The 113670-nt window shown below is 71.1% G+C and carries 107 protein-coding genes, 2 tRNA genes, 1 other RNA gene and 2 pseudogenes (2 of these 112 cut by a window edge); 66 read left to right on the plus strand and 46 right to left on the minus strand.

What is annotated here, in order from left to right; translation table 11 throughout:
- The 5 genes from rph to NAMU_RS03095 all read left to right on the plus strand — a co-directional run.
- Positions 1–1028, plus strand: the end of a protein-coding gene (gene rph, locus NAMU_RS03075) for a rifamycin-inactivating phosphotransferase (protein ID WP_015745952.1). 1501 nt of this gene lie to the left of the window's left edge; only the last 1028 of its 2529 coding nucleotides appear in the window; its start codon lies off the left edge, out of view; it ends in the stop codon at positions 1026–1028.
- A 43-nt stretch (positions 1029–1071) separates the two neighbouring features.
- Positions 1072–1824 (plus strand): DUF429 domain-containing protein, encoded by a 753-nt coding sequence (locus NAMU_RS03080; RefSeq protein WP_015745953.1) that lies wholly within the window; start codon positions 1072–1074, stop codon positions 1822–1824.
- Positions 1825–2084: 260 nt separating this feature from the next.
- Positions 2085–3398: a BtrH N-terminal domain-containing protein gene (locus NAMU_RS03085; protein ID WP_015745954.1), complete on the plus strand. Its 1314-nt coding sequence runs from the start codon at positions 2085–2087 to the stop codon at positions 3396–3398.
- A 28-nt stretch (positions 3399–3426) separates the two neighbouring features.
- The gene (locus tag NAMU_RS03090) at positions 3427–3768 is read left to right on the plus strand and encodes a VOC family protein (protein WP_015745955.1); all 342 of its coding nucleotides are present in this window, start codon (positions 3427–3429) and stop codon (positions 3766–3768) included.
- Positions 3769–3793: 25 nt separating this feature from the next.
- Positions 3794–4375, plus strand: a complete 582-nt coding sequence (locus tag NAMU_RS03095) for a dihydrofolate reductase family protein (RefSeq protein WP_015745956.1) — start codon at positions 3794–3796, stop codon at positions 4373–4375.
- A 14-nt stretch (positions 4376–4389) separates the two neighbouring features.
- On the opposite strand, the gene NAMU_RS03100 is transcribed toward NAMU_RS03095, so the two are convergent.
- Both NAMU_RS03100 and NAMU_RS03105 read right to left on the minus strand, forming a co-directional pair.
- Entirely contained in the window at positions 4390–5370 is a 981-nt protein-coding gene (locus NAMU_RS03100; protein ID WP_015745957.1) for an SDR family oxidoreductase, read from the minus strand.
- A 2-nt stretch (positions 5371–5372) separates the two neighbouring features.
- Positions 5373–6050 carry an NADPH-dependent F420 reductase gene (locus NAMU_RS03105; RefSeq protein ID WP_015745958.1) on the minus strand — a complete coding sequence of 226 codons (678 nt, stop codon included), beginning with the start codon at positions 6048–6050 and terminating at the stop codon, positions 5373–5375.
- An 88-nt stretch (positions 6051–6138) separates the two neighbouring features.
- On the opposite strand from NAMU_RS03105, the gene NAMU_RS03110 reads away from it, so the two are divergent.
- Positions 6139–6714, plus strand: a complete 576-nt coding sequence (locus NAMU_RS03110; RefSeq protein WP_015745959.1) for a TetR/AcrR family transcriptional regulator — start codon at positions 6139–6141, stop codon at positions 6712–6714.
- Positions 6715–7031: 317 nt separating this feature from the next.
- Here the strand turns inward: NAMU_RS03110 and NAMU_RS03115 are convergent.
- A protein-coding gene (locus tag NAMU_RS03115) for an IS3 family transposase (RefSeq protein ID WP_086008617.1) occupies positions 7032–8221 on the minus strand; the annotation gives its coding sequence in 2 pieces (ribosomal slippage) (positions 7032–7940 and positions 7943–8221; 1188 coding nt in all).
- Positions 8222–9631: 1410 nt separating this feature from the next.
- Here NAMU_RS03115 and NAMU_RS29050 point away from each other — a divergent pair.
- Positions 9632–11167 carry a hypothetical protein gene (locus NAMU_RS29050; RefSeq protein ID WP_015745961.1) on the plus strand — a complete coding sequence of 512 codons (1536 nt, stop codon included), beginning with the start codon at positions 9632–9634 and terminating at the stop codon, positions 11165–11167.
- 17 nt (positions 11168–11184) lie between these two features.
- Here NAMU_RS29050 and NAMU_RS03125 read toward each other — a convergent pair whose 3' ends face one another.
- On the minus strand, positions 11185–11619 hold the full coding sequence (locus NAMU_RS03125) for an NUDIX hydrolase (protein WP_015745962.1): 435 nt from the start codon (positions 11617–11619) through the stop codon (positions 11185–11187).
- Positions 11620–11684: 65 nt separating this feature from the next.
- Here NAMU_RS03125 and NAMU_RS03130 point away from each other — a divergent pair, with 65 nt between their 5' ends.
- The 13 genes from NAMU_RS03130 to NAMU_RS03195 all read left to right on the plus strand — a co-directional run bounded on the left by NAMU_RS03130 (position 11685) and on the right by NAMU_RS03195 (position 25925).
- Positions 11685–12470, plus strand: a complete 786-nt coding sequence (locus tag NAMU_RS03130) for a GntR family transcriptional regulator (protein WP_015745963.1) — start codon at positions 11685–11687, stop codon at positions 12468–12470.
- A gap of 102 nt (positions 12471–12572) precedes the next feature.
- On the plus strand, positions 12573–12911 hold the full coding sequence (locus NAMU_RS03135) for a hypothetical protein (RefSeq protein WP_015745964.1): 339 nt from the start codon (positions 12573–12575) through the stop codon (positions 12909–12911).
- Positions 12912–12913: 2 nt separating this feature from the next.
- Positions 12914–14296 carry an FtsK/SpoIIIE domain-containing protein gene (locus tag NAMU_RS03140; RefSeq protein ID WP_015745965.1) on the plus strand — a complete coding sequence of 461 codons (1383 nt, stop codon included), beginning with the start codon at positions 12914–12916 and terminating at the stop codon, positions 14294–14296.
- Positions 14293–15861: a replication initiator gene (locus NAMU_RS03145; RefSeq protein ID WP_015745966.1), complete on the plus strand. Its 1569-nt coding sequence runs from the start codon at positions 14293–14295 to the stop codon at positions 15859–15861. The genes NAMU_RS03140 and NAMU_RS03145 overlap by 4 nt, the downstream gene beginning before the upstream one ends.
- Positions 15858–16190 carry a hypothetical protein gene (locus NAMU_RS03150; protein ID WP_015745967.1) on the plus strand — a complete coding sequence of 111 codons (333 nt, stop codon included), beginning with the start codon at positions 15858–15860 and terminating at the stop codon, positions 16188–16190. The genes NAMU_RS03145 and NAMU_RS03150 overlap by 4 nt, the downstream gene beginning before the upstream one ends.
- A gap of 368 nt (positions 16191–16558) precedes the next feature.
- Positions 16559–16891, plus strand: a complete 333-nt coding sequence (locus NAMU_RS26960) for a hypothetical protein (RefSeq protein ID WP_015745968.1) — start codon at positions 16559–16561, stop codon at positions 16889–16891.
- 5 nt (positions 16892–16896) lie between these two features.
- Positions 16897–17385, plus strand: a complete 489-nt coding sequence (locus NAMU_RS26965; RefSeq protein ID WP_015745969.1) for a hypothetical protein — start codon at positions 16897–16899, stop codon at positions 17383–17385.
- Positions 17375–20137, plus strand: coding sequence for an ATP-binding protein (locus NAMU_RS03165; RefSeq protein WP_015745970.1), 2763 nt, complete (start codon positions 17375–17377; stop codon positions 20135–20137). Before NAMU_RS26965 ends, NAMU_RS03165 begins: the two co-directional genes overlap by 11 nt.
- Positions 20134–22560 (plus strand): hypothetical protein, encoded by a 2427-nt coding sequence (locus NAMU_RS03170; protein ID WP_015745971.1) that lies wholly within the window; start codon positions 20134–20136, stop codon positions 22558–22560. Before NAMU_RS03165 ends, NAMU_RS03170 begins: the two co-directional genes overlap by 4 nt.
- The gene (locus NAMU_RS26970; RefSeq protein ID WP_015745972.1) at positions 22557–23261 is read left to right on the plus strand and encodes a hypothetical protein; all 705 of its coding nucleotides are present in this window, start codon (positions 22557–22559) and stop codon (positions 23259–23261) included. The genes NAMU_RS03170 and NAMU_RS26970 overlap by 4 nt, the downstream gene beginning before the upstream one ends.
- The gene (locus NAMU_RS26975) at positions 23258–24442 is read left to right on the plus strand and encodes a M15 family metallopeptidase (protein WP_245544856.1); all 1185 of its coding nucleotides are present in this window, start codon (positions 23258–23260) and stop codon (positions 24440–24442) included. The genes NAMU_RS26970 and NAMU_RS26975 overlap by 4 nt, the downstream gene beginning before the upstream one ends.
- A gap of 15 nt (positions 24443–24457) precedes the next feature.
- Positions 24458–24703 carry an excisionase family DNA-binding protein gene (locus NAMU_RS03190; RefSeq protein WP_015745974.1) on the plus strand — a complete coding sequence of 82 codons (246 nt, stop codon included), beginning with the start codon at positions 24458–24460 and terminating at the stop codon, positions 24701–24703.
- Position 24704: 1 nt separating this feature from the next.
- Positions 24705–25925 carry a tyrosine-type recombinase/integrase gene (locus NAMU_RS03195; protein ID WP_015745975.1) on the plus strand — a complete coding sequence of 407 codons (1221 nt, stop codon included), beginning with the start codon at positions 24705–24707 and terminating at the stop codon, positions 25923–25925.
- A gap of 83 nt (positions 25926–26008) precedes the next feature.
- On the opposite strand, the gene NAMU_RS03200 is transcribed toward NAMU_RS03195, so the two are convergent.
- The 3 genes from NAMU_RS03200 to NAMU_RS03210 form a co-directional block, all read right to left on the minus strand.
- Positions 26009–26094: transfer RNA gene (locus NAMU_RS03200), tRNA-Ser, on the minus strand.
- Between the two features lie 62 nt (positions 26095–26156).
- On the minus strand, positions 26157–26675 hold the full coding sequence (locus NAMU_RS03205) for a DedA family protein (RefSeq protein WP_015745976.1): 519 nt from the start codon (positions 26673–26675) through the stop codon (positions 26157–26159).
- Between the two features lie 148 nt (positions 26676–26823).
- The gene (locus tag NAMU_RS03210; RefSeq protein ID WP_015745977.1) at positions 26824–27012 is read right to left on the minus strand and encodes a hypothetical protein; all 189 of its coding nucleotides are present in this window, start codon (positions 27010–27012) and stop codon (positions 26824–26826) included.
- Positions 27013–27265: 253 nt separating this feature from the next.
- Between NAMU_RS03210 and ffs the strand changes: the two genes are divergently transcribed.
- Positions 27266–27364, plus strand: an RNA gene (gene ffs / locus NAMU_RS27960) — signal recognition particle sRNA small type.
- 26 nt (positions 27365–27390) lie between these two features.
- Here the strand turns inward: ffs and NAMU_RS03215 are convergent.
- On the minus strand, positions 27391–28080 hold the full coding sequence (locus NAMU_RS03215) for a pyridoxamine 5'-phosphate oxidase family protein (RefSeq protein WP_015745978.1): 690 nt from the start codon (positions 28078–28080) through the stop codon (positions 27391–27393).
- Positions 28081–28140: 60 nt separating this feature from the next.
- Here NAMU_RS03215 and pdxR point away from each other — a divergent pair, with 60 nt between their 5' ends.
- The 3 genes from pdxR to NAMU_RS29725 all read left to right on the plus strand — a co-directional run bounded on the left by pdxR (position 28141) and on the right by NAMU_RS29725 (position 33429).
- Positions 28141–29502, plus strand: a complete 1362-nt coding sequence (pdxR, locus tag NAMU_RS03220; RefSeq protein ID WP_015745979.1) for a MocR-like pyridoxine biosynthesis transcription factor PdxR — start codon at positions 28141–28143, stop codon at positions 29500–29502.
- Positions 29503–29616: 114 nt separating this feature from the next.
- A complete protein-coding gene (locus NAMU_RS03225; protein WP_015745980.1) occupies positions 29617–31848 on the plus strand; it encodes a DNA polymerase III subunit gamma and tau in 2232 nt (743 codons plus the stop codon).
- Between the two features lie 117 nt (positions 31849–31965).
- The gene (locus NAMU_RS29725; RefSeq protein WP_015745981.1) at positions 31966–33429 is read left to right on the plus strand and encodes an NAD(P)/FAD-dependent oxidoreductase; all 1464 of its coding nucleotides are present in this window, start codon (positions 31966–31968) and stop codon (positions 33427–33429) included.
- Here the strand turns inward: NAMU_RS29725 and NAMU_RS03235 are convergent.
- The 7 genes from NAMU_RS03235 to glyA form a co-directional block, all read right to left on the minus strand.
- Positions 33371–34096 carry a response regulator gene (locus NAMU_RS03235; RefSeq protein ID WP_015745982.1) on the minus strand — a complete coding sequence of 242 codons (726 nt, stop codon included), beginning with the start codon at positions 34094–34096 and terminating at the stop codon, positions 33371–33373. The genes NAMU_RS29725 and NAMU_RS03235 overlap by 59 nt on opposite strands.
- Positions 34093–35307 carry a sensor histidine kinase gene (locus NAMU_RS03240; protein WP_138179921.1) on the minus strand — a complete coding sequence of 405 codons (1215 nt, stop codon included), beginning with the start codon at positions 35305–35307 and terminating at the stop codon, positions 34093–34095. The genes NAMU_RS03235 and NAMU_RS03240 overlap by 4 nt, the downstream gene beginning before the upstream one ends.
- The gene (locus NAMU_RS26980; protein ID WP_015745984.1) at positions 35297–36139 is read right to left on the minus strand and encodes a hypothetical protein; all 843 of its coding nucleotides are present in this window, start codon (positions 36137–36139) and stop codon (positions 35297–35299) included. The genes NAMU_RS03240 and NAMU_RS26980 overlap by 11 nt, the downstream gene beginning before the upstream one ends.
- Positions 36140–36293: 154 nt before the next feature.
- On the minus strand, positions 36294–37154 hold the full coding sequence (locus NAMU_RS03250) for a TerD family protein (RefSeq protein WP_245544857.1): 861 nt from the start codon (positions 37152–37154) through the stop codon (positions 36294–36296).
- 53 nt (positions 37155–37207) lie between these two features.
- On the minus strand, positions 37208–38401 hold the full coding sequence (locus NAMU_RS03255) for a serine hydrolase domain-containing protein (protein WP_015745986.1): 1194 nt from the start codon (positions 38399–38401) through the stop codon (positions 37208–37210).
- Positions 38402–38506: 105 nt separating this feature from the next.
- On the minus strand, positions 38507–39133 hold the full coding sequence (locus tag NAMU_RS03260; protein WP_015745987.1) for an MBL fold metallo-hydrolase: 627 nt from the start codon (positions 39131–39133) through the stop codon (positions 38507–38509).
- On the minus strand, positions 39130–40488 hold the full coding sequence (gene glyA, locus NAMU_RS03265) for a serine hydroxymethyltransferase (RefSeq protein WP_015745988.1): 1359 nt from the start codon (positions 40486–40488) through the stop codon (positions 39130–39132). Before glyA ends, NAMU_RS03260 begins: the two co-directional genes overlap by 4 nt.
- A 409-nt stretch (positions 40489–40897) precedes the next feature.
- Here glyA and NAMU_RS03270 point away from each other — a divergent pair, with 409 nt between their 5' ends.
- From NAMU_RS03270 to NAMU_RS03300, 7 genes are all read left to right on the plus strand, one after another.
- A complete protein-coding gene (locus NAMU_RS03270; protein WP_015745989.1) occupies positions 40898–42631 on the plus strand; it encodes an ABC transporter substrate-binding protein in 1734 nt (577 codons plus the stop codon).
- Between the two features lie 159 nt (positions 42632–42790).
- Positions 42791–43801, plus strand: coding sequence for an ABC transporter permease (locus tag NAMU_RS03275; protein ID WP_015745990.1), 1011 nt, complete (start codon positions 42791–42793; stop codon positions 43799–43801).
- On the plus strand, positions 43801–44736 hold the full coding sequence (locus NAMU_RS03280) for an ABC transporter permease (protein WP_015745991.1): 936 nt from the start codon (positions 43801–43803) through the stop codon (positions 44734–44736). Before NAMU_RS03275 ends, NAMU_RS03280 begins: the two co-directional genes overlap by 1 nt.
- Positions 44737–44740: 4 nt before the next feature.
- Complete coding sequence (locus NAMU_RS03285; RefSeq protein ID WP_015745992.1) at positions 44741–45766, plus strand: ABC transporter ATP-binding protein; 1026 nt, start codon at positions 44741–44743, stop codon at positions 45764–45766.
- Between the two features lie 86 nt (positions 45767–45852).
- Positions 45853–46950 (plus strand): ABC transporter ATP-binding protein, encoded by a 1098-nt coding sequence (locus tag NAMU_RS03290; RefSeq protein ID WP_015745993.1) that lies wholly within the window; start codon positions 45853–45855, stop codon positions 46948–46950.
- Between the two features lie 86 nt (positions 46951–47036).
- Complete coding sequence (locus NAMU_RS03295) at positions 47037–47867, plus strand: IclR family transcriptional regulator (RefSeq protein WP_169312465.1); 831 nt, start codon at positions 47037–47039, stop codon at positions 47865–47867.
- A gap of 273 nt (positions 47868–48140) precedes the next feature.
- The gene (locus tag NAMU_RS03300) at positions 48141–48794 is read left to right on the plus strand and encodes a cysteine hydrolase (protein ID WP_015745995.1); all 654 of its coding nucleotides are present in this window, start codon (positions 48141–48143) and stop codon (positions 48792–48794) included.
- Positions 48795–48938: 144 nt separating this feature from the next.
- On the opposite strand, the gene NAMU_RS03305 is transcribed toward NAMU_RS03300, so the two are convergent.
- Both NAMU_RS03305 and NAMU_RS03310 read right to left on the minus strand, forming a co-directional pair.
- Positions 48939–50543, minus strand: a complete 1605-nt coding sequence (locus NAMU_RS03305) for a GMC family oxidoreductase (protein ID WP_015745996.1) — start codon at positions 50541–50543, stop codon at positions 48939–48941.
- Between the two features lie 6 nt (positions 50544–50549).
- Positions 50550–51020 carry a hypothetical protein gene (locus tag NAMU_RS03310; RefSeq protein WP_015745997.1) on the minus strand — a complete coding sequence of 157 codons (471 nt, stop codon included), beginning with the start codon at positions 51018–51020 and terminating at the stop codon, positions 50550–50552.
- Positions 51021–51267: 247 nt separating this feature from the next.
- Between NAMU_RS03310 and NAMU_RS03315 the strand changes: the two genes are divergently transcribed.
- Positions 51268–51588 (plus strand): putative quinol monooxygenase, encoded by a 321-nt coding sequence (locus NAMU_RS03315; RefSeq protein WP_015745998.1) that lies wholly within the window; start codon positions 51268–51270, stop codon positions 51586–51588.
- A gap of 27 nt (positions 51589–51615) precedes the next feature.
- Here NAMU_RS03315 and NAMU_RS03320 read toward each other — a convergent pair whose 3' ends face one another.
- Positions 51616–52572, minus strand: coding sequence for a septum formation family protein (locus NAMU_RS03320; protein ID WP_015745999.1), 957 nt, complete (start codon positions 52570–52572; stop codon positions 51616–51618).
- Entirely contained in the window at positions 52569–53225 is a 657-nt protein-coding gene (locus tag NAMU_RS26985) for a hypothetical protein (RefSeq protein ID WP_015746000.1), read from the minus strand. Before NAMU_RS26985 ends, NAMU_RS03320 begins: the two co-directional genes overlap by 4 nt.
- Before the next feature lie 6 nt (positions 53226–53231).
- Here NAMU_RS26985 and NAMU_RS03330 point away from each other — a divergent pair, with 6 nt between their 5' ends.
- Positions 53232–54824, plus strand: a complete 1593-nt coding sequence (locus NAMU_RS03330; RefSeq protein WP_052307785.1) for a carboxylesterase/lipase family protein — start codon at positions 53232–53234, stop codon at positions 54822–54824.
- A gap of 151 nt (positions 54825–54975) precedes the next feature.
- Here the strand turns inward: NAMU_RS03330 and NAMU_RS03335 are convergent, their stop codons facing one another.
- Complete coding sequence (locus NAMU_RS03335; RefSeq protein ID WP_015746002.1) at positions 54976–55938, minus strand: N-acetylmuramoyl-L-alanine amidase; 963 nt, start codon at positions 55936–55938, stop codon at positions 54976–54978.
- 209 nt (positions 55939–56147) lie between these two features.
- On the opposite strand from NAMU_RS03335, the gene NAMU_RS29060 reads away from it, so the two are divergent.
- The 3 genes from NAMU_RS29060 to NAMU_RS03350 are packed head-to-tail and all read left to right on the plus strand — an operon-like array spanning position 56148 to position 58749.
- Positions 56148–56711, plus strand: a complete 564-nt coding sequence (locus NAMU_RS29060) for a YbaB/EbfC family nucleoid-associated protein (protein WP_217180735.1) — start codon at positions 56148–56150, stop codon at positions 56709–56711.
- Positions 56712–57320: a recombination mediator RecR gene (recR, locus tag NAMU_RS03345; RefSeq protein ID WP_015746004.1), complete on the plus strand. Its 609-nt coding sequence runs from the start codon at positions 56712–56714 to the stop codon at positions 57318–57320.
- Positions 57313–58749 (plus strand): threonine/serine exporter family protein, encoded by a 1437-nt coding sequence (locus tag NAMU_RS03350; RefSeq protein WP_052307786.1) that lies wholly within the window; start codon positions 57313–57315, stop codon positions 58747–58749. Before recR ends, NAMU_RS03350 begins: the two co-directional genes overlap by 8 nt.
- Here the strand turns inward: NAMU_RS03350 and NAMU_RS03355 are convergent.
- Positions 58712–59653 carry a helix-turn-helix domain-containing protein gene (locus NAMU_RS03355; protein ID WP_015746006.1) on the minus strand — a complete coding sequence of 314 codons (942 nt, stop codon included), beginning with the start codon at positions 59651–59653 and terminating at the stop codon, positions 58712–58714. The two genes, NAMU_RS03350 and NAMU_RS03355, sit on opposite strands and share 38 nt — an antisense overlap.
- 179 nt (positions 59654–59832) lie before the next feature.
- Between NAMU_RS03355 and NAMU_RS03360 the strand changes: the two genes are divergently transcribed.
- Both NAMU_RS03360 and NAMU_RS03365 read left to right on the plus strand, forming a co-directional pair.
- Positions 59833–60711, plus strand: a complete 879-nt coding sequence (locus NAMU_RS03360) for an alpha/beta hydrolase (protein WP_015746007.1) — start codon at positions 59833–59835, stop codon at positions 60709–60711.
- A gap of 79 nt (positions 60712–60790) precedes the next feature.
- Entirely contained in the window at positions 60791–61603 is an 813-nt protein-coding gene (locus NAMU_RS03365) for an SDR family NAD(P)-dependent oxidoreductase (RefSeq protein ID WP_015746008.1), read from the plus strand.
- A 242-nt stretch (positions 61604–61845) separates the two neighbouring features.
- Here the strand turns inward: NAMU_RS03365 and NAMU_RS03370 are convergent, their stop codons facing one another.
- A complete protein-coding gene (locus NAMU_RS03370) occupies positions 61846–62577 on the minus strand; it encodes an ANTAR domain-containing response regulator (RefSeq protein ID WP_015746009.1) in 732 nt (243 codons plus the stop codon).
- 144 nt (positions 62578–62721) lie between these two features.
- Between NAMU_RS03370 and NAMU_RS03375 the strand changes: the two genes are divergently transcribed.
- Entirely contained in the window at positions 62722–63645 is a 924-nt protein-coding gene (locus tag NAMU_RS03375; protein ID WP_015746010.1) for an ROK family protein, read from the plus strand.
- Positions 63646–63691: 46 nt separating this feature from the next.
- Here the strand turns inward: NAMU_RS03375 and NAMU_RS31655 are convergent.
- A pseudogene (locus NAMU_RS31655) lies at positions 63692–65118 on the minus strand (purine-cytosine permease family protein).
- 96 nt (positions 65119–65214) lie between these two features.
- Here NAMU_RS31655 and NAMU_RS03385 point away from each other — a divergent pair.
- From NAMU_RS03385 to NAMU_RS03410, 6 genes are all read left to right on the plus strand, one after another.
- Positions 65215–65859: a TetR/AcrR family transcriptional regulator gene (locus tag NAMU_RS03385; protein WP_041369739.1), complete on the plus strand. Its 645-nt coding sequence runs from the start codon at positions 65215–65217 to the stop codon at positions 65857–65859.
- Between the two features lie 404 nt (positions 65860–66263).
- A complete protein-coding gene (locus NAMU_RS03390; RefSeq protein ID WP_041368389.1) occupies positions 66264–67661 on the plus strand; it encodes an IS110 family RNA-guided transposase in 1398 nt (465 codons plus the stop codon).
- Between the two features lie 164 nt (positions 67662–67825).
- Entirely contained in the window at positions 67826–68596 is a 771-nt protein-coding gene (locus tag NAMU_RS03395) for an SGNH/GDSL hydrolase family protein (protein ID WP_015746013.1), read from the plus strand.
- Between the two features lie 112 nt (positions 68597–68708).
- The gene (locus NAMU_RS03400; RefSeq protein WP_015746014.1) at positions 68709–69131 is read left to right on the plus strand and encodes a DUF7144 family membrane protein; all 423 of its coding nucleotides are present in this window, start codon (positions 68709–68711) and stop codon (positions 69129–69131) included.
- 3 nt (positions 69132–69134) lie between these two features.
- A complete protein-coding gene (locus NAMU_RS03405) occupies positions 69135–69791 on the plus strand; it encodes an NUDIX hydrolase N-terminal domain-containing protein (protein WP_015746015.1) in 657 nt (218 codons plus the stop codon).
- 145 nt (positions 69792–69936) lie between these two features.
- Complete coding sequence (locus NAMU_RS03410; protein WP_015746016.1) at positions 69937–71190, plus strand: MFS transporter; 1254 nt, start codon at positions 69937–69939, stop codon at positions 71188–71190.
- Here the strand turns inward: NAMU_RS03410 and NAMU_RS03415 are convergent.
- Positions 71180–71545, minus strand: coding sequence for a hypothetical protein (locus NAMU_RS03415; protein ID WP_015746017.1), 366 nt, complete (start codon positions 71543–71545; stop codon positions 71180–71182). The genes NAMU_RS03410 and NAMU_RS03415 overlap by 11 nt on opposite strands.
- A 13-nt stretch (positions 71546–71558) precedes the next feature.
- Entirely contained in the window at positions 71559–72794 is a 1236-nt protein-coding gene (locus NAMU_RS03420; RefSeq protein WP_015746018.1) for an MFS transporter, read from the minus strand.
- 142 nt (positions 72795–72936) lie between these two features.
- On the opposite strand from NAMU_RS03420, the gene NAMU_RS03425 reads away from it, so the two are divergent.
- Positions 72937–73827, plus strand: coding sequence for an oxygenase MpaB family protein (locus NAMU_RS03425; protein ID WP_015746019.1), 891 nt, complete (start codon positions 72937–72939; stop codon positions 73825–73827).
- Between the two features lie 88 nt (positions 73828–73915).
- Here the strand turns inward: NAMU_RS03425 and leuA are convergent, their stop codons facing one another.
- The 4 genes and pseudogenes from leuA to NAMU_RS31665 all read right to left on the minus strand — a co-directional run.
- Complete coding sequence (gene leuA, locus NAMU_RS03430) at positions 73916–75712, minus strand: 2-isopropylmalate synthase (protein ID WP_015746020.1); 1797 nt, start codon at positions 75710–75712, stop codon at positions 73916–73918.
- A gap of 325 nt (positions 75713–76037) precedes the next feature.
- The gene (locus NAMU_RS30775; RefSeq protein WP_015746021.1) at positions 76038–76832 is read right to left on the minus strand and encodes a pentapeptide repeat-containing protein; all 795 of its coding nucleotides are present in this window, start codon (positions 76830–76832) and stop codon (positions 76038–76040) included.
- Between the two features lie 3 nt (positions 76833–76835).
- Positions 76836–77111: a hypothetical protein gene (locus NAMU_RS31660; protein ID WP_052308119.1), complete on the minus strand. Its 276-nt coding sequence runs from the start codon at positions 77109–77111 to the stop codon at positions 76836–76838.
- A pseudogene (locus tag NAMU_RS31665) lies at positions 77106–77480 on the minus strand (DUF2510 domain-containing protein); the annotation flags it as partial. The gene NAMU_RS31660 and the pseudogene NAMU_RS31665, both read right to left, overlap by 6 nt.
- On the opposite strand from NAMU_RS31665, the gene NAMU_RS03445 reads away from it, so the two are divergent.
- The 5 genes from NAMU_RS03445 (at position 77475) to NAMU_RS03465 (ending at position 83039) form a co-directional block, all read left to right on the plus strand.
- Positions 77475–78374 (plus strand): CPBP family intramembrane glutamic endopeptidase, encoded by a 900-nt coding sequence (locus NAMU_RS03445; protein ID WP_015746023.1) that lies wholly within the window; start codon positions 77475–77477, stop codon positions 78372–78374. The pseudogene NAMU_RS31665 and the gene NAMU_RS03445 sit on opposite strands and share 6 nt — an antisense overlap.
- Before the next feature lie 82 nt (positions 78375–78456).
- Positions 78457–79722: an aspartate kinase gene (locus NAMU_RS03450; protein ID WP_015746024.1), complete on the plus strand. Its 1266-nt coding sequence runs from the start codon at positions 78457–78459 to the stop codon at positions 79720–79722.
- A gap of 5 nt (positions 79723–79727) precedes the next feature.
- Complete coding sequence (locus tag NAMU_RS03455; protein ID WP_015746025.1) at positions 79728–80789, plus strand: aspartate-semialdehyde dehydrogenase; 1062 nt, start codon at positions 79728–79730, stop codon at positions 80787–80789.
- Between the two features lie 65 nt (positions 80790–80854).
- On the plus strand, positions 80855–82213 hold the full coding sequence (locus tag NAMU_RS03460; RefSeq protein ID WP_015746026.1) for a flavin-containing monooxygenase: 1359 nt from the start codon (positions 80855–80857) through the stop codon (positions 82211–82213).
- Positions 82206–83039 (plus strand): SDR family NAD(P)-dependent oxidoreductase, encoded by an 834-nt coding sequence (locus tag NAMU_RS03465; protein ID WP_015746027.1) that lies wholly within the window; start codon positions 82206–82208, stop codon positions 83037–83039. The genes NAMU_RS03460 and NAMU_RS03465 overlap by 8 nt, the downstream gene beginning before the upstream one ends.
- A 115-nt stretch (positions 83040–83154) precedes the next feature.
- Here NAMU_RS03465 and NAMU_RS31340 read toward each other — a convergent pair whose 3' ends face one another.
- A complete protein-coding gene (locus tag NAMU_RS31340; RefSeq protein WP_041368392.1) occupies positions 83155–83373 on the minus strand; it encodes a hypothetical protein in 219 nt (72 codons plus the stop codon).
- Between NAMU_RS31340 and NAMU_RS03475 the strand changes: the two genes are divergently transcribed.
- Positions 83372–84394, plus strand: a complete 1023-nt coding sequence (locus NAMU_RS03475) for a hypothetical protein (protein WP_015746028.1) — start codon at positions 83372–83374, stop codon at positions 84392–84394. The genes NAMU_RS31340 and NAMU_RS03475 overlap by 2 nt on opposite strands.
- Before the next feature lie 9 nt (positions 84395–84403).
- Here NAMU_RS03475 and NAMU_RS03480 read toward each other — a convergent pair whose 3' ends face one another.
- Positions 84404–85381: a hypothetical protein gene (locus NAMU_RS03480; RefSeq protein ID WP_138179924.1), complete on the minus strand. Its 978-nt coding sequence runs from the start codon at positions 85379–85381 to the stop codon at positions 84404–84406.
- A gap of 205 nt (positions 85382–85586) precedes the next feature.
- On the opposite strand from NAMU_RS03480, the gene NAMU_RS30335 reads away from it, so the two are divergent.
- The 3 genes from NAMU_RS30335 to NAMU_RS31345 all read left to right on the plus strand — a co-directional run bounded on the left by NAMU_RS30335 (position 85587) and on the right by NAMU_RS31345 (position 88503).
- Positions 85587–86156: an NADPH-dependent FMN reductase gene (locus tag NAMU_RS30335; RefSeq protein WP_015746030.1), complete on the plus strand. Its 570-nt coding sequence runs from the start codon at positions 85587–85589 to the stop codon at positions 86154–86156.
- 203 nt (positions 86157–86359) lie between these two features.
- Complete coding sequence (locus NAMU_RS03490) at positions 86360–88090, plus strand: AMP-binding protein (protein ID WP_015746031.1); 1731 nt, start codon at positions 86360–86362, stop codon at positions 88088–88090.
- 290 nt (positions 88091–88380) lie between these two features.
- Positions 88381–88503 (plus strand): hypothetical protein, encoded by a 123-nt coding sequence (locus NAMU_RS31345; RefSeq protein ID WP_015746032.1) that lies wholly within the window; start codon positions 88381–88383, stop codon positions 88501–88503.
- 2 nt (positions 88504–88505) lie between these two features.
- Here the strand turns inward: NAMU_RS31345 and NAMU_RS03495 are convergent, their stop codons facing one another.
- Positions 88506–90371 carry a S9 family peptidase gene (locus tag NAMU_RS03495; RefSeq protein WP_015746033.1) on the minus strand — a complete coding sequence of 622 codons (1866 nt, stop codon included), beginning with the start codon at positions 90369–90371 and terminating at the stop codon, positions 88506–88508.
- A gap of 70 nt (positions 90372–90441) precedes the next feature.
- Between NAMU_RS03495 and NAMU_RS26990 the strand changes: the two genes are divergently transcribed.
- On the plus strand, positions 90442–91635 hold the full coding sequence (locus NAMU_RS26990) for a fascin domain-containing protein (RefSeq protein ID WP_138179926.1): 1194 nt from the start codon (positions 90442–90444) through the stop codon (positions 91633–91635).
- 84 nt (positions 91636–91719) lie between these two features.
- Positions 91720–92967, plus strand: coding sequence for a hypothetical protein (locus NAMU_RS03505; RefSeq protein WP_015746035.1), 1248 nt, complete (start codon positions 91720–91722; stop codon positions 92965–92967).
- A 59-nt stretch (positions 92968–93026) separates the two neighbouring features.
- Here the strand turns inward: NAMU_RS03505 and NAMU_RS03510 are convergent.
- The 7 genes from NAMU_RS03510 to NAMU_RS29735 form a co-directional block, all read right to left on the minus strand.
- A tRNA-Pro gene (locus NAMU_RS03510) sits at positions 93027–93103 on the minus strand.
- A gap of 207 nt (positions 93104–93310) precedes the next feature.
- A complete protein-coding gene (locus NAMU_RS03515; RefSeq protein WP_138179928.1) occupies positions 93311–94261 on the minus strand; it encodes a metallophosphoesterase in 951 nt (316 codons plus the stop codon).
- Between the two features lie 52 nt (positions 94262–94313).
- Entirely contained in the window at positions 94314–96599 is a 2286-nt protein-coding gene (locus NAMU_RS03520) for a penicillin-binding protein (protein ID WP_015746037.1), read from the minus strand.
- Positions 96600–96704: 105 nt separating this feature from the next.
- Positions 96705–97862 carry an ArsA family ATPase gene (locus NAMU_RS03525; RefSeq protein ID WP_015746038.1) on the minus strand — a complete coding sequence of 386 codons (1158 nt, stop codon included), beginning with the start codon at positions 97860–97862 and terminating at the stop codon, positions 96705–96707.
- Positions 97862–98932 carry an ArsA-related P-loop ATPase gene (locus NAMU_RS03530; RefSeq protein ID WP_015746039.1) on the minus strand — a complete coding sequence of 357 codons (1071 nt, stop codon included), beginning with the start codon at positions 98930–98932 and terminating at the stop codon, positions 97862–97864. The genes NAMU_RS03525 and NAMU_RS03530 overlap by 1 nt, the downstream gene beginning before the upstream one ends.
- On the minus strand, positions 98929–99393 hold the full coding sequence (locus NAMU_RS29730) for an OsmC family protein (RefSeq protein WP_015746040.1): 465 nt from the start codon (positions 99391–99393) through the stop codon (positions 98929–98931). Before NAMU_RS29730 ends, NAMU_RS03530 begins: the two co-directional genes overlap by 4 nt.
- 59 nt (positions 99394–99452) lie before the next feature.
- Positions 99453–99707: a hypothetical protein gene (locus NAMU_RS29735; RefSeq protein WP_015746041.1), complete on the minus strand. Its 255-nt coding sequence runs from the start codon at positions 99705–99707 to the stop codon at positions 99453–99455.
- 108 nt (positions 99708–99815) lie between these two features.
- Here NAMU_RS29735 and NAMU_RS30340 point away from each other — a divergent pair, with 108 nt between their 5' ends.
- Entirely contained in the window at positions 99816–99992 is a 177-nt protein-coding gene (locus tag NAMU_RS30340) for a hypothetical protein (RefSeq protein WP_015746042.1), read from the plus strand.
- A complete protein-coding gene (locus tag NAMU_RS03545; RefSeq protein WP_015746043.1) occupies positions 99989–100447 on the plus strand; it encodes a RidA family protein in 459 nt (152 codons plus the stop codon). The genes NAMU_RS30340 and NAMU_RS03545 overlap by 4 nt, the downstream gene beginning before the upstream one ends.
- A gap of 9 nt (positions 100448–100456) precedes the next feature.
- On the opposite strand, the gene NAMU_RS03550 is transcribed toward NAMU_RS03545, so the two are convergent.
- Positions 100457–101311, minus strand: a complete 855-nt coding sequence (locus NAMU_RS03550) for an MBL fold metallo-hydrolase (protein WP_015746044.1) — start codon at positions 101309–101311, stop codon at positions 100457–100459.
- A gap of 34 nt (positions 101312–101345) precedes the next feature.
- Between NAMU_RS03550 and NAMU_RS03555 the strand changes: the two genes are divergently transcribed.
- The 3 genes from NAMU_RS03555 to NAMU_RS03565 are packed head-to-tail and all read left to right on the plus strand — an operon-like array spanning position 101346 to position 103740.
- Entirely contained in the window at positions 101346–102089 is a 744-nt protein-coding gene (locus NAMU_RS03555) for an NUDIX hydrolase (protein ID WP_015746045.1), read from the plus strand.
- Complete coding sequence (locus NAMU_RS03560) at positions 102086–102898, plus strand: MBL fold metallo-hydrolase (protein WP_015746046.1); 813 nt, start codon at positions 102086–102088, stop codon at positions 102896–102898. Before NAMU_RS03555 ends, NAMU_RS03560 begins: the two co-directional genes overlap by 4 nt.
- Complete coding sequence (locus tag NAMU_RS03565) at positions 102895–103740, plus strand: putative RNA methyltransferase (RefSeq protein ID WP_015746047.1); 846 nt, start codon at positions 102895–102897, stop codon at positions 103738–103740. Before NAMU_RS03560 ends, NAMU_RS03565 begins: the two co-directional genes overlap by 4 nt.
- 40 nt (positions 103741–103780) lie before the next feature.
- On the opposite strand, the gene NAMU_RS03570 is transcribed toward NAMU_RS03565, so the two are convergent.
- Together NAMU_RS03570 and NAMU_RS03575 are read right to left on the minus strand one after the other, a co-directional pair.
- Complete coding sequence (locus tag NAMU_RS03570; RefSeq protein ID WP_015746048.1) at positions 103781–104455, minus strand: Crp/Fnr family transcriptional regulator; 675 nt, start codon at positions 104453–104455, stop codon at positions 103781–103783.
- 190 nt (positions 104456–104645) lie between these two features.
- On the minus strand, positions 104646–104912 hold the full coding sequence (locus tag NAMU_RS03575) for a hypothetical protein (protein ID WP_015746049.1): 267 nt from the start codon (positions 104910–104912) through the stop codon (positions 104646–104648).
- Positions 104913–105030: 118 nt separating this feature from the next.
- On the opposite strand from NAMU_RS03575, the gene nth reads away from it, so the two are divergent.
- Genes nth through NAMU_RS03590 form a run of 3 tightly spaced genes read left to right on the plus strand, consistent with a single transcriptional unit; the run spans position 105031 to position 107808 of the window.
- A complete protein-coding gene (gene nth / locus NAMU_RS03580; RefSeq protein WP_015746050.1) occupies positions 105031–105885 on the plus strand; it encodes an endonuclease III in 855 nt (284 codons plus the stop codon).
- Complete coding sequence (locus NAMU_RS03585; protein ID WP_015746051.1) at positions 105882–106586, plus strand: NUDIX hydrolase; 705 nt, start codon at positions 105882–105884, stop codon at positions 106584–106586. Before nth ends, NAMU_RS03585 begins: the two co-directional genes overlap by 4 nt.
- 28 nt (positions 106587–106614) lie before the next feature.
- Positions 106615–107808, plus strand: coding sequence for a MarP family serine protease (locus NAMU_RS03590; RefSeq protein WP_015746052.1), 1194 nt, complete (start codon positions 106615–106617; stop codon positions 107806–107808).
- Here the strand turns inward: NAMU_RS03590 and NAMU_RS03595 are convergent, their stop codons facing one another.
- The 4 genes from NAMU_RS03595 to acs form a co-directional block, all read right to left on the minus strand.
- Positions 107809–108621 (minus strand): alpha/beta fold hydrolase, encoded by an 813-nt coding sequence (locus tag NAMU_RS03595; protein WP_015746053.1) that lies wholly within the window; start codon positions 108619–108621, stop codon positions 107809–107811.
- A 187-nt stretch (positions 108622–108808) separates the two neighbouring features.
- Positions 108809–109285: a phage holin family protein gene (locus tag NAMU_RS03600; RefSeq protein ID WP_015746054.1), complete on the minus strand. Its 477-nt coding sequence runs from the start codon at positions 109283–109285 to the stop codon at positions 108809–108811.
- 262 nt (positions 109286–109547) lie between these two features.
- Positions 109548–110957, minus strand: coding sequence for a glucose-6-phosphate dehydrogenase (locus NAMU_RS03605; RefSeq protein ID WP_015746055.1), 1410 nt, complete (start codon positions 110955–110957; stop codon positions 109548–109550).
- Positions 110958–111052: 95 nt separating this feature from the next.
- Positions 111053–113020: an acetate--CoA ligase gene (gene acs, locus NAMU_RS03610; RefSeq protein ID WP_015746056.1), complete on the minus strand. Its 1968-nt coding sequence runs from the start codon at positions 113018–113020 to the stop codon at positions 111053–111055.
- Between the two features lie 236 nt (positions 113021–113256).
- On the opposite strand from acs, the gene NAMU_RS03615 reads away from it, so the two are divergent.
- On the plus strand, positions 113257–113670 hold the 5' portion of the coding sequence (locus NAMU_RS03615; protein ID WP_015746057.1) for a hypothetical protein. 351 nt of this gene lie beyond the right edge of the window; the window shows 414 of its 765 coding nt (coding positions 1–414); its start codon is at positions 113257–113259; its stop codon lies beyond the right edge, outside the window.

Below are 113670 nucleotides of genomic sequence, written 5' to 3' on the forward strand. Positions count from 1 at the left end.
TGGGGCTGGCGCTGCTGGATGTCGCCGACGCGATCCGCCCACATCCCGCGGTGATCGCGTTGCTGGAAACGTCGCCGGCCGGCGACGTTCTCGACCGGCTCACCGCGGTGCCGGGCGGTGGGCCGGCCCGGGCGGCCATCGTGGAGTGGCTGGATCGTTACGGCATGCGGTGTGTCGGTGAAATCGACATCACCCGGCCGCGGTGGAGCGAGCAGCCCGGCGCCCTGGTGCCGGTGATCCTGAGCAATCTGAAGAACTTCGAGCCGGGGGAGGCCGCCCGGCGGGTCGAGCGCGGGCGGCAGGCGGCGCGGGCCAAGGAGCAGCAGGTCCTTGAGCGGGTGCGGGTTCGGCCGGGCGGGGCGGCTGCGGCCGAGGAGATGAAGCTGATGATCGACCGGGTGCGGACGTTCATCGGGTACCGCGAATACCCCAAGTACGGCATGGTCAGTCGCTACTTCGTCTACAAGGAGGCGCTGCTGCGCGAGGCCGATCGGCTCACCCGGGCCGGCGTGCTGGCCGAACCGGCGGACGTCTTCTTCCTCACCTTCCCCGAGCTGCAGACCGTGGCCCGCACGGGATCGGTCGACCGGGCGCTGCTCGACCGGCGCCGCAGCGAGTTCGAGTCGTACCAGACACTGACCCCGCCCCGTGTGCTCACCTCGGACGGCGAGGCCGTCACCGGCCGGTATCGCCGCGACGACGTGCCCGCCGGCGCCCTGGCCGGCCTGCCGGTGTCGGCCGGCACCGTCGAAGGCCGGGCCCGGGTCGTGCTGGACATGGCCGACGCCGACCTTGACCCCGGCGACATCTTGATCACCACGGCCACCGACCCCAGCTGGACACCGTTGTTCGTCACCATCGCCGGACTGATCACCGAGGTCGGCGGCCTGATGACGCACGGCGCCGTCATCGCCCGCGAGTACGGGCTGCCGGCCGTCGTGGGGGTGGTCGATGCCACCCGGCTCATCACCGACGGGCAGCGGATCCGGGTCAACGGGACCGACGGGTGGGTGCAGGTGCTGTCGTGATCCAGTGGCTGCGGCCGGTGGGTGCACTCGATCCGAGGCCGGCATGATCACGGCGGGGGTCGATCTGGCCGCGTCCCCGGCGAAGACGGCGATCGCCCGGGTGGAATGGGTGAACGGCGCCGGCGCCCGCCTGCTGACCGTGCACGAGCGGGCCGAGGACGAGGCGATCATCGAGGCGGTGCGGTCGGCGGCCAAGACCGGCATCGACTGCCCGCTGGGGTGGCCGGCCCCGTTCGTCGACTTCGTCCATCGCCACGAGCGTGGCTCGGTGGCACCGCACGAATTCCGCTCGACCGAGCTCCGCCGCTCGATCGCTTACCGGCGGACCGATCTGGTGCTCAACCGGGCCGGCTACCGCCCGTTGAGCGTGTCCGCGGACCGCATCGCGCACGCCGCGATGCGCGCCGCCGGCCTGCTCGCGGCGCTGGCCCAGGACGGCCACGACGTGGACCGCGCGGGTCGCGGCGTCGTGGTCGAGGTGTATCCGGCGGGCGCCCTGCACTACTGGGGACTGGCCTGGCGGGTCTACAAGGGCAACTCGCACACCGACCAGCGCCACCAGTTGGTGCAGGCCCTGGTGGACGACGCGCCCTGGCTCGAAATGTCGGTGGATCAGGTGGACCGGCTCCGGCACTCCGACGACGCGTTCGACGCGGTCATCGCCGCCTTCGTGGCCCGGGCGGCGGCCATCGGTGCGGTGGGTCGGCCGGACCCTGCTGACGAGGAGCTGGCCGCCCGGGAGGGCTGGATCGCGCTTCCGACCACCCCGCTGAACGGACTGCTCGACCCGCACTAGCCAGCCCACCCACCGCAGAACGAGCTCCCAGATCGCGTCGGTCAGGTCCTTCTCGGCTCGCCGCCGGCCCGTTAAGCTGATCACGGGCGGGCCTCCCGCCCAACCCCAGACCGGCTCTCCACGCGGGCCGGCACCGCGGGGCAAAGGGGACTTCGAGAGCCTCGAGGCGCTGCTCGGCCAGACCTGTCCGGACGATCCTGGCTGCGCGGCGGGCGGTGCGTGGAGCCGCCGGCCGCGGACGCAGCCGGGAAGGTTCGACCGTGACTGTCGCCAAGCAGCTCAAATCCCGCATCCGGGCCCGGATGGCTCGCACCGGGGAGCGCTACTCCGTCGCCCGTGCGCAGGTTCTCGGCACGACGGCGGGCGGCCCCGTCGTGGACGCCGGGTGGACCCTGCGTGGGGGCACCGACCCGGACGCCGCGGCGCTGGCCGGCGTGCTGGCCCACCGCCGGGTCACCGGGCCCGATGGGCCGCTGACCGAGCCCCTGCTGCTGGTGGTCGGGGGCGGGCTCGGGGCCGGGTACATCCTGTGGGAGTTCGCGCACGACGACAGCCGCATCGTCGTCCTCGGTTTCAGCCACTCCTGGCAGTACTACGACCGGCGGCTCGCCAACACTGTGGACCGGCTGGGGTTGGACGTCGCCTGGTCCCGGACCGGGGGAGCGGTCGGCGCGGCGGCCGCGCTCGCCTCGACCCTCGCCGCCGGCGATCCCGCGATCATCTGGCCGGACCGCTTCCACCTCGGCTACTGGAACCTGCCGCCGTTCCTGGACGGGCACGGTGGCCACCCCGTGGTCGCCTACGCCGTGGCGGATGGCCGGGTGCACGTTGACGATCGCAACGCCGCCCCGCTGACGGTCGCGACGGCCGACCTCGACCGGGCCCGGGCCAGGGTCGGCAGCTACAAGAACGCGATGCTGCTCGTCCGCTCGCGGGATGTCGTCGTCCCCGCGGACCGGTTGCGCGCGGCCGTGCGCGGCGGCCTGATGGCGACCGTCGAACAGCTCGGCGGCACGTCCACCTCGTTCGCGCTGCCGGCCTGGCGCAAGTGGTCCAAGCTGCTGATCGACCCACGAGCCGCGAAAGGATGGCCGACAGTGTTCGCCGACCGCCGTGGCCTGCTGCGGGCCCTGACCGGCGTGTGGGAAGCGATCGAACCGGCCGGGATGACCGGCGGGCACCTGCGGGGAGTGTTCGCCGACGGGCTGGACGAGGCCGCCGCCGTGCTGGACCAGCCGGCCCTGAGTGCCGAGGCGCAGCGCTGGCGGGCGATCGCCGACCGCTGGCACGACCTGGCCGAGACCGCGCTGCCGGTCACCGTTCCCGCGATCGGCCGGGTGCGCGAACTCACGGCCACGATCACCGGCGCCGTCGCCGAGGGCGATGCGGCGGCCGGCGAACGGGCCGCCGCGGCGGACGAACTGTGGGCCCTGCGGGCCGAGCACGCCGATGCGCCCGCCCTGTCGGAGGACGAGGTCCGCGGTGTCCTGGCGGCGATGAGCGGGCAGCTCGCCGCGATCGTCGCCGCCGAGTCCGCCGCCGTGCAGTGCCTGGGCGCCGTGGTTGCTGAGTAACGAATCCGTCCGGATGGAGGAGAACGGCGTGGTCGGCATTTTCGCGGGCATTGCGGTCCGCGACTACCCGAGTGCGGTCCAGTGGTACCGGCGACTGCTGGGCAGCGAACCGAGCTTCTACCCCAACGACATCGAGGCGGTCTGGCAGCTGGCCGACGATCGTTACGTCTACATCATCGAAGATCATCAGCGGGCCGGCGGGGCCGTGTGCATGATCTGGTTGGACGACCCCGCGGCCGAGATCGCCAGGATCGCCGAGCGGGGCCTGGAACCGGACGAGATCGAGAAGCACGACAACGTTTGGAAATACGTCTTCCACGACGCTGACGGCAACGAGATCGGCATCGGCGGGGACGTCGGGTCGGTTTAGTCGCCTTCCCGGAAAGGGGTGCCCGATGGGCAAGGTAGTGATGTACAGCTCGGTGTCGGTGGACGGGTTCATCGCCGACGAGAACGACCAGCCCGGGCCACTGTTCGACTGGTTGGTCAGCGGTGACGTGCCGCTGGACGACAGCGGCGCGTTGAAGGTGTCGCAGACGTCCTACGACTACGTCCGTCCGTACTGGGACGAGATCGGCGTGACCGTCGTCGGCCGGCACGTCTTCGACCTGACCGATGGCTGGGACGGTCAGCCCCCGAGCGGGATCGATCACGTGGTGGTCGTGACGCACCGGCCAGCGCCCGAGGGCTGGGATCCCGAGGCGCCGTTTCATTTCGTCGGCGACGTCGAGTCAGCCCTGGCCTCCGCGCAGGAACTGGCGGGTGAGCGCACGGTGGAGGTCGCCGCCGGTGACGTCGGTGGCCAGGTGCTGGCCGCCGGACTGATCGACGAGGTGCGGATGGACGTGGTCCCCGTAGTCTTCGGCTCCGGGAAACGCTTCTTCGGGTCGGTCGACGCGCCACACCTGCTGGAGGATCCCGACGTGGTGATTTCGGGGAATCGGGTGCTGCACCTGCGTTATCGGGTGCGCCGCTGATCGAGTTGATCCAATCAGGTCAGCTGGGCACAGATATCGACGGATCGACCGCTGACCTGCTGCACGGTGACCCTCCCAGGTGGGCGCCCGAGCTTCATGTCTGATCCTTGGCGTCGTGCTCGGGGTTGTTGGCCTGGTGGATGCCCACGAGCGAGGTGCTGACCTCCCAGAGCCGGTGGGCCAGGTCGCGGTCGTAGCTGGCCCTTTGACGACTTTTTCGTCCGTTGGTGGGCGAAGTAGGCACCGCTCACGCCGTCGACCTCGGGGGAGCTCGCCAGGTAAATCGGGGTCGCGGCCCCCTGGTCGGGGGTCTTCATGAAGGGCCTCACCAGGGGGAGCACCAGCCGCATCCATCGATCGCTGTCTTCCTGGCCGAAGGAGGTGCGCACCACGCCCGGGTGCAGCACGGTCGCGGTCACGCCGGTGCCTTCGAGCCGGCGGGCCAGCTCATAGGTGAACAGCACGTTCGCGAGTTTGGATTGGTTGTAGGCACGCTGGCCGTTGTAGGACCGCTCGCCCTGAAGGTCGTCGAAGTCGATCCGCCCCATGGCCTGCGCCCCCGAGGACACGGTCACCACCCGAGCGGGAGCGCTGGCGACGAGCAGGTCGTGCAGCTCGTGGGTGAGCAGGAATGGGGCGAGGTGGTTGAGCGCGAAGGTGTGCTCGAGGCCGTCCGCGGTGACGTGACGGTGCGACCAGTAGCCGCCTGCGTTGTTCACCAGCACGTCCAGCCGCGAGTAGGTCGCCTTGACCTCAGCGGCCAGGCGCCGTACCTCGGACTGGGCGGACAGGTCCGCCTCGAAGACGTCCACCTGCGCCGAGGGCACCTTGCTTCGTACGGCGTCTGCCGCGGCCGCGCCTCGGGCGGCCGAGCGGCCCACGATCCCCACGCGGGCGCGGAGTCCGGCGAGACCGGTGGCTGCGGCCAGCCCGATCCCGCCGGTGCCGCCGGTGACCAGCACGGTCTTGCCGCCCATGAGGTCGCGGGCGTTCATCGTCAGCGGACGATCTTGAAGTTGAACGTGCCGGTGCCCAGGGTGCCCATCAGCCGCAACCAGATGGGTAGCAGCATCTCGGTACCCCGCGCGGTCTCGAGCGGGCCGAGGTCGATGACGTCGTCGTGCCCGAAGGACTGGAGGAGAGAAACCACGGTGGCCTTGGCTTGAGAATCGTTGCCGGAGACGAAAATCGACGAGGACTCACCGAGCGACTTCGGGTCGACCATCAACGAGGCGTTCAGCGTGTTGAGGGTCTTGACGACCTTGGTCTCGGGGAAGGCGCGCTGGATCTGCTCGCCCAGGGAGTCGGTGTCCTTGACGAACAGGGTGGGCGGGAACCCGTGGGAGAAGTCCAGCGGGTTGGCGATGTCGACCAGCACCTTGCCGGCCAGGTTGTCTGCTCCGGCGAGGCCGAGAAGGTCGAGCGAGACCGCGCCCGAGGAGGCGTTGACCACAAGCTCGGCGCTCGCCGCTGCATCGGCGAGAGTGGCGACGGCCACGCTCTCGTGAGCCGCGCGCCAGGCCGAGAACGGCGGGTTGCCCATGCCGTCGGGCTCGGTTCGGGCGAGGGTGGCCGCGGGATCGCGGGTGCCGATCACCACGGTGTGGCCGAGCTCGTGCAGACGGCCGGCGATCGCCTTCCCGACCATGCCGGTACCGAGAACTGCGATCTTCATGAGATGCCCTTCGAGAGGGTTCCGAGACCGTAGACAGGTCTGTCTGCCGATCCCATGGACAGTAGCAGACAGATCTGTCTACCATCAAGTGGTGACCGCCTCTCCCGCCCGCGAACGCATCCTCGAGACAGCCTTCCGCCTGTTCTATGCCCGTGGTATCCGAGCGGTCGGTGTGGACCTGATCATCGCTGAGTCCGGCGTCGCCAAGGCGACCTTCTACAAGCACTTCCCGGCCAAGGACGAGCTCGTGCTCGCCTACCTCGACAAGGTGGACGGGATCTGGACCGGTCAGCTCCAGGCGGCCGCCGAAGCCGCCGGCTCCAACCCCGCGGACCAGTTGGTCGGGCTCTTCGACGCCCTGGGAACGGCCTGCCGCCGGGACGGCTACCGGGGCTGCGCATTCATCAACGCTGCCGCGGAGGCCGTGCCCGGCACGCCCGTGCACGTGCGCACCGTCGCGCACAAGCGGGCCGTGCTCGCCTGGTTGCGCGACCTGACCGCACGGGCAGGTGCCGACGATCCGGACACGCTGGCGAGGTCATTGGCGCTGTTGCTCGACGGTGGCCTTGCGGACGGGGCGCTCGCCGCGGATCCCGAGGCCCCGCGCGCTGCGCAGCAGGCGGCCCGCGCTCTGATCGCCGCAGCGCTCGCCCCAGCAGCGTGACCGTTCGGTGCCTGACAGAGACGGCTTGGCCATCCCCCGCCCACGCCAACGGCCGCGGACCATAGTGGCGGTGGGCAGACGTAGCGCGAACGTGCGTCTGCGCTGGTCACAGGGGCGGAGGATGGGGGATTCGAACCCCCGAGGGCGTTAACCCAACACGCTTTCCAAGTCGGCGAACGCATGTCTGCTGGCGGTCCTCATAGGCCCTGACCAGGCAGAACTATTACTGAAAGACCTGCGTGGACAGCCGCGAACAGAGATAACTGAGACTAGAAGGGTCTGCCCCCGGTCTGGTTGACACTCGGGGTTTGCATTAGTCAGGCCGCTTCTGCGGCCTTGTAGATCATCTCAAACTCGACCGGGGTGAGCTTGCCGAGGGCCCGCTGGCGGCGTCGTCGGTTGTACTTGGTTTCGATCCAGGTGACGATCGCGAGGCGGAGGTCGTCGCGGGTGTCCCAACGGCGGGTGTTCAGGACGTTCTTCTGCAGCAGGGAAAAGAAGCTCTCCATGCTGGCGTTGTCGCCGGCGCCGTGGGAGCGGCCCATCGACCCCACCAGGTCGTTGTTCGCCAGCAGCCGCTGGGTCCGCTTGGCACGAAACTGACCGCCTCGGTCGGAGTGACAGACTGTCCCGGCCGGGCTGCGGAGCGCGATCGCGTTGCGCATCGCGGCCCGCGCCAGGGACGACTTCATCCGGGAGTCGATGGAGTAGCCCACGATCTTGTTCGACCACACGTCCTTGATCGCGCAGATGTAGAGCTTGCCTTCGCGGGTGGGGTGCTCAGAAATGTCCCACAGCCACACCTTGTTCGGGGCGTCGGCGAGGAACTCGTGACGTACGACGCCGTGCTCGTCGACGACCGCGAGGAGGTCGTCGTGTGGCGCGGGGCCGGTCGAGCCGGTCTTGGAGCGCTTCTTGTGGTGGCTGGCAGTGATGCCGGCGATGCGGCACAGGCGGTGCACCCGGTTCTCCCCGACCTGGATGCCGTGCTCGTCTTCGAGCTCGTCGGTGAGGAACCTGTAGCCCAACGTCGCATCGTCGCCATGGAGGTCGTAGAGCTTGTCGATGAGGTGGGCGTCGTCGTAGTCCCGCTGGCATACGGGGTCGCTGAGCCACTTGTAGTACCCGGCCCGCGAAAGGCCGAGCACCCGCAACGTCACCGCGACCGGCACCCTGATCGGGGCGCCGGTCGCAGCCATCTCTCGGACGAGCGGGAAGACTATTTTCCCGGCAGGTTCGCCTGCGACAGGTAGGCCGCTGCCCTACGCAGGACCTCGTTCTCCTGCTCGAGGAGGCGGTTGCGCTTCTTCAACTCGCGAAGCTCAGCACGGTCGACGTCGGTGAGACCGGGACGGCGACCGTCCTCGATGTCGGCCTGCTTCATCCAGTTCGCGAGCGAGCCTTCGGAGATGCCGAAGTCCTTCGCGATCTGCGTCAGCGTCGCCTGGCCCTTGCGGGCCACGGCCACGACGTCGTCGCGGAACTCCTTGGGATAGGGCTTAGCCACGAAAGACATCCTTCCGTCTGAGGCCGAAACCTCAGAGGTCAGGTGTCAACTGAACTCGGGGCAGACCCGAACTGAGACGACGAGGCCTTGGTGCAGCGGGGTGAGACCAGCGACGATGAGCCGCCGGGGCGGTTAGAATCCGCGCGTCCGACCGTTGGTCCTATGTGTGGCCGGTGGAGTCGCGTGCGGCCATCCTGCGTATCTAGGATCGACATACACCCGCTCCTGAGTTTGTGGGTGTCGCTGTTGCGCCTGCCATGCTGCGAATTGTTGGCTGGCCTGCCACTGGGCGTACTGCTGGGCCCGCCATTCCCAGTTGCGGCGGTCCTGAGCTGCGTTTTTCCTCTTGACCATGGCGTTCGCAATGCCAAAGATCGCCCAGTAAAGCAATAGCCAGAGCGCAGCGTTCACAACGATATCGAGAATTATCCCTACACCGAGGACGGGTGTTCCTCGCCGTGAGGAGAGCTGGAGCAGCAAGGGCGCAGCACCTGCGACGATGCCGATAACGACTCCGCCGATCTTCCAGGTTCGCACGCCGCTGGGAGAGATCCCGTGGGGAGCTGGAATGGCCGGCTGGTGGTACACGACAACGCCCCCTCGGTTGATGCTATGTCCAAGTGAACACCGTCGAGCCCCGTTGAGGCATTCCCTCGATTGGGTGGGCTGTCGTACCTCGACCGGGGAACCGTGGGGGGAACCGGGCGGGTAGGCCACGCCATATGTGACGTATTCAGTCGGCTCTCACCACTTCCTCAATCAGCATGGACGCCCGCTTCCGTCACTCGTTGCAACGGGGCCCGGTCGTCCCTGGCTGGATGCGGCTCGGTGCGGGCATCGAAACCTCGGGCCGGTGCTCTTCGATGCGAACGCGGATCACCCGACAGGGTGAACGTCTTTTCCGTCATCCTCGCTCGTGGCGACGTCGAGGACCGCCGCGATTCGTCGGAAGTCGGCGTTGGTCGCGGTGACTTCTCGGTGCTCGCGTCGTCGCCCGTGGGCGCCACCGCTGCTGTGGCAGCCCGTGACCCCCCCCAGTTGCTGCCAAGATACGGAAGCTATGTGCGGCAACGGGGTTTGACACGTCCCGCAGAGTTGTGCGCTGGGTGCTTGTTACCAGCCAACAAGCTCTGGGTCTAGTCACAGACCATGGGTGCGGTCTTAGGGGGCTCGGGTATGCGGGGATCAGGACCGGACCAGTATGATGCCTCAAGCCTTAAAGCTCACTCACGGCGACCGGCTGCCGTCCCGGATCGGAAAGTATTTCTATTGGGGGTTTAGGAGTATGCGAGCGCGACGCGAAGACAACTACCCACGGGCTAAGTTGGCTGCCTATTCAGTGATATGCCGAACTCTATACCCTGGAGCAATTAGGCAATTCCAACCTCGGCCAGGAGCGGGATTCGCGCAATGACAGCTGCCGCCAGTTTGGGCCCCGGTAACAGTGGAGATCCAGATACGACGACAGCGGCAGACCATGCGAGCGCCGCAACCGTCGCCATAGTTATTTGCGCGAACCTCCTGGCTATTGTCGCAACCTTCGGCGTGCTCGGCGTTATCGGAAAGGCATGGAATTCGTTCGCTCTATCAGTTCAGTCACAGCAGTTTCCGGTCGCCGGAGTAATACTCGCAGTGTCCATGATCGCCGGGGCAATCGTCCTTTCGTTATTCGATCTCGGAACCTTCGATGGCGTTGGATGGAAGTCTACGACGGTTGCATTTCTGCCACTTTGCTGCGCCCGCGCCGCTGCCGGGTGCGCCTCCGCCATCGTCTTCTGCTATCTGGCTCACGACGTACTTCCTTGGGAGCTTGGCAGCACCGCCACTTGGTTTACGCACTTGGGCACGACTTTCGCGGCCCTGACCGGCGGGTTGTTCGTCGAGTGGGCCTGGAAAACGTTGGTTGACGGGCACCGGCCTATCGCGGAATCAAGAAAGGACCTAAAGCAGAGTCAAGTGGTGGTGATGATCATGATCATCGCGTCGAGCACCTGTGCGGGCCTCGGAGTCCTTCTCTTCGAGCGAAGCAGTAGTTCTCCACCCCGATCCTCAAGCGCAGGGTCGATTACTGTATTGACTGGCCGAACAGACGTGCCGGTGGTTGCTCGAGTTGAAATTCTAAGAGGTGTGTCGGTGAACAACTTGAGTTCCAAGCACGAGATTGACGGCTGGTCGACGACTTCTGTCGACCGCCCCGTTGGGGCCGCGGTCGTTACTATACAAGCACAGAACCCGACAGAAGAGAAGATCTCGTTCGACGTTGATGTACTGGCCTCGGGGAAAATGCGCATGGTTTCTCAAATTGAAGGGTATCAGGGCCGTTTTAGCGATTCCGTATTGATCGCACATCCCAAGAGCTGCGATGACAGCGGCGTTTCTCAACTTGAGACATCAGACTACACCAAGGACTCCCGCTACTCACAGGTTGCTCTAGCAAAATTCAATATAGAGCCACATGGGACGGTCAGTGTCGACATTGGCGTTACGGGAGAATTTTCGTGGTATTCGGATCTGCGCACCAACTCGTTCGTCTCTCTCCCGACAGTGAGCGCGGACTACGGGTCGAGTTGCCTGGTCGTCCAAGGGGGCAGCGGCGCCATCGTGAGGACCCCTTCGGACTTGACTGCATCGGTCGGAATTGACGCCAGAGTCGGCTTGGAGGGCCATGTCGAATCGCAGCCCGTTCTTGCAGATCCAGCAAAGCTGGTTTGGGAATCGAAGCTGAGGGATCCGAATTCAACCGCGCAGGATAAGTCGGAACGAATAGGGACTGGCATCTCATCGTTAAGTCCTTCGTATACGGTTACCACCGACGCGACGAAGCAGGCAACAGACCGGGGCCTATTTCTCGCAGGCATCCTGTCGAGTGCGGCCGTAGCCTTCCTGGTTCTCGGATTCGACAAGTGGCAAGAGGGGCGCCTTCGCTTGTCCGGTGACATGTCTTGAAAGAGTAGAGAAAGTCCTCACGAAGCAACCAGGTGGGTTCCGTCGTGGACCCGGACGTGCGGGATGTCGCTACCCGGCAAGGCGTCGTTGACACGCACGGCGTAGGCCGGGGTCATGCGAGCCAGGGCGTCGGCGGGCTCTAGCCAGGCAACCTCGGTTGCTTCGTCGCTGATTCGCGCTTGGCCGGCCTCGACAGCGCACCTGAAGACGAGGGCGACGATCCCCCTGGTCATGTTCTTGTAGACGCCGGTGAGGGGACCTACCGAGACTCGGATGCCGGTCTCTTCCAGTACCTCGCGATAGACGCCCTGTTCGAAGGTTTCTTCGAGTTCCAAGACCCCGCCCGGGGGTTCCCAGTGTCCGTTGTCGTGTCGTTTGACCATGAGCACCTGGCCGGCATCGTTGAGCACGACTCCGGCGACCGATACAGAGTGCGGCTGGGTGCCAGGCATGAACCACTCTCTCCTCGTGTGGGTTGATCCTGCGATGATGACACGAATAGACGAGTGGAGGAGCGATGATCGACCAGCTCGATGCGATCGATCGGCACAGTGATCGTGCTCCCTACCGGCAGATCGCCGATTCGCTTCGAGCCGCCATCGCCTCGGGTGATGCGGCGCCGGGCTCGAAGTTGCCTTCCGAGTCTGTGCTGATGGAGCGGCTCGGGGTTGCCCGGATGACGGTCCGCCAGGCGATCCAGGAGCTTCGGGCCGAGGGACTTGTGGTCGCCGAGCATGGTCGTGGGGTCTTCGTCCGGACAGCTCCCCCAGTTCGCCGGCTCGCCTCGGATCGGTTTTCACGGCGGAAGCGGGAAGCAGGCAAAGCAGCCTTCATCGCAGAGGCCGAGACCAGTGGGTACGAAGCATCGGTGGACCAGATCGAGGTCAGCAGGATCTCGGAGGCTCCCTCGTTCGTGGTGGAGCGGCTCAGGATGTCCACTCGGGATCTTGTCATCAGACGGTCGCGAAGGTACTTGGCCGACGCTCGTCCGGTTGAGCTGGCAGTGTCCTATATACCGGTGTCAGTCGGTGCAGGTACCGCAATCGAGGCCGTTGACTCAGGTCCGGGCGGGATCTATGCGCGGCTGGAAGAGACGGGCCACGTGCTCGGGGAGTTCGTCGAGGAGGTCGGAGCGCGCATGCCGACGGTCGACGAACGCCGCCGACTCGAACTGCCTCCCGGAACGCCCGTCATCACGCTGGTGCGAACCGCTTTCGACCTCTCGGGGCTTCCCGTCGAGGTCTGCGACACCGTGAAGGCTGCGCCTGCGTACGTCTTGGAGTACCGGTTCCCGGCGAAGTGATCTGACGACCGCCACAACTCTGTCGGCACCTCTTGTAACTCCTCTAGGTGAGTGTTACTGTCCGAACTCATCCGGGTACAGCTCTAGACGAGTGGAGGAGTTATGCAGTTTCGGGTGGACACGGACGGGATGACGTTCATCGTGGGCGGGATCCGGGGGGTGATGGATTTCGAGACGAAGGTCCAGGTGCTGGACAAGTCGTCGGGGGTGCCGCTGTTCGACGTGGATGTGATGGCGGTGCTGACCGGCGAGCGACCGGAGCAGTTGACGGTGCGGGTGGTGGGTCAGCCGTCGGGGATCGAGATAGGCACCCGCGTCCGCTTCCGGGACTTGTCGGCGCGGACGTGGGAAATGGGCGACCGGCACGGGGTGTCGTTCAAGGCCAGCCGGGTCGAGCCCTGGACCGCCGGCCGCTCATCGGGTGATGGGAAGGCGGCATAGTCATGTCGTCCGAACCGTCCCTGGTCGACGAGCTGTGGGAATCGCTCGTCACGGCCGTCATCGCCGCCGGAGCACTCCTGTGGTGGCTGCTGCGCCGGCCCTGGCTGCTCGGCGCCACTCTGCTCGTGACCGGCGTGGTGCTGGTCGGCGGCTGGCTGGTCGGCGTCCTGGTCCTCGGTCTCGCACTGATCGGCGTGGCCGGCCTTCGCGGGCTGCGTCCGGACCTGTTCGCCCGGCTGGTCTCTCGACCGTTGCGGCGGGCGCAGACCGGGTCGCGGTATCGGCGGGACTGGACCCGAGTCAGCGACTTGTGCGGCCTGACGAAGGAACTCGACGGCCGAACCCTGCACCCGGACCTGCTGCGCGTCGAGGTCGGTGATGTTTTTGACCGGCTGCTGCTGCGGATGGTCACCGGCCAGGCCCTGGCCGACTACGAACGCGCGTGTCCGGAACTCGCGTCGTCGCTGGGTGGGCATCTGGCCCGGGTGTGGGCGGACAAGCCGGGCCGGCTGTGGCTGGAAGTGATCCGCGACGACGCCCTGGCCGACATCTTGCCGGCCCGCCCCATCCCGGCCACTGACGAGGTCGACCAGATCGAGATCGGGGTGCGGGAGGACGGCCGGCCGTGGGTGCTGCGGCTGCTGGGCACGCACGTGTTCGTCGCCGGGGTCCAGGGCGCCGGAAAGGGGTCGGTCATCTGGTCGGTCCTACGTGGGCTGTCCCGGTCGATCCACTCCGGGGTGGTGCAGGTGTGGGCGGTCGACCCGAAGGGCGGGATGGAGCTGGCGTTCGGCCGGCCCCTGTTCACCCGGTTCGCCTGCGAAACCACGGCCGCGATGGTCGAGCTGTTGGAGGACGCGGTGATGGTGATGGACGCCCGGTGCGCCCGGCTGGCCGGTGTGACCCGCATGCACCATCCCACGGTCGATGAACCGTTGGTCCTGGTGATCGTCGACGAACTGTCCACCCTGACCGCGTACGAGCCCCACACCAAGCTGCGGACCCGGGCAACCGCGGCGATCTCGGCGCTGCTTGCCCGCGGCCGAGCGGCTGCGGTCGTCGTCCTGGCCGCCGCGCAGGATCCGCGGAAGGAGGTCGTCAGCTTCCGCTCGCTGTTCCCCACGAAGATCGCTTTGCGGTTGGACACCCCGAGTCAGGTCGACATGGTCTTGGGCGACGGGATGCATCAGATGGGTGCCCTGGCGGATCGGATCCCGGCCGGCCGGCCCGGCGTCGGTTACGTGACCGTGGAGGGCATCCGGGAACCCGTGCGGGTCCGCGCCGCCTACGTCGCCGACGAGCAGATCCACGCCCAGACCCTCGACTACCCCGCCCCTGTGGCTGACCCGGCCTTGCTCGCTGTCGATGGCGGTGATCCGCAATGACCGGCGCGGTGTTGACGTCGGCGGTGGTGGTGCCGGCGGCGCGGGTGATGGTGCAGGACGGGCAGGTCGACGAGGCCACGGCCCGGGAGGTGATGCGGCGGTTGGTGTCGCCGGAGTTCCGGGCGTGGCGGCGGCAGGTCCGCGGCGCCGGGTTCTGCCACCGCCCGGTCCGGGTCGCCGGGCAACGCTACCGGGACGGCGCATCGGGTCGTGAGGTGCTGTTCTCGACGCGGACGGAACCGGACTGTGCGTTGTTGATCCGCTGCGGCAATCGCCGCGGGTCGGTGTGCCCGCCGTGCAGCCGGGAGTACAAGGGGGACGTCTGGCATCTGCTGCATGCGGGGACCGCCGGCGGGACCAAAGGCGTCCCCGAACAGGTCGCGTCGCATCCGATGTGGTTCCTGACGGTGACCGGTCCCGGGTTCGGTCCGGTTCATGGCGCGACGTGTGGGCGCGGGAGGGCAGGCCGGAGCGCCAGCGGAGGCCGGACCGGACGCGCCGGTGACCTGTGCGTGCACGGCCGGGGACGAACCTGTGCCCATCCTCATGCCGACGATGATCCACAGCTGGGGGAACCGATCTGCCCGGCCTGCTACCAGTACCTCGCCGCGGTCGCGTTCAACTGGCGCTCCCCGGAGTTGTGGCGCCGCTTCATGATCTCCCTGCGCCGCCGGCTCGCCGCCGGCCTGGGCATGAGCGAGGCCGCGTTCGGCCGACAGCTGCGGCTCAGCTACGCCAAGGTCGCCGAGTTCCAGAAACGCGGGATCGTACACTTCCACGCGATCATCCGCCTCGACGGCACCGGCGACGGCTACCCACCCGCCCCGGTCACCGTCCCCGACGAGCTGTTCACGGCCGCGGTGCGGCAGGCCGTCGCCGACGCCACGGTCACCGCCACCCTCGGCGACCACGCGGTCCAGCTCGGGTTCGGCGACCAGATCGACATCCGCCCCCTCCGACACGGGATCGACGAGCACTGCGCCGACGGTGTTGTCGATGACGGTGCCGGTCCGGTGACGTCGGGGATGGTCGCGGCGTACATCGCGAAGTACGCGACGAAGGCCGCGGAGGACTTCGGCCTGGACTCCAGGGTCCGGACCGCGCTGATCGCCCGGCAGGCCGGGTTACGACCCCACGTCGCGGCGATGATCCTGGCCGCGGAGCAACTCTCGGCGCTGCCGGGGTACGACGGTCTGCTGCGGTGGGTGCACATGCTCGGCTTCCGCGGGCACTTCACGACCAAGTCGCGCCGGTTCTCGGTCACCCTCGGCTCCCTGCGGCAGGCCCGCCGCGACTGGCGCGCCGCCCGGGCCGAGAAGTGCGCACCGGCGGCGCCTGATGACGCCGACGACATGGAGTGGCCGGCGCCCGATTCACAGCCGGGCTTGTGGGACGACGAGACCTTGGCCGGCGGCGCCGGTGATGACGAGCCGGTTCCGGTGGTCGGTGAGTGGCGGTTCCTGGGGCTGGGTTACACGAACCCGGGGGATGCGCTGCTGGCCGCGTACGAGCACGCCGACCATCTGGCGGCGTTGGAGTTCCTGCGACAGGAGGCGCGGACATGACCGTGACGAGACTGGCGTTGGACGGGCACGGGTCGGTGCTGGTCAAGGCGCTGAATGAGGCGATCACCGCGACGATGAACGATTTCGGTGGCCGGCACGGCTGCGGGCCGATGCACTGGTATCTGCGGGAGGTCAACGGCTTCGACCGCGGCGACGTCATCGGCTTCCCGGGCGGCCCGAACGACCACGACCCCGCCGCCGGGATGAGGCTCAGCGAAGCGTGGGCCGGCCTGTTGGGCCTGGTCGAGCGGGATGACGAGATCAACGGCTACCGGTCCTGGACCGGCACGGCCGGCAGCAGCCGCATCGAGATTTGGTGCCGGACATGAGTGGCAGGCGCCGGCAGTTGGCGCTGTTCGATCTGCCCACGCCGACTGGCCGACGGCCGGCCCGCGACCGACTGACCGCGACGGCGGCCGAACCGGACGACGGGGCGGAACCGGCGACGCCGATTCTGGGGGCTGCTCCGACTGCGGCGCCGAATCGGTCGGGGCGTAGCGGGTCAAGGGTGCCCGCAGGGCATCGCGCAGCGACGCGCAGCGCCCTTGACGCGCGTAGCCCCGACTGAACAATCAGCGCCCCCGGAGCAGCACCCACCCAGCACGACGAGCACGACCACGACACACATTCGAGATCCACCGACCCGGTGGGTCTATTCGGCGACCCCTCGGGTCGCCCCGACAAAGGGAGATGCGAGATGGGCGGATTGTATGGTGGTCTCCGCACGGAGATCATCCAGTTGGCGGCGCCGGTGGCGGTGGACACGTCGGGGATCGGGAACTGGCTGCGGGACAACGCGGTCAAGGTGATCCTGATCGTGATCGGCCTGGTCATCCTGATGGCGTCCCGCCGCGGGGACCACTCCCGGGTGGTCAGCGTCGTCGGGCTGTCGCTGATCGGGCTCATGGTGCTGGGGATCGCGTTCTCCGGCTCCGCGCTGGATGTCGGGTACTGGCTGGCGAAGCTGTTCATCCCGAGCCTGGCCACGCCGGGTGCCCCGTCCACCGTGACGCCGACGACGGGTGGGTGAGCGTGATGCGGATCCGTACCGATGATGAGCTGCGCCGGGTCGATGCGCGGTGGCTGGGGCCGCCGAGGGTGTCGTTTCCGTGGCCGGCGACCCGGTACGTCGCCTACGGCGTCGGCTTCCTCGTGTTCTTGACGGTGGGCTGGGTGTTCGCCCGCTTCGTCGAAGTCAGCTTCTGGACCATGCTCTACACGCTGATGATCACCATCGGCATCACGGGGTGGGTCTGCAAGCGGATCGACGACGAACGGCCGTTGTCGACGCTGCCGGCGGTGCTGTGGGCCGAACTTGGCACCCCCCGCCACTCCCCGCACGAGCAGCCGACCACCTCGACGGTGTCCTGGGTCGGTCTCACGTTCGTCCTGACCGACGCGGTGAACGCCGATCGGCGACACCCACCCGGCCTGCTCAGCATTCCCTCCGAGCCGGCCCGGCCGGCCATGGGCCGACGGCTCGGTCTCGACCCCTCCCGGGCGGTGATCTCCGATGCGGCATGACCGAAACCCCAAGACCGACAAGCAGTCCCCGAAGATGCGCCCGGCGAAGGCGCCGGGGTGGGCGAAGGCCTGGGAGCCGGCGGCGGCACGGTTGCCGTTGCGGACCCGGCAGGTCGTCGGCCACGTCACCCTGACCGGCAACACGGGGACGGCGTGGTACCGGCTGGATCCGGTGCCGTGGTCGTTCCGGCCGGACCGGGACCGTGAGCAGCACATCCTGAACCAAGCCGCTGTGTTGGCTGGGTTGTCGGGGCAGTCGGTGCGGATCCGCGGCACCCAGGTGCCGTTCCCGGTGCGGGAGTGGGCGCAGGCCCACCACCAACTGGTCACGCAGCGGCAGGCCGCGTTCGGGGCGGTGCCGTTGCCGTGCTGGCCGGACCTGCTCGCCGGGGAGCAGCGGCAATTCCTCGGTGAGCACCTGGCCGAGAAGCAGGTCTACCTGGGCGTGGACTATCTGCACCGCTCCCCGCTGGCGCAGCTCGCCGCCGGGCTGTTGCCCCGGTCGTGGCGGCCGTTGGCCCGGGAACTCAACGCCCAGCAGGGCAAGCTGGCGGCGTTGGACACGTTGATGGCGCGGCCGGGGATGCGGGGCCGGCCGGTCACGGCCGGGCAGATGGCGTGGCTGCTGCACCGTTCCACCCACCTCGGCTTCCCCGCACCACGACTCCGGTCGGAGCCGGACGTGACCGACTGGGACGCCGGGGATCTGGCCGGTCTGCTGGACCAGGTGTCCTGGACCGCGGAACCCTTCGCCACCACGCTGCGCGTCACCGGCATGGTCGACGGCCGCACCCTGTCCCGGCATGTCGCGATCCTGACGGTGGGCCGGATGCAGCCGATGACGATCCCCCAGGTGGATCTGCCGTGGATGGCGATCCCCGACCAGTTGGGCATCCCGCTGGAGTGGTCCGCGCACGTGTTCGTGCGGCACGACCACGAGGTGCGGGAGCAGCTGCGGCGGGTGATGTCCCGGATCACGTCGCAGACCAAGCATTACCAGGTCGAACACGACCAGGACCCGCCCACCGCGCTGCGGGAGCAACACGACCTGGCCCTGCAGGTCGAGGCGGAACTGTCCGACACCCAGGACTTGTCGGCGAGCCGCGCCCGCGGCTGGTGGCGCCTCGCCGTCTCCGGCACCAGTGAAACCGAGTGCTTGGAGAACGTTGAGCGGGTGGTCACGGCGTATGCGCGGCGGGTGCAGATCGAGCACACCTACGGGCAGCACGACCTGGCCCGGGAGTTCCTGCCCGGGGAACCGGTCCGGATCCGCGCCCACCGCCGCGACCTCCCGGTCCGGGCCGTCGCCGCGGGTGGCGCCGCGATCACCTCCACGGCCGGGGATCGGACCGGGTGGAACATCGCCCGCGCGGTGCTCGATGGGCGCACCCCGGTGATGTACGACCTGTGGGCCAACATGGAACGGTTCGATGTCGCCGGCTACTACCCGATCGTCGCCGGCCTGGGCGGCGGCAAGTCGACCCTGATCGGCGTTGTCATCGGCAAGACCGGCGCCGCCGGCATCCCGTGGACGTGCGTCGACCCCGCCGGCCGCCTCGGCCGCCTGGCCCGCACCGCTCCTCTGCGCTCGCATGCGCGGGCGTTGGACCTGGTCAACGGGCACCCCGGCTCCCTGAACACGTACCGGCTGGTGGCCGAACCCCACCCGGACGATTTCACCATCCAGGATCTGGCCGACCTGGAAGACGCGGACCTGGCAGCGCTGGGCGTCGATGCCGCCGACCTTGGCACGGTGACTCTGGACGATCTCGACCAGCAGCTGGTCGAGGGACTGCGGGACCGGTGGTTGCAGCGGGCCCGGGTGCGGGCGCAGGCCGCCCGCCGCCGGCTCACCGTGGACTCCCTGACGCAGGTCCTGCCGGCGTCGCTGGTGGTGCGGGGTGATCAGGCGCCGCACGTCACGACGGAGTTGCTGCTGGCGGCGACGCTGGTGGATGCGGCGGATGGGCCGTTCGCCGGCCGGCCCAAGCATCCCGGTCTGGTCATCGAGGCGCTGCGGCAGTCCCGGACGGAGCATCGGCAGGTGGCGTTGACCACGGCGGAGCTGCTGGACTCGATCCGGCACGAACCCTTGCCGTCGCTGCTGTTCCCGGAACGCGACGAGCACGAGGCGGTCGCGTTCGACCGGCAACTGATGTTCTTCTCCACCAAGGGCATCGCCCTCCCGGATCAGCACGTCGGGCAGGAGTACTGGGGCGACGAGGCCCGGCAGGGTGTCGCGATCCTGAACCTGGCGTCGTGGTTGTGCCTGCGGTGGGTCTACGGCCTCCCCGCCGGGCAACGCAAAGGGGTGGCCCTGGACGAAGTGCACTTCCTGGAGCAGCTCTCGTCGGGCCGGTTGATGCTGACCGAGTTCGCCCGCAACACCCGCAAGCAGAACCTGGCCGTGCTCGCCGCCAAGCAGGAGGAGGCGGCCGGCTCCGACAACGACACGCTGCGCAACTTCGTCGGCGGCGCGTTCCTCGGCCGGATGGACGACGAGCAAGCCGCCGCCCGCGCATTGGGCCTGGTGCAGATCCCGACCGGCGTCGGCTACGAGCAGGCGCTCCTGGACCTGCCCCGGCCCACCGACGACGCCGAGGACGTGCCCAGGCAGTTCCTGTTCTACTCCCGCGGAGGCGCCGGCTGTAAGGAACTGATCGAGATCGCCCGCGACGGCGACCATCTCGACTGGCTCTGGACCGCCCTGGAATCCGCCCCCGGCCAAACCTTCCACCGGGCCGCGTCATGACCCGCGTCCGCCGCCGGCCCCGCACCACGGTCACCATCTTGGTGGTGCTGGGCTGCTGGCTGCTCGGTGTGCCCGGCTCGGTGATGATGCTGGCGGTCGGACTGCTCCTGCTCGTCCTTCTGGTTCATCGGCTCGGCCGGCCGGTGTACGTCGTGCAGCGTTTCGGCCAGCCCGAGTACCTGGTGCAACGCCGGACCTGGATCCGGCCACTCGCGATCGCCACCGTCGTCGGGCTGCTCCTTTTCGCTGCTGCCCCACCGGCCGGTGCGGACCCGATCGGACCGTCGGTGCCGAACGCCACGGACTACTGCCGGCTCGCCCCACCCGCCGAAACACCCGGGTCCGGAGTGGCCGGGTTCCTGGATCCGCAGGCCGGCCTGCCGTTCGACGGCACCGCCTACGGCGACCACGGGTACGCCGGGTTCTTCTGGTGGTCCTACGACCCCGGCTGCGTCAACAGCGTCACTCAGCTGGTCGGGATCCAGTCCCCCTGGGACGCTTCGGGGGCGTCGCAGTCCACCCAGCTGGGGAACTGGCTCCTCGGCGGCGCCGTCCTCTTGGATGCCTGGGCGACCGGGATGCGGGCCCGCGCCCTCGACCCGGACACGTTCAGCAGCCTCGACACCTTCATGGGCACCGTCGCGACCGCCGGGTACGCGGTGCTGATCCAGCCGTGGGTGTGGCTGCCCCTGGTCATGCTCGGCCTGACCGTCCTGACGTTGGCGATCCGCGGCAACCTCCCGGAGGTGTTGCGCCGGGTCACCACCGCGGCCGCCGGCCTGGTCGTCGTCACCGTCGCGGCCGCGGCGCCGATGGACCTGATCCGCAGCGCCGACCAGGCCCTGGTCGACGCCCAGCAACGCATCGACACCCAGGTCTTGAGCCGGCTCCCGGCGGACGTCCTGCCGCAGATCCAGCACTGCGACTTCGACCAGACCGCTCTGTATGAACCGCGCTTCGACGACGAAGGCCAGTTAAGGGTGGCCGGCACGGCGTGCACGAACAAGTACACGCCCGACCCGAAAGACCCGGTCAATGCCGACTACCTGCGGCGCTGGCTCTACCCGGAAGTATTGGTGCGCAACACCATCCAGCGGTACTGGCAGCAGGGCATGATCGGCTCGCAGAACCTGACCGGCCCCGACGCCGACCTCGGCGCCCGGTTCCTCAACGGGCAGGCCGTCAACCTCAAACTGCCCGACCCGACCAAGATTCAGCAGAACGCGCCGGCCGGCGCGGTCTGGTGCACCTACCAGGACAACAAGCAGGTCTGCGGCCGCAGCAACAAGCCCGGCCCGCCCGGCAACGTCTTGGCGGCCACGGAGTCCGAGTACCGCTCCGCGATCCAGGACGCCGGCCCCACCATCTACCCCTACATCCAAGGACGGGCCGGGAACCGCACCGCGGCCGGGTTCAGCGCCCTCGCCGCATCCGCAGCCGCCGCACCGTTCCCCGCCGCCGCCTACACCGCCGTCCTCACCGCCCGGTTGCTGCTGCGGCTCGCCCTGATCGCCGGCCTGTTCGTCGGCATCGGCATGATGGTCCGCCCGCACCTTGCCCGCCGCGTCCTGGGCGTCACGGTGAGCAGCCTGCTCGTGGTGATCATGTTCAGCGCGGCCGGCGCCCTCATGACCTACCTGTCCATGGTCATGCTCAGCCCCACCACGCTCGCCGGGTACCAGATCGACCCGAACTCCGGCGTCATCATCCTCGCCCTCGCCTCGGTCATCGCGTGGCTGCTGACCCGGCCGATCAAACGGATCACCGGCATGTTGTCCTACGCCGTCACCGGCAACCCGCACCAGCTGTCCGAGCAGCGGCGCCGGGCGATGGCCGGCCTGCACCGGCTCACTCCACTGCCCCGCTGGCGCCGCGGGACCAGTCACCGGGTCAGCGACCCGCAGGAGAACCCGACCGAACCGGTCACGCCGACCGAGCCGGTCCGGCCGAGCCGCCCCGAGCAGGTCACCATCGTCCGACGCCGCACCACCCCGGAACCGGCCAAGCCAACCGCCGGATCGGCACCCGGCCCGATCACTCTCGAGCCGGCGACCACGACCCTCCCCCGGATCACCCCTGCCGTCACCAGCCGACGAGCAGTGGATGAGCCCACCCGGGCGATCCCGGCTGTTGCTGCTGCGATCCCGGAGCCGCACGTGGCGGCCGAGTCGGCTGGGCCGGTTACCGGGTGGCGGCCGCCGGTCGCCCATCTGCACCGGCAGGTCTGGAATGGCCGCGGCTGGGTCCTCGCCGACGACGATCGCGTGTTCCACCCCGCACGCACCGACCGACCGGTGTCCGCGCCGGTCGATGAGACCGCGGTGTTCCGGCCCCCGGATCCGCCGGCGTGGGCCGACCATGGCCGCCCCGAGACCCGCACCACCCGCTGGCCCGCCGCCGACGACCCGAGGAGGCAACGATGAACGCACGCACCGCCTGGCGCTGGCCCCTCCGCAGCCGCGGCCGGCTCATCGCCCTGGTCCTCGCCGCCCTGGCCCTGGCCCTGCTCACCAAGACCATCCTCGACTCGGGCGGCAGCACCGCTGCAGCGCCGGCCGGCCCAACCGGGGCGCCGGGCATCGTAGCGGCGTCCACCGGGACGACCAGGCCGACCGCGGTGCCGACCAACCCGGCGGAGTGCGTCGCGCTGTGGGTCAAGGGTCCGGATCGGGACGCCTGCCTGTACCGGGAGTACGGCATTACGCCATCCGACCACCCGAGCCGGAACCCAGGGACCCGGTCGTCGACCACCCCTGTCATGATCGGCGTCCCGGTCACGACCACGATCGAGGGTGCGGCGTCCGGGTACGTGCCGGAGACCGACCAGGCCGCGGCCCTGGAAGTCGCGGCGCGGTTCGTGGACGCCTGGTACGCCGGTGGCTCCGATCAGGCCTGGCAGGACCAGGTCAGCCGGTGGGCCGACCCGACCCTCGCCAGGCAACTGCCCACCCTGAACCGGGACCTCCTGCCAGGGAGCCGGCGCGAAACCGAACCGGCGATGCGCGCGTTCCAACCTGGACTGGCCAGCACCGGCGTCGCCACCAACAACGGATCCCTCGCCCTGACCGTGATCTACACCGACGCCGGCTGGCGGGTCGTCACCGTCACCGTGGAAGCGCCATGACCAGCGCACCTTCTCGCCGAATGCGTGGGCTGGTGCTCGGCCTGGCCGGCGTCGTGCTCACCGGCTGCACGTTGGCGGGCGCCCGCGGCGCCACCATCAACACCATCAGCCGGCCCACCACCGGCACCGGCGACTGCCAACCTGCCGCCGTCACCGGCACCGCACCCGGCCTCGACCCCGCGCAGGAAGCGAACGCCAAGACTGTCCTCGGGGTCGCCGTCGGTCGCGGCCTCGGTCCGACCGGCGCGGCCATCGCGGTCGCCGCGGCTCTGGCCGAATCCAGCCTCTACAACTACGCCAACGATGGCACCAGCACGCTGGTCGGGTCCGCCGAAGGACGTCAGCTCAACGACTCGGAACGGGCCGTCGCCCGCCAATCGCTGGGCTACCCGCACGACAAGGTCGGCAACAACCTCGACAGCATCGGCCTGTTCCAGCAACGGCCCATGACCGGCTGGGGCACCCCGGACCAGCTGATCAACCCGGCCACCGCCACCGGCAAGTTCCTCGATCGGATGGTGACCGTCGCCAACTGGCAGACCGTCTCGCCCTGGACCGTGGCGCAGAAGGTGCAGGGGTCCCCGTCCAGCGACGGCGGGATCTACCGCGATAGCTACCAGCAGGCCACCAACATCGTCGCCGCCCTCAACACGGGATCCGCGCCCACCATTACGAGCAAAGGGCCGAGTGTCGTCGCCGAGGTCGCGGCCGGTACGACCTGCGGCCAGCCGGCCGCCAACCGAGCAGGCGCGACCGGGCCGGCGGCCTGGGGCGGCTACCAGAACGGACGCATCCCCGCGACCGCGCTGTGCCCGGTCCCATCCAGGCCGGCCCTGCAACTTGAATGCGGCGCCGCGACCGCGTTCGACCACCTCAACACCGCGTTCAAAGCCCAGTTCGGGCAGGACATCGGCATCACCGACGGCTACCGCTCCTACGACGAACAAGTCCAATGCCGACTCGAAAAGGGCAGCCTGTGCGCCAACCCCGGCACCTCCAACCACGGCTGGGGCAAAGCCGTCGACATCGGCGCCTGCTGCGGCATCAACACCGGAACCGGGCCGGCCTTCGACTGGCTCACCACCAACGCCAGCCGCTACGGCTGGAACCACCCCGCCTGGGCCCAACCCGGCGGGTCCAAACCCGAACCCTGGCACTGGGAATACGGCGCCATCTCGTAGGAAGGAGGAACTGTGATGGAAGCGATCGAGGCTCCGGCCACGACGATCACGGCGAAGGAGGACACGTCGCCAAAGCTGCTGCTGAGGATCGAGGAGGCGGCCGAGCAGCTCGGCATCGGCCGATCCCTGATGTACCGGCTGGTCCTGTCCGGGGCGATTGAGTCCGTGCGCTTGGGTCGGCTGCGTCGGATACCAGCCGAATGCCTGGGCGAGCACGTCCGTCGGCTCCGCGACGAAGCGCGGTCGACCCAGGTCAAGTGACGTGACCAGCCGGAACCCGAACCGGGCGTCCTCGGTCTATCAGGGGAGCGACGGCTTCTGGCACGGGAGGGTGACCGTCGGCTACCGCGACGACGGTTCTATTGACCGCCGGCACGTCATGGCCAAGACCAAGGGTGTCGTGGTTCAGAAGGTCCGTGACCTGGAACGTGCACGGGACCAGGGCCAAGTTCGACGACCCGGCCAGCGATGGACAGTGGCTGCCTGGCTGGACCATTGGCTGGAGAACATCGCCCGGCCGAACTTACGCGCAACCAGCTACTCGGCCTACCAGGTCGCGGTGCGCCGGCACCTGATCCCAGAGATCGGCAAGCACCGCCTGGACCGGCTCGAACCCGAGCACCTGGAACGGCTCTATCGCAAGATCGTCGCTGATGGCGGCCGCCCGGGTCGCGCGCATCAGGTGCACCGGACGATCCGCACCGCGCTGGGCGAAGCGCATCGGCGAGGTCACGTCGCGCGCAACGTCGCTGCACTCGCCCGGCCCCCGCGAGTCCAGTTGGAGCCCATCCAGCCGTACACCGTCGATGAGGTGCGGGCGATCATGAGCACTGCCCGCGCGCACCCCAACGGTGCCCGCTGGGCGATCGCTCTTGCGCTCGGGCTGCGGCAAGGGGAAGTGCTCGGCCTGACCTGGTCCGACGTCGATCTCGACGCCGGTTTCTTGCGCATCCGCACGACGCGGCACCGGCCGACCTACGCACACGGCTGTGGTGGAACATGCGGCAAGTCGGCAGGTCGGTGTCCGCAGCGGATCCAAATGAACCGAGCAGCTGGGGATACCAAGTCCGACGCCGGCCGGCGGGTGGTCGGCCTGCCTGCGGCCCTGGGCGAGTTGTTGCGCGAGCAGCGAGTCGAGCAAGAACGGTGGCAGGAGGCGGCGCGTCAGCTCTGGCAGAACGGCGATTGGGTGTTCACCTCCAGGGTCGGCGCCCCATTGAACCCGAGCTCGGATTACCACCGCTGGAAGGCACTGCTCAAGGAGGCCGGCGTTCGCGACGGTCGTCTTCATGACGCCCGGCATACGGCGGCCACCGTCCTGCTGGTTCTGGGCGTCCCTGAGCGCACGGTGATGGGCATCATGGGCTGGTCGAGCACGGCGATGGCGGCCAGGTATCAACATGTGACGGACCCGATCCGTCGTCAGGTCGCCGACCAGGTCGGCGGGCTGTTGTGGTCGGACGAGCGGAGCCGCCCAGAATGACAACTGAGACTAGAACTGAGACTAGGACCGGTTCGGCCGTAGGGCCGGGGCCAGCGCGTTCCACGTTTGCGCTGGTCAGGGGGCGGAGGATGGGGGATTCGAACCCCCGAGGGCGGTTAACCCAACACGCTTTCCAAGCGTGCGCCATAGGCCACTAGGCGAATCCTCCTGGTGTCGCCGGGAGAGTGTATCGGTCCGGCGGCTCAGGACAGAATCGGCGCTGTACGCCGATCACACAGGGCGGCGGGTGGGGGCGTCCTGCGCGCTGGGGCCGGCCGCGGAAGCCGACCGTCGACGGCGGCGGACCAGCACGATGGCCACGATGACGGCGACGATCAGCAGCAGGACGGCCGCCAGCAGCCAGGGGGAGTGCGCGGCCAGGGCCACGGCCGCGTCGAACGCGGCGAAGCCGATGGTGGCGTAGATGAAGGCCCACATCACGCAGCCGATGACCATCGCGATCGTGTACCGCAGCCAGGGCATGCGGGTCAGACCGGCGGCGGCGTTCACCACGGTCTGAAAACCCACGGTGAGGAACGACACGGTGACCACCGGCGGGCCCCACTTGTTGAGCAGGCCGATCGCCCGGGTGGTGCGGGGGCCGGTCAGCTTGTCGGCCAGCCGGGTGCGCAGCGCGCCGGCCACGACGCCCCGGCCGATCCAGTAGGTGCCCTGGGCCCGCAGCAGCACGATGACGAACAGGGCCGCGACTGCGATGCCGAACGGCAGACCGTCGAACCAGCTGGGCATCGGCTCAGTGTCCCGCGCGGCGGGAGGGTTCAGCGGTGATCACCGATGCACTCTCCCTGTCGACTGCGGCTGCGTGCTGCCGGCGCCAGCCTACGGGCTTCGAGGAAGGTGAGGGTAACCTCTGCCGCCGGCCAGTGGCGGTGGTCGGTCAGGCGGCGTGCTGGGCCAGGATCTGGCGGATCTCGAGGGTCTCCTCGTCGCTGTAGCGATCGAGGGCGGCCTCCAGGTCGTGGCGATCGGCCTCGGTCTGGTAGCCGGCGATCTCCTGCTCGAGCTGACGACGCGCGGCCCGGTCGGCGGCGTTGGGGTGCAGGATGTCGAGGATGTGAATGCTCATCGGTGTCTCCAAGGAAGTAGGTCGGACTGCTGGACTGGCGGAGTTCTGCCTCGTCGCGGACCACCTATCACGATTCTAGACCTTGGTAAGACCACATATTTGTGCAGGTCAGTGTGCTCTTCGCCGCATCGTGTGGTTGGCCGCGCGGGCACAACCGGCGGGTCCGTGGCGCGTCTGATACCCGCCTCGGACAGGGCCGCCGTGCCTGGCAGTGGGGACGACTTCGTCTGATCGCCCGGACCCATTAGACTCATCCACGGACCCCCGCGGCGTCCATCTCACTAACCCCCCCAGGGCCGGAAGGCAGCAAGGGTCCGTGAGCTCTGGCGGGTGCGGGGGTCCCCTTTCATTTCCGGGTCCTGGCGCCAGCCCGTCCGATCAGTGCAAGTGAGCCGGCAGCGGGACGCCGGACGGGACCGTCGGGCAAGGCTGCGGCTCCCCGGCGACCGTGTGCACCGGCACCACCCCGGCCCAGACCCCCGGGCGGTCGCGGACGTCGTCCTCGTCGTCCCCGGGCGGCCCGGACCGCACCTTCAGGCTCGACTCGGTCAGGTCCAGCGCCAGTACCGCGGTCGCCGCCAGCTCCTTGCGGTTAGGCGAGCGGGCGTGGTCCCACGCGCCCGGGGCCACCTGCTCGACGATCGCGCGCAGCCCGAGCAGCCGCTCGTCCGGGTCGGTGACCGGACGGGCCACCCCGTGCACGACCGCGCATCGGTAGTTCATCGAGAAGTGGAAGACCGACCGGGCGTGCACCACCCCGTCGACCAGGGTGACGGTCACGCTGATCGGCTCGCCCGCCGCCGCGCCGCGCAGTGACCGGGCGCCGGTCGAACCGTGCAGGTAGAGGGTGTCGTCCACCCGGCCGTAGACCGTCGGCAGCACCACGGGGGCGCCGTCGACGACCACCCCGAGATGGCAGATCGAGCCCTCGTCGAGCACCGCGTACAACTCGGACCGGTCGGTGCGGGCGCGTCCGGCGCCCCGCCGGATCGTGCTGCGAGGAGTGGGGGACAGTGCGGACAGCGGGGCCAGGGTGCCGGCGGGCGGGGCAGTACTCACGACTGTCACCCTGACCGGTCCAGTGGCATCCTGCGAGGGCCACTTCCCCGTCATTTCGAAAGGCCACTGGTGGACCTGCCGCCGCTACCGATCGACCGGCGCCTGCCCCGATCCCTGGCCGGCCAACTGGCCGACGGGCTGCGGGCCGCCGCCATCGCCGGCGTGCTGCGCCCGGGCGACCGCCTGCCGTCCACCCGGAGCCTGTCGGCCCAGCTCGAGCTGAGCCGCACCGTCTGCGCCGCCGCCTACGACCAGCTGCTGGCCGAGGGATGGCTGGCCACCCGACGGGGCAGCGGCACGTTCGTGGTCGGCGTGCCGGCGCCGGGTGCCGTTATCCCATCCGCGTCCCGGCCGGTGCCCGCCTCGCTCCCGGGGCCGAGAACCCCTCGGCCGGTGTTGTCACTGCGGGCCGGAGTGCCGTGCCTGGCGGTGCTGGACCGCGGGATGTGGCGCCGGGCCTGGCGCGACGCGGCGGACGCCCCGGTCGAGCGGGCGTCCGATCCGGAAGGTCTGCCGCCGTTTCGCGCGGCGGTGGTCGAGCATCTGCTGCGGCACCGGGGCCTGCCCTGCGACCCGGAGTTGGTGCTGGCCACCGCGGGCAGCACCGCGACCCTGGCCGAGATCGGTGCCGTGCTGCCGGCCGGCGTCCCGGTGGCCGTGGAGAACCCCGGGTACGCGGGCGGAGCGTCGGCCCTGCGCTCGGCCGGCCGTGAGCTGGTCGGGGTGCCGGTCGACGCCGACGGGATCGTCGTCGACGCCATCCCGGAGGGGGTGTCCGCGGTCATGGTCACCCCCGCCCACCAGTACCCGTTGGGCGCCCGGCTGTCCGCCGCGCGGCGGGTGGAACTGGTCGATCGGGCCCGCCGGGACGGCCTGCTGATCGTCGAGGACGACTACGACGGGGAACTGCGTTACGACGTGGCCCCGCTGCCGCTGCTGGCCGCACTCGGGCCGGACGTGGTCGTGCACCTGGGCACGGTGTCCAAGATGCTGACCCCGGGACTGGGCTGCGGCTGGCTGGTCGCGCCGCCGGCGGTGCGGGCCGAGCTGGTCCGCCGGCGAGCCGCCACCGGTACCCGCCCCTCCGCCGCCGGCCAACGGGTCGTCACCGCGCTAGCCGCCCACGGCGACCTGGCCCGGCACCTGCGCCGGTTGCGCCGGGAGCTGGCCCGGCGGCGCGCCGAGGTGGTCGCGGTGGTGCGCGGCACCGGCCGGCTGGCGATGGGCGATGCGGCCGGCGCGCACGTGGTGGTCGAGGTCGAGGACGAGCGGGCGGTGATCGCCGCCGCGGCCGCGCGCGGGGTGGAGTTGGACGGGCTGGCCCGGCACTACCTCGGTCCGCCCGAGCGTCAGGGGCTGGTCGTTGGCTACGCCGGCCCCACTCCCGACGAGCTGTCGGCCGCGCTGCGGGTGCTGGCCCACGTGCTGTGATCGGTGCAGTGATCGGTGCAGTGATCGGTGCTGGAATCGGGGCCGCCAGCGGCCCGCCGATGGTGGCGACAGTCCGGGATCGCACTGTCCGACCGCTGCCGTAGCCTCGCTTGCGTGGCACTGGCTCTGTATCGGAAATACCGCCCGGCGACCTTCGCCGAGGTGGTCGGGCAGGAGCACGTCACCCAGCCGCTGCGCACCGCGCTGGCCGCCGGACGGGTCAATCACGCCTACCTGTTCTCCGGGCCCCGGGGCTGCGGCAAGACCTCGTCGGCGCGCATCCTGGCCCGATCGCTCAACTGCGTGCACGGCCCCACCCCGGACCCGTGCGGCGAGTGCCCGTCGTGCATCGCGCTGGCCCCCGAGGGCCCCGGATCACTGGACGTGGTCGAGCTCGACGCGGCCAGCCACGGCGGCGTCGACGACACCCGTGACCTGCGGGATCGGGCCTTCTACATGCCGGCCGAGTCGCGCTACCGGGTCTTCATCATCGACGAGGCCCACATGGTCACCACCCAGGGCTTCAACGCGCTGCTCAAGATCGTCGAGGAGCCGCCCGAGCACCTGGTCTTCATCTTCGCCACCACTGAGCCGGACAAGGTGCTGACCACCATCCGGTCGCGGACGCACCACTACCCGTTCCGGCTGATCGCCCCCAGCGTGCTGCGGACCATGCTGGAACGGCTCTGCGAGCAGGAGGGTGCGGTCGTCGAGCCGGCCGTGCTGCCCCTGGTCATCCGGGCCGGCGGCGGGTCCGCCCGGGACACCCTGTCGATGCTGGACCAGCTGCTGGCCGGGGCCGGGCCGGAGGGCGTCACCTATCGCAGCGCCGTCGCGTTGTTGGGTGTCACCGACGCGGCCCTGCTGGACGAGGTGGTCGACGCGCTGGCCGCCGGGGACGGCGGGTCCGTGTTCGCCGCGGTCGACCGGGTCATCGAGGCCGGCCACGACCCGCGGCGTTTCGCCACCGACCTGTTGCAGCGGCTGCGGGACCTGGTGATCCTGTCCGCCGTGCCCGACGCCGGGGCCAAGGGTCTGATCGACGCGCCGAGCGATCAGTTGGAGTCGATGAGCGCGCAGGCCGACCGGCTCGGCGCGGCCACCGCGACCCGGATGGCCGAGGTGCTGCACACCGGCCTGGTCGACATGCGCGGCACCACCTCGCCCCGGCTGGTCCTGGAATTGTTGTGCGCGCGGATGCTGCTACCGGCCACCGCGGACGGCGACGGCGCGTTGCTGCAGCGGCTGGAACGCATGGAACGCCGGATGGAGATCGCCGCCGACGAGCCGGAACCCACGGCCCGGCCGGTCCGGCAACCCACTGCGGTGGAGATCCCCCTGGCCGAGCCCGCCGGTCCCGAACCGGCCGCCGAGCCCGAACAACGCACCGGAACCGCCGAGCGGGCGGCCGAACGCACGGCGGCCGGTCGCCCGGCTCAGGGTCCGAATGCGCAACAGCGTCCGGCGGCCTCCCGGCCGGCGGCGCCGGCCCGCCCGCAGCGCCCGGAGGCCACCCCGGCCGGTCCCGACCTTGGGCTGCCGGCGCCGCCGACCCTGCGATCGACCGCCCGCGCCGCCCGGCCGGACGCGTCGCGCCCCGAGCAACCCCGCCCCGATCAGGCCCGCCCGGACCAGGCGCGGACGACGCCGCCGGACTCCCGGCGGACCCCACCCGACCAGGCGCGACCGGCCGCTCGGGCCCCCGAGCCGGACCGGAACCGGCCGGCGGCCGGCAGCCCGGCCGGCGGTCAGCCGCCCGGTTCCGACCGAGTCGCTCGACCCGCGCCCGCCGCGGCATCCTCCGCCCCGACCCGGAGCGCCGAGAGCGCGCCGGCCGCGCACGAGTCGAGCCCGACTCCGGCGTCCGAGATCGAGGTGGTCGACGTCCGGCGCAACTGGCCGGAGGTGCTGGCCAAGGTGCAGCAGCGGCGACGGACCACCCAGATCCTGCTGGAATCGGCCACCGTCGTCGCCCTGGAGAACGGGGTGCTGCGGCTGACCATGCCGTCCGCGGCGCTGGCCCGGCGGGTCCTGGAACCGGCCAACGCCGATCTGCTGCGGGCGGGGCTCAAGCAGGTGCTCGGGGTGGATTGGCGGATCCAGTGCGACGCCGACGGTCCGGCCGCCCGCCCGGCCGCCGCCGAGCGCCGTCCCGCGGCCGCGGCCGACCCCTGGGACGGGGCGCCCCTGCCCGAACCGCCGGCCGACGGGCCGGACGAGGAGATCCCGGACGACTACGGCGATCCGGCCCCGCCCACGTCCGGGTCGCAGGCCCCGCGTGATCCCGAGGCGATGGCCCTGGAACTGCTGACCACGCAGCTCGGCGCGCGTCCGCTGGAGCCCTAAGCCCGGGGCTCGGCGCGGCGGTGCGAAAAAATCGGCGCCGCGATCGTGTACGTCAACGCCTCCCGGGTGACTCCTGTGTCGGATGCCGTCCCGTTGTCACGCCCAGGGAGTCCGATGATGAACGCCCACCCCGCCCGCCCGATTCAGCAGGTGGTGATCGTCGGCGCCTCATTGGCCGGCCTGTTCGCGGCCGCCGCCTGCGCCGCCGCCGGTCACCAGGTCACCCTGCTCGACCGGGACGAACTCGGCGACGACGCCCTGGCCCACCCGGGTGTGCCGCAGGGCCGGCAGCCGCACGTCTTCCTGCTCCGCGGGTTGCAGATCGCCGAGGAGCTGCTGCCCGGGCTGGGAGCCGAGCTGCGCGCCGACGGTGCGGTGGAGTTCGACAGCAGCCGGCTGGCCTGGTTGACCGAGGAGGGCTGGTCCACGGTCTGCTCCTCGGAGCTGATCGGGCTGTCCCTGTCCCGCCCGATGTTCGAGCGGGCGGTGCGCCGCCGGGTGCTGGCCCTGCCCGGCGTGCAGCTGATGGCGGGGCGATCGGTGACGGGCCTGCGCCGGACCGGAGCCACCGAACGGCCCTGGCGGGTGCGGACCGCCGAGGACGAACTGGCCGCCGACATCGTCATCGATGCCTCCGGCCGCGGGTCCCGGCTGCCCGCCTGGCTCTCGGCACTGGGGATCGGCCCGATCCGCACCCAGGAGGTGGACAGCCGCATCGGCTACGCGGTCCGCGAGTACACCGACGTCCCCGACCTGGACGGGCTGGCCGGCATCGTCATCGGATCGACCCCGGCCACCGGGCGCGGCGGCCTGGCCCTGCCGGTCGAGGGCGGGAACTGGCAGGTGCTGGCCTCGGGCACCGGCCCGCGGCGACCTCCGCGGGACGTCGCCGGCTTCGAGGCCTCCCTACGGGCCCTGCGCGACCCGGCCCTGGCCGACCTGGCCGCCCGCTCCACCCCGGTCGGCGACGTGCTCATCCACCGCCGCAACGGCAACCGCCGGCACCGCTTCGAGCAGTGCCGGAACTGGCCGGCCGGGCTGCTCGTCGTCGGCGATTCGCTGGTCAGCTTCAACCCGATCTTCGGGCAGGGCATCACGGTGGCCGCCCTCGACGCCCGGCTGTTGCGCTCCGGGGTCAGCCGCCCGCTCGATGCGCGGGCGACCCGCCGGCTGATGCGCCGGTTGGCCCGCACCGCCGCCCTGCCCTGGGCCATCGCGGTGGGTCAGGACCTGCGGCAACCGACCACCACCGGGGAGCAGAGCGGGCCGCAGAAGCTGACCAGCGCCTGGGTGCGCGAGCTGGGGCGGCAGGCCGCCCACGGCAGCGCCCGGGCTCAGCTGACTGCGAGCCGGATGTTCCACATGGTCGGCCGACCGGCCGCGCTGCTGCATCCGGCGCTGCTCGTCGCCGCGATCCGGGGCCGGCTCGGCCACGGCGGGTCACCGACGGCGCGGCCGACCGAGCTGGACCTGCTGGCCATGGTCGAGGACGAACCGGCCGGGCGGACAACCGCCGCCGACGTCACCGGTGTGGCTGGCCGGGATCGCCGGCCGGGCGGGCTGGCCGATTCCCGCCGATGAGCCCGTGCTCGTAGGCGTAGATCACCGCGGCGACGCGATTGCGCAGGTCCAGCTTGTGCAGCACGGCGCCGACGTGACTTTTCACGGTCACCTCGGACACCACCAGATCGGTGGCGATCTCGGCGTTCGACCGGCCGCGGGCCAGTAACAGCAGCACCTCGTGCTCCCGGCCGGTCAGCGACCCGCCGGGTCCGACCACCGCCCGATCGGGGCCGGGCCGGTCGCCGGCGAGCGGGTCCGGCAGCTGCGGGGCGTAGGCGTCCAGCAGCAGCCGGGTGATCCGCGGGGCGACCAGCGCATGGCCCTGGGCGATGACGCGGATGGCGTGCACCAGTTCGGCGACCGGGGCGTCCTTGAGCAGGAACCCGCTGGCCCCGCCGCGCAGCGCGGCAAAGGCGTATTCGTCGAGATCGAAGGTGGTCAGCACCAGGATCCGGGCCTGCGGGTCGGCCGCCATGATCCGGCGGGTGGCCTCCAGCCCGTCCATGCCCGGCATTCGGATGTCCAGCAGGACGACGTCGGGGCGCAGAGTCAGGGCCTGCTCGGTGGCCGACCGGCCGTCGGCCGCCTCGCCGATCACCTCGATGTCGCCGGTGTCCTCCAGGATCATCCGGAAGCCGAGCCGGATCAGCGGTTGGTCGTCGGCCAGCAGCACGGTGATGCTCATGCCCGCCCCGCATCGGCCGGGGCATGCGGGAGGCGCGCCCGGACGGTCCAGCCGCCCGTCGGGTCGGGCCCGGCGACGAGGGTGCCGTGACCCATCGCGGCGCGTTCGCGCATCCCGACCAGCCCGTGCCCGACCAGCCCGTTCCCGGCCGGCCCGGACCGGCGGCCGGCCGCCCGGCCGTCGTCGCGGACCGTCAGCAGGGTTGCCGTGGGGGAGATCTCGACCGTCAGGGTGGCCCGGGTCGGGCGGACGGCGTGCTTGACCGTGTTGGTCAGCGCCTCCTGGGCGATGCGATAGGCGGCCAGCCCGCTCGCCGCGGGCACCGCCTCCGGGTCGCCGGTGACGGTCAGCGACGCGGTCAATCCGGCGTCCCGGATGCGTTCGACGAGCTCGGGCAGATCCCGCACCGACGGCGGCGGCGTGGTGGGCGCGAGCGGGTCCGTGCGCAGCACGCCGACCAGCTGCCGCGCCTCGTCGAGCGTCGCCCGCCCGGTCCCGGCCAGCTGCCGCAGCACGCCGCGCGCCCGGTCCGGGTCGGTCTGCACCTTGCCGGCCGCGGCGTCGGCCAGAGTGATCATGATGGCGAGGCTGTGGGCGATGATGTCGTGCATCTCCCGGGCGATCCGGTTGCGTTCCTCGGCCGCGGCCAGCCGGGCCTGCTGATCACGCTCGCGGCGCAGGTGCTCGGCCTGCGCCCGCAGTGCCTCGATGGTGCGGCGACGATCCCGCACGTACGCACCGGTCATCACCGCGGCGAGAACGAAAACTGTGAGCACAAAAGCCATTTCGGCTGCACTGAGCCCGTGCGGCCAGCGCCCGGCGGCCAGCAGCGCCCCGATCTCGACGACCCCGCCGGCCAGCACCGCGGTCCGCAGCGCAAAGCGCGTCGCCACGGTGTACAGGGCGATCAGCACGCCGACGTCGGCGGCCAGCGGCAGGCCGAGCACCCACTGCAACCCGGCCACCACGACGATCACCGCGAACACGGTCAGCGGCGCCGTGCGCCGGAAGATCAACGGCAGCAGCAGCCCGGCGCTGAGCAGCACGTACAGCGGCCACTGCGGATCGCTGGTGCGCACATGGAACGCCAACTGCGGGCCGACGGCCACGGCCAGGACGGCGACCAGGAGGGCGTCCACGGCGACGGGTTGCCGCCGGGCCCAGCCCGCGACCGACCGCACCACCCGCGGGCGCTGCGGATCAGCGGACACTGTCGAGGAAACCGGCCAGGGCGGGGGCAGGGTCCGCGGCGGTGGACATGTTGGCCAGGGTAATCAGCGCCAGGAACAGCATCAGCCCGGCCAGCAGGACGGCGACGGCGGCGAGCACCCGGCGCGGCCGCCGCTGCGCGCGGGGCACCCGGGCCCGGCGCCTCCACCAGCTGACCAGCCCGGCGAGCAGCAGCACCGTGCTCAGGGCGGAGCAGATGGCGAGCACCAGGTGGTAGCGGCGGAAGTCCTCGACCAGCGTGGTCAACGGCGGCGTGCGAGTGCCGGCCAGCAGCTGCTGGTGCAGGCCGGCGGCCGCCGATGCCAGGTCGGCGTTCGACCCGTCGGTGGGCAGCAGGCTCACTGCGGACGACAGCGGCGCCCAGGCGCCCTGCACGTTGGCGATCAGCACCAGCAGGGCGATCATGGCCAGGAGCAGGCAGCCGAATCCTGCCGTGCCCCGGGTGCGGGGGTGGGCCGGCCGGTCGGCCCGGACGCACGCCCCCAGCAGGCGGGCCGCCATCCCACCCGCGGCGACCAGCAGCAGGGCCGCCAGCACGGCCTTGACCGCGTGGAAGCCCGACCAGAACGTGACCAGGGCGGCCAACTCGTCGTCCGGGACCGGGTCGTTCGACGTCCACCACCGGGTCATCGCCGCCGGCAGGTCGCCTCCCAGGCGCTCGATGGTGGCGCCCCGGCTGCCCGGCCAGCCGGCCGCCAGCAGCGGCGGCAGGAACCACAGGGCGGCGAGCAGCCCGACCAGCGTCGCGACGATCGTCAACGCGGCCGGACGAACCGGTGACGACGAGGGTGGGCGGGGCGACAGGACGGACACGACGGCACGACCTCCGAGGACGCGGACCCGCACCGGCCGGTGGCGGGGCCGCCAGCCTAGGAACGCGGGCGGAGCCGTCGCCTCCGTCGGCGGAGGGAAATCGGCCGCCGATCGCCTCCTCCGTTCGGCGGAGATCCGTGCGCCCGGGGCCGGGTCAGCCCGGCAACCGGGTCGGGGTCAACGGCGGGAACGGGGGCGGCGGCCCGGTGGGCAGCCGGGTGGCCGGGGCCGGGACGAACGGGGTGGCCGGCGGTCCGGAGGGCAGCCGGGTCGGGGTCAGCGCTCCGCCCGGTCGAGGCGCCGCCGGGGCGGTCCGCGGTGCGGCCGGAGGCGGGGCGGCTGACCGGGGTGGCCCGGCCGGCGGGGCGGCTGACCGGGGTGGCGCCGGTGCTGCGGAGGGCGGCGCTGTGGGCGGCGCCGCGGGCCGGGCGGCCGGTGGTGCGGGGACGGGCCCAGCGTCGGCGTCGGTGCCGGCTTCGGAGTCGCTGTCGGTGTCCACGCTGATCCCGAAGTCACGGGCCAGGCCGCCGAGGCCGCTGTCGTAGCCCTGGCCCACCGCCCGGAACTTCCACGCCCCGGCCCGCCGGTAGAGCTCGCCGAACACGTAGGCCGTCTCCACCGAGGCGTCGGTGATGGCGAAGTCGGCGATCGGTGTGCCCGCGGGGTCGGTGACCGACAGCGACAGGCCCGGCACCTGGCCGAAGGTCCCGCCGTCGGCCGAGGCGGCGATCACCACCCGGTCCACGGCCGGCTCCAACCGGCTCAGGTCCACCGACAGCGAGTCGGTGGTCGCCGCCCCGCCGGTGCGTTTGCCCTCGTGGCGCACCGCGCCCGAGGGGTGCCCAGGCTGGTTGTAGAACACGAAGTCCCGGTCGTCACGGACCTTGCCGTGCTCACCGACCAGCAGGGCCGAGGCGTCGACGTCCGGCACCCCCGGTCCGGCCGACCATCGCAGCAGGCAGCGGACGGCGGGCACGGGTACCGGCAGGTTGGATCCCTTGACCATCGATGGCATGAGCACCATCGTGCCCAATGCCGGCCCATTCGGGCGGTCGGCCGGCCATCGGATCAGCCGCGGGCGGCGAGGTGGTCGCCGAGCTGGTCGACCGCCAGCAGGGTGTCGCCGAGCAGGTCGGGCCGCTGCGCGACCGGCCAGGAGGACAGTTTGACGGCCACGTAGTCCCGGGACGGGTCCACGTAGATCATCTGCCCGTAGATGCCCATGCACATCAGGACCGATCGTTCTGCCGGGTAGGGCAGCCAGAACTGGTTGCGGTACATCCCGCCGGGCATCCGGGTGTCGGTCGCGGTGGAGGCGAACGCCGCCCGCGAGTCGGTCCCGCCGCGGTAGGTGTCGGCGAGGAACGCCTCGGGCACCACCTGCCGGTCGCCGACCCGGCCGCCGTCCAGCAGCAGCTGCCCAAACCGGCCGAGATCGCGCAGGGTGGCGGCGATCCCGCCGTCATGGATGACGGTGCCGGCCCGGTCGACGGCGGCATCGGCGTCCTGTTCGGCGCCCATCGGCTGCCAGATCAGCTCGCTGATCAGCTCGTTCATCGGCTGCCCACTGGCCCGCTCGCAGACCCAACCCAGGGCGTCGGTCTCGCAGGACCGGTAGTTGAACGGCCCGCCGTGCGCGCCGGCCGGGACCAGCAGCGTCAGGTAGTCGTAGATCGAGGTGGGCAGGTCCGGGAAGATCCGCGGGGTCCAGTCGACGACCTGACCCATCACGGTGATCTCGGCGTCGGGCTCCTCGTAGTGCTCGGAGTACTTGATGCCCGAGCGCATGTCCAGCAGGTGCCGCACGGTCGCGCCGTCGTAGCCGCGGCCGGCGAACTCGGGGATGTAGGTGGTGATGACGCTGGTCTCGTCGATGACCCCCTGGCCGATCAGGATCCCGGCCACCGTGCCGACCAGCGACTTGCTAACCGACAGCAGCGCGTGCGTGTCGGTGGGGGTCAGGCCGGCCGGGTAGTGCTCGAGCACGACCTGGCCCCGGTGCAGCACCAGCAGGCCGTCGGTGAAGCCCTCGTCCAGCACATCCTGCAGGGGGCTGACCCGACCGTCGGCGCGGGTGATCGGCAGCGACAGCTCGACCGGGTCGCCGGAGACCAACGGTCGCGCCGGGCCGGCCGGCGCCGCGATCCGCGCGGTCCGCACGACCTCCCGCAGGTGGCTGAACGACCACCGGTTGGACGGCCCCAGCTGCCAGCTGTCCGGCGCCCACCGCAGGGCAACAGGGGTGGGGAAACTGATTGTCACGATGGTCGACCTCTCGGATTCGCCTACGTCCGGGCGATGAACGGTCGACCGGCCCGCGTCGGGCTCACCGGATCAGTGCCCGGCGGGGGCCGTCGTGAAACGCGGTCAGTGTCCGCGAACCACCCAATCGTCCAGATCCGGGGCCTCGGCGCCGATCGTCGTGTCGTCCCCGTGGCCGGTGTGCACCACGGTGTCCGCCGGCAGCGAGAGCAGCCGGTGCTTGATCGAATCGATGATCGTCGGGAAGTCCGAGAACGACCTCCCGGTCGCGCCCGGACCGCCCTTGAACAGGGTGTCCCCGGTGAACACCGCGCCCAGCGCCGGCGCGTACAGGCAGACCGACCCGGGGGAATGCCCCGGGGTGTGCAGCACCTGCAGCTCAATCCCGGCCACCGAGATGACCTTGCCGTCGGACAGGTCGACGTCGGGGTAGGAGCCCTGGTGCGTCATGCCCCACAGCGGGGCGTCGGCCGGATGCAGCAACACCGGAGCGCCGGTCCACTCGGCCAGCGTGGGCGCCTGCCCGACGTGGTCGTTGTGCCCGTGGGTGCACACGATGGCCACCACCCGCCGGCCGCGCAACGCCTGCAGGATCGCGTCGGCGTCGTGCGCGGGGTCGATGACGATCAGTTCGGAGTCGTCACCGACCAGCCAGACGTTGTTGTCGACGTCCCAGGTGCCACCGTCCAGGCTGAACGTGCCCGAGGTGACGATCTTTTCGACCCCCGTCACACGACCACCCCGAGATCCGGGTAGAGCGGGTGGGCGGTGGCCAGGGCGCTCACCCGGGCCCGCAGGGCGGTCTGCACGGCCGGGTCCAGCTCGCCGACCGGCGCGGTCAGCGCCTGCGCGATGATGTCCGCGACCTCGACGAAGTCGCCGGCCCCGAAGCCGCGGGTAGCCAGCGCCGGGGTGCCGATGCGCAGGCCGGAGGTCACCATCGGCGGGCGCGGGTCGAACGGCACCGCGTTGCGGTTGACGGTGATGCCGATCGAGTGCAGCCGGTCCTCGGCGGCCTGACCGTCCAGGTCGGAGTCGCGCAGGTCGACCAGCACCAGGTGCACGTCGGTGCCACCGGTGAGCACCTCGACGCCGGCCTGCGCCACGTCGGACTGGATGAGCCGCTCGGCCAGCAGCCGCGCGCCCAGCAGGGTGCGCTCGGCCCGCTCGGTGAACGAGGGATCGGCGGCCATCTTGAAGGCCACCGCCTTGGCCGCGATGACGTGCTCGAGCGGCCCGCCCTGCTGGCCCGGGAACACCGCGGAGTTGATCTTCTTGGCGATCGCCGGGTCGTTGGACAGGATGACGCCGCCGCGCGGACCGCCCAGCGTCTTGTGCGTGGTGGTCGTCGTCACATGCGCGTAGGGCACCGGGTTCGGGTGCAGCCCCGTCGCGACCAGGCCGGCGAAGTGGGCCATGTCGACCATCAGCAGCGCGCCGACCTCGTCGGCGATCTCCCGGAACCGGACGAAATCCAGGTGCCGGGGGTAGGCCGACCAGCCGGCGATGATCATCTTCGGCTGGTGCTGACGGGCCAGGTTGCCGACCTCGTCCATGTCGATGCGGTAGTCCTCCTTGGACACCTCATAGGCCGCGACGTTGTAGAGCAGGCCGGAGAAGTTGATCCGCATGCCGTGCGTCAGGTGCCCGCCGTGGGCCAGGGACAGGCCCAGGATGGTGTCGCCGGGCTTGATCAGCGCGGCCATCGCGGCGGCGTTGGCGCTGGCCCCCGAGTGCGGCTGCACGTTCGCGTAACCGGCGCCGAACAGGGCCTTCACCCGCTCGATGGCCAGCGACTCGATGACGTCGACGTTCTCGCAGCCGCCGTAGTAGCGACGGCCCGGGTAGCCCTCGGCGTACTTGTTGGTCAGCACGCTGCCCTGGGCCTGCATGGCGGCGATCGGCGCGAAGTTCTCCGACGCGATCATCTCCAGGGTCTGCTGCTGGCGCTGGACCTCCTTGGCCACGTAGGCGGCCACCTCGGGGTCGGCGATCTCCAGCGGGGCGTTGAGTCCGGGCCACGGGGTGGGCGCCGGTGCGGAGTCGCCGGCCGGCGCGGCTGCGGTCGGTTCCAGATGGGTCGTCATGCGGGTCTCCCTCAAATCGCGCCCTGATGGGTCGGGCGCCCAAGCCGGCGGTGCGGGCCGCCGCTTCCGGTTCCACCGTATCGGCACCAGGCGCGTTCGCCCGAATGCGGAAGAGCCCGGTCCCGGGTCGGTGCGCACCCGTCGACGGTTCGGTCGGAGCCGATCCGGCAGCCGGGCGCCGGAAACCGCGCCGAAACGGCTCGCGTCCACGGTGCCGGGAAAAGGAGGATCTCCGGTTCGGTGGCGGGTCGATTGGGTAACGATGCGGCCATCGGGCTGGTGCCGCGGTGAACTCCGGTTTACGGTGCGCCAGTCGTGATGCGCGCCACAGGCCGCCTTGGAGCACCGATCGGGCCCTGCGCATCCCGACTCGCCGATCGCCGACGGACATCTTTGGAGGAAAGCGACCGTGAAACGTCATCTGTGGTTGGGGGCCGGTCTGGCCGGCGTCCTGGTGCTCGGGCTCACCGCCTGCGCCAGTTCGAGCCGGGACGCGGGCACCACCACCGCGGCCAGCGGAAGTGCGCAGGCCTCCGGGTCGGCCGGCGAGGGCTCGGGCGGGCAGCCGGCCAACCCCGACGGGCAGTTCGTCTTCGGCGCGGCCGGGGCTCCCAGCATGTTCGACCCGCTCTACGCCACCGACGGGGAGACCTTCCGGGTGGCCCGGCAGATCAACGAGGGCCTGATCCGGTTCAAGCCGGGCACCGCCGACCCGGAGCCGGCCCTGGCCACCGACTGGGAGCAGAGCACCGACGGCAAGACCTGGACCTTCACCATCCGTGAGGGCGTCACGTTCCACGACGGCACCCCGGTCGATGCGGCCGCGGTGTGCTTCAACCTCGATCGCATGTACAACCAGACCGGGGCCGGCGCCACCCAGGCCCAGTACTGGTCGGACGTGATGGGTGGGTTCAAGAACCAGGTCGACGACGCCGGGCAACCGGTCCCGTCGGTCTACTCCAGTTGCACCGCCGAGGGCAACAAGGCCGTCATCGCCCTGACCACCTCGACCTCGAAGTTCCCGGGGGTGCTCGGCCTGCCGTCCTACTCGATCCAGTCGCCCACCGCGCTGCAGCAGTACGACGCGAACAACGTGGTCGCCCAGGGCGACTCGTTCGTCTACCCGGCCTACGCGACCGAGCACCCGACCGGCGCCGGCCCGTACAAATTCCAGGCCTACGACAAGGCCAACAACACCGTGACCCTCGTCCGCAACGACGATTACTACGGCGAGAAGGCCAAGACCAAGACGCTGATCTTCAAGATCATCCCGGACGAGACCGCGCGCAAGCAGGAGCTGCAGGCCGGCACCATCGACGGGTACGACTTCCCGAGCCCGGCCGACTGGGACGGGCTGACCGGAGCCGGCTTCAACGTCGAGGTCCGGCCCGCGTTCAACGTGATGTACCTGGGCATGACCCAGGGCACCAACCCCGCGCTGGCCGATCTGAAGGTGCGGCAGGCCATCGCCTACGCGCTCAACCGCGAGCAGTTCGTGCAGTCCCAGTTGCCCGACGGCGCCAAGGTCGCGGACATCTTCTACCCGGACACCGTCGACGGCTGGACCGACGACGTCACCAAGTACCCGTACGACCCGGAGAAGGCCAAGCAACTGCTGGCCGAGGCCGGCCAGTCGAACCTGACGGTCAACTTCTGGTGGCCCACCGAGGTCAGCCGCCCCTACATGCCGGATCCCAAGAGCGTGTTCACCGCGTTCAAGGCGGACCTGGAGGCGGTCGGCATCACCGTCAACGAGATCTCCAAGCCGTGGAACGGCGGGTACCTGGACGGTGTCGAGGCGCACGACGCCGACCTGTTCCTGCTCGGCTGGACGGGTGACTACAACACGCCGGACAACTTCATCGGCACCTTCTTCACCCGCACCGACAACCGGTTCAACACCGGCACCCAGCCGTGGGGCGCCACCCTGTCCGAGGCGCTCAAGCAGGCCGACGCGATCCCGGATCCCGACCAGCGCAACGCCGCCTACGTCAAGATCAACCAGGATCTGATGGGCACGTACCTGCCGGCGGTGCCGATCTCCCACTCGCCGCCGGCGATCGTGGTGGCCGGCGACGTCGAGGGTCTGGTGGCCAGCCCGCTGACCGACGAGCGGTTCAGCACGGTCTACAAGACGAGCTGATCCACCCGCCCCTGTCCCACCCGTTCACCGCCCCGCCACCGCTGATGTTGATCATGGCGTTCTCTGCTCGACCCGCCGGCGACACGCCGGCCGGGCGGCAGAGATCGCCATGATCAACTCGACGGGGGGTCGCGCCGCACGTGACCGCCGGAGGTGCCGATGCTGAGGTACACGGTTCGCCGTCTGCTTCAACTCGTGCTCGTGCTGTTCGTGCTGTCCATCCTGCTGTTCTTCTGGTTGCGCAGCCTGCCCGGCGGCCCGGTCTCGGCGCTGCTGGGCGACCGGGCCACCCCGGAGAAGCGGGCCGAGCTGGAGAAGGTCCTGGGCCTGGACCAGCCGGTCATCGTGCAGTACTTCAAGTACCTGGGCCGGGTGCTGACCGGCGATTTCGGCCAGTCCACCGGGGTCTCGCCCGGCACCGACGTGATGGACGTGTTCTTCACCCGGTTCGGCGCCACCGTCGAGCTGGCCGTCGGGGCGATCGTGCTGGCCCTGTTGTTCGGCATCCCGCTCGGCTACTTCGCGGCCCGGCGCAAGGGCGGCTTCCTGGACACCGGGCTGATCGTCACCTCGCTGATCGGGATCGCCGTCCCGGTGTTCTTCCTGGCCTTCCTGCTCAAGTTCGTCTTCGCGGTCCAGCTCGGGGTGCTGCCGCCGTCCGGCCGGCAGACCGTCGGCATCGGGGCCACCCGGGTCACCGGCCTGTTCATCCTGGACGGGGTGCTCACCCGGGAATGGGACGCGTCCTGGGATGCGATGAAACACCTGATCCTGCCGTGGATCGCGCTGGCCACCATCCCGTTCGCGGTCATCTTCCGGATCACCCGGGCCTCGGTGCTGGAGGTCCAGGGCGAGGACTTCGTCCGCACGGCCGAGGCCAAGGGGCTGACCAACAGCACCATCCGCAGCCGGCACGTGCTGCGCAACGCGATGCTGCCGGTGATCACGGTGACCGGGTTGCAGACCGGGGCGCTGCTGGTCGGCGCCGTGCTCACCGAGAAAGTCTTCGCCTACCCGGGTCTGGGTGAGGCGCTGGCCATCGGCTTCACCAAGAAGGACTACCCGGTGATGCAAGTGGTCATCATCGCCGCGGCCGCGGTGTTCGTCATCATCAACACCCTGGTCGACCTGGCCTACGCCGTGGTCGACCCGAGAATCCGGACCCGCTGATGGTCACCACCTACCGCCGGGCGCGGGAGCAACGCATCGACTCTCTGGTCACGAGCGACGACAAGGGACTGTCCCTGTGGGGATCGGCCTGGCAGCGGCTGCGCGTCTCGCCGCTGTTCTGGGTCGGCGCGGTGATCGTCGGACTGTTCCTGCTGCTGGCCATCTTCGGCCCGCTGTTCGCCCCGCACGACCCGGGCGCGCAGGTGCTGATCGGCCAGACCTCCCGGGCCCGCAACCAGATCGCCCCGCCGCAGGACGGTTTCCCGCTCGGCGGGGACACGCTGGGCCGGGACCTGTTCTCCCGCATGCTCGTCGGCAGCCGGCAGACCCTGCTGGTCGGTGTGTTCGCGACCATGATCGGGTTGATCGGCGGGCTCATCCTGGGCATCACCGCCGGCGCCTTCGGTGGCTGGGTGGACACCGTGATCATGCGCATCGTCGACGTCATGCTCTCGATTCCCAGCCTGCTGCTGGCCATCTCGATCGCCGTGCTGTTCGCCAATCCCAGCCTGACCAGCGTGATCATCGCAGTGGCGGTGGTGCAGATCCCGGTGTTCGCCCGGCTGCTGCGCGGGCAGATGCTGGCCCAGCGCGAGTCCGACCACGTGCTGGCCGCCCGGGCGCTGGGCGTCAAGCGCGGCGCGATCGTCTTCCGGCACATGGTGCCCAACTCGCTGTCCCCGGTGATCGTGCAGGCCACCCTGGTCATCGCCACCTCGATCATCGACGCGGCCGCGCTGTCGTTCCTGGGCCTGGGTTCGCAGAACGTGTCCGAATCCGAATGGGGGCAAATGCTCGGCGAGGCGCAGAACGTCATCGACTCGCATCCGGGGCTGGCGTTCTGGCCGGCCATCGCCATCATCGTGGTCTGCCTGGGCTTCACCCTGCTGGGCGAATCCCTGCGCGAGGCCATCGATCCCAAGAGCCGGCGGTGAGCAGATGAGCGAGGCGCTGCTGACGGTCACCGACCTGACCGTCACCTTCAACCGGCGGGGCGTGGCCCCGATGAAGGCGGTGGACGGGGTCAGCTTCTCCGTCGCGCCGGGGCAGACCGTCGGGCTGGTCGGCGAGTCCGGCTGCGGCAAGTCGGTGACGTCGCTGGCGATCATGCGGCTGCTGCCCCCGCGGGGCAACAGCGTCACCGGCGTCGTCGAGTTCGAAGGCACCGACCTGCTCGGCCTGCCGCTGAACGCCATGCGGGACCGCCGCGGCCGCGATCTGGCGATGATCTTCCAGGACCCGCTGTCGTCGCTGAACCCGGTGGTGCCCATCGGGATCCAGGTGACCGAGGTGCTCGAGCGGCACCGCGGGATGAAGCGGTCGGCGGCGATGGGTGAGGCCCGGGACCTGCTGGACTCGGTCGGCATTCCCGACCCCGGCCGGCGGCTCAAGGAGTACCCGCACCAGCTCTCCGGCGGCATGCGGCAGCGGGCACTGATCGCGATGGCCCTGGCCTGCCGGCCGCGGCTGCTCATCGCCGACGAGCCGACCACCGCGCTGGACGTGACGATCCAGGCCCAGATCCTGGCCCTGCTCAAGTCGCTGGTCGTCGAACACGGCACCGCGCTGATCATGATCACGCACGACCTGGGCGTGGTCGCCGGCCTGTGCGACGAGGTCAACGTGCTCTACGCCGGCCGGGTCGTCGAGCGGGCCGACCGGCACGAGCTGTTCGCCGTGCCCCGGCACCCGTACACGCACGGGCTGCTCGAATCGATCCCGCGGTTGGACGCCGGGCCGGGGGAGCGGCTGACGCCGATCGTCGGGTCGGTCGCCGACAACATCCCGTGGACCGGCGGGTGCGCGTTCGCCCCGCGGTGTTCGCGGGAGATCGATCCGTGCCGCCAGGTCACGCCGCTGCTGGAGCCGGCCCCCCAGGCGGCCCCGGATCACCTGCAGCGCTGCCACAACCCGGTCGTCCCGGCCGCGGTGGGCGGCCCCGACCTGACCAAGGGGGCGTCATGACGACCGGGCCGGCGTGGGAGGACCCGATCGTCGTCAATCCGGACGAGGCGACGGCCCACGCGGCGGCCGAGGTGGCCACCGACCGGATGGAGCACGGCGCGCACGAGTCGGAGCCGCTGCCCGATCTGCCCGCCGCCGAGCTGTCGGCCGCCACCAAGGACGCCGAGATCCTGCTGGAGGTCAACGACATCAAGGTGCACTTCCCGATCCGCAAGGGAGTGCTGATCGACAAGGTGGTCGGCCACGTCTACGCCGTCGACGGCGTCTCGCTGGCCGTCAAGCGCGGGGAGACCTACGGGCTGGTCGGCGAATCGGGGTGCGGCAAGACCACGCTGGGCCGGGCGATCCTGCGGCTGATCGAGCCGACCGCCGGGTCCGTGCTGTTCGACGGGGTCAACGTGGCCGACCTCAAACCCGAGCCGCTGCGCCAGATCCGGCACCGCATGCAAATGGTGTTCCAGGACCCGCTGTCCTCGCTGGACCCGCGCCAGTCGGTGCAGTCGATCCTGGAGGAGGGCATGCGCGCGCACGGCATCGCCACCACCGGCGGGCAGCGGCTGCGCGACCTGCTGTCCGCGGTCGGCCTGCCGACCTCGGCGCTGCGCAAGTTCCCGCACGAGTTCTCCGGCGGCCAGCGGCAACGCATCGGCATCGCCCGCGCGCTGGCCGTCGACCCTGAGCTGATCGTGGCCGACGAGCCGGTCTCCGCCCTGGACGTGTCCGTGCAGGCCCAGGTGATCAACGTGCTGGAGGACCTGCAGGCCGACCTGGGCCTGACCTACGTGGTGATCGCGCACGACCTGGCCGTCGTCCGGCACATCTCCGACCGGGTTGGCGTGATGTACCTGGGGGCGCTGGTCGAGGAGGCCACGTCGGCCGACCTGTACGCGAGCCCGCTGCACCCGTACAGCCGGGCGCTGCTGTCCGCGGTGCCGGTGCCCGATCCGGTGGTCGAGGACAGTCGCGAACGCATCCTGCTCACCGGCGACCTGCCCTCCCCGGCCAACCCGCCGACCGGCTGCCGGTTCCACACCCGCTGCCCCTGGCGGCAGCCGACCAAGTGCGACACCGACCGGCCCGTCCTGACCGAGTTCGCCCCCGGGCACCGGGTCGCCTGCCACTACGCGGCCGAGATCGCCTCCGGTGCGTTGGTCCCGCACCAGGTGCAGGAGTCGGTCATCTAGGCCTTTCGGCGGGTCAACGCCCGTCCCTGCGTGGTCGGCGGGGCCAGCGTTGGCGGGGATGCCGATCCCCAGGCACCATGGGCGCCATGGTCGCCGACGCCAACGCCGCAGCATCCTCGTCTGCCCGTCGTTCCGCGTCGGCCGAGCTGGGCAACGGGGCGGTGACGCTGACCAAGGCGCTGTCCATCGTCGAGTTCGTCGCCGAACGGGAGGGCGCCTCGGCCCGGGAGATCGCGGTCGGCGTGGGCATCCCGCTGAGCACCGCGTACCGGCTGGCCCACATCCTGGTCGGCGCCGACTACCTGGTGCATCTGAAGGAGGAGCGCCGGTACGCCCTGGGGATCAAGCTGCGCATCCTGAGCCAGTCGGTGGACCGGCAGTTCGGGTTGAGCCCGGAGCTGCGGGCCGAGATCGGGATGCTGCACCGGCAGGTTGGGGCGGCCGCCTACTTCGCCCAGTACCGGGGCAGCGAGGTGGTGGTGGCGCACGTCGAGGACTCGCCGGAATGTCCGCGAGTGGTACCGCTGGACGTCGGCCTGCACGAGGCCACCCACGCCACCGCGTTCGGCAAGGTCCTGCTCGCCGGGATGCTGCCCGAGCAGCGCGATCAGTACCTGGTCGATCACCCGATGCGCCGGCTGACCCCGGCCACCATGACCGACCGGGGCGCGCTGGAGAACGACCTGGCCACGGTCAACCGGAGCGGGGTGGCCTGGGAGTACGAGGAGTTCCTGCCCGATCTGATCTGCGTGGCTGCCGGTGTCCGCGGCGGTAATGGCATGATCGTCGGGTCGGTCGCCCTGTCCGGGTCGGCCCAGCGGATGCGCCGCAGCGCACCGGCCTGCGAGGAAGCCGTCCGGCGAACCGCCGCACGGGTCAGCCGGTGCCTGCGGGCCTACGCCCAGGCCCGCCCCTGACCCTCCGCTCTCTCCCGTCTCTCCCGCTTCTCGCGCGGATCAACTACGCCCGCGCGGATGAACCCACCCCAGTTGTGACTCATGGGACCTGAGTCAACGAGTTCATCCGCGCGGGCCGTCGGGCGAGTGGTCGATCGGGCCAGGGCCGGGCCGGAACTTCGCGAAACGTCAACCCCCATCGAGTGACTGGTCGGGTCCCCGCGGCCCGGACTACCGTCGAAATCGCCGCCGCCCGCGACCCGGCGCCGGTCGTCCCGACGATTGGAGACCACGATGTCCGACACGCCCAGCATCGACCCGACGCGCACCGCCGTGGTGCTCATCGAGTACCAGAACGACTTCACCTCCGAGGGCGGCACCCTGCATGGCGCCGTCAAGGACGTCATGGAATCGACCGGGATGATGAAGAACACCGCCGAGGTGGTCGACGCGGCCCGGGCGGCCGGGGCCACCGTGATCCACTCGCCGATCAGCTTCGCCGAGGGCTACGGCGAGATCTCGTCCACGCCGTACGGCATCCTGGCCGGCGTCGTGGAGTCCAATTCCTTCGTCAAGGACAGCTGGGGCGCGGCGATCGTCGAAGAGATGAGTCCGTCCGACGGCGACATCGTCATCGAGGGCAAGCGCGGGCTGGACGCCTTCGCCTCCACCAACCTCGACTTCATCCTGCGGTCCAAGGGCATCGACACCATCGCTCTGGCCGGCTTCCTGACCAACTGCTGCGTGGAGTCGACCATGCGCTCGGGGTACGAGCGCGGCTACCAGGTCTACACGCTGACCGACTGTGTCGCGGCCACCTCGCAGGACGAGCACGACAACGCGATCGCCAAGGACTACCCGATGTTCTCCCGCCCGACCACCGGCGCCGCCTTCGCGCAGGCGCTGACCGGCGGGGACAAGCCGGTCGACGCCAGCCGCGGGTACTGAGCGGGCGAGCCGGCCGGGGAATGCCCGACCGGCCCGCCGGGTGCCGATCCCGCGCGGATCAACCTGCACCGGATGTGACTGGTGAGACCGGAGTCAACCAGTTCATCCGCGCTGGGGAAGTTGATCCGCGCGGGCAGGGGGGGGTTAGAGCTCCTGGGCCTTGAGGGATTGCACGATGTGCTCGGCCTGCCGGATGGCCAGCGCGACGATGGTCAGCGTCGGGTTGGCCGCTGCGCCGGTGGTGAACACCGACCCGTCGGAGATGAACAGGTTCGGCACGTCGTGGGCGCGACCGTAGGCGTTGGTGACGCCGTCCTCGGGCCGCTCCGACATCCGCGCGGTGCCCAGGTTGTGGGTCGCCGGATACGGCGGGGTGCGGTGCGAGGACAGGGCGCCGACCGACTCGTAGAGCAGCTGCCCCTGCTGGTAGCCGTAGTTGCGCATGGCGACGTCGTTCGGATGGTCGTCGAAATGCACGTTGGGCACCGGCAGGCCGTGCTGGTCCTTGACCGCGTGGTTGAGGGTGACCCGGTTGGTCTCCTGCGGCATGTCCTCGCCGACGATCCACATGCCGGCCGTGTTGGCGTAGCTGTCCATGATCGAGGTGAATTCCGGACCCCACAGACCCGGCTCGACGAAGCTGGCCAGGAACGGCACCCCCAGCGAGAGGGTCTCCATGTAGAAGCCGCCGGCGAACCCGCGATCCGGGTCGTGCCTGGACTCGTCGGCGATCAGGCCGGCCATCGTCTCGCCCCGGTACATGTGCACCGGCCGGTCGAACTGGGCATACACCGAACCGGTCGTGTGCCGCATGTAGTTGCGGCCCAGCTGCCCGGAGGAGTTGGCCAGGCCGTCCGGGAACTGCGGGCTGGCCGACATCAGCAGCAGTCGCGGCGTCTCGATCGAGTTGCCGGCGACGCAGACGACGCGGGCCTTCTGCCGCTGCAGGGTTCCATCGGCGTCCAGGTAGAGCACCGAGTCGGCCCGGCCGGAGGCGTCGTGGGTGATCTGCACGACATGCGAATTGGGCCGCAGATCCAGCTTGCCGGTGGCCAGCGCCTTGGGGATCTCGCTGACCAGGGTGCTCCACTTGGAGCCGTTCTTGTCGCCCTGGAAGTTGAAGCCGTCCTGGATCGACGCGGGTCGCCCGTCGTACGGCTCGGCGTTGGTGCCGTACGGGCCGGTGGCGTAGTACAGGTAGCCCAGCTTCTCGGCGCCGTTGGCCAGCACGAAGTAGTTGTTGTTGGCCGGCAGCGGGGCGCGGCCGTTGGTGTGGGTCGAGCCGATGCGATCCTCGGCGGTCGAGTAGTAGGAACGCATTTCGTCGGCCGTCACCGGCCAGTCGAGCAGGTTGGCCCCGTCGATCCGGCCGTAGTAGGTGCGGGCCTTCCACTCGTGGTCGTGGAACCGCGGCGTCGCGCCGGACCAGTGGGTGGTGGTGCCGCCGACGGCCTTGACGATCCAGGCCGGCAGGTTCGGGAAGTCCCGCGGCATCCGCCACGATCCGGACGTGGTGCGCATGTCCAGCCAGGCCATCTGGCCGAACGCTTCCCACTCGTTGTTGACCCAGTCGTCGATGGAGAAGAACGCCCCGGCCTCCAGACAGACGACGTTGACGCCGGCCTTGGTCAGGTCGTGCACCATCGTGCCGCCACCGGCTCCGGAGCCGATGACGACGACGACCGAATCGTCGTTCTGGTCGAACTGCGCGCCGGCGTGCGCGCCGCCGCTGCCCTTGGTGGTCGCCATGTCAGATCACGCTCCGGTCGAGGTCTTGATGGGCACGAACTTGACGGGGCCGTCGTACTCGGTGATCCGCGGTTCGGGCAGCCAGTCCAGGTCGTTGAAGCCGCGGCCGAGGTAGCCGCCCTTGTCGAAGGAGGACCCCTCGTAGCCCAGGGCCGCCCAGGTCTCCGGGTCGTCGTAGAGCGCGACCGTGGTGAACCGGCGGACGTAGCCGAAGAACGGGGTGGCCTCGATCCGCTTGAGGATCTTGTAGCCCTCGGCGTTGCTGACCCCGACGAAGTCGCCGTCGGCCAGCGCATCCAGATCGGACAGTCCCTGCTGCAGGATGGCCTGGTTGTAGGCCGAGCCGGCGGCGTCGGCGATCAGCTTGTCCGCGGTGCGCTCGTAGGGTCCGCGCGGGACGTTGGCGTGCGGGTAGGCCGCCTGCAGCGCCCGGATCAGGACCTGCCTGGCGCGCTCGGTGTCCTGGGTTGAACTCATGCCCTCTCCACTTCGGTGTGGTGATCACAGGAGCCCGGATCGATCCGGGTTCCTGGGATGGTGTGCGCGGGCGACATGGAGTCGTTGGGATGGCCGCCCGTCGGCAGGAACGCAGCCACTGTGCTGCCCCGATCGGGTCGATATCCAGACCGGTTCTCGCAGCATGAGAACGATCGGTCGCGGTCGGCGGCGGGCTGCAATAGGGTCGGCGTCCGGCTCCGTAGGAACCATCGGAAAGGATTCGGAAATGATCTTCATTACCGTCAAATGGCCCGTCAAGCCCGAACATGCCGATCAGTGGCTGGATCTGGTCAAGGACTTCACCGAGGCCACCCGGGCCGAACCGGGCAACCTGTGGTTCGACTGGTCGCGCAGCGTCGACGATCCCAACGAGTACGTGCTGGTCGAGGCCTTCCAGGACGACGCCGCCGAGGCCCACGTGAGCGCCCCGCACTTCAAGCAGGCCCAGGCCGACCTGCCGCAGTACCTGGTCGAGACGCCGCGGATCGTCAACTTCCAGATCCCGGGCGAGGAGTGGTCCCGGCTGGGCGAAATGGAAGTCAAGTAAGCAGATCTCGCCGCCGGCGGGCGGCCGTCACCGGCTGAACGGCACTGGAGCGGAGCCCAGGCCGCGCAGCGAACCGGTTAGCCGCCCAGCAGGATCGGTCGCACTGACCAGGCACTGGGCGTAGAGGTAGTCGGCCGGCGGGACAAGGTTTCTGGCCGCCGACAGGTCCGGAATCGGCTCCACATCGGTGGTCTGCTCGCGGAACGCCCCGATGGTGACCTCGACCGTGAGGGCGCCGGCGGCGGTGATGTCCGACATGCCGGTCTGCGTGCCCACCAGGTCACGGCACCCCTGATCCAGCTGATCCTGGGTCAGCTCGGGTGCGCTGAGATCGGCGTCGGCGAACACCTCGGACCGGTGTGGCTGCGCGCACGACAGGTATTCCAGCGGGTCCTGCCGGCACACCCCGATCAGGTCGCGCACCGGCGGGTTCGACCACCCGCCGCGCAGCGTGAAGTCCACCCGGCCGGGGCGCTGGATCGTCGAGGCGAACGGATCGGAGATGGCGGCCACGCAGGCCGCCCAGCGCTGACCGGCCGCAGCCTGGACCCGCGACGGCCACAGGAACCCGGTGGCCAGCGCCATCACCGAGGTGTGCCAGTACTTCTCGGCCGGGCCGTCGGTCAGCGGGATCCCCAGGTACGCGGTCACCTGCTGATCGCATTCGGGCCATTGCCCCAGCTGCTCATCGATCGAGGTCTGGGCCGCGTCCACGGCGGCGATCTCACCGTACCGGGGTCCGTCGCAGGGGCCGGTCTCGGCGGCCGCGGGGGGATCGTCGGGGCCGGCGCCGGGTTGGTCGTCCCAGCCGATCCCGGTCGGCCGGGTCAGCACGCAGTCGCCGACCAGCGGTGCGGGTGGGATCGGCGCTGCGGTCGGGGTTCCGGCGACCGGGCGGGTGGCCACCCCGATCGCGGTGACCGCCAGGACCGTGAGCGCGACCAGGGCGACGCCGACCAGCCGGCGCTGCGCCTGACCGATCACCGATCCTCCGGATCGACCGGCCATTCCGGGCGCGCCCGGGCCGCCGCGTCGCGCAGCGGCCCCGCGTCGATGCTGGTCGCGGTCTCCGGGACTCCGCGGTCGGGCCAGGCGCAGACCAACCTCAGCGGGCCGGGCGGCGGCAGCGGCCACAACCAGATGTCGCGGGCCCAGGCCGCGCCGAAAGTGTCGACCCGGCCCAATCCCCGCATCACCGGCCGGTCCGGTACCCAGTCGGCCGGCATGACCTCCGGCGGCCGATCGGTGTGCGGTGAGTAGTCATCCAGGCTGGTGACCCGCTGACCGTCGGCGAACTCCACCCCCCACCGCAGGCCGCCCGGCGGCAGCGCCAGGTGCAGCATGCCCCGGCCGTGACTGACCGAGAGCTGCTGGAAGACGCGCCGGCGCAGCTCCGCCGGTTGCTCGCGGACGCGCACGGTCAACCGCAGGACGACCCCGTCCGGGTAGACGCGGGCGCCCTCGATGAGCACCACGGTGCTCGCCGACCGGCCCAGCTCGACCGACAGGGCCACCGGTTCCGGGCGCACGTCCCCGGGCGGGCAGTCCCACCGCGAGATCAGCGGGGGTGGCGTCACATCCAGCGTCACCCAATCGAGCTCATCGCCCGGAAACGATGGGAAGAACGAGACCGTCATGCCCCGATGATCCATGATCATGCGAGACGACGGGGAGGATGCGTGGGCGATCAACCGGTGGTGCGGACGACGGCCGGACCGGTGCGGGGCACCGACGACGGCCGGGTGCGGGTGTTCCGGGGCGTGCGCTACGCGGCGCCGCCGACCGGGGAGCGGCGCTGGCGGGCCCCGGTCCCACCCCAGCCCTGGACCGAGCCGGCCGATGCCACCCGATTCGGCCCGGTCGCGCCGCAAGCGGCCAACCCCGTCATCAATCTGGGTCCCGGCGCCGTGCAGGACGAGGACTGCCTGTTCCTGAACGTGTGGTCGGCGTCCTCCGTTCGGCCGCTGGACGGTCGGCCGGTGCTGGTCTGGGTGCACGGCGGGGCTTACTTGCTCGGCGCCAGCAGCCAGCCCCTGTACGACGCGAGCTCGTTCGTGGCCGCCGGGGACGTCGTCGTGGTGACCATCAACTACCGGGTCGGCGCCCTGGGGTTTGTGGACCTGACCTCGTTGTCGCCGCGGGCGGACAGCAACCTGGCCATCCGCGACGTGCTGCTGGCCCTGCAGTGGGTGCGCGAGAACATCGCCGCGTTCGGCGGTAATCCCGATCAGGTCACCCTGGCCGGCGAGTCGGCCGGTGGCGGCCTGGTCACCACCCTGCTGACGGTGCCGGCCGCGGCCGGGCTGTTCGCCCGGGCGGTGGCCCAGAGTTCTCCGGCCACCAGTGTTTTCGGCTCGGACCGGGCCGGCTTGGTGGCCGAGGCCTTCCTGCGTCGGCTCGACTGTGCCGGTGCCGGTGCCGGTGCTGATGGCGATGACCGCTTCGCGGCGCTGCAGCGTCAGCCGATCGCGCAGGTGCTGGCCGCCTCGTCCCACACCTACGAGGAGATCCCGACCACCTACCCGGGCATCCTGGCCTACTTTCCCCAGGTCGACGGCGAGCTGGTGCCCGAGCATCCGCTGGATGCGTTCGTGGCCGGCCGCCAGCATCGGGTGCCGCTGCTGATCGGGACCAACAAGGACGAGGCCTCGCTGTTCGCGCGGATGGCCGCGCCGATCATGCCGGTGGCTCCGGACACGCTGCGCAGCATGTTCGGCCGGATCGCCCAGGAGCAGCCGGAGCTGACGCTGCCGACCGAGCCGCGCGTGCTGGCCGCGTATGCCGACGTCCGGCGGCCGGGTCGCGGGCTGGCCGTGGCCCGGGACATCGGCTTCCGGATGCCGACCGTCTGGCTCGCCCAGGCGCACGCGGCGGTGGCCCCGACCTATCTGTACCGCTTCGACTGGGCCACCCCGATGCTGCGGCTGCTGCGCATCGGCGCCACCCACGCCACCGAGCTGCCCTACCTATGGGGCAACCTGGGCGCCGGGCCGAAGGACCCGACGTTCAAGCTCGGCGGCCTGCGCACCGGTCGGGTGCTCTCGGCGCGGATGCAGCAGCGCTGGCGGGCATTCGTCCGCGGCGGGGCGCCGGACGCCGACGGAGCCGAATCCTGGCCGGCCTACGACACCCGGAGCCGGTCGACGATGGTCATCGACCACCGGGATGCGGTCGTCGGCGACCTGGACGCCGAGCTGCGCACGGCCTGGGGCCCGACGGTGCTCGCCTTCCGCTGACCGCGCCGCCCCCTGCGTGACCGCGCGGATCATCTACCCCCGCGCGGATCAAGTCGTCACTTTCTGTCCCACCAGCCACAAAAGGCGGGGGGTTCATCCGCGCCGGCGAAGTTGATCCGCGCGGGAACCGGGAGCCCGGGGGGAGGAGGGGTCAGCCGGCGCCGAGGTAGGCGCTGACGCCGTCGGCGATGCCCTGGGCGTACTGCTGCTGGCCCGCGGACGAGCTCATCAGGGCGGCGTCGGCGGAGTTGCGCATGTTGCCCATCTCGATCATGACGGTGGGCCGGGTGGACAGGTTCAGGCCGGCCAGGTCGCTGCGCTTCCACAGCCCGCCCGAGCCCAGGTGGTTGGACGGGGACAGTCCGTCGTTGACCAGCGCGTCGCGCACGGTGCTGGCCAGCGACTCGGACTGGGCGGCCATCGCCGCCCCGGCCGGGGCCCGTTCGGCGGTCATCACGTAGAAGCCGCGGGCGCTGGCGTCGTCGCCGTCGCCGTGGATGGAGATCACCGCGTCGGCGTTGGCGTCATTGCCGAACGCGGCCCGCTTGTTCACGCACGGGCCGACGCCGTCGTCGCTGGTGCGGGTCATCCGCACGTCATACCCGCGGGCCTGCAGGATCGCCTGCAGCTTGGTGGCCACCCCCCAGTTGAACTGGTGCTCGGTGTAGCCGTCGTTGGTCGAGGTACCGGTGGTGTTGCAGGGCTTGGTCTCGCCGAAGCCGGCGTCCACCAGGGCGTTGATCACGTCCGGGTTGGCCCCGTTGGCCCCGTTGTGGCCGGGGTCGATGACCACCACCCGGCCGCCGCCGGAGGGAGCGGGCGCCGGGGCCTGGGTCGCCGGGTCCTGCGTCTGCACCGGCTCCAACGGGGTGGGCTGCTCCACCGGCGGGGTGTAGTCGTCGTCGGGGGCGTCCACCACCGAGGTCGTCTCGGGTGCCGGCTCCGGCGTCGAGGTGCTCGGCTCGGGGGTCGGGCTCGGGGTGGGAGATTCGCTGACCGAGGTGCTCAGCCCGGGCACGGTGATGGGGCTGGCCGAGGAGGCGGCGCTGCTGGTCGGCGTGAAACTCGTGCTCGGCGGGTCGGCCTGCTGGCTCGCCGTGGCGCACGCGGACATCAACAGAACGGAAGCGGCAACGATGACGCCGAATCGTGCGCGTCGTCCCGGCCGGGCCTCGTGACTCATGCTCGCTACTGTGCCATCACCGTGGGTAAGGCCCGGGTAGGTCCGGCGGCGTTTGCCCGGATGCGGGGCCACTACTGTGGCCGGTGGCAGGGCCGCGTCGCACACCGCCCGCTGGAACGGAGAACCGCATGCTGCCCGGAATGCCAGACTTCTCGCAGATCCTCATCCAGGCCCAGCAGATGCAGGCCGAGATGGAACGTGCACAGGCCTCGCTGTCCGAGCAGGAGGTCACCGGCACCGCCGGGGGCGGCCTGGTCACCGCGGTGCTCACCGGCGGCGGCGACCTGGTCCGGCTGTCCATCGACCCGTCCGTGGTCGATCCGGCCGAGGTCGAGACCCTCGAAGACCTGATCGTGGCCGCCGTGCACGACGCCCGCCGGGCCGCGCAGGACATCGCCAACGACACCATGGGCGCGGCCGCCAACGGGCTGGCCGGCTCGCTCGACCTGTCGGCGATGGGCCTGTCCCTGCCCGGCTTCGGACCCGAGTCGCTGGACCAGGACGACGATGACGATGACGACTTCGAAGACGACGAGGACTTCGACGAGGACGACTTGGAGGAGGACGGTCTGAACCAGGACGATCGGGGACGGGCCGAGGTCATCGAGATCGACGTCATCACCATCGACACGGTGGTGGACGAGGGCGGGGACGACCCCACCGGCGGCTCGCCGCGTCCGCTGTCCGGGCCGGACGGGCGCTGAGTGGCCGTCTACGAGGGTCCCGTCCAGGACCTGATCGACGAGCTGGGGCGGCTGCCGGGCATCGGGCCCAAGTCGGCCCAGCGGATCGCGTTCCACCTGCTCACCGCCGACCCGGTCGACATCACCCGGCTGCAGAGCGCCCTGCAACGGGTCAAGGACGAGGTCCGGTTCTGCACCGTCTGCGGGAACGTGGCCGCCGACGAGAAGTGCCGCATCTGCGCCGATCCGGCCCGGGAGGACGCGGTGATCTGCGTCGTCGAGGAACCCAAGGACGTCGCCGCGGTCGAGCGGACCCGTGAGTTCCGCGGCAAGTACCACGTGCTCGGCGGGGCCATCTCGCCGATCGACGGCATCGGCCCGGACCAGCTGCGGATCGCCCCGTTGCTCACCCGGATCGCCGCGCCCGGCGTCCGGGAGGTCATCCTGGCCACCGATCCCAACCTGGAAGGGGAGGCGACCGCCACCTACCTGACCCGGTTGTTGCAGCCGTTCCCCGGTTTGACCGTCACCCGGCTGGCCAGCGGGCTGCCGGTGGGTGGCGACCTGGAGTACGCCGACGAGGTCACCCTCGGTCGGGCGTTCGCCGGTCGACGTTCGGTCGATGCCTGAGCCGAGCGATCCGGGCCGCCCGTCGGAGGCGAGCTCGACCGGGTCCGGTGGCATCTACCACTGGCGCGACCAGTTGCGCGTCACTCTCCGCGCGCTCGAACCCGACGACACCCAGCCGATGCCGCGGATCAGCCCGGAGCCGCTGCCGACCCCGCCGGATCTGCTGGAGCTGTTGCGGGCGCTGGGCGTCGCGTTGCTCAACAGCGCCGACTCGGCGGCCACCGCCACCCAGACGCTGCAGGACGTGGCCGCGGTCTACCAGGTCGACCTGCAGGCCATGGTCATGCCCACGGGCATCCTGCTGCGCTCCAGCCGGTCGGAGGTCGACCTGGTCACCGTGCCCAACCGGGACCTGCGGCTGGACCAGATCGGTCAGGTCAACGACCTGGTGGCCCTGCTCAAGACGGGCACGATCAGCCCGGCCGCCGGGCTGGAGCGGCTGGACCGGATCCTGACGGCCGAACCCCGGTTCCCCGTGTGGGTCTCCGTGGTGGGGCAGATGGTGCTGGCGGTCGGCTTCGGCCTGCTGCTCAACCCGGACCTGGTCGGCCTGCCGTTCTACGCCGGCCTCGGGCTGTTCGTCGCGCTGCTGCGACTGCTGGCCGGCCGGTGGGGCACCCTGTCGGTGGCCCTGCCGGTGATCGCCGCGTTCCTGGTGACGGTGCTGGCGGTGGAGGTGGTGGCCCCGTTCGTGCGGGACGACCCGATCCGGTTGGTCGTCCCCGGCCTGATCACCTTCCTGCCCGGGGCCACCCTGACCATCGCCACCATCGAGCTGGCCGGGGCGCAGATCGTCTCCGGCGCCAGCCGGCTGGTCTGGGGCATGTCCCAGCTGCTGCTGCTGGCGTTCGGGGTGTTCGCCGGGCTCAACCTGATCGGCTACCCGGAGCATTCCGGAGCGGTCCAGGCGGGCGCCTGGGCGCCCTGGGTCGGGGTGGCCCTGGTCGGCGTCGGCTACATGCTGTATTCCAGCGCGCCCCCGGGGGCGCTGATCTTCCTGCTGATCGCCCTCTACGGCTCCTACGCCGCGCAGACCGCGGGCGCGCTGCTGCTGACCCCCTCGCTGTCCGGCCTGCTCGGCGGCCTGGTCATCGTGCCGCTGAGCCACCTGCTCTCGAAGTTCCCGCACAGCCCGCCGGGCGCGGTGCTGCTGTTGCCGGCGTTCTGGCTGTTGCTGCCCGGGGCGCTGGGGTTCCGCGGCGTGTCGAGCCTGGCCATGGGGGAGACCAGCGGTGTCCAGGATCTGATCATCACCGGCATCTCCATCTTCGCGGTGGCCTTTGGGGTGCTGGTCGGGATGTCGATCACCAAGGACGCCGGGGCGATCCGGCGCACCTGGCGGCTGCGGGTCTTGCGCCGACGGTCGGAGCGGCAACGCCGGCGGGTCCGCTTCAGCGGTCGAGGGCCGGGGTCAGGTCGCTCGGGTTGACCCCGAAGTGCCGCTTGAACGAGCGGGAGAAGTGACTCGGGTCGGTGTAGTGCCAGCGCCGGGCGACCTGGCCGACGCTCATCCCGGCGAGCAGGTCGTCACGGGCCCGGGCCAGCCGGCGCAGCCGGATGAACGAGGCCACGCTCTCCCCGGAATCCTCGAAGGCCCGGTGCAGGGACCGGACCGAGACCCCGACCGCCCGGCTGACCTCGGCCGCGGACAGCCGCTGCTGACGCAGGTGCTTGTCGATGTAGGCCTCGGCCACGGTCCGGGTGGCGGCGGTGGCCTGCGGGACCCGGACCGGTTCCTGCAGCGCGGCGGCCAGCAGCTCGATGGTCGCGTTCCGGGCGGCCGGCAGCGCGCCCAGCGGTAGTTGGTCGATGGTGGCCGACAGCGCGTCCAGGTAGCCGCTGAGCAGGGTGACGGCCGGCGCGGTGGCGTCCAGCACGGACCCGGTCATCAGCTCGCCGCGGGCGCCGACCTCGGCCAGCGCCGCCTTGGGCACCAGCAGGCTGCGTTTGACCAGCGGCTCGCGGACCAGGAACTCGGCCGGCGTCTCGGAATCCCAGACCACCACGCTGCCCGGCTCCAGCGCCGCCTGGCTCTCGCCCTGCCGGACCACCTCGCGGCCGCGCAGCGTCATCAGCATCACCAGGTAGCCGCCGTCGGTGCCGGCGATCTCGTGGCTGCCGCGCACCCCCGCGTTCGGGTCGCAGGAGCAGTCGACCAGCACCAGGTCGGCCAGGTGGCGCCGGCGCACCGAGGCGCCGAAGCCGGTCTGCGGGTCCTGCACCAGCTCGGTGATGCTCCACGGCAGGTGCGTGGTGGACAGCATCCGGCTCCACGCGTCGTAGGCCTCCGCGCGGCCGTGCGTGCGAAACGACCAGTCGTCGGGTTGCGTCATTGCACCTCCTGGCGCCCTCGACCGTAAAGGCTGCCGGTCCGGGCGACAAGGGGGCCCCGCCCGATGGCGCAAACCGGCCGGATCTCGGCACGAATGTGCATGGATTGTGGTCCCGGTCACGTCTTAGGTTGGCGCTGCAGACGATCACGGAATCCGCACACCGGTGTGAAGGAGCCTGAATGACAAGCACTTTGGACGATCCGACGGCGGCGGTCGCCGACCCGGAGAACCGTCAGGACGTCGAGTTCGACTCGGACGGGGTCACCCTGCGGGGTTGGTACTACCGCGCCGCGGGAGACGCCGAAACGGCCCCGGTGATCGTGATGTGTCACGGGTTCGCCGCGGTCAAGGAGATGTACCTGGACCGCTACGCCGAGCACTTCTCGGCCGGCGGCCTGAACGTCCTGGTCTACGACAACCGCAACCTGGGCGCCTCGGACGGCGAGCCGCGCGGCGAGATCGACCCGCAACGCCAGATCGACGACTTCCGCAACGCGATCACCTTCGCCGAGACGCTGCCGGGGGTGGACCCGGACCGCATCGGCATCTGGGGCTCGAGCTACTCCGGCGCGCACGTGCTGGTGGTCGCGGCCACCGACCGCCGGGTCAAGGCGGTCACCAGCCAGGTGCCCGTCGTCGACGGCGACGCCAACTTCCGGCAACTGGTCCGGGCCGACTTCGTCGACGGCGCCCGGGCCGGCTTCGACGCCGACCGGCGGGCCCGGTATGCCGGCCAGCCGCCGGCGATGATCGACGTGGTCAACGAGGATCCGATGGCCCCGTCCGCGCTGCCCACGCCGGACTCCTACGAGTGGTTCATCGGCACCCACAAGCTGCGCGCCCCCAGCTACGTCAACTCTTGCACGCTGCGCAGCGTCGAGCGGTTCTCCGAATACCAGCCCGGGGCCTACATCCGGCTGATCGCGCCCACCCCGCTGCTGATGTGCGTGGCCCAGAACGACGTGCTCACCCCGACCCGGATCGCGTTGGACGGGTTCGAGACGGCCCGCGAGCCCAAGCAGCTGGTCGTCCTGCCCGGTGGCCACTTCGACGCCTAAGTCAAGGGTTTCGACATCTCGGCGGGCGTGCAGCTGGACTGGTTCCGCCGGCACCTGCTGGTCGGGGCGGGGGTCTGAGATGAGACTTCGGGACAAGGTGGCCGTGATCACCGGTGCGTCTTCGGGTTTCGGCCGTGCCGCGGCGCTGCTGTTCGCCGCGGAGGGGGCGTCGGTGGTGGTCGCCGACATCATCGACAAGCCGCTGCCCAAGGGCTTCGAGGACGATCTGGAGCACCCCACCGACGAGCTGATCCGCAGCAAGGGCGGGCAGGCGGTCTTCGTCCGCTGCGACGTCACCCGTAAGGCCGACACCGACGCGGCCGTCGCGGCCGCGGTGGAGAGCTTCGGCCGGCTGGACGTCATGTTCAACAACGCCGGGATCTATCGCGGCGGCAAGCTGTTCGACGAGTTCACCGAGGAGGACCTGGACGCCTGCTTCAACGTCAACGCCAAGGGCACCTTCTTCGGCACCCAGTCCGCGGTGGTGCAGTTCCGCCGGCAGGACCCGAACCCGGCCACCGGCCAGCGCGGCACCATCGTGAACCTGGTGTCCACCGCCGGGCTGCAGGGCCACCCGCGGCAGTCGGTCTACAACATCTCCAAGGGCGCGCAGGCCAACCTGACCCGGTGCGCGGCCATCGAGTACGGACCCGAGGGCATCCGGGTCAACGGGATCTGCCCCACCTACGCCAAGACGGCGCTGACCCGGGACCTGTACGAGGACATGGCCTTCATGCAGACCTTCGCCGACAGTGTGCCGCTCAAGCGCTGGGGTGAGATGGCCGACGTGGCCAACCTGGCCCTGTACCTGGCCAGCGACGAATCCAGCTACGTGCACGGCGATCTCGTGCGCATCGACGGCGGCGAGACGCTCTGCCGGTACTCGGTCTGAGCCCAGCGGCGTATACCGAGGGAGGCGCTCGTCGGGGGCGTCTCCCCCCGCCGCCACCCAAGCCCACCGCCGGCCGGCAGTGTCGATCTCGCCGGCTGGCGGTGGCCGGTCGTCCTGGACGGCTGGCCGACGACGGCCACCGTGACCGGCGAGTCGCGGTGGATGTCGGGTTCGACGTCGACCGAGGACGGTGGGTGCACCGCACGATGAGTCGGGCGTGGGCCGGACGGCCCGGCCGCAGGTCAGGAGGCGGCGCTGATGGGTGCGCGGTCGAACTCGGCGATCACCTGGGTGGCGACGGCCGCGGAGCTCTTGCGCCGGTCCATCGCGGTGCGTTGGATCCAGCGGAAAGCCTCGGGCTCGGTCATGCCGCGGTGCGTCATCAACAGACCCTTGGCCCGATCGATGAGCTTGCGGGTCTCCAGCCGCTTGGCGGCCGCCTCGACCTCGGCGGTGAGCCCCGCGATCTCGGCGAAGCGGGCCACCGCCAACTCGACCGCGGGGGCCAGCAACGACCGGCTCGGGAAGGCCGGCAGCAGGGCATGGACGCCCGCGTCCCGGACGGCGGCCAGCAGTGGCCGGTCGGTGTCGTCGGTGAGCACGATCACCGGACCGGTGCGCTCGGCCGTGACCTCGGCGACGGCCGGCAAGTCGTCGGGTCCGGGGGCCAGGGCGAGCACGATCAGATCCGGCCTCACCTCCCGGGTCACCGCACCCGCCTGGGCCGGGTCATCGGTCTCGGCCACGATGCGGAACCCGTGATCGGCCAGCACCCGGGCCACCGCAGCGCGGGTCGGAGCATCTCGGTCGACGAGCACGGCGGTGCGCGTCGGCTCCGGTTTCGGCTCGCCGATCAGGCTGGGGAACCGCGACGCGTCGCTGGGTCCTGACCCGCCGTCGCGGGTCAGGCCACCGTCGCCGGGGGCGTCCTGGTGGCCCCGGTCTCCGGCGGCCACATCCGATCGTGATGTCATGGTGCGTAGTCTATCAAGCACTGCGTAGTGGCTCAAGCACGGGTCCGGTTCGCGGCCGTCGTGGACGGCGGATGCCCCTACGATCGGGAACCACCGCGCATCCCGCGGTCGAGGTCATCTGCCACCCCGCTCGGAGGCTGTGTCTTGTCCGAATTCAACGGCGATGTCGCGCTCGCGATTGACGTGGGAGGGACCAAGGTCGACGCCGCGCTCATCACGCTCGACGGCGAGGTCCTCCGGTCGACCCTGACCCGGCGGCCGACCGGACGTGCGTCCAGCCGGGAACTGATCGGCGATTCGATCAGGGACGCGGCGGCCGGGGCGCTGGCCGGCCTGGCCCCCGGGCAACGGCTCCTGGGGATCGGGGTGGGGTCGGCCGGACCGGTCGACCTGCGAAACGGTTCGATTTCGCCGCTCAACCTGCCGACTGCACGCGGTCTGGTCGTGGCGCAGGTGCTGGACGGGTTGCATCCCGGCCTGCCGGTCGTCCTGGCCCTGGACGGCACCTGCATCGCGTTGGCCGAGCACCGGTGGGGCGAGCTCGCCGGTTGTGCCAACGGACTGGCCATGGTCGTGTCCACCGGCATCGGCGGAGGCTTCATCATCGATTCCCGCCCGGTCACCGGAACATCGGGCAATGCCGGGCACATCGGTCAGATCCGGGTCCGGACCAGGGATGGGGCCGACCCGTCGGCCAGCACGCTGGAGGCAATCGCGGCCGGCCCCGGCACCGTCGCCTGGGCCCGGACGCAGGGCTGGACGGGCAGCACGGGGGAGGAACTGGCCGCCGACTACCGGTCCGGATCGCCGGTCGCCCGGCGCGCGGTGGCCCGGTCGGCCGAGGCTCTCGGCGAGGCGATTGCCGCCGCGACCACCCTGCTGGACCTGCAGACCGTCGTGCTGGCCGGCGGATTCGTCAACGTCGCCGACGATTACGTCGAGCAGGTGGCGGCCGCGGTGCAGGTCAGCGCGTTGCATCCCTACGCCCGGTCCGTTCGGGTGACCCGGTCCGCCCTCGGCGGGGACGGGCCCCTGCTCGGTGCCGCCGCGCTGATACTGGGTCGCTGATATTGGGTCGCTGATACTGCGTCGCTGATCCTGCGTCGCTGACCGATCACCCTCGGGCCGGGCGCGGCGTGAGGATCGCGTAGACCACGGCCGCGGTCACCAGGCCGGCCGGCATCGCCACGTCCACCCCGATCAGCGCGGCCACCGGCCCGGTGTAGACCGAGTCCACGCCCAGGGCGGCCGCAACCATGCCGGCCAGCAGAGCAACGGCGCCGGCCGGATTGAAACCGCCGCGGAACCAGAACCGGCTGGTCCGGGTCTCGTCGGACAGCGCGATCCCGTCATACCGGTTGCGGCGCAGCACGATGTCGGTGGCGTAGATGGCCATGCTCGGCCCCAGCAACACCACGGTCAGCTGCAGGACCGTGCCCACCGTGTCCAGGAAATTCGAGATCAGCAGGCCGTACAGGGTCAGCCCGACGGCCGCCGCCCCGTCCACCAGCACGCTGCGCGAGCGGCTGATCCGCACCCCGATCGCCTGCAGGGCCAGGCCGGCCGAATACGCGGTCAGCGCGCTGACCGAGATGGTGCCCAGCACCAGGGCCAGCAGGAACACCGGTGCGAACCAACCGGGCAGGATCTGCTGCAGGGCGTTCTGCGGGTCGGACATGTCCACCGCGGTCGCGGCCAGGGCCCCGATCGAGCAGACCAGCACGCTGGGCAGAAAGCCGCCCAGTGCGGTCCAGGCGGCGGTCGCGACCTTGCTCGAGGTGCGGGGCAGGTAGCGGGAGAAGTCCGCGCTGTTGGTGTACGACATCGGCCCGCGGCGATCAGCGTGACACCGGCGGCGATGGTGGCCCACAACTCGATCCCGCTCATCTTCTCGGCCGGAGCGGCCGAGAAGTCAGCGACCGTCAGCACACTCGTGCCGACCACGGCGAACGCCGCGATCAACGCGATGGTGATGGGCAGGTACAGCCGGACGATCGTGGCGTGCCCGAACACGCTGATGGCCAGGGTGATCGCGGCGATCGCCACCACCACGACGATGGTCTCGATCGGGTTCGGTTCGATGCCGATCCGCTCCAGCAGGGCGAACGCGGCCACCGACGCGGCGGCCAGGTTCAGCGCGAAATAGCAGACCGAGATCACCCAGCCGCTGATCGCGGTGTAGACCCGATTGCCGCGCACCCCGTACATCGCGCGGGTGATCACCTCGCTGGGTGCGCCGGCGGCCGGTCCGGACACCGACAGGAACCCGGGCAGCAGCCAGCCCAGGTTGCCGATCACGATCACCGCCAGGGCCTGCGGCAGGCTCAGCCCCATCAGCACCAGCGTGCCGCCGACGACCAGGCTCAGGTAGTTGACGTTCGCCCCGGCCCACACCCAGAACAGTTCGATCGGCCGGCCGTGCCGTTCGGCGTCGGGAATGTGGTCGATGCCGTGGGTCTCGATCCGGCCGACGCGGTCGGGAGCCGCGACTGCGGGTGCGGCCGGCGGCCGATCGGCGTGGGTGGGGTCGGTCAGCGTCATGGGGGCCTCCAGATCGGGCGGGGCGGTCGGGGAGTGGGCGGCTATTGGTCGGGCGCCCAATTGCTTATTGGTCACGTAGTCAATAGCATGGTGGGCATGACGTCAACCCTCGATCGCAAACGAATTCGCAAGGACCCGGCGACCCGCCGGGCGGAGATCGTCGCCGCCGCCGGCACGATCGCGCTGGCCGAGGGGCTGGAAAGTGTGACGCTGCGCCGGGTGGCCGACGACCTGGCCGTGCGACCCGGGCTGATCAGTCACTACTTCCCCTCGGCCGACGACCTGGTGGCCGAGGCTTACGGCAGCGCGGCGGGGGCGGAACTGGACATCCTGATGCCGGCGGCCGATCGGGACGAGTCGCCGACGGTCCGGCTGGGCCGGTTCTTCAGCCGGACCATGCTCGCGCCCTACGACGAGATGAGCCGGCTCTGGGTCAACGTCCGGCACCTGGCCCGCTACCGACCGCTGCTGGCCGAGCGGGTGGCGCAGCAGGAGACGGCCTGGCGGGACCGGTTGGGCGGTCTGATCGCCGACGGCATCGCGGCCGGCGAGTTCACCACCGACGACCCGGAGGTCGTGGTGATGATGATCCTGGTCGTGCTGGACGGGTTGAGCGCGCACGTCAACACCGGCACGATCCAGCGGCCGGAAAGGGTGCTCACCATGCATGCCGCCCTGGCCGAACGCGAGCTCGGGCTGGCACCGGGCACGCTCGCCCGGGGCGGTGCTCTTCCCGGCTGACCTCCGGCCGGTTGTTCCGGGGTTCGCTGATCTTTCCCGCGCGGGGAGCCCGGGATCCTGGTTTTGGCGCGGCTTTGATCAGCGATGTCTGGGGGCGTGCTGGGGTTCGCTGATCTTTCCCGCGTGGGGAGCCCGGGATTCTGGTTTTGGCGCGGCTTTGATCAGTCACCCTGTCCCTTCCGGTGACGCCACGACGGCGTGAAAATGGGTGGTGGGTTGCCTGTCGACGCCGATTCGTTCGCTTGAGCTTCGAGCCCGTTGATCAGTCTGGCGCCGGGGCCCGACCTTGACGGGTCACGCACTGTTGCTTCGAGCACGCCGGTCAGATTTTCGGTTCCCGACCGAGGCCCCCGGGCAGCCCGCCGTGGCGGTGGTGCACCTCAGGGAAGGAGCGACGCGGTGTGATGACCAAACAGGTCGAGGAGATCCTCGACGAACCCCATGAACAGATCGTGCAGCGGGTCTGCGCGATCGACGTGGGCAAGGACTCGGGCACAGTCTGCGTTCGCGTACCAGCCGCGTCCGGGACGGGTCGGCGAGTGAGCAAAGTCTGGGACGTCCCGGCCCGAACCAGAGCGGTCCTGGGCCTGGCCGCACAGCTGTCAGACCAGGGCATCGAGAAGGTGACCCTGGAATCGACCTCGGACTACTGGCGGATCTGGTTCTATCTGCTGGAAGCTCATGGCCTGGACGTGCAGTTGGTCAATGCCCGCGATGTCAAGAACGTCCCCGGTCGCCCCAAAACGGACAAGCTGGACAGTGTGTGGTTGGCCAAGCTCACCGAGAAGGGGCTGTTGCGTCCATCGTTCGTGCCATCAGCGCAGGTCCGGCAGTTGCGCGACTACACCCGGATGCGGGCCGATCTGACCGGCGACCGGACCAGGTACTGGCAACGGCTGGAGAAGCTGCTGGAGGACGCCCTGATCAAGGTCACCTCCGTGGCGAGCAGGATCGACACCCTGTCCGTCCGGGACATGATTGAGGCCCTGATCGCGGGCCAGCGGGACCCGCGGGTTCTGGCCGGCATGGCCCGCGGCCGGATGCGGCTCAAGCACGCCGACCTGGTCGAGTCGCTGACCGGTCAGTTCGACGATCATCACGCCGAGCTGGCCCGGATGCTGCTGCATCAGATCGACACGCTGACCGATCAGATCGACGTCCTGACCGCACGCATCGAGGCACTCCTGGCCAGGTTGCCGGCCGGTAACACCCCCGATCCGGACCGCCCCGCACCGGATGGCCAAACTCGGCCCGGTACGAGGGCGAACGCACCCGCCGACGAGGCGGCCCAGCGCCGGACACCGCCGACGGCCGCAGACATGATCAAGATCCTGGACCAGATACCCGGGATCGGCCCAAGCAACGCACAGGTCATCATCGCCGAGATCGGGCTGGACATGAGCCGGTTCCCGACCGCTGGCCATCTGGTGTCCTGGACCCGGCTGTGCCCCCGCACGATCCAGTCCGGGAAACGATCAACAACCGGTAAGACCGGCAAGGGCAACCGTTACCTGCGCGCCGTGCTCGGTGAAGCGGCCGCGACCGGCGGCAAGACCCAAACCTTCCTGGGAGAACGCTATCGACGCCTGATCAAACGCCGCGGCAAACTCAAAACGATCGTCGCCATCGCCCGATCCATCCTTGTCATCATCTGGCACCTGCTCGCCAACCCCGGCACGACCTTCCACGACCTCGGCGTCGACTTCAACGACCAACGCATCGACATCGGACGCCGAACCCGTAACCACGTCCGGCAACTCGAAGCCCTCGGCTTCAACGTCACCCTGACCGCGGCCGCCTAAACCCGACACCCACTCAACCCGATGGTCACCACCACGGGTCACCCTTGGCTGCCCAACGGCACGTTGATTTTCCGGTCAGCGAACCAACCGGGTCACGCCCTGGCCGGGTCATGCCGTCGCCGGTGCCGGGCGGGGCCGCTGGCTCGAAGTGTGAGGATCGAGCGATGCTGATCGCTGCGCTGGGCAGTTCGTTCGCGGCCGGACCGACCCTGGAACCGGTGGCCGAACGGGCGGCCATGCGGTCGGCGGTCAACTACCCGCATCGGTTGGCCCGGGCGCTGGGAGCCGACCTGGTCGACCTGAGCGTGTCCGGGGCGACCACCGCGACGATCCTGGACGACGCGCAGACGATCGCGCCGACGGTGCAGTTCCCGCCGCAGATCGACGGGCTGCCCGCGGACGCCGACCTGGTGACGATCACCGCCGGGGGCAACGACCTGCGTTACATCGGTTCCCTGCTGGCCACCGCCTGGCGGCGGCACGATCCGACCGCGCCGATGGCCACCCTGCTCGGGCCGCAGTACCCGCGCATCCCGCCGGCCACCGAGGACGCGGTCGGCGCGGTGGCCCACGGCCTGGCCCGGATCGTCGACGCGGCCCGGGCCCGGGCGCCGCGCGCGCGGGTCGTGCTGGTCGACTACCTGACCGTCCTGGATCCGGGGTCGCGCTCGGCCGTCGTCGACTTCGCCGACGACGAGCTGGCGGCCTTCCGGGCCCTTCAGGACGGGCTCGAGCGGGCCTACCGGTCCGCGGCGGCCCGGTCGTCGGCCGAGTTGCTCGCGGTGTCCGAACTCAGCCGCGGCCACGGGCTGGGGTCGGCGCAACCCTGGATCGGCGATTTCGTGCCCGATGCCCGCCGAACGGCCGGCTCGTTCCACCCGACGGCGGCCGGCATGGCGGCGGTGGCCGACCTGCTGGACATGTCGCTGCGTTGACCGGCCGCGGCGGGTCCGGCTGGGTATATTCCTCGCACGGTATCGACCTGTCGGGTCGGCGGTCGGTCTCGCTCACACCACGCGCGCCGCAAGCGCGCGGGAGAGGGATGTCATGACCCTTCCGACCCGGCGACCTGCTCTGGTCACCCTTCTGCTCATCCTGGTCGTCATCGAGGGCCTGTTCTCGATCTTCGTCGGCCTGGTGCTCGTGTTCACGCGGGACAGCATCAACGTCACCGGTGACGCGCCTCCGTCCGGTGTGTCGGCCTCATCCCTCGCACTGTGGCTCGGCATCCTGTTGACGGTCATCGGGCTGGTTTACCTGCTGGTCGCCCGTGGGCTGGCCAACGGCAACAACTTCGCCCGGCTCGTGGTCGCGGTAGTGACCGTCCTGAGCATCGCCAGCTCCGTGTGGCTGCTGTTCGCGCACCCGGGCGGCGCTCGCTGGTCGACGGTGGGCAGCATCGTCCTCGGGGTGATCGTGCTGGCGATCCTGTACTCGCCGAAGGCTTCGGCCTTCTTCCGCACGAACTGACCGGTGACCCCGGACCGGATCGAGAACACCGACCACGCCGAGGCGGTCCGGCGTGCGGCCATCACCCTGACCGCCATCGCCCAGAGCGGGTTGCACTATGCGGACGACAGGTACGACGTCGACCGCTACCAGAAGATGGCGGCGTTGGCGCTGGACCTGCTGACGGTGGTGGGCGGCGGCTCGCGGGATGGCTGGCGACTGCAACTCGGTGACGATCGCGGGTACGCGACGCCCAAGATCGACGTTCGGGGCGCGCTGGTCGATGACCGGGAGCGGGTCCTGCTGATGCGGGAGCGGCTGGACGGGTACTGGTCGCTGCCCGGCGGGTGGGCCGATCCGCTGGACACTCCCTCGGTCGCTGTCGAGCGCGAAGTGCGGGAAGAGACAGGCTACGGCGCGCGGGCGGTCAAGCTCGTCGGCTGCTGGGACCGCGACGCGCGGGGGCATACACCCAAGCTGCCGTTCTCCATTTACAAACTGTTCTTCCTCTGCGAGGCGACGGGCGAGGTCGGGCCGCCCCAGGCCCTGGAGACGCTGGAGGTCGGCTGGTTCGGCCTCGACGAGCTGCCGCCACTGTCCTCCGGTCGGATCAACGTGCATGAACTGGGGCGGGTCGTGGCCCACCACCGGGACCGCACCCTGCCGACCGAGTTCGACTGACCGCCGAGCCGGCATCGGGGCCGGCCATGGACCCGCGGGCAATGGGGTCGACTTCCGGCGGCCCAGGTCGTAGCCTGTACCGACTGGTTGGTACAGAAACGATGATGGTGGCCGGTCCGCCGGCGCAGGGTGTGGGGTAGTTCTCGTGTTCGGCTCGTACGCGCAGGTGCTGCGGCGCCCTGGTGCTCTCCGCTTCACGGCCGCCGGGTTCCTGGCCCGGATGCAGATGTCGATGATGGGCCTGGGCGCCGTCATGCTGCTGTCCGCGGAACGGGGCTCCTACGCGGTGGCCGGCGCCGTCGCGGCCATCTACGCCGTCTCCAACGCGATCATCGGACCCCAGGTCAGCCGGCTGATCGACTCGTTCGGCCAGTTCAAGGTGGTGCCGATCCAGCTGGCCATCCACGTGCCCGCGGTGATCGGGATGATCGCCATCACCCTGTGGACCCCGCTGACCTGGCCGATCTACGTCCTGGCCCTGGTGGCCGGGGCGTCGCAGCCGATCATGGGCCCGCTGGTGCGGGCCCGCTGGTCCGCGCAGCTGCACGGCAGCCCGTTGCTGCGCACCGCGTTCGCCTGGGAATCGCTGATCGACGAGGCCGTGTTCATCCTCGGCCCGCCGCTGGCCACCATCGTCGCGCTGCAGATCAATCCGAGTGCCGGCCTGCTGCTGGCCACGGCGATGCTGTTGGTCGGCACCGTGCTGCTGCTCTCGCAGCGGCGCACCGAGCCGACGCCCAGCGGTCGCCACTCGGCGACCAAGGGCCGGCCGGCGATCCTGCTGCCCGGGGTGGCCGCCATCGCCGCGGTGTTCGTGATGATGGGCGCGCTGTTCGGCTCCTTCGAGGTGACCACGGTGGCCTTCGCCAAGGCCTCCGGGGTGCCGGAGGCGGCCGGGGTGGTGCTGGCGCTGTACGCGGTCGGCTCGCTGCTGGCCGGCCTGGTCTTCGGGGCGCTGACCCTGCGGGCCTCCCTGCTGCGCCAGTTCGTGCTGGCCACCGCGACGCTGGCCGTCGTGACCGCGCCGCTGCCGTTCCTACCCCAGGTCTGGCAGATCGCCGTCGGGCTGTTCGTCGCCGGATTGGCCTGCTCGCCCGTGCTGATCTCGGGCATGGCCTTCGTCGAGCGGGTGGTGCCGGGGGCCCGGCTCACCGAATCGATGGCCTGGGTGACCTCGGGCGTGGCCGTGGGCATCGCCGTGGCCTCCCCGCTGGCCGGCGTCATCATCGACCGGTTCGGCGCGCACACGGCCTACTGGGTGACCTCCGGGGCGGCGATCCTGGCGATCGTCGTCGCCCTGGCGTTCCTGCCCTCGCTGCGCCGCGCCCAGGCCGGCGCGGTCGCCCCGGCCGAGCGGGTGCTCGCCGCCGGGGCGCCGGCGCCGCAGATCAGTACATGAACCGGCCCCAGCGGACGTCGTAGGTGGCCAGGACCAGAATCGGCCCGTCGGGGCTGCGCCAGTAGGTCAGTTCGCCGTCCGTGCCCTTCTTGGTGTGCAGGATCGGCGGACCGGCCGCGTGCAGGCGGGGTCCGTCGGCCGGGTCGAACCAGACCAGGTCGCAGAACCCGCCGAGGCAACCGCAGGAATCCCACGCCACCCGGGCCCCGGCGCGCACCAGGTCCATCGCCCCGGCCGGAGTGAGCGCGTCGACCCGCCCGAAGACGCGGCCGTCCGGGGCGACCAGCCGGGGCGACGGCGGCTGCGCGATCTGGTCGACGGCGGTGACGGTGGAACGGCGGCGGCGACGGACCATGCCGGCGAGTGTGTCAACGGGGCCCGCCGTCGGCCACGACTTTGTCCCGCGGGGTGGGTGGCGGCACCCGGCGCGGGATCCAGTAGCCGAGCCAGCCCCCGCCCAGCAGCCCGACGATGCCCATCGCGACGATGCCCGCCCCGAGCGAGGCCAGCGCGGTCACCCCGGCGATGACGAAGGGTCCGGCTCCGTTCCCGGAGTCGGAGAACACCCGCCAGATGCCCAGGAAGACGGGCCGCTGCCCGGGCGGGGCGAGATCGGCGCCCAGCGTCATCACCAGGCCGGCGCTCATCCCGTTGCCGATACCCATGATCAGGCCGACCACCATCAGGCCGGTGGCGGTGTCGGTCAGCGGCAGGACGATCAGTGACAGCCCGAGGACCGTCATCGCCGGAACGGCCACCCACATCCGCCCGAACCGGTCCATCACCTTGCCCGCCGGGTAGAACAGCAGCATGTCGATGGCGCCGGACACCCCGAAGATCAGCGAGATGGCCGCCGGGGACAGCCCGAGTTCCTGACCCCACAGCGGCAACGCGACCTGCCGCACCGCGCGGATCGCGCTGACCAGCAGCACCCCCACACCCAGCGTGGCGAACACCGACCGCTGTTCGCTCAGGACGGCCGGGAACCTCGCGCGGGGCTGGGCCGTCCCGCCCGGGCCGGCCGGGTCGACCTTCGGGTCACCCACGACCAGCAGGGTGCCGGCGGCGACCAGGGCGGCGACCACGTGCACGGCGTAGGCGCCCCACAGGCCGACCGCGTGCACCGCGGCCGAGCCGACGAACGGGCCGATAAACAGTCCGATCCGGAACACCCCGCCGAGGGTGGACATCGCCCGGGCCCGCAGCCGGTAGGGCACCACCTCGGTGACGAAGGCCTGCCGGGCCAGCAGCCAGACCGCGGTGCACGCACCGGTGACGAAGATCGCCGCGGCGAACAGGATCAGCTGGCCGGCGACCATGCAGCCGACGAGGGCGAGCACGGTCAGCAGGGCGGCGCCGATCATCGTCGGTCGCTCGCCGAACCGGTGCACCAGCGACCCGGCCGGGATGTCCGCGCAGACCTGGCCCAGGCCGGCCAGCGCCACCACCAGCGCGGCCATGGCCGGACTGGCGCCCAGGTCGGTCGCCGAGATGACGATGACCGGCGCGATCGCGCCCTGGCCGACGGCGAACACCGCGGGCGGCAGGAACGCGGCGGGCGCGATGTCGCGCAGCGTCACCTCCGCGCCTTCCCCGCTGGGCACCGGCCACCGTCCCTTCGTCCGTCGAAAAGGAAGCTACGCGAAGGACTGCCGGCCGGGGCCCGCCGGTGCCGTCAGCCCGGCCAGCGGGAGCCCGGTTCCGCCGCCGCCGGGTGCCCGATGATCACGCGCGTAGGGTGAGTTGATGGACACCAGTTCGGGGGCTGACGTTCGTGCGATCGGGGGCGACCAGGGGGCGGCGGCGCAGGCCGACCCGCTCTTCGGGCCGGACAGCATGACCTGGCGGGTGCACGCCGATCCGGTCTTCCCGATCGGCGGGGTGCGGGCGCTGATCCTGCAGGCCTTGCATCCGTTGACCATGGCCGCCGTGTCCCAGCAACGCGGGTTCGACGAGAACTTCTGGGGCCGGCTGGATCGCACCGGCCGGTACGTCTCGACCCTGACCTATTCGCCGGCGCCGCAGGCGCACCGGCTCGCCGCGCAGGTCCGCGGGATCCACCGCAAGCTGCGGGGCACCGATCCGGAGACCGGGGAGAGCTTCCGGCTGGATCGGCCGGACCTGCTGCTGTGGGTGCACTGCTGCGAGGTCGACTCGTTCCTGACCACGGCCCGGCGGGCCGGGGCCCCCATCAGCGACCGTGAGGCCGACGAGTACCTGCGCGAACAGGTTCGGGCCGCCCGGCTGATCGGGATTCCGGAGGCGATGGTCCCGGCCACCGTCGCCGACATGACCCAGTACTTCCGGGACGTGCGGGCCGAGCTCCGGCTCACCGACGCCGCCCGCCGGGGTGTGCGGGTGCTGGCGGTCCCGCCGATGCCCAAACGGGTCCGCCTGCTCACCCCGGCCCGGCCCGCGTGGGCCGGGCTGGCGGCGATGGCCTTCGCGCTGCTGCCGCGCTGGGCCCGGCGGATGTACCGGTTGCCCGGCCTGCCGACGACCGACCTGGCCGCGACGGCAACCATCCGCGCGGTCCGCGCCGGCCTGGTGGTGCTGCCGGACAAGTGGACCGGACCGCCGGAGGTCCGCGACGCCCGCGATCAGATCGACGCCCTGGCCGAGCAGCGGGCCGGCTGACGACCCGCACCGCGGCCGTTGTCCGCGACTCGCGCCGGCCCGGGGCCCGCGCGAGTCGCGCAGCAGTGGCTCGACCGGGGTCAGGCCGTCACAGGTCGGTGCCGCGCGCGGCCACCGCGGCCGACCGGTTGACCGCCGACACCACGGCCTTGAGCGAGGCGGTGGTGATCGACGAGTCGATCCCGACACCCCAGACGACCTGACCGTCGATCGCGCATTCCAGATAGGCCGCTGCCCGGGCGTCGCCGCCGGCCGACAGCGCGTGCTCGACGTAGTCCAGCACCCGCACGTCATGCCCGATCGAGGTCAGGGCCTGGCAGAACGCGGCCACCGGGCCGTTGCCGGCGCCACTGGCGGTGACCTCCTCGCCGTTGGAGACGACGGTTGCCGAGATCTTGTCGAACGGGTGGTCGGCCTCCTCCGGCGTCTCGAAGCGGGTCCGGACCAGCTTGACCGGGCTCGTCCGCTCCAGGTACTCCTCGGCGAAGTAGGAGAACATGGTCTTGGCGTCGACCTCGCCGCCCTCGGTGTCGGTGTGTTCCTGGACCACCCGGGAGAACTCGATCTGCAGCCGGCGGGGCAGGTCCAGCCCGTGCTCGGTCTTCATGATGTAGGCGACGCCGCCCTTGCCGGACTGCGAGTTGACCCGGATGACCGCCTCGTAGTTGCGGCCCACGTCCTTGGGGTCGATCGGCAGGTAGGGCACGGCCCAGGTGAACTCGTCGACCTCGACCCCGGCCGCCTCGGCGTCCCGGCGCAGGTGGTCGAAGCCCTTCTTGATCGCGTCCTGGTGCGAGCCGGAGAACGCGGTGTAGACCAGATCGCCGCCGTAGGGGTGCCGCTCGGGCACGCCCAGCTGGTTGCAGTACTCGACGGTGCGCCGGATCTCGTCGATGTCGGAGAAGTCGATCTGCGGGTCGATGCCCTGGCTGAACAGGTTCAGGCCCAGGGTGACCAGGCAGACGTTGCCGGTCCGCTCGCCGTTGCCGAACAGGCAGCCCTCGATCCGGTCGGCGCCGGCCATATAGCCCAGCTCCGCGGCGGCCACCGCGGTGCCGCGGTCGTTGTGCGGGTGCAGGGAGAGCACGATCCCGTTGCGCCGCTCCAGGTTTCGGTGCATCCACTCGATGGAGTCGGCGTAGACGTTGGGCGTGGCCATCTCGACGGTGGCCGGCAGGTTGACCACCATCGGGTTCTGCTCGGTCGGCTGCCAGATCGCCGAGACCGCGTTGCAGACCTCCACCGCGTACTCCAGCTCGGTGCCGGTGTAGGACTCGGGCGAGTACTCGAACCGCCAGTCGGTGTCCGGGTACTTCTCGGCCCAGCGGGCCACTTCCTCGGCGCCGTCGGTCGCGATCCGGCGGATGCCGACCCGGTCCAGGCCGAAGACGACCCGGCGCTGCAGCGTCGACGTGGAGTTGTACAGGTGCACCAGCGCAGCCGGCGCGCCCTCGACGGCCTCGAAGGTCCGGGCGATCAGCTCGGGCCGGGCCTGGGTCAGCACCTGGATGCGGACGTCGGAGGGGATCGCGTCCTGCTCGATGATCTCGCGGACGAAGTCGAAGTCGGTCTGGCTGGCCGCCGGGAAGCCGACCTCGATCTCCTTGAAGCCCATCTGCACCAGCAGGTTGAACATGCGGCGCTTGCGGGCCGGGGTCATCGGGTCGATCAGGGCCTGGTTGCCGTCGCGCAGGTCGACCGCGCACCACTGCGGGGCCTTGGTGATGACCTTGCTGGGCCAGGTGCGATCGGGCAGGTCGATCGGCGCGAAGGGGGTGTAACGCCCGGTGGGCATGGCGCTGGGCCGTTGCCGGTTGTAGGCGGCCTGTCCGGCGGGAATGTCTCCGGCCGGCGTGCGCAGACGGGAGGGAGCGGGGGTACCCATGACGATTCGTCCTTTGGGGAGGGCTCGTGCCGGTGGCTCATGATCATCCGGCCCGAGCGGGGGATTGACCGGCAGCACAACACACCGCGACGGAGGAGCCAGTCGGAAATCAGGCTCCGTCGCGGCGGCGAAGGAGCAGGCCGGACGTCATCGCGTCGGTCGCTGCGGTGCGCACCACGCTGGGGACTGTACCCCGGGGGCGGCGGTAGGCGCATCCGCTGGGTTCGGCGGGGTGGGCCGCACACCATGGTCGGCCCGGCCGGTCAGGCCGCGGTGGGGAGGAAAGTGCCCGCGCAGCGACACTTTTCCTCCTGGAGGTGAGCGACTAACGCCAGTGCGCCGGTCGGGTCAGGCCGATCGGCAGGCGGGTGGCGCCGTCGCCGACCGCGGCCGCCAGCTGACCCTGCCGCACCCACAGCGCGCCGGTCAGGTCGGCCCCGCGCAGGTCGGCCCCGCGCAGGTCGGCGCCGGTCAGGTCGGCCCGCCGCAGATCGGCCCGGCGCAGGTCCGCGCCGACCAGGGTGGCGCCGCGAAAGGTGGCGCCGCGCAGGTCGGCCCGGCGCAGGTTCGCCCCGAGCAGCATTGCTCGCCGATGGTCGGCCCCGTGGGGTACCGACGAACGGACCCGGGCGCTGACCCGCTCCAGCAGCTCACCGACCGGCGTCATCGCCGCGGCCACGTCGAGATCGACCAGCTCCGCCGGCGCCTGCTCGGCCCAGGCGGCGATCCGGTCGAGGTGGGAGGCCAGCTCGGCGTGGTCCGGGCCGGCGGGCAGGGCCAGCGCCTGTTCTAGGTGCCACATGATCTCGTGCAGGTCGAGCATGATCATGAAGGCGCGGAAGATGTCTGGGGCGAGCGCGGGGTCGGACCGCCAGGTCCGGCCGCCGAACGTCGACCGGGTGATCCGCTGCCCGGCGCCGAAGCAGTCGAACGCCACGCAGCCGGGGAAGCCGCGGTCGCGGAGTTGATCGTGGATGCCGCAGCCGAAATCGGCCAGCAGGTTCGGGCAGGGCCGGCCGGCGGGCCGGTCGAAGGCGAAGTCGGCCGACTTCTTGAAGCTCGTGGCCACGCAGCACAGGGCCGAGCACTGCCCGCAGTCGGCCGTCAGCAGCGGCAACACCGGTCAGCGCCAGGAGGTGGCGGCCGGTTGCGGCCCCGACTGGGCGGCGGCCAGGGCGCCCCAGACCATCGAGCCGGCCCAGGCCAGCGGCCACAGCAGGAACCAGAACAGGCCGAAGACCAGGAAGCCGACGACGAACAGGACCGCCAGCATGACCAGGGCTCCGGACACCGTCGAGTACAGCATCCCGAACGGGCCGAAGAAGAAGGTCAACACCAGAGCGACGCCCACGGACTTGCGCGGTGGCGCCGCCGGCGCCCAGACCGGCGGCGCGGGCAGCGGGGCGGTGTGGGCCGACCACTCCCAGCCGTCCCACCAGCGCAGGGCGGGATGCCCGGCCGGGTCCGGATACCAGCCGGGCGGGATGTCCAGCGGGTCCGGCGGCGCCGGCCCGACGACGAGCGGTGCAGAGGGCGGTTCGATCGTGACGAGCGGCTGTTCCTCCGCCGTGGACCAGGCCCGGGGCGACGATCCGGTGAGGTCCTCCGACGACACCACGCCGACCGCCCGGGTGTGGGTGGTCCACTGCGTGCCGTTCCACCACCGTTCGCCGTCCGGGTCGTCCTCGTCCGCATACCAACCGGCGGCGCGACGGTCACTGGGCATGATTCGACAGTACCCAGGCCGGGGCACCATGGGGGCGTGCATCCGGACCCCCGCGACCCGCCCACCCAGCCGTTGCCGGTGCCCCGGCCGGCGCTGGCCGAGGCGGTCGGCAACGCCCCGGTCGTCACCGGGCCGGTCGTCGCCGGACCCGTCGTCGCCGGGCCCGTCACCCTCGACGGCAGGGTCCGGCCGCCGTGGACCTTCGTCGACGTCTTCGTCGGCCTCGGGGTCGTACTGCTGGCCAGCACCCTGCTCTCCGCCGTGGTCCGGCTGTCCGGGGCCACACCGGGACCGGCGCTGCTGCTGCTGTCCGCGTTGCCGGTCTGGGTCGGGCTGCTGGGCACCGCGATCTGGGCCTGCCGGCGGCACGGCACCGGGAATCTGGTCGCCGATCTGGCCCTGCGCTTCCGCTGGATCGACCTGTTCATCGGCCTGGGCGCGGGCGTGGGGCTGCGGGTCGCCATCGGGCTGTGGACGATCTTCTGCGCCCGGGTCACCGGCAGCCTGCCGCAGGGCAACCTGCAGGACGTGCTGGACGGCAACGGGCTGGGGACCGGTGTCTGGCTTGTGGTCAACATGGCTGCCATTGCCGTGGTCGGGCCGGTGATCGAGGAGATCTTCTTCCGGGGCGTCGGGCTGCGCGGGGCGCTGGCCTCCCTGTTGCGCCGCAGTGGCACCAACCCCCGGCTGGCCGATCCGCGCCGTCGGGCCCGGCTGGCCATTGCCGCCACCGCGGCGGTGTTCGCCCTGCTGCACGTGTCCGAGGTGAACGATGCGGTGTCCGCGCTGGCGCTGTTGCCCGGACTCTTCGCGGCCGGGGCCGTCCTGGGCTGGCTGACCATCCGCTTCGGGCGGCTGGGACCGGCCATCGTGACCCACGTGGTGTTCAACGGTGTGGCCGTCGTCGCCCTCCTGGTCGTAGCCGGATCGGCCTGACGGCCGGGGGACCTTGGTCCTGCCGGTAAAATCCGTCGGGGCCCGTGGACGCGGGCCTGCGCGCAACAGACTGGGAGTGGCAGTGGGCCTCGTCGTCCAGAAGTACGGCGGTTCGTCGGTCGGGACGGCGGAGCGGATCAAGCGGGTGGCCGAGCGGATCGTGGCGACCCGCAAGGACGGGCACGACGTGGTCGTCGTGGTCTCCGCGATGGGGGACACCACCGACGAGTTGATGGACCTGGCCCAACAGGTCTCGCCCTCGCCGCCGGCCCGTGAGCTGGACATGCTGCTGACCTCCGGGGAGCGCATCTCCAACGCCCTGGTCGCCATGGCCATCTCCGCGCTCGGCGCCGAGGCCCGCTCGTTCACCGGGTCCCAGGCCGGCGTCATCACCGACTCCACGCACGGCCGGGCCCGGATCATCGACGTCACCCCGGGCCGGATCCGCTCGGCGCTGGACGAGGGCAACATCGCCCTGGTCGCCGGGTTCCAGGGCGTCAGCCAGGACACCAAGGACATCACCACGCTGGGTCGCGGCGGCTCGGACACCACCGCGGTCGCGCTGGCCGCGGCGCTGCACGCCGACGTCTGCGAGATCTACACCGACGTCGACGGGGTGTTCACCGCCGACCCGCGGATCGTGCCCAACGCCGCCAAGCTGGACACCATCACCTACGAGGAAATGCTCGAGATGGCCGCCTCCGGCGCCAAGGTACTGATGCTGCGCTGCGTCGAATACGCCCGCCGGTACGGCGTTCCGGTGCGCGTGCGCTCCTCGTACAACGATCTCAACGGCACGCTCGTGCAAGGCAGCATGGAGGATATTCCCGTGGAAAGTGCCCTGATCACCGGTGTCGCGCACGAGCGCGGCGAGGCCAAGGTGACCATCGCCGGAGTGGCCGACCACCCGGGCGTGGCGGCCAAGATCTTCCGCACCATCGCCGACGCCGAGATCGACATCGACATGGTCGTGCAGAACATCTCCAAGGCGGTCGACGGCAAGACCGACATCACCTTCACGCTGCCCAAGGGTGACGGGCCGCGGGCGGTCGCCGCGCTGGAATCGCGCCGCGGTGAGATCGATTTCGAGTCGATCGTCTACAACGACCACATCGGCAAGGTCTCCCTGGTCGGCGCCGGGATGCGCTCGCACCCGGGGGTCACCGCCACCTTCTGCGAGGCCCTGGCCGCGGCCGGGGTGAACATCGACATCATCTCCACCTCCGAGATCCGCATCTCCGTGCTGGTCCGCGACGTGGAACTGGACACCGCGGTGCGGGCGCTGCACGACGCATTCGAGCTCGGTGGCGACGAAGAGGCCGTCGTGTACGCCGGAACCGGAAGGTAGGACAGATGAGTGGATTGCGGGTAGGAGTCGTCGGCGCCACCGGCCAGGTCGGCGGGGTGATGCGCCGCATTCTGGCCGAGCGGAACTTCCCGATCGAGCAGATCCGGTTCTTCGCCTCGGCCCGGTCGGCGGGCAAGACGCTGCCCTGGGGCGATCAGCAGATCGTGGTCGAGGACACCGCCGAGGCCGATCCGTCGGGTCTGGACATCGCGCTGTTCTCGGCCGGGGCCACCCTGTCCCGGGCCCAGGCCCCGCGGTTCGCGGCCGCCGGGGTCACCGTCATCGACAACTCCTCGGCCTGGCGCAAGGACCCGTCGATCCCGCTGGTGGTCTCCGAGGTCAACCCCGAGGCCGCCCTGAGCGCGATCGCCGAGCAGGGCACTGGCGTCATCATCGCCAACCCGAACTGCACCACCATGGCCGCGATGCCGGTGCTCAAGCCGCTGCACGACGAGGCCGGGCTGCGCCGGCTGATCGTGTCGACCTACCAGGCGGTCTCCGGCTCCGGGCTCGACGGCGTGGCCGAGCTGGAGGGCCAGGTCCGCGCGGTGGTCGAGGGTCCGATCGCGCCCGGCGCGCTGACCCACGACGGGTCCGCGGTCGAGTTCCCGGCGCCCAAGAAGTACGTGCGGCCCATCGCGTTCAACGTGATCGCCCTGGCCGGCGCGATCGTCGACGACGGCACCTTCGAGACCGACGAGGAGCAGAAGCTGCGCAACGAGTCCCGCAAGATCCTGGACATCCCGGAGCTGCTGGTCTCGGGCACCTGCGTGCGGGTGCCGGTGTTCAGCGGGCACTCCCTGTCGATCAACGCCGAGTTCGACCGGCCGCTGTCGGTCGCCCGGGCGACCGAGTTGTTGACCGGTGCCCCCGGGGTCGAGCTGACCGACGTGCCCAACCCGTTGCAGGCGGCCGGCGCCGACCCCTCGTTCGTCGGCCGGATCCGGCAGGACGCGTCCGTGGCCGACGGGCGCGGCCTGGTGCTGTTCGTGTCCAACGACAACCTGCGCAAGGGTGCGGCGCTCAACGCGGTGCAGATCGCCGAGGTCGTCGCGGCCGCTCGCTGAGGTCAGGCCCCGCCGCCGGTGGCCACGACGAGGCAGGGTTCGGGACGAGGGCAAAGGAGCCTTCCATGAGCGCATCCCCGGCCGGCTCGCCGGCTCCGTCGGCGGGCCTGCCGGCGGCGATCGTCGGTGCCGGCCCGGCCGGCCTGGCCATGGCCCGGGCGCTGCGGGTGCGCGGGCTGCCCTACGTGCAGTTCGAGCGACACCGGGACCTGGGCGGGATCTGGGACATCGACAATCCCGGGACGCCGATGTACGAGTCGGCGCACTTCATCTCCTCCCGGGACAAGTCGGGCTTCTTCGACTACCCGATGCCGACCTCGTTCGCGGATTACCCCTCCCGCACCGAGATCCTGCACTACACACACGCGTTCGCCGACGCCTTCGGGTTGCGGGCGGGCATCGAGTTCGACACGGCGGTCGAGCGCACCGAGCAGCACGCCGACGGCAGCTGGACGCTGACCACCACCGCCGGGCCGGTGCGGGCGTCGGCCCTGATCTGTTGCACCGGGGTCACCTGGGATCCCCGAATGCCAGTCGTGCCCGGACATTTCGACGGCCAGGTCATGCATTCGGTGGGCTACCGGTCGCCGTCGCTGTTCGCCGGGCGGCGCGTGCTGATCGTCGGCCTGGGCAACTCGGGCGCCGACATCGCCTGTGACGCCGCGGCCGCCGCCGACGCGGCGTTCATCAGCACCCGCCGCGGCTACCACTTCATCCCCAAGTTCCTGGCCGGGACGCCGTCGGATCAGACCGAGTGGCTGCCGATCTGGGGGGAGCGGCTGCTCTACTCGGTGGTGCGCCCGCTGGTCGTGGGCGATGTGCGGCGATGGGGTCTGCCCAAGCCCGACCACAAGCTGTTCGAGACCCACCCGCTGCTCAACACCCAACTGCTGCACTATCTTTCGCACGGTGACATCGCGGCCAAGCCGGGCGTCGTCCGGTTCGACGGGCCCGAGGTGGTGTTCACCGACGGCAGCCGCGAGCGGGTCGACCTGGTCGTGTGTGCGACCGGGTACGACATGTCCATTCCCTACGTTCCACCGGACTACCTGCCCTGGACGCAGGGTCGACCGGAGATGTACCTGAACGCGTTTGCCGCCCGGCCGGGCCTGTTCGGCGTGAGCTACCTGGAGGTGAACTCCAGCGCGTACACGCTTTTCGACCGCATCGCGAACCTGATCGGCGAGCATCTGGCCGACCTGCGGGACAACCCGGCGCGGGCCCGCACATTCCGCGAGCTCGTCCGCACCGACCATCCGGACCTGAGCAGCGGGGTGAAGTTCGTCGACAGTCCGCGCCACACCAACTATGTCGAGGTCCGCGCGTACAAGAAGAACCTGCATCGGGTGGCCCGGTTGATGGGCTGGACCGAGCTGCGGGCCGGACGCTTCGACCCCATCCGGATGACCGGCGCCCATGTCTGAGCGGCTGGCCCTGGTCACCGGGGCGGCCGGTGCGATCGGCGGCGGCGTGGCCATCATGCTGCGCAGCAGAGGCTTTCGGGTCATCGCCGTCGACATCGACGAGGCCGCCGTCGCCCGCGCGGTGACGAACATCGGCGGTGACACCATCGGGATGGCCTGCGACGCCCGCCGCCGGTCGCAGGTGGCCGCGCTGGCCGACCGGATCCGGGGCGAGTGGGCCGACCGGCTGGAGGTGCTGGTCGCCAACGCCGGGCTGATCGTGCCCGGCCAGGTCGGCTCCGTCGACCCGGACCAGCTGTACGACCAGGTGGACGTGATGCTGGCCTGCCCGGTGCAGCTGATGAACGCCGCGGTCCCGGGGATGCGGGCCCGGGGCCGGGGCCGGTTGCTGGCCACCGTGTCGATGGGTGGGATCATCTCGCTGCCCGGGTCGGCGGCGTACTCGGCGGCCAAGGCCGGCCTGCGGGCATTCTTGACCGCGCTGGCCGCCGAGCTGGCCGGGTCCGGCGTGCGGGTCGCCGGGGTGTACCCGAGCGGGGTGGACACCCCCATGCTGCGGCTGGAGGCCCGGCACGGCGGCAGCCTGCTCAACTTCGTCGGCCGGGTCCACTCGGTCCCCGACGTCGTCGCGGCCTACGAAAAGGCCCTGACCGGGCGGCGTCTGGAGGTGTACCTGCCGTACACGGACAGCATCACCACCCGGCTGGCCCATTCCGTGCCGGGTGCCGCCAACCGGATCATCCCGCTGTTCGAGCGGTTCGGGCGGCGGGGTCACGCGAAGTACCTGGCCCGGATCGACGCCGAGGAAGCATCTGCTGACGGCTGAGTCAAGACCGAAAACGCAATGTGCACAACTATCCTCGGGTCGCCGGGGGCTGTGGACAACCTCGCCCCGGGGTCGGCCGGCTGATCTAGTTTGCTCCCATGGTGTTTCCTTCCGCTCATGTACGCCGGGTGTGGCCGGCCCTGCTGCTGGGTCTGGTCGTCGCGATCGGGCTGACCGCCTGCACCGTCGGGCAGGCCGGTTCGGCGACCGCGGGCTCGGTGTCGACGCCGGACTCCGGGTCGGCGTCGGGCAGGACCTCGGCTCCGGCGTCGGCTTCGGCTTCGGCGTCGGCGTCGGCGTCGGCGTCGGCGTCCGCACCGGCGCCGGGGACCATGTCCGACCGGTCCGTTCCGCTCTCCGCGGCCGGCGACTGGACGTCGGCCGACGTCCAGCCCGGCCCGGCCGGAATCGTCTCACCCGCCGGCGATCTGGTCGCGACTCCGGCCGACGGCCGGATCTGTTTCGCGCCGATCCTGGCCGGCGAGGCCACCTGCGTCGAGCTGGCCCCGGCCGACCGACCGTCGTTCGGCCTGTTCTCCCCGGACGGTGCCTGGTTGCTGGTGCTGGCCGGACCCGACGAGCACTCGCGGGCGGCGTACGTCATTCCCGTCACCGGCGGGGTCACCCACGTCATCGGGCCGACCGGCATCGACGACCTGGCGACGACGCCGCCCCCGCACTGGGACCTGGCCACCGCGGCCTGGACCGTGGACAGCTCCGCCGTGCTGCTGGCGCCGCGGACCGACCAACTCGACGCCGCACTCCTGGCCGCCGACCTGGGCTCGAAGCGGATCGGCGAGGTGGGCCAACTGTTCGGGGAGATGACCAACGCCGATCTGCGCATCCGGGCCAGCGCCGTGGGTGTGGCCATGAGCTCCGACGGTCCCTCGAGCGGCCAGTTCCTGTGGTGGCTCGGGGCCGGCACCAAGGTCCTGTATCGGCTTGCTCGCAACGAGTCGAGCGGTGGTTCGGTGTACCTGGTGGCCGCCGACCCACGAGGGCAATCGGTGCTGAGCTGTCCACGGGCGGCGGACGGGACGCTGGGCGCCATCACGGTCACCTCGGTGCAGAGCCCGCAGACCGTCAGCGCCGAATTGCTGCCGGACTCGAAGTCCTGCGGGGGTGCGGCCTTCTCCCCGGACGGCAGCCAGTTGGCGGTGACGGCGATGCTCGACGGCCGGTCCAGCCTGGTCGTGCTCAACGTGGCCAGCGGACGACGCGTGCTGACCGCTGCGCTGCCGGGCGCGGAACCTGCCGTGCCGGCCTCGGTCACCTGGTGGGACGACGTCGTCGTGGTGTCGGACGCCGGTGGGGATCAGGTGGCGCCGTCGTCGGTGATCGTGCGGTTGCGGTGACCGGCGGTGTCAGCGGCAGGTCGCCAGACCGAGCGAGCCGGCGGAGCCGGTCGGCCCGGCCTCCGAAGCGATGACGTATCCACAGCCGTCGGCGGCGCCGGCGATCCCTTCGGCCTGCGGCAGGTCGGGAAACGGCAGGGACCGCGTCGGCCAGTCCGGGAAGTCGCTCAAGGCGGCGGTCGGGTCAGGGGCGGTGTATTCGTGCACGTCGTCGTAGGTGAGCAGCAGCACGCGGCCGGGGGTGGCGGCCAGGTCGGTGGCCACGTTGCCGGTGAGGATGGTGCGCAGCGGCCGGGTGGAACCGGGGATCGGGAATTCGCGGACGAAGCTCAGCTCGCCGCCGCCCGGTTGGCCCCGGTACATCCGGTGGGCCGCGCCGTTGCGCGGTTTGGTCACGATGAGCACCGAGCCGTCCAGGTCGACCAGCATCGACTCGGCGTTGTGCGGCCCATCGGGGTAGGTGTACCGCCATTCGTCGGCGGCGACCGTGAGATGTGGTCCGGCGCCGGTCAGGTCCGGTTCGCCGGCCCGGTAGACGACGACGTCGTCCCGCCGTTCCCGGTTGTCGCCGATGTCGCCGACATACAGGCACTGCCGGGCGCCGTCGATCACCGGGATCGATCCGCAGGGCCCGCCGCCCAGCGCCTCGGCGTTGTCGGCGTCCATTCCGGTCAGGGTGACCCGGGTGACCAGCCTGCCGCGGTCGTCGACCACCGCCAGCTCGTCGGCCCCGGTGCCGTCGTCGATGAGGAAGAACCGGTCCGGCACCGTGGTCGACGCGGCGATGCCGCTGGCCTCGTCGGAGACGCCGGGGGCGAGCGGGACCACCCGCACCATCGGCGCGTCGGTGGCGGAGGGGCTCGGACTGGACCTCGGAGTGGACCCGGTCGAGGGTGTGGCCGGGGCGGGCGCGGATGGCGGGCCGGAAGGCGGCGGGTCGCCGGTCCCGGTACACCCGGCCAGCAGGTTCGTCGCCAGCAGGGTCATCGACAACAGGGTCGCGGTCAGCTGGATCGTCGCCCGGCCCGGTCGGACCGGCGGTCGAGCACGGCGGATCAGGGTCGGTTCACCCGCCGGCGGGCGCGGTTGGGTGGGCCCGGCTCACGCATCTGGACCCTCCGTCCTCGCCGGTCGCGACGGTCGCCGCCCCCGGGCTGCACGGTATCCCGGGACAACAGGCAGTATCGAGCAGGTGAGCATCAGGGTGGTGGGCATCGGCGGGTCCGTGGACGACCATTCGCAGTCGGATCGCGTGTTACGGGCGGTGCTGGCGCAGGCGGTCGAGTTGGGCGCCGATGTCCAGATGTTCACCGGCCTGGATCTGGATCTGCCGCCGTACCACACCGGGGCCGTGCTGCCGGCCCGGGCCACCGGCTACGTGGCCGCGGTCCGGCGGGCCGACGCCGTGGTGATCAGCTCGCCCGGGTACCACGGGACGGTGTCCGGCCTGGTCAAGAATGCCCTGGACTATCTGGAAGAGCTACGCGAGGACGAGCGGCCCTACCTGGACGGTCGCGCCGTCGGGCTGATCGCGGTGGCCCGGGGTTGGCAGGCTGCGGTCTCCACACTGTCCACGCTGCGCCAGGTGGCGCATGCCCTGCGCGGCTGGCCGACCCCGCTGGGACTGGCCATCAACAGCACCGCGACCCGCTTCGACCAGGACGGGTCGACCACCGACGAGGCCGCCGCCGCGTCGGTGCGCCGGCAGGCCGAGCAGATGGTCGACTTCGCCCGACGCTGGTCCCGGCTGCCGTCGGCCTGACCGGGCGTTGCACCGGGCTCGTCCGCCGGTCGGCCACGCACGGGTCCCTCCTCGCGCGGGGCTGCGCCCTGACGCCGGGCTGCGCCCTCGCGCTGGGCTGGGCCCTCACGCCGGGCCTCGCCCCCTCGCGGGGGGCGCCGGCCGGTGCCATCCTCGACCCGGGTGGGCGCGCACCGTCGGGCGCCCGGCCGGAGAGGACTGACATGAGCGCTGTGCCGACTCCCGCGACCGACCAGCTCCGGGCCGCGCGCGATCTGCTGCTGCAGTACCGGGACGACCGCGACCAGGCCGTCGAACGCTTTCGCTGGCCCCGACCCACCACGTTCAACTGGGGCGTCGAGTGGTTCGACGTGATCGCCACGGAGCACCCGGACCGGCCCGCGCTGGTCATCGTCGAACCGGACGGTTCGGTGGGCTCCTGGACCTATGGTCAGCTCGCCCGGCGTACGGATCAGGTGGCCGGCTGGCTGCGGGCCAACGGGGTGCAGCGCGGCGACCGGATCGTGCTGATGCTGGGCAACCAGGTCGAGCTGTGGGAGATCGTGCTGGCCGCGATCAAGATCGGCGCGGTCATCATCCCGGCCAGCACCCTGCTCACCCCGGACGATCTGGCCGACCGGGTGGGCCGCGGCGGTGCCCGGTTCGTGGTTGCCCGGGACGTGGACACCGACGGGTTCCGGCACGTGCCCGGCGTCTTCGTGCGGATCGCCGTCGGCCGCCCGGTCGACGGGTGGATCGAGTACGAGGACAGCGCCGCCTACCCCGACGAGGGTTTCGTGCCCGAGGGAGTCTCCCGGGCCGGCGACCCGCTGCTGCTCTACTTCACCTCGGGCACCACCGCGCTGCCCAAACTGGTCGAGCACACCCAGATCTCCTACCCGATCGGGCATCTGAGCACGATGTACTGGATCGGCCTGCGGCCCGGCGACGTGCACCTGAACATCTCCTCGCCCGGGTGGGCCAAGCACGCCTGGTCCTGCGTGTTCGCGCCCTGGCTGGCTCAGGCGACGGTGCTCGTCTTCAACTACGCCCGGTTCGACGCGGTCGAGCTGATGCGGGTGCTCGACGAGCAGCGGGTGAACACCTTCTGCGCACCGCCGACCGTGTGGCGGATGCTGATCCAGGCCGACCTGAGCCGCCTGACCACGCCGCCGCGGGAGCTGGTCGGGGCCGGGGAACCGCTCAATCCCGAGGTGATCGAGCAGGTCCAGCGGGCCTGGGGAGTGACCATCCGGGACGGCTTCGGGCAGACGGAGATGACCCTCGCGGTCGGCAACGCGCCGGGTCAGCCGGTGCGCCCGGGCTCGATGGGTCGGCCGATGCCCGGCTACCGGGTGGAGCTGCTGGATCCCAGCACCGGAGCGCCGGGGGAGGAGGGCGAGCTGTGCGTCGACCTGTCCGCCGGGACCGTGGGGCTGCTCGCCGGGTATCACGGCGAGCCGAAGCGGACCGCCGAAGCCACCCGGGGCGGCTACTACCACACCGGTGACCTGGCCTCCCGGGATGCGGACGGGTACCTGACCTACGTCGGCCGGGACGACGACGTATTCAAGGCGTCGGATTACCGGATCTCGCCGTTCGCCGTCGAATCGGTGCTGTTGGAGCACCCGGCGGTGGCCGAAGCGGCGGTGGTGCCCTCGCCGGATCCACTGCGACTGGCCGTGCCCAAGGCCTACGTCGTGCTGGCCGAGGGCTACCACCCGAACAAGGTCGCCGCGCGGCTGATCTTCGAGCACTCCCGGGACCGGCTCGCTCCCTACCAGCGGATCCGGCGGCTGGAGTTCGGGCCGCTGCCCAAGACCATCTCCGGCAAGATCCGCCGGGTCGAACTGCGCGGGCAGGAGCAGCAGCGGCACGGCGCCGGCGGCGCCGGTCAGTCCGCGGCCGAAGCCGGCATCGAGTACCGCGTGGAGGACTTCCCCGAACTGCGTTGACGAGGGGTTGATCGGGGCTTGATCGGTGGGTTGGTCGGGCCGTGGCAGGATCGGCGGGGTGCTGACTCGCGTCGATCACATCGACTTCAAGGTGCCCGATCTGTCCGTCGCGCTGGAGTTCTTCGCCGGCCTGGGGTTCGTGGAGGTTCGCCGCACGCCGGCCCGGGGCTCGGTCGAGGTGGCCCTGCCGGGTGCGGGCCAGGTGATCTTCGAGCTCCGGGAGGACACCAGCCTGGACGCCTTCGTGATGGACCACATCGCCTTCGGGCTCCACCGACCAGGCGGCCGACGTGGCGGCGCTGACCGCCGCCGGCCGCACGTTCAGCCGGGAGAACACCTTCATTCCCGTTACCGGCAAGACCATTTCCGACTTCACCGACCCGCACGGGCAGCGCTGGCAGCTCTCGGACTGACTTCAGCCGGCCGCCAGCACCTGCCGGACGAACGCGATCTCGCAGGCCTGCTGGCGGATCCGCTCGGCGGTGACGCCCGAGCCGTGCCCGGCGTCGTACCGGTAGACCTGATAGGCGGCGCCGCGCGCGGCCAGCGCGTCCAGGTAATTCTCGATCTGCCGAATGGGGCACCGCGGGTCGTTCGCCCCGGCCAGCACCAGCACCGGTGCCCGGACGTGGTCCACCCAGGTCAGCGGTGACGAATCGCGGTAGGCCTGCGGTACCTCCTGCGGCGACCCGCCGAACAGGGCCCGGTCGTAGGCGCGCAGCGGCTCCATCTCGTCCTCGTAGGCGGCCGGGTAGTCGGCGACCGGGACCCCGGCCACGCCCGCGGTCCACCGCTGCGGCTGAGTGCCCAGCGCGAGCAGCGTCAGAAACCCGCCCCAGGAATACCCGGCGATCACCGAGCGGGCCGGGTCGGCGATTCCGGTCGCGACGACATGGTCGTGCACGGCGGCGATGTCGGCCAGCTCGGTGTGCCCGATGCGTTCGGTCAGGGCATCCCGCCAGACCGACCCGTAGCCGGTCGACCCCCGGTAGTTGACCTGCACCACCGCGAACCCGGCGTCCAACCAGGCCGCCCGGGCGGGGTCGAACGCGTCGTCGTCGGCCGCTGCCGGACCCCCGTGCACCGAGAACACGGTCGGCCACGGCGCGCCCTCCGTCACCGCCGGCGCCGCATCCGGGACGGCCAGGAAGGCATGGATCGGCCCACCCGGGCCGTCCACCCACAGGTCCTGCAACCCGCTGCTGCCCGGGGCGGGCTCGCCGGGCGGGCGGAACAGCTCCCGCTCGCCGCCGTCGGCGTCGAGCACGCGCAGCCCGGCCGCGGTGCCGCCGTCGGTCCAGCGGTACCAGATCGACCCGTCGGGGCGCGGGGCGACACCGGTCACCACCCCGCGCGCGGTGGGCAGTGCGCGCAGGGTGCCGGTCCTCAGGTCAACGCGATGCACGGTGTCCCGGCCGGCATGGCTGTGCCGGACGATCAACGCCGCGGCGTCGTCGGTGAATTCGGCGTCCAGATCGCCGGGCAGGTCCAGGATCAGCTCGGTGGCCGTCCCGGCGACCGGATCCCACAGCAGCAGCTCGTCCCGGCCCCGCCGCTCATGGCCGATCACCATGCGCTGATCGCCGGCCAGCGGGCTGACCGCCAGCACGTGCAGGCCGCGTCCGGGCGCATCCGAGAGCTCGCCGACCACCCGTCCGTCGGCGGTCGAGATCGCCCGCAGCGCTGGGTACCTGGCGTCGCCGTGCTCGGTGTGGGCGAGGATCCAGATGGACTCGTCGGTGCTCAGCGCGCTGACCGAGGCGTCCTCGGGATGCCGGTAGACGACCGTGCTCGGGCCGCCCGTGACGCTCCGGTGGATCCGGGTGCCCTCGTCGTCGGCGAACCCGGCCAGCACCAGCTGCCGGCCGACCTCCAGCCCGGCCGGGTAGCCGGCCGGCGCGTCCGGCAGCGGGTGCCCGGCGGGCGTCGTCGGGTCGGCGCCGAACGGCTGGGTCCGCCAGCAGCCGAACTCGTCGCCGTCGTGGTCGTCGAACCACCACAGCGTCGACCCGTCGGCGGACAGGGTGGCCATCGACGTGCCGTCCGGACGGTCGGTGGCCACCACATGACGGTCGGCGCTGACATCCCAGCACCAGACCTCGGTGCGGCCGGTGGCGTTGGCGGTGTAGTACGCGCGGTTCGGCTCGTCCCGGGCGTGGTGCGGCAGCGAGGTGCGGACCGCGGTGAATCGGCGCTGCCAACGGGACTCGAGCGCGGGGTCATCGAACAGCCTCGTGGGCGGTGTGGCGATCGGGTGGGCGAGACGGTCGACAGAAGGCATCCCTGCATCCTGCCCGGCCGGTCGACCTGCGGTCGCCAACCGACAGTTTGTGACTTAGCGTAGGCGCATCGTGACCAAAGGTCGTCGTCAACACGCGGGGCTGGTGCATATGAGTGTTCGTGGTCGGGCGCTGGTCGCGGCATTGCTGGTGGCTCTGGCCGCCGGGCTGACCGTAGTGGTCGCCCCCGGCGCGGCCGCGCAGCCGCTGGTCGTCCAGGCGGCGCGGGCGAACTGCGACGGCGCCAATCCCACCCCGGCCGCGCGGGCGGCGGCGGTACGCACCACCATCGGGGTCGCCAAATCGATGGGCGTGGGCCGGCAGGGACAGATCATCGCGGTGATGGTGATGCAGCAGGAGTCCTCGCTGCGCAATCTGGCCAACGACGGCACCAGTCAACAAAGTGCGTCGTGGCCGTGGCCGGGCCGGGCCTATTGGCTGGCCACCACCAAACTGTCCTTGCGGTACCCGCATGACAAGTTCGGCGCGTTCGATGGCGCTCATGACACCGACTCGATCGGCCTCTATCAGCAGCGTCCCGCCTACGGCTGGGGCGACTACGGGGTGAGCAACGGAAAGACCGATCCTGTCGGGGTGGTCCGGCGTCTGCTCGATCCGCGCTGGCAGGCCATGGCGTTCTTTGGCGGTCCCCGTAGCGCGGCGCCTACCTCGGGGCTGCTGGACATACCGGGGTGGCAGTACTTGACGCTCAACAATGCCGCCCAGCGGGTGCAGGGAAGCAACAACCCGACCCTTTACGGGCAGTGGGAATCGCTCGCGACCGCGTACGTAGACGCTAACCAGGACGCTCCGGCGATCGATCTGCCATGGTCACCCGGCGGCGGCCGAGACCTGGCCGGCTGTGCCGAGCCGCTGGTGATCAGCCTCAAAGCTCAAGCGAATGGCCGGTGGGTGGTAGCCGAAAACGGCGGGGCTTCCCCGCTGATCGCCAATCGAACCGCGATTGGCTCCTGGGAGCAGTATGACCTCATCGTCTCCAGTGGCACCCGGGTGACGTTGCGCTCGCACGCCAACGGCGCCTTCGTGTGCGCTGAGAACGGAGGGGCCTCCAGCCTCATCGCCAACCGTGGGGCGGCCGACCTGTGGGAGACATTCATCCTGATCCCCAATGCGGACTCGACGATCTCGCTGAGATCGGCGGTCAACTACCGGCTGGTCACCGCCGAGAACGGGGGCGGGGCGCCGCTCATTGCCAATCGGACAGCTGTCGACACCTGGGAGAAGTTTGATCTGGTCGGCTCCTGAGCTCAGCGACCGTCGCCGGCCTGACGAGCACCTAAGGGTTCGTGCCGCACACTGTTCGCGTGCTGAACGAGAACCAGGTGTGACGTGACCGCCATCGGTGCGCTGACCGAGGTTGCCGGCCGGGCGGTGCAGGCCGAGGCGACCGTGCGGTCGGCGGCGTGGCAGGACCAGGGGGCGATCGACGCCGCCACCCAGCGGGTGGACCGGGCCCTGCGGGTCGACCGCGAAGCGCTGTCCCGGCCGGCGCTGGATGCGGTGCAGCCCTCGGGACGGTGGCGGTATCGGCTCGATCAGATGCTGATGCCGGACCGGGACGTGGTGGGCCAGGCGCCGCCGGAAGACCTTGTCGAGGCCGCGGCGCAGGCCGCCGCGGACGCCGACGCCGCCGTGGCGACGGCCCGGCTGGCGTTGCTGGAGGCGCATCGGGCGGTGCTGCAGGCCCGGGGGGCGGCGCTGCGGGCCGGGGACTCCGACGCGGTGGCGGCCACCGTCCGCGGGTACCGGCCACTGGCGGGCAACCCGACGCTGTCCCACGGCAAGGAGCTGGGCACGGGGGTGAGCCGGGAGATGAGCGCGGTGCTGCGCGCCAAGCCTCGCTCGATCCTGGTCAAGCTCGGCATCAGTCTGGGCCTGGGCCTGGCCTACCTGGGCTTCATCCGGCTCTACCAGTGGGACGAGAAGAGCGAACTGGCGCCGTTCCTGGCGTTGTACGCGCTGTCCGGGGTGATCGGCGGGGTGGTGTGCACGAACGCCTTGAGCTGGGACGCCACCCGGGTCCGGGAGGCGCTGACCAGCGGACGGCGGCTGTGGCACGTCATGCTGAGCAAGAACCTGACCATGTTCGTGCTGGTCGGCGCGGTGGGGGTGGTGCTCAGCGTGCTGCTGGCCTGGCGCACCGGGGCCTACGGCACCAGCCTGGTCAAGGCGCTCGGCCAGCTGGTCACCATGATGCTGCTGTGGCTGGGCGTGGGCAATGTGCTGTCGGTCGTCTCGCCGCTGCGCGTCGAGCCGCTCAAGGCCCGCTTCAAGGACGGCACGCTCAAGCCGTTCCTGCTGTCCTTCGTCGTGTCCTACGTGCTGGGTCTGGGCGTCAACCTGATGCTGACCTGGCGGGTCTGGGCCAAGCAGTCGATGATCGACGAGCTGGGCGGCGTCACCCTGCCCGTGCTCACGCTGGTGCTCAGCGGGCTGCTGATCTACCTGCTGCTGACGGTGCTCGCGGTGAACCTGGCCGACCAGCCCCGGTTCCGGCGGGCGTTACTGCGCGAGATGGTCGACTACAAGGCCCTCAAGTCCACTGCTCCGGCGGCATCGGGGCCGGCCGGAGCCTGACCGGCGGCACCGACGACAAGGGCCCCGCTCGATGATCGAGCGGGGCCCTGCCTGCCTTCTGGTCGGGGTGACAGGATTTGAACCTGCGACCTCTTCGTCCCGAACGAAGCGCGCTACCAAGCTGCGCCACACCCCGAAAGCCTGCAGAAGTCTAGCTGATGCGGGAGGGCCCTTCTGACCACTTTGCCGCCGCGAACCCTCCGCAGTCCCGGCGCGATCCTCAGCCGGCTCCGGCCACCGAGGGCCGCGCTGATCCAAGGACCACCGAACCCGGCAAACCGGGCGCCGAATCATGCTTTGGATCAGCGCGCCGCCTGCGGGCGCGGCCGGGCGACCGCCAGGCTCAGGCCGGACGGGCCCGCAGGGTCAGCAGGGTGGCCTCGGGGCGGCAGCACAGGCGCATCGGCATATAGGGGCTGGTGCCCAGGCCGGCGGAGACGTTGAGCATGGTGTGCGAGCCCCAGCGGGACACCCCGCGGGCCCGGGAGCGGTCCAGACCGCAGTTGGTGACCACGGCACCCAGGCCGGGTACGCGGATCTGTCCGCCGTGGGTGTGGCCGGCCAGGATCAGGTCGTAGCCGTCCAGCGCGAAGCGGTCCAGGATGCGGGGCTCGGGGGTGTGGGTGACGCCCAGCCGCAGCACCGCGTCCTGGTCGGCCGGGCCCTCGATCAGCTCGTAGTGATCCCGCTTGGTGTAGGCGTCGTTGACCCCGGCCAGGGCCAGCCGCTGCCCACGCAGGTCGATCGTGGTCTTGGCGTTGTTCAGGTCGATCCAGCCCCGCTCGGCCATGCCGGCGCGCAGGTCCTGCCAGGGCAGGCTGGTGCCGCGGATCGGGGCCGGGCTGCGGGGCATGAAGTAGCGGTGCGGCGACTTGGGCACCGGGGCGTAGAAGTCGTTGTTGCCGAAGACGAACGCCCCGGGCAGGTCCAGCAGGTCACCGAACGCGGCCAGCGCGGTCGGCACGGCCCGCAGGTGCGAGAGCGTGTCGCCGGTGTTGATGACCAGGTCGGGCCGCAGGTCGGCCAGGGCACTGACCCACTCGATCTTGCGCCGCTGATCCGGAACGATGTGCAGGTCGGACAGGTGCAGCACGCGGATCGGCCACGCCCCGTGATCGAGCACCGGCAGGTCGACCCGGCGCAGCGTGAAGGCCCGTGGTTCCACCAGCGTCGACCAGGCGGCCGTCGCGACACCGGTGAGGGCAAGGCCCCCGGCCGCCGCCGCCAGGGTCCGTCCGCGGGACGGACGCCCGCCGGCGGAGGGTCCGGGTGCGGGTGCGGTGGATGCAGGCATGATCGGCAGCCTAATCATCATGATCGGCTGGCCCGGTCAGCACCGGCCGGAATCAGCCGCCGGACCCGCCCGCCGAGACTCCCAAGGTGATCTGCCCGCCGGGCAGCGCGGTCGTCTTGGGGTTCTGGTCGACCACGATGTTGACCGAGGCGCCGGTGTCCTGCTTGGGGGCGACGGCCACCGTGAAGCCGGCCGCGGTCAGCAGCGTCTTCGCATCGTCCACGTTCTTGCCCACCACGTTGGGCACCTGCGTGCTGGCCGAGCCCTTGATGTAGGTGGTCGACGCCGGCCGGAAGAACGTGTCCGGCTGGTTCTCCTTCAGCGGCTTCATGGTGGCCATCCAGGTGGCGGCCGGGATCGAGCCACCGCCCATCCCGGAGCCGCTCATTGCCTCGTCGGTCGAGCAGGACCGGATCGGGTCCTTGCAGATCGACTGAGGTCGCGGTTCGGAGTCCCAGGCGATGACCGAGGCGCTCATCTCGGGGGTGAAGCCGAGGAAGGCCGAGGACTTGTACTCCTGGGTGGTGCCGGTCTTGCCGGCCGCCGTCCAGCTCCAGCCGGCCGCCGACGCGCTGGCCGCCGCGGTGCCGCTGCCGGTGAAGTCACCCTCCATGGCCACGGCCAGGGTCCGGGCCAGCTCGGCCGGCACGGCCTGCTCACAGGGGGTCTTGTCCCAGGTGACGAACTTGCCGTTGCGGTCGGTGATGGTGTCCACCGGGGTGGGCGGGCACCACTTGCCGTCCGAGTTCAGCGTCGCTCCGACGTTGGCCAGCTCCAGCGGGCTGACCGGCGACACACCCAGCGTGAACGAGGCCATCTTCTGGGCGGTGACCTGCGCGGTGTAGTCGGTGCCGGCGCTGGCGAACGCCGGATCGACGTCGCCGGCGTCCAGTTGGTAGCCCTTGAGGCCCAGCCGAACCGCCATCTCGGCGACCTTTTGCAGGCCGACCTGGTCCTCGAGGGCGACGAAGCCGGTGTTCGGGGAGGTGGCCAGGGCCTGCGCCAACGTCATCGACGTCGGGTAGCTGGTCGCGTTCTTGAACGTCGCGGACGGCACCAGCGGGCTCTCGTACTGGGCCGGCACGTCGATGGTGGTGTTGGTGCCCAGTCCCATCTCCATCGCGGCGGCCGCGGTGAAGATCTTGAAGGTCGATCCCGCCCCCAGCGGGGCGAAGGTGGTGGGCAGCCGCTGCACGGTCTCGCCCTTGGTCGGGTCCAGGCCGTAGGGCCGGTTCGCGGCCAGGGCCAGCACCTTGCGGGGTTCGTCCTTGCCGACGACGGCGACGGTGTTGGCGATGCGCTCGACCCCGGGCACCGACGGGTCGGCGTTGGCAGTGGCCGCGGCCTTCGCCGCCGCCATCACCGTGGGATCCATGGTGGTCTTGATCGTCCAGCCGGCCTCGGCGACCGTGTCGCTGTCGAAGCCCGCGTTGGACAGGTAGTCCAGCACGTACTGGCAGAAGTACCCGTTGGTCTGCGAGTTGTCCGCCGGGATGCAGCCGTTGCGGGTCCGCTTCGGGTTCAGCCCCAGGTCCTGCTGCTTGGTCGCCTCGGCCGTGGCCTTGGACAGCCGGCCGGTGCTGACCATGACGTCCAGCACCAGGTCACGACGGTCCCGTGCGTCCTGCACGTGGTTCTCGTCGAGCGGGTTGTACTTGGGCGGGTTGTTGACCATGCCGGCCAGCAGGGCGGCCTGGGCCAGGGTCAGCTTGTCCGCGGACGTGCCGAAGAACCACTGGGACGCCGCCTCGGCGCCGTACTGGGAGGGCCCGAAGGCGACCAGGTTCAGGTACCGCTCGAGGATCTCGGCCTTGCTCAGCGTCTGCTCCACCTGGAGGGCGAGCTTGGCTTCCTTGAGCTTGCGGATGGGGGTGGTGGCGATCGCGTCGGCCTTCTCGGCCTCGGTCTTGGCCTCCACCAGGTACAGGTAGTTCTTCACGTACTGCTGGGTCAGGGTCGAACCGCCCTGGGCGGCCGCGTCGGCCTGCGCGTTGCGCAGCATGGCCCGCACGGTGCCGCGCCAGTCGACGCCCTGGTGCTGGTAGAACCGGCGGTCCTCCATCGACACGACAGCGACCTGCAGGTAGTCCGAGATCGAGGACAGCGGGACGTACACCCGGTTCTGGTTGTACAGGGTCGCAATCGGCGCCCCGGTGGCGTCGGTGACGGTGGTGCGCAGGGGGATCTCCGCGGTCAGCGGGTCCGCCTGGGCCCCGTCGATGGCATCGGTCACCGCGTTCGACGCGATGCCCATCCCCACGGAATAGGGCAACAACAGCCCCGCCACCAGCACCCCGGCCAACAGGGTGCCCAGAATCAAACGCCCCAGACCGCTCATCACACGCACCGGGTCAGGCTACCGGCGGTCAGGTGTGCCGGAGGTGATCCCGGGATACTCGCCACATGGCCGCCGGGCGGGCAACCTGGCCGGCGGCGACGCGTCCTATCCGGTTTCGGCCGGCCGGTACGAGGTCCCGTGGGTGAGCCGGAGCCCGATCTCGCGCAGCGCGGGCAGATCGTGCGCGTCCGAGGGCAACGCCGGTACCTCGACCACCGGCAGGTCCGAGTGCACCCGGTCGAAGCGGCCCCGCATGTGCAGTTCGGCGGCCCGGACCTCCAGCCGCTGCCGGTGGATGTCCAGCACCGCGGCCGCCAGCGGCGCCGCATCGCCGAGCTTGTCGGTCGCGAGCTGGGCCGGGCCGGCGGCCAGGTCGGCCAGCGGTGGATGCGTCCGGTTCAGGATCAGTCCGGCCAGCGGCATGTGCTCGGCCCGCAGCCGGTCGGTGAAGTAGGACGCCTCGCGCAGCGCGTCGCCCTCGCAGATCGAGACCACGACGAACTTGGTGCCCGGCGCCCGCAGCAGCTCGTAGGTGGCCTGGGCCCGTTCCCGGAAGCCGCCGAACATGTCCTCGAACAACTGCACGAACTGGGCGGCATCGGTCAGCAGCTGCCCGCCCAGGACGGTGGTGACCGCCTTGGAGAACAGGGTGAACCCGGCGCCGACGATCTTCATCACGCCCCGGCTGGGGGTGGCCAGCAGCTTGATCATCCGGCCGTCCATGAAGGAGGACAGCCGCTGCGGTGCGTCCAGGAAGTCCAGCGCCGACCGACTCGGCGGGGTGTCCACCACGATCAGGTCGAACTGGTTGGTCGCGGCCAGCGTGGCCAGTTTCTCCATGGCCATGTATTCCTGCGTGCCCGAGAACGAGGAGGAGATGACCTGGTAGAAGGGGTTGGACAGGATCGCCTGGGCCCGCTCCGGGGTGGAGTGGGCCGAGACCATCTCGTCAAAGGTGCGGCGGGTGTCCAGCATCATCGCCCACAGCTGCCCGTCCGGACTGGCCAGCGGGACGTCGACCCGGCGGGGGTCGTTGTCCAGCTCGTCCAGCCCCAGCGACTGGGCCAACCGCTTCGCGGGATCGATGGTCAGCACGGCGACGTTGCGGCCGGCGTCGGCCGCCCACAGCGCCATCGCCGCGGCCGTGGTCGTCTTGCCGACGCCACCGGATCCGCAGGTCACCACGATGGTGGTCCGCGGGTCGGCCAGCAGCGGGGCCAGGTCCAGGACGGGGTTGGCCCCCGCCGCGGAGCGTGTGGGCATCAGTCCACTCCCTGCTCGGCCAGCCGGTCGGCCAGCTCGTAGACGCCGCCGAGGTCGCCGCCCTCGACCAGCCGGGGCAGCTCCAGCATGGGCAGCCCGGCGGCGGCCAGCTGCTCGCGGCACTGCTGCTCGTCCAGCACCCGGATGGCGTGCTCGGTGGCCTGCTCCCGCAGGCCGTCCAGGACGGCGGGGGTCGGCTCGACGCCGGCCGCCCGCAGCGCGTCGGCCAGCCCGTCGGTGTCCAGCTCGCCGCGGGCCGCCGCGTCCAAGGCCGCGCGGGGCAGCTGCGGGGAGGTGGCCGCGTTCACGATGATCGTGCCGACCGGCAGGCTCTGCGCCCGCAGCTGTTCGATCGCCTCCAGGGTCTCGGTGACCGGCATGTCCTCGAGCAGGGTGACCAGGTGCACGATCGTGTCCGGCGAGTGCAGCAACCGCACGACGCCCTCGGCCTGGCTGTGGATCGGCCCGCGTTTGGCCAGGCCGGACATGGCCTCGGTGACGCCCAGGAAGGTGACTACCCGGCCGGTCGGCGGGGCGTCGAGCACCACCTCGTCATAGACCGGACGGTTGTCCGAGCCGATCCGGGTGACCGTCTCCTTGACCTTGCCGGTCAGCAGCACGTCGCGCAGGCCGGGGGCCAGGGTGGTGGCGAACTCCACCGCCCCCATCTTTTTCAGGCTGCGGCCGGCGAAGCCGAGGTTGTAGAACATCTCGAAGTACTCCAGCAGCGCGGCCTCGACATCGACGGCCAACGCCCGGACCTCGCCGCCGCCGGTGGCGACGGCCACCTTCTTCTCCTGGTAGGGCAGCGGGGGCACGTCGAACAGCCGGGCGATGCCCTGGCGTTCCTCCACCTCGACCAGCAGGACGCGGCGCCCGTTGGTGGCCAGCGCCAGGGCCAGCGCGGCGGCCACGGTGGTCTTGCCGGTGCCGCCCTTGCCGGTGATGACGTGCAGGCGGGCCCGCCGGCAGGCTCCGGTCCACGGCTCGGTGGTTGACGCTGCGGTCGACGGCTCGATCGCGTCGGCATCGGTCGCCGGGTGGGCGACAGGTGTGGGCAGCGCGCTCATGCCGAACCCACCACGGCGAGCGGCACCGGGGTGGCGTGCTCCAGGGTGCGCCCGACGGTGCAGTAGCGGTGCACGGCCCGGGTCACCACCGCGCGCAATTGCTCCTGGGCCTGCGGATCCAGGCCGGACAGATCGAGGGTCATCGTGGAGGCCAGTCGGGTGAATCGTCGCTCGACCGGGTCGTGATCGCCGGTCACCGCGATGCTGACCTCGCTCTCGCCGCCCAGCCGGCGGGAGACCACATGATCGGCGGACAGGCCCACGCAGCCGGCCAGCGCGATCCGCAGCAGCTCGGTGGGCGAGTACGCGCCCGCGGAGCCGGCCAGACCGATCGGAATGGCGGTCGCCCGGCCGTTACCGGCGGCGTAGCGGCCCGGCCCGGTTCGGTCCACCCGCACCCGTCCGGTGTCGGCGACCGGGTCGAGCGGGTCGACGGGACGGGGGTGGCGGGGGTCGGCCATCTCTCGATCCTGCCAGGACCGGCGACGGCCCGGCTCGGCGCCCGCTGGACGGAACCCGGTCAGTCGGCCAGGGCCATGACCACGATGGCGACGAGCGGAACGAGGATGAGGACGCCGCCGACCCACAGCGGCAGCAGCAACGCGGCGGCGAACCCGGCCGGAATGACCAGCGCGCCGGGCAGTGCCCGCTTGGTGGCCATGGCCAAGGTCCACCCGGGCCGCTCGCGCAGCGAGTCGTACCAGAGCAGGACCAGCACGGCCAGCAGCAGCGCGGCCAGCACCGCCGCGGCCCAGTGCCACCCGTCGACGACCACCGCGCCAGGATAGGCCGGACCAGGCCTGCGAGGCCGCCATGGAGCACGTCGGCCAAGCTTGCGAGGCCGCCATGGGGCACGGTCGGCCAAGCCTCCTAGAGTCAGGGCATGTCATCTCCCACTTCCGGCCGACGCACCTTCGAGTACGCCACCGTTCCGTTGCTCATCCACGCCACCAAGCAGATCCTGGACACCTGGGGCGAGGACGGGTGGGAGCTGGTCCAGGTGGTCCCGGGCCCGAACCCGGAGCAGCTGGTGGCCTACCTCAAGCGCGAGCGGTCGTGACCAGCCCGTCCGCCCGCCTGGCCGAGTTGGGCATCACGCTGCCGCAGGTCGCCACCCCGGCCGGTTCCTACCTGCCGACCGCGCGCACCGGGAACCTGCTGTTCACGGCGGGCCAGCTGCCCTTCGTGGACGGCCGGCTGCCGGCCACCGGCAAGGTCGGGGCCGAGGTCTCGCCCGAGGACGCCAAGGAGTACGCCCGGCTGGCCGGGCTGAACGTGCTGGCCGCCATCGACTCGGCCGTCGGCCTGGATGCGGTGGAGCGGGTGGTCAAGATCGTCGGGTTCGTCGCGTCCGCGGAGGGCTTCACCGGCCAGCCCGGCGTGATCAACGGGGTGTCCGACCTGATGGCCGAGGTCTTCGGCGAGGCCGGCCGGCACGCCCGGTCCGCGGTCGGGGTGGCCGAACTGCCGCTCGGCTCGCCGGTCGAGGTGGAAGCGATCGTTCAGGTTCGCTGACCGGTTCGCTCAGCGACCCGGCGGCGGTCCGAGCTCCGCGGCGGCGGTGGCCAGGTTGGCCGCGTGGGCCTGGGCCATGCCGGGTTGCCGGAGCCGGTCGTCGACCGGCGTCCGGCCGCGGGTCAGGGCGCTCAGATAGGCCTGGTCGGCCGCCCAGCGGAGCGCCGCGGCCCCGTCCGCGGCGATTCGGCCGTGGCCGGGGATCAGGACCCGGGCCTGCGCCGCCGGCTCGCGCAGCCGGGCCAGCCCGGCGGCGTACGCGGCCGGGGTCGAGTCCTCCAGCAGCGGCAGCTCGACGTCGCTGAGCATGTCCCCGGCGATCAGGACGCGCTGTTCGGGCAGCCAGAGCGCGGTGTGGCCGGGGGAATGCGCGTCATGGGTGAGCAGCCGGACCTCCGGTCCGGGCCAATCCAGCGCCGTCCCGGCCACTGCGCCGGGCCCTCCTTCGCGGAGGCCTCCTGCGTCCGGGCCTCCTGCGCCGAGGCCTACTGCGTCGACCCGTCCGACCAGGTCGGCCAGCTGGGCCGGCCAGTCCGGGCCCAGGCCGGCGACGATCGCGTCGCGGTCGGCCGCGCACTGCCGGGCCACGGCAGGCGACGCCAGACGGGGCGCCGAACCCAGGGCCGGGTGCCAGAGCAGGTGGTCGTGGTGGGCGTGGGTGGCGAACCCGAGCGCGACCTCGATGCCGGCGGCGGCCACGTCCGCGGCCAGCCCGGCCAGCTCGTCGGGATCCCAGGACGGGTCGACCAGCAGGGCGTGGCCGTCCGCGACGACCAGCGTGCTGGTGGTGCGGTCCCGCCGGCTCGTCGTCACCCCGATCCGGACGTCGCAATCGTCCACCACCCACTGCCAGCTCCGGTGCATCGACCCTCCTCGCTCGGCCATCTAGGTTGGCATCGTGACTGACACCGAGGCGATCCGGCCCGCGGCGACCGTGATGCTGGTCCGCGACGGCGTGGACGGCCTGGAGACGTTCGTGCTGCGGCGGGTGTCGGCGATGGCCTTCGCGGCCGGGATGACGGTCTTTCCCGGTGGCGGCGTCGACCCGGGGGACCGGGACGAGAGCATCGGCTGGGCGGGCCCGGACCGGCAGTGGTGGAGCGACGCCCTGGGCGAGGACGCCGACCCGGCCCTGGTGGTGGCCGCCGTGCGCGAGCTGTTCGAGGAGACCGGGGTCCTGCTGGCGAGCCGGGACGGCGGGTCCCCGGAGGTGCTCGGCGAGGACGTCCGGGCCGCCATCATCGACCGTCGGGCCAGCCTGGCCGGCGTGCTGGCCCGGGCCGGTCTGACCATCCGCACCGACCTGCTGCGGCCGTGGGCGAACTGGTTGACCCCGCCCGGGCAGGGTCGCCGGTACGACACCTTCTTCTTTGCCGCTGCGTTGCCGGCCGGGCAGCAGGCCCGGATGGTGACCACGGAGGCCGACCTGGGCCAGTGGCGGCGTCCGGCCGACATCCTGGCCGATGCAGTGGCCGGCACGACCAAGCTGATGCCGCCGACCCGGGTCATGCTGGCGGACCTGGCCGCATTCGCATCGGTCGAGCAGGTGCTGGCCGCACCCCGGGTGGTCACCAAGATCCGGGTCCGGCGCGAGGATGTGGCCCGGTTGCTGGCCGGCGCGGATCTGGAGGTCCCCCGATGAATGCTGCGAATCGTCCGCCCCGGACCGCGTTGACCCCGGTCACCAGTCACGCCGCCGTCCGCCTGGCCCCCAACCCGGGCCCGATGACGCTCGACGGCACCAACAGCTACGTGCTGTCTGGCAACGGGGGCCGCTCGTCGGTGATCGTCGACCCCGGGCCGGGCGACCCCGGACACCTGGACGCGCTGGCCGCGGTCGGCGACGTCGAGCTGATCCTGATCACGCACCGGCACCACGACCACACCGAGGGGGCGGCCGAGCTGGCCGCAGCCACCGGGGCACCGGTGCGGGCGGCCGACCCGGCCTTCTGCCGGGGCGGCGAACCCTTGCGCGACGGTGAGCTGGTCGCCGCGGCCGGACTGCCGATCGAGGTGCTGGCCACGCCCGGACACACCGCCGACTCCGTCTGCTTCCGGCTGCCGTCGGACTCGCCGGACCGGCCGCACGGCGCGGTGCTCACCGGGGACACGATCCTGGGTCGCGGCACCACGGTCATCGCACCGCCCGATGGCAGCCTGGGCGACTATCTGGGCTCGTTGCGGGTGCTGGCCGCGTTGGGCCGGGCGGCCGTGCTGCCGGCCCACGGCCCGCAGCAGCCCGACCTGCAGGCCCTCGCCGCCGCTTACCTGGCCCACCGGGAACAGCGGCTGGATCAGATCCGGGCCGCGCTGGTGCAGCTGGGCGCGGACGCCGACGTGGCCGCGGTGACGGACTTCGTCTACCACGATGTCGACGTCTCGGTGCGCCGGGCGGCCGAACACTCGGTCGCCGCCCAGCTGGGCTACCTGCGTGCCCCGGGCGGCCGGTGACCGACCCGCGCCGGGCCGGCCTGGCGGCCGTCCTGCCGGTGCTGGCCTGTCCGCTCTGCGCGCAGCCGCTGGAGCGGGCCGGGGAGAGCGTCGGCTGCGAGGCCGGGCACCGCTTCGACATCGCCCGGGGCGGCCACCTGACCCTGCTCGGCCGGACCTCCCGGACGGACACCGGCGACACCGCGGACATGGTCGCGGCCCGGCAACAGTTCCTGGACGCCGGGCACTTCGCGCCGATGACGGCGGCGATCGTGGCCGCCGCCGGCGGCGGGCCGGTGCTCGACCTGGGGGCCGGCACCGGCCATCACCTGCGGGCCGTGGTCGAGGCCGGCACCCCGGACACGATCGGGGTGGCCGTGGACACCTCGACCTGTGCGGCCCGCCGAGCGGCTCGGGTGCATCCACGGGTGGGTGCGGTGGTCGCCGACGCGTGGTCCCGATTGCCGGTGCGCGACGGCTCGATCGGGACCGTGCTCAACGTGTTCGCGCCCCGGGATCCGGACGAGATCGCCCGGATCCTGCGGCCCGGTGGGCGCCTGGTCGTCCTGACGCCCGACCCTGGGCACCAGGCCGAGCTGCGCGTGCACATCGGGTTGCTGGCCGTCGACGCGGACAAGGCGGCCCGGTTGCGGGACACCCTGGGCCGGGTGATGCGCCCCGCGGGGACGACCCCGGTCCGGCACCGGATGCGGCTGGGGCGCCAGGACGTGGACCGGCTGATCCGGATGGGCCCGTCGACCTACCACCTGCCCGAGCCGGCGCGACGGGACGCGGTCGCGCGCATTCCGGAGGTCACCGAGGTGACCATGGCCGTCACGGTCAGCGTGTTCACCCGGCCGTGAGGTGGCCCCGCGTGGGGCCGGTCCGGCCCGGCGGGGTGGTTCAGCGGGCCCGGCGGACCAGCCGTTCGGTGTCCAGCAGGACCACGCTCTTGCCCTCCAGGCGCAGCCAGCCGCGGTGCCCGAAGTCGGCCAGGGCCTTGTTCACGGTCTCCCGGGAGGCGCCGACCAGCTGGGCCAGCTCCTCCTGGGTCAGGTCGTGAGTGACGCGCAGGTGGCCGCCCTCCTGCTGCCCGAACTGGCGGGCCAGCTGCAGCAGCGCCTTGGCCACCCGGCCTGGCACATCGGTGAAGATCAGGTCGGCCAGCGCGTTGTTGGTGCGGCGCAGCCGGCGGGCCAGGACCCGCAGCAGCTGCTCGGCGATCTCGGGACGCTTGTTGATCCATTCCCGCAGGCCGTCGCGGTCCATGGTGCCGAGCCGGACGTCGGTGACCGCCGTCGCCGACGAGGTCCGCGGGCCCGGGTCGAACACCGACAGCTCGCCGAACATGTCCGACGGGCCCATCACCGCGAGCAGATTTTCCCGGCCGTCCGGGGAGTGCCGGCCCAGCTTGACCTTGCCGGACAGGATGATGAACAGCCGGTCCCCGAGCTCTCCCTCGGAGAAGATCGCGCTGCCGCGGGCGTACTCGACCGTCTCCAACTGCGAAGCCAGGGCCGCCGCTGCATCCGGGTCCACCCCTTGGAAGATCCCGGCCTTCGCGAGCGTTTCTTCCACCCTGTCCTCCTGATTCATTCCCCCGACGGGGCAGCCGGAGACCAGGTCGGCGGCTCCGGCTGAGACGCACAGCACAGTCTAGGGGGTCGGGGCCGGGCGCTCTCGTTCGACGTGCGGGTGTCCCGGCAGGTGGGATCGATGATCACCAACCAGCCCGCGCCGCGGCCGGTGATCAGGGCGGTCGGCCCGCTCAGACGTCGGCCGCGCCCGCGTCCTTGACGCCGTCCCGATGCCGGCGACGCAGCCGCGGGCGGCGGCGCAGGCGGAACTTGGCAAAGGCCTTGGTCCAGCCCTCGCGGATGAAGGTGTTGACCTCTTCGGGCTTGGCCGTGTCCAGGAACTCCTGCACGTCCGCCTCGCTGACCGTGGCCGTCTTCAGGCGTCGCTCGAGCCGCTCCATCAGCAGGGCGAACACCATCAGCAGGAGCGGGATCAGCAGCACCAGGAAGACCGTCATGGTGGCTCCATCATTCCCCATCGCCGGGCCGGTTCGCAGCCGGCGCCGCCCCCGCGGGTCGTCGCCGCCCGAGCCGGCGGGAACCGGACAACCGGCGCGGGCCAGGAACGTCGTACCCATGTGGCAACCTGGCAGCGTGGTCAACAGCGCGCTCAGGACGGACCCGGAACCGGTGGCCGGCGGGTCGGCCGTGCCGTCCGGACCGTCGGCACGAAAGGCCCCGTCCGGGCGACGGGCCAAGGCCCCGGCCACCCCGCTGGCGCGTACCCGCCGGGCCCGGCAACTGGCCGGCCAGCTCGCGCTGGGCTATCCGGACGCCCACTGCGAACTGGACTTCACCACCCCGCTGGAACTGGCCGTCGCCACCATCCTGTCCGCCCAGTCCACCGACGCCCGGGTCAACCTGGTCACGCCGGCCCTGTTCGCCCGCTACCGCAGCGCGGCCGACTACGCGTCGGCGTCCCGGTCCGAGCTGGAGGAGCTGATCAAGTCCACCGGCTTCTTCCGGAACAAGACCTCCTCGTTGATCGGTCTGGGTCAGGCCCTGGTCGAGCGGTTCGACGGCGAACTGCCCTCCACGCTGGCCGACCTGGTCACACTGCCCGGTTTCGGCCGCAAGACCGCGAACGTGGTGCTGGGCCACGCCTTCGGCGTTCCCGGCATCACCGTGGACACCCACATGGCCCGGCTGGTCACCCGCTGGGGGCTGACCACCCAGACCGACCCGGTCAAGATCGAGGCCGAGCTGAACGAGCAGCTGCCCCGGGCCCAGTGGACCGCGTTCTCCGATCGCACGATCTTCCACGGCCGACGGGTGTGCCACGCCAAGAAGCCGGCCTGCGGGGCCTGCTTCCTGGCGCCGCTGTGCCCGGCCTACGGGGCGGGGGCAGGCGTGGTCGAGCCGGAGGCGGCCGCCGCGTTGGTGGTCGGGGCCGAGCGTCCGCATCTATTGGCGATGGTCGGTCTGGCGTGAACCAGGACGGCGGGGCGGGCGAGCCGCGGCTGGTCGGCCGGCGGCTGATCGCCGATCGGGCCGAGGCGACCGGGCTGCCGGCGTGGATGCAGACCCTGATCCAGGCGGTGGACGGTCGCCGGTTGCCGGGGCCGATCGCCCGGCTGGGCGGGGCGGCCCCGGCGTCGGCGCGGCGCGGCGCCGTGTTGATGCTGTTCGCCGACGGCCCGGCCGGGCCGGATCTGCTGCTCACGCAGCGCTCGGCGACCATGCGCTCGCACGCCGGCCAGCCGGCGTTCCCGGGCGGGGCCAACGACCCGGGCGAGGACGCGGTGACCGCCGCGCTGCGCGAGAGCTTCGAGGAGACCGGGGTCGACCCGGCCTCGGTGCTGCCGGTCGCGCTGCTGCCCGAGCTGTTCCTGGCGCCGTCGAGCTTCCTGGTCAGCCCCGTGCTGGCCTACTGGCGCGAACCCGGCGAGGTGCGCGCGGTCGACCCGGCCGAGACGGCCACGGTCGCCCGGGTCCCGGTCAGCGAGCTGTCCGATCCGGCCAACCGCGGCCAGGTCCGGCTGTCCAACGGCTGGATGGGCCCGGCGTTCCGGGTGGCTGACCTGCTGGTGTGGGGTTTCACCGCCGGGCTGGTGGACTCGCTGCTGGACCTGGGCGGCTGGGCCCGGCCGTGGGACCGGGATCGGCTCTTCGACCTTTCGGACGTCCGGTGAGCGGCCCGGGCCAGTCGGTGGGCCGGTCATGACCGGCTTCACCGTCGTCGACGTGATCGTCGTGCTGCTGGTGGTCGCCGCGGCGATCGCCGGCTACCGGCAGGGCTTCATCACCGCGATGTTCACCCTGGTCACCGCGGTGGCCGGGGCGATCGTGGCGATCTGGCTGGCGCCGATGGTGATGGACCTGGTCCAGGACTCGACGGCCAAGATCGCCATCGGCATCGCCTGCGTGATCGTCGGGGTGGGCGTCGGCGAGATCGCCGGGGCCACGGTCGGCCGGGCGATCTCGCGCAAGATCAGCTGGCGGCCGGCGCAGGCCGTCGACCGCACGCTCGGGCTGTTCGGCAACGCGCTGGCCGTGCTGCTGGTGATCTGGCTGATCGCGGTGCCGCTGGCCGCCGTGCCGTTCCCCTGGCTGTCCTCGGCCATCCGCGGCTCGGCCGTGCTCGGCAAGGTCGATGAGGTCATCCCGAGCCAAGCGCAGGACCTGTCCATCCGGCTGCGCGAGGTGTTCAACGGGTCCGGGTTCCCGGCCATCCTGGATCCGCTCGCGCCCACCCCGAACACCGCGGTCGACCCGCCCGACCAGCAGGTGGTCGCCGCCAGCGGGGTGGCAGCCGCCGCGAACTCGATCCTGAAGGTGCGGGCGACAGCCGAGTCGTGCGCGCGCCGGATGGAAGGCACCGGTTTCGTCATCGGACCGGGCAAGGTGCTGACCAACGCGCACGTCGTGGCCGGCTCCGACCGCGCGGTGGTGGAATCGGCCGACGGCAATCTGCGGGCCACGGTCGTGCTGTACGACCCGCAGACCGACCTGGCCGTGCTGGACGTGCCCGACCTGAGTGCCCCGGCCCTGCCCTGGGCGGAGCAGCCGGCGGCGTCCGGCTCGGACGCCGTGGTCGCCGGGTTCCCGCTGGACGGCCCGTACACACTGGTCCCGGCCCGGGTGCGGTCGGTGATCCAGCTGCGCGGGCCGAACATCTACTCCAACGCCACGGTGACCCGTGAGGTCTACACGCTGCGGGCGCAGGTGCAGCCGGGCAACTCCGGGGGCCCGTTGCTGGCCCCCGACGGCAGCGTGCTCGGGGTGATCTTCGGCGCGGCGATCGACGAGACCGACGTCGGGTTCGCGCTCACCGCGGCCGAGGTGGCTCCGGTGGTGCAGGCCGGGCTGGTCGACGACACCGCCGCCTCGACCCAGAGCTGTACGGCCGCCTGATCAGGGCTGTTGCGCCCGGGTGGCGTGGGCGATGATCAGCCGGGTCACCAGGTCGGGGGCCTCCTCGGCCGGGTAGTGGCCCACCCCGCGCACGGTGGACAGGGTGTACCAACCGGTGCACTGCTCGCGGGCGTCGGTCAGCGACGAGGCCGGCGTGAACCGGTCGGCGTCACCGACCATGTGCAGGACCGGCGCGGTGACCGGCCGGGTCAGCGCCTCGCGGTGCTGGTGGCCGTCATGGCGCAGCGGCGAGCGGGCCACCCACCGCAGGTGCTCGACCGCGCCGCGGGCCGCCCCCGGGATCCGGATCGCCAGCCGCATCTTGGCCATCGTCTCGCCGAAGTCGCGCGAGGCCTTCCAGACCGGCCCGGACTGCGAGCGCACGATGCGTTCCAGCAGGGCACCGTTCGCCGCGGCCAACCGGTGCTCGGGGTAGAAGGGAATGGACGCCCAGGACAGCAGTCGCCCGTACCGGTCGGAGCGGACGGGCCGGCGCACCTTGGCCATCCGGATCGGGTGCGGCGCCGCGATCGCGACCACGCCGCGCACCTGGTCCGGCTTCATCACCGCGGTGTTGAACGCGGTCACGCCGCCGTAGCCGTGCCCGACCAGCACCGCGTCCCGCTCACCCAGCGAACGGACCAACCCGGCGACGTCGTCGGCCAGGGTGAAGGCGTCGTACCCGCGGGGGGTCTTGTCGCTGTCCCCGTAGCCGCGCAGGTCCGGGGCGACCACCCGGAAGCCGGCCTGGGCCAGCCCGGGGATCTGATACCGCCAGGACCGCCAGTACTGCCCGAACCCGTGCAGCAGCACGACCAGGGGCCCGGTACCGGCCTCGGCGATGTGAAAGCGGATGCCGTTGGCGCTGATGTCCCGGTGCTCCCACGGCCCCTCGTCCCGGATGGACGAGCCGATGGGTTTCGGCGCGGTCGGATCGGCCGCGGCCGAGCCGGCCTCATCGGGTTCGGGAGCGCTGGACAGATTGCCGGTCCGATCGGGGTCAGGAACCGGTGGCCGCGGTCTTCAGGGCGGCCGCCGTGGCTTCCAGGGAAGCGATCGTCTTCTCCGGCTTGCGCACCTTCTTGACCTTGCGCAGGCCCAGGAACGCGAACAGCCCGGCCATCAGCACCATGACCACGAACACGATGGTGAACGCGGCCCAGACCGGCAGCCAGATGGCCAGGATCCAGGCGACCATGAACCAGAAGAAGAACATCGAGAACGCCCCGATGACACCGGCGACGGCGAAGAACGCGCCGCCGGTGGCCCCGGTCTTGACCGTCTGGGTGATCTCCAGCTTGGCCAGCTCGATCTCCGAGCGGACCAGGGTCGACATGTGCGTGGTGACGTCTTTGACCAGTTCACCCATCGACGCGTTGCGGTCGATGGTGGGCTCGGTGACCAGCGGGATCTGCGCCCCGGTCGAACCGGGAACGGTGAACTGGTTCGGCGGCGTCGGGCTCCCCGGAGTCGTCACAAACCCTCTCCTACACTCCTCGACGGTCCGACCGGTCACCCGGTCGGGGCTGGCGTCCTGCCCGCGGTCCGGGGCTGCTGTTCAGTCCCGGGTCGCGCAGGGTCACCGATCTGCTGGTACCCCGGCCCGGCTCCGATCACCCGTGGGTGGGCCGGAAGCGGCCGTGGCGGGGTTCATCGTGCCATGCCCGGGCCGGGCCGGTGCGCCGCAGGGCCGCCGATTCCACCCAGGGGCAGTTTGGCGGCCACGATCGGCGACCGGATCACTGGCCGAGCAGCCACCGTCCGGGGGCCGCCAGCTGCGCCGCCGCGGCCGGTCCCCAGCTGCCCTGCGGGTACGGCTGCACGGCCGGTCGATGGTCCAGCACCGGTTGCAGCACGTTCCAGGCGCTGGCCAGCCCGTCCGGCCGGGTGAACAGCGACCGGTCGCCGATCAGCACGTCGTGGATCAGCCGGACGTACGGCGGCAGCGCGTCGGCGCCCTCCACGTCCCCGAGCACGATGGAGGCGTCACTGATCACCAGGGACAGCCCCGGTCCGGGCTCCTTGACCACCATGGACAGATCGACCGCGCCGTTGCCGGCCAGCGAGAACGACAGCACGCCGCCGTCGGCCGGGATCGGGAACGGGGTGCTGGCCGGCGCCTTGAAGACCACGCTCACCCGCTGGGTGGACGCGGCCATCCGCTTGCCGGTGCGCATCAGGAACGGCACCCCGCGCCAGCGGTCGTTGTCCACCCACATCCGGGCGGCGACGAAGGTGTCGGTGGTCGAGTCGGGGGCGATCCCCTTGACCTCGCGGTACCCGTCGTACTGGCCGAGCACGACCTCGGCCGGGTCCAGCGGCCGGAAGCAGCCGATGACCTCCTCGCGGGCGGACTGCAGGTCGTCCGCGTCCATGCTGGCCGGCTGTTCCATGGCCACCTCGGCGGCCACCTGGAACAGGTGGGTGATCATCATGTCGAGCATGGCGCCGGTCGCGTCGTAGAAGCCGGCCCGGTCGTCGATGTCCAGGTTCTCCGGCGCGTCGATCTGGACCGACTCGATGTGCTCGGCGTTCCAGGCACCCGCGAACAGGCTGTTGGCAAAGCGCAGCACATGCAGGTCCTGGGTCGCCTCCTTGCCCAGGAAATGATCGATCCGGTACACCTGCGACTCGTCCAGGACCTCGTGCACCGCGGCGTTGAGCGTGCGGAAGTCGCTGGGGGAGCTGCCGAACGGCTTCTCGTAGACGGCCCGGCAGCCCTTGGCCAGCCCGTGCGCGCCGATGGCCGCGGTGAACCCCTGGAAGGCGACCGGTGGCACCGCGAGATAGTTGATCAGCTGAGCGTTCTCGCCCAGGTCCTGGCGGGCCCGGGCGACTGCGTCGACCAGCTCGCCCGGATCGTCGACGGTGAACCCGCCGCCGGCGAACCGCACCCGGGAGCTGAACCGGGCCCACTCGTCCGGCTGGGGGGCGGTGGCGAACTCGGTGAGGGCGTCGTGGATGTGCTGGGCGAACTGCTCGTCGGAGACCTGACCGCGGCCGGTGCCGATCAGCAGGTAGTTCTCGGGCATCAGGTGCTGCTCGGCCAGCGTGTAGAACGCCGGCAGCACCATTCGTTTGGCCAAGTCCCCGGTTGCTCCGAAAAGCACGATGATCACCGGGGCGTCGGGGGCGGTCAGCTGGGCCATGGCGGTGACGGTACCGCTGCGACGATCGGCGCGTGCTGCGACCGGCGCACGTGTCACCCGCGCGGGGTGATCGTGCGCCGGTCGGTCACCTCAGGTCAGGACTTGCCGCCGGACAGGCCCGACGAGATCAGGTTCAGCACGTTGGAGTCCTGCAGAGTGGTCGCATCGCCCACGGCCCGGTTCTCGGCGATGTCGCGCAGCAGCCGGCGCATGATCTTGCCGGAGCGGGTTTTGGGCAGCTCGGGCACCACCAGGATCCGCTTGGGCTTGGCGATCGGCCCGATCTCCTTGGCCACGTGCTTCTTGAGCGTCTCGACCAGGGCCTCGGTATCGGCGCTGTCGGTGGCCCCGCGCAAGATCACGAACGCGACGATGCCCTGGCCGGTCATCTCGTCGGCCGCGCCGACCACGGCGGCCTCGGCCACCGATTCGTGGGAGACCAGCGCGGATTCCACCTCGGTGGTCGAGATGCGGTGCCCGGACACGTTCATCACGTCGTCGACCCGGCCCAGCAGCCACAGGGCGCCGTCACTGTCGTACTTGGCGCCGTCGCCGGCGAAGTAGTACCCGTGGCTGGCGAACCGGGACCAGTAGGTGTCGCGGTAGCGCTCGTCGTCGCCGAAAATCGTGCGCAGCATGGACGGCCACGGCCGGTCGACCACCAGGTAGCCGCCCTCGCCCTTGCCGACCGGCACACCCTCGTCGTTGACGATGGTGGCGCTGATGCCGGGCAACGGGGTCATCGCCGACCCCGGCTTGCTGGCGGTGACGCCGGGCAGCGGCGAGATCATGATGGCCCCGGTCTCGGTCTGCCACCAGGTGTCCACGATCGGGCAGCGGTCGTGGCCGACGTGCAGCCGGTACCACATCCAGGCCTCGGGGTTGATCGGTTCGCCGACGCTGCCCAACACCCGCAGCGAACCCAGGTCGTATTTGGCCGGGATGTCCGCGCCCCACTTCATGAACGTGCGGATCAGGGTGGGCGCGGTGTAGTAGATGGACACGCCGTACTTGTTGATGATCTCCCAGTGCCGGCCCTCGTGCGGAGAGTTCGGCGTGCCTTCGTAGATGACCTCGGTCGCCCCGTTGGCCAGCGGCCCGTAGACGATGTACGAGTGGCCGGTCACCCAGCCGATGTCGGCGGTGCACCAGTAGACGTCGCCGGGCTTGTAGTCGAAAACGGCCCAGTGGGTGTACGCCGCCTGGGTGAGGTAGCCGCCGGAGGTGTGCAGGATCCCCTTGGGCTTACCGGTGGTGCCCGAGGTGTACAGGATGAACAGCGGTTGCTCGGCGTCGAACGCCTCCGGCGTGTGCTGCTCGCCCTGCCCGTCGACCAGCTCGTCCCACCACAGATCCTTGCCGGTCCAGGCGATGTCCAGGCCGGTGCGGCGAACCACCAGCACGTTCTCCACCGGCGAGTCGTCGGCCGCGACCGCTTCGTCGACGGCGTTCTTCAGCGGCACCGCGGTGCCGCGCCGGTACTGGCCGTCGGCGGTGATGACCAGCCGGGCCTGCGCGTCGCCGATTCGCGAGCGCAGGGCCTCGGCGGAGAAGCCGGCGAAGACCACCGAGTGGGCCAGGCCCAGGCGGGCGCAGGCCAGCATGGAGAAGATCGCCTCGGGAATCATCGGCAGGTAGATGGCCACCCGGTCGCCGGCCTGCAGACCGAGCGAACTCAGCGCGTTGGCGGTCTTGGCCACCTCGACCTGCAGCTGGGCGTAGGTGATGGTCCGGGTGTCGCCGGGCTCGCCCTCCCAGTGAATGGCCACGGTCTCGCCGTTGCCGGCCTCGACGTGCCGGTCGACGCAGTTGTAGGCCACGTTGAGCTTGCCGTCGGCGAACCACTTGGCGTGTGGGGCGTCCGACCAGTCCAGCACGGTGCTGAACGGGGTGCTCCAGGACAGGCGGTTGGCCTGCTCGGCCCAGAAGGCGTCGGGGTCGGCGGCTGCGCGCTCGTAGGCTTCGGCCTGCAGATTGGCCTGCGCGGCGAACTCCGCCGATGGCGGGAACGTCCGGTCCTCGGCCAGCAGGTTGTCCAGGGTCTGGGAACTCGTGTCGCTCACAGAGTGTCTCCTCGGGTGACGGCGATGTCGGGTGACGGCTGTCCTGTTCCAGCACGCAGCCGAGGGCTGGTCATCAGGTCGTCCGAGAGGTGCAAAATGCCGCTCGAACGTAACCGTGCGCGGACCAGGGTGCCACGTCCCGTCGCTGGGCGGCAGGTGTGGTGCGGTAGACGGCAGCTCCGGCACGACGGGCGTGCCCGCCGGGCCGCCCGGCCGGCCCGCAGGCAGGAGAAACGATGACGGCACCGTGGGTGCAGGCGGCGGCGGCCGACCCGTCCTGGCCGGCCGCGGAGGGTCCGGTGGCGGCGGCCGTGGACGCGGCCCGGTCGGCGCTCGCGCGGCTGAACGGACCGCGGGGGGTGCGTGACCGGACCGGACGGGTGGCGGCCGCCGCGGCGATGCGGGCGGCCCGGGCGTCGGCGGCGTTGGAGGGGGTGCCGCTGGCCCTGGATCCGCAGGACGTCGCGATCACCGACCCGGTGCTGGCCGGCGCCGTGCGGGTGGCCGCCGGGCTGGGCGGTCTGTCCGGGACCTGGCGGCGTGCCCCGCGGCAGGTGCTGGCCCGGTTGCATACCCTGGCCGCCGCCGATCTGGTTGCCGAGCCCGAGCTCGGGCGCCCGCGGGTCGACCCGGCCCGGCCCGACCTGGTC

The sequence above is a fragment of the Nakamurella multipartita DSM 44233 genome (assembly GCF_000024365.1).
Classification (GTDB): Bacteria; Actinomycetota; Actinomycetes; order Mycobacteriales; family Nakamurellaceae; genus Nakamurella; species Nakamurella multipartita.

Excerpts from the sequence above, each read along its gene's own strand:
- NAMU_RS03080 (WP_015745953.1), top strand. The coding sequence starts at position 1,072 with ATGATCACGGCGGGGGTCGATCTGGCCGCGTCCCCGGCGAAGACGGCG.
- NAMU_RS03095 (WP_015745956.1), top strand. The coding sequence starts at position 3,794 with ATGGGCAAGGTAGTGATGTACAGCTCGGTGTCGGTGGACGGGTTCATC.
- NAMU_RS03100 (WP_015745957.1), bottom strand. The coding sequence starts at position 5,370 with ATGAACGCCCGCGACCTCATGGGCGGCAAGACCGTGCTGGTCACCGGC.
- NAMU_RS03105 (WP_015745958.1), bottom strand. The coding sequence starts at position 6,050 with ATGAAGATCGCAGTTCTCGGTACCGGCATGGTCGGGAAGGCGATCGCC.
- NAMU_RS29050 (WP_015745961.1), top strand. The coding sequence starts at position 9,632 with ATGACAGCTGCCGCCAGTTTGGGCCCCGGTAACAGTGGAGATCCAGAT.
- NAMU_RS03125 (WP_015745962.1), bottom strand. The coding sequence starts at position 11,619 with ATGCCTGGCACCCAGCCGCACTCTGTATCGGTCGCCGGAGTCGTGCTC.
- NAMU_RS03130 (WP_015745963.1), top strand. The coding sequence starts at position 11,685 with ATGATCGACCAGCTCGATGCGATCGATCGGCACAGTGATCGTGCTCCC.
- NAMU_RS03135 (WP_015745964.1), top strand. The coding sequence starts at position 12,573 with ATGCAGTTTCGGGTGGACACGGACGGGATGACGTTCATCGTGGGCGGG.
- NAMU_RS03140 (WP_015745965.1), top strand. The coding sequence starts at position 12,914 with ATGTCGTCCGAACCGTCCCTGGTCGACGAGCTGTGGGAATCGCTCGTC.
- NAMU_RS03145 (WP_015745966.1), top strand. The coding sequence starts at position 14,293 with ATGACCGGCGCGGTGTTGACGTCGGCGGTGGTGGTGCCGGCGGCGCGG.
- NAMU_RS03150 (WP_015745967.1), top strand. The coding sequence starts at position 15,858 with ATGACCGTGACGAGACTGGCGTTGGACGGGCACGGGTCGGTGCTGGTC.
- NAMU_RS26960 (WP_015745968.1), top strand. The coding sequence starts at position 16,559 with ATGGGCGGATTGTATGGTGGTCTCCGCACGGAGATCATCCAGTTGGCG.
- NAMU_RS26965 (WP_015745969.1), top strand. The coding sequence starts at position 16,897 with ATGCGGATCCGTACCGATGATGAGCTGCGCCGGGTCGATGCGCGGTGG.
- NAMU_RS03165 (WP_015745970.1), top strand. The coding sequence starts at position 17,375 with ATGCGGCATGACCGAAACCCCAAGACCGACAAGCAGTCCCCGAAGATG.
- NAMU_RS03170 (WP_015745971.1), top strand. The coding sequence starts at position 20,134 with ATGACCCGCGTCCGCCGCCGGCCCCGCACCACGGTCACCATCTTGGTG.
- NAMU_RS26970 (WP_015745972.1), top strand. The coding sequence starts at position 22,557 with ATGAACGCACGCACCGCCTGGCGCTGGCCCCTCCGCAGCCGCGGCCGG.
- NAMU_RS26975 (WP_245544856.1), top strand. The coding sequence starts at position 23,258 with ATGACCAGCGCACCTTCTCGCCGAATGCGTGGGCTGGTGCTCGGCCTG.
- NAMU_RS03190 (WP_015745974.1), top strand. The coding sequence starts at position 24,458 with ATGGAAGCGATCGAGGCTCCGGCCACGACGATCACGGCGAAGGAGGAC.
- NAMU_RS03205 (WP_015745976.1), bottom strand. The coding sequence starts at position 26,675 with ATGCCCAGCTGGTTCGACGGTCTGCCGTTCGGCATCGCAGTCGCGGCC.
- NAMU_RS03210 (WP_015745977.1), bottom strand. The coding sequence starts at position 27,012 with ATGAGCATTCACATCCTCGACATCCTGCACCCCAACGCCGCCGACCGG.
- NAMU_RS29725 (WP_015745981.1), top strand. The coding sequence starts at position 31,966 with ATGAACGCCCACCCCGCCCGCCCGATTCAGCAGGTGGTGATCGTCGGC.
- NAMU_RS03235 (WP_015745982.1), bottom strand. The coding sequence starts at position 34,096 with ATGAGCATCACCGTGCTGCTGGCCGACGACCAACCGCTGATCCGGCTC.
- NAMU_RS03250 (WP_245544857.1), bottom strand. The coding sequence starts at position 37,154 with ATGCCATCGATGGTCAAGGGATCCAACCTGCCGGTACCCGTGCCCGCC.
- glyA (WP_015745988.1), bottom strand. The coding sequence starts at position 40,488 with ATGACGACCCATCTGGAACCGACCGCAGCCGCGCCGGCCGGCGACTCC.
- NAMU_RS03275 (WP_015745990.1), top strand. The coding sequence starts at position 42,791 with ATGCTGAGGTACACGGTTCGCCGTCTGCTTCAACTCGTGCTCGTGCTG.
- NAMU_RS03280 (WP_015745991.1), top strand. The coding sequence starts at position 43,801 with ATGGTCACCACCTACCGCCGGGCGCGGGAGCAACGCATCGACTCTCTG.
- NAMU_RS03285 (WP_015745992.1), top strand. The coding sequence starts at position 44,741 with ATGAGCGAGGCGCTGCTGACGGTCACCGACCTGACCGTCACCTTCAAC.
- NAMU_RS03290 (WP_015745993.1), top strand. The coding sequence starts at position 45,853 with ATGGAGCACGGCGCGCACGAGTCGGAGCCGCTGCCCGATCTGCCCGCC.
- NAMU_RS03295 (WP_169312465.1), top strand. The coding sequence starts at position 47,037 with ATGGTCGCCGACGCCAACGCCGCAGCATCCTCGTCTGCCCGTCGTTCC.
- NAMU_RS03300 (WP_015745995.1), top strand. The coding sequence starts at position 48,141 with ATGTCCGACACGCCCAGCATCGACCCGACGCGCACCGCCGTGGTGCTC.
- NAMU_RS03305 (WP_015745996.1), bottom strand. The coding sequence starts at position 50,543 with ATGGCGACCACCAAGGGCAGCGGCGGCGCGCACGCCGGCGCGCAGTTC.
- NAMU_RS03310 (WP_015745997.1), bottom strand. The coding sequence starts at position 51,020 with ATGAGTTCAACCCAGGACACCGAGCGCGCCAGGCAGGTCCTGATCCGG.
- NAMU_RS03315 (WP_015745998.1), top strand. The coding sequence starts at position 51,268 with ATGATCTTCATTACCGTCAAATGGCCCGTCAAGCCCGAACATGCCGAT.
- NAMU_RS26985 (WP_015746000.1), bottom strand. The coding sequence starts at position 53,225 with ATGACGGTCTCGTTCTTCCCATCGTTTCCGGGCGATGAGCTCGATTGG.
- NAMU_RS03330 (WP_052307785.1), top strand. The coding sequence starts at position 53,232 with ATGATCCATGATCATGCGAGACGACGGGGAGGATGCGTGGGCGATCAA.
- NAMU_RS03335 (WP_015746002.1), bottom strand. The coding sequence starts at position 55,938 with ATGTCCGCGTGCGCCACGGCGAGCCAGCAGGCCGACCCGCCGAGCACG.
- NAMU_RS29060 (WP_217180735.1), top strand. The coding sequence starts at position 56,148 with ATGCCAGACTTCTCGCAGATCCTCATCCAGGCCCAGCAGATGCAGGCC.
- NAMU_RS03350 (WP_052307786.1), top strand. The coding sequence starts at position 57,313 with ATGCCTGAGCCGAGCGATCCGGGCCGCCCGTCGGAGGCGAGCTCGACC.
- NAMU_RS03355 (WP_015746006.1), bottom strand. The coding sequence starts at position 59,653 with ATGACGCAACCCGACGACTGGTCGTTTCGCACGCACGGCCGCGCGGAG.
- NAMU_RS03360 (WP_015746007.1), top strand. The coding sequence starts at position 59,833 with ATGACAAGCACTTTGGACGATCCGACGGCGGCGGTCGCCGACCCGGAG.
- NAMU_RS03365 (WP_015746008.1), top strand. The coding sequence starts at position 60,791 with ATGAGACTTCGGGACAAGGTGGCCGTGATCACCGGTGCGTCTTCGGGT.
- NAMU_RS03370 (WP_015746009.1), bottom strand. The coding sequence starts at position 62,577 with ATGACATCACGATCGGATGTGGCCGCCGGAGACCGGGGCCACCAGGAC.
- NAMU_RS03385 (WP_041369739.1), top strand. The coding sequence starts at position 65,215 with ATGACGTCAACCCTCGATCGCAAACGAATTCGCAAGGACCCGGCGACC.
- NAMU_RS03390 (WP_041368389.1), top strand. The coding sequence starts at position 66,264 with ATGACCAAACAGGTCGAGGAGATCCTCGACGAACCCCATGAACAGATC.
- NAMU_RS03395 (WP_015746013.1), top strand. The coding sequence starts at position 67,826 with ATGCTGATCGCTGCGCTGGGCAGTTCGTTCGCGGCCGGACCGACCCTG.
- NAMU_RS03400 (WP_015746014.1), top strand. The coding sequence starts at position 68,709 with ATGACCCTTCCGACCCGGCGACCTGCTCTGGTCACCCTTCTGCTCATC.
- NAMU_RS03415 (WP_015746017.1), bottom strand. The coding sequence starts at position 71,545 with ATGGTCCGTCGCCGCCGCCGTTCCACCGTCACCGCCGTCGACCAGATC.
- NAMU_RS03425 (WP_015746019.1), top strand. The coding sequence starts at position 72,937 with ATGGACACCAGTTCGGGGGCTGACGTTCGTGCGATCGGGGGCGACCAG.
- leuA (WP_015746020.1), bottom strand. The coding sequence starts at position 75,712 with ATGGGTACCCCCGCTCCCTCCCGTCTGCGCACGCCGGCCGGAGACATT.
- NAMU_RS03455 (WP_015746025.1), top strand. The coding sequence starts at position 79,728 with ATGAGTGGATTGCGGGTAGGAGTCGTCGGCGCCACCGGCCAGGTCGGC.
- NAMU_RS03460 (WP_015746026.1), top strand. The coding sequence starts at position 80,855 with ATGAGCGCATCCCCGGCCGGCTCGCCGGCTCCGTCGGCGGGCCTGCCG.
- NAMU_RS03465 (WP_015746027.1), top strand. The coding sequence starts at position 82,206 with ATGTCTGAGCGGCTGGCCCTGGTCACCGGGGCGGCCGGTGCGATCGGC.
- NAMU_RS03475 (WP_015746028.1), top strand. The coding sequence starts at position 83,372 with ATGTCCGACCGGTCCGTTCCGCTCTCCGCGGCCGGCGACTGGACGTCG.
- NAMU_RS31340 (WP_041368392.1), bottom strand. The coding sequence starts at position 83,373 with ATGGTCCCCGGCGCCGGTGCGGACGCCGACGCCGACGCCGACGCCGAC.
- NAMU_RS03480 (WP_138179924.1), bottom strand. The coding sequence starts at position 85,381 with ATGACCCTGCTGGCGACGAACCTGCTGGCCGGGTGTACCGGGACCGGC.
- NAMU_RS03490 (WP_015746031.1), top strand. The coding sequence starts at position 86,360 with ATGAGCGCTGTGCCGACTCCCGCGACCGACCAGCTCCGGGCCGCGCGC.
- NAMU_RS03495 (WP_015746033.1), bottom strand. The coding sequence starts at position 90,371 with ATGCCTTCTGTCGACCGTCTCGCCCACCCGATCGCCACACCGCCCACG.
- NAMU_RS03515 (WP_138179928.1), bottom strand. The coding sequence starts at position 94,261 with ATGCCTGCATCCACCGCACCCGCACCCGGACCCTCCGCCGGCGGGCGT.
- NAMU_RS03520 (WP_015746037.1), bottom strand. The coding sequence starts at position 96,599 with ATGAGCGGTCTGGGGCGTTTGATTCTGGGCACCCTGTTGGCCGGGGTG.
- NAMU_RS03525 (WP_015746038.1), bottom strand. The coding sequence starts at position 97,862 with ATGCCCACACGCTCCGCGGCGGGGGCCAACCCCGTCCTGGACCTGGCC.
- NAMU_RS03530 (WP_015746039.1), bottom strand. The coding sequence starts at position 98,932 with ATGAGCGCGCTGCCCACACCTGTCGCCCACCCGGCGACCGATGCCGAC.
- NAMU_RS29730 (WP_015746040.1), bottom strand. The coding sequence starts at position 99,393 with ATGGCCGACCCCCGCCACCCCCGTCCCGTCGACCCGCTCGACCCGGTC.
- NAMU_RS30340 (WP_015746042.1), top strand. The coding sequence starts at position 99,816 with ATGTCATCTCCCACTTCCGGCCGACGCACCTTCGAGTACGCCACCGTT.
- NAMU_RS03550 (WP_015746044.1), bottom strand. The coding sequence starts at position 101,311 with ATGCACCGGAGCTGGCAGTGGGTGGTGGACGATTGCGACGTCCGGATC.
- NAMU_RS03560 (WP_015746046.1), top strand. The coding sequence starts at position 102,086 with ATGAATGCTGCGAATCGTCCGCCCCGGACCGCGTTGACCCCGGTCACC.
- NAMU_RS03575 (WP_015746049.1), bottom strand. The coding sequence starts at position 104,912 with ATGACGGTCTTCCTGGTGCTGCTGATCCCGCTCCTGCTGATGGTGTTC.
- nth (WP_015746050.1), top strand. The coding sequence starts at position 105,031 with ATGTGGCAACCTGGCAGCGTGGTCAACAGCGCGCTCAGGACGGACCCG.
- NAMU_RS03590 (WP_015746052.1), top strand. The coding sequence starts at position 106,615 with ATGACCGGCTTCACCGTCGTCGACGTGATCGTCGTGCTGCTGGTGGTC.
- NAMU_RS03605 (WP_015746055.1), bottom strand. The coding sequence starts at position 110,957 with ATGGCCCAGCTGACCGCCCCCGACGCCCCGGTGATCATCGTGCTTTTC.